Source organism: Nitratireductor aestuarii (genome assembly GCF_014641695.1).
GTDB classification, from domain to species: domain Bacteria; phylum Pseudomonadota; class Alphaproteobacteria; order Rhizobiales; family Rhizobiaceae; genus Chelativorans; species Chelativorans aestuarii.
Map to the genome: position 1 here is coordinate 1 of NZ_BMIF01000002.1, position 115343 is coordinate 115343.

General features: G+C 59.5%; 102 protein-coding genes, 1 tRNA gene, 1 pseudogene and 1 riboswitch (1 of these 105 running past the window's edge). Of the genes and pseudogenes, 60 read left to right on the forward strand and 44 right to left on the reverse strand.

The window, feature by feature from the left end:
• Nucleotides 1-205 precede the first annotated feature (205 nt).
• Nucleotides 206-667, reverse strand: coding sequence for an SRPBCC family protein (locus IEX27_RS03685; protein WP_188719596.1), 462 nt, complete (start codon nt 665-667; stop codon nt 206-208).
• 263 nt (nt 668-930) lie between these two features.
• Here IEX27_RS03685 and IEX27_RS03690 point away from each other — a divergent pair, with 263 nt between their 5' ends.
• Nucleotides 931-2190: an amidase gene (locus IEX27_RS03690; protein ID WP_188719597.1), complete on the forward strand. Its 1260-nt coding sequence runs from the start codon at nt 931-933 to the stop codon at nt 2188-2190.
• Between the two features lie 113 nt (nt 2191-2303).
• Here IEX27_RS03690 and IEX27_RS03695 read toward each other — a convergent pair whose 3' ends face one another.
• From IEX27_RS03695 to IEX27_RS03705, 3 genes are all read right to left on the reverse strand, one after another.
• The gene (locus IEX27_RS03695; RefSeq protein ID WP_188719598.1) at nt 2304-2918 is read right to left on the reverse strand and encodes a flavin reductase family protein; all 615 of its coding nucleotides are present in this window, start codon (nt 2916-2918) and stop codon (nt 2304-2306) included.
• A 31-nt stretch (nt 2919-2949) separates the two neighbouring features.
• Nucleotides 2950-4548, reverse strand: coding sequence for a GMC family oxidoreductase (locus IEX27_RS03700; RefSeq protein WP_188719599.1), 1599 nt, complete (start codon nt 4546-4548; stop codon nt 2950-2952).
• A 183-nt stretch (nt 4549-4731) separates the two neighbouring features.
• Complete coding sequence (locus IEX27_RS03705; RefSeq protein WP_188719600.1) at nt 4732-5673, reverse strand: LysR family transcriptional regulator; 942 nt, start codon at nt 5671-5673, stop codon at nt 4732-4734.
• A 139-nt stretch (nt 5674-5812) separates the two neighbouring features.
• On the opposite strand from IEX27_RS03705, the gene IEX27_RS03710 reads away from it, so the two are divergent.
• The 6 genes from IEX27_RS03710 (at nt 5813) to IEX27_RS03735 (ending at nt 12628) form a co-directional block, all read left to right on the forward strand.
• On the forward strand, nt 5813-6856 hold the full coding sequence (locus IEX27_RS03710; RefSeq protein ID WP_188719601.1) for a 2,5-dihydroxypyridine 5,6-dioxygenase NicX family protein: 1044 nt from the start codon (nt 5813-5815) through the stop codon (nt 6854-6856).
• A gap of 5 nt (nt 6857-6861) precedes the next feature.
• On the forward strand, nt 6862-9180 hold the full coding sequence (locus IEX27_RS03715; protein WP_188719602.1) for a xanthine dehydrogenase family protein molybdopterin-binding subunit: 2319 nt from the start codon (nt 6862-6864) through the stop codon (nt 9178-9180).
• Nucleotides 9177-10052 (forward strand): FAD binding domain-containing protein, encoded by an 876-nt coding sequence (locus tag IEX27_RS03720; protein ID WP_188719603.1) that lies wholly within the window; start codon nt 9177-9179, stop codon nt 10050-10052. Before IEX27_RS03715 ends, IEX27_RS03720 begins: the two co-directional genes overlap by 4 nt.
• On the forward strand, nt 10049-10528 hold the full coding sequence (locus IEX27_RS03725; protein WP_188719604.1) for a (2Fe-2S)-binding protein: 480 nt from the start codon (nt 10049-10051) through the stop codon (nt 10526-10528). Before IEX27_RS03720 ends, IEX27_RS03725 begins: the two co-directional genes overlap by 4 nt.
• Nucleotides 10529-10555: 27 nt before the next feature.
• A complete protein-coding gene (locus IEX27_RS03730) occupies nt 10556-11065 on the forward strand; it encodes a cupin domain-containing protein (protein WP_188719605.1) in 510 nt (169 codons plus the stop codon).
• A gap of 90 nt (nt 11066-11155) precedes the next feature.
• Nucleotides 11156-12628 carry an NAD-dependent succinate-semialdehyde dehydrogenase gene (locus IEX27_RS03735; RefSeq protein ID WP_210315496.1) on the forward strand — a complete coding sequence of 491 codons (1473 nt, stop codon included), beginning with the start codon at nt 11156-11158 and terminating at the stop codon, nt 12626-12628.
• 140 nt (nt 12629-12768) lie between these two features.
• Here IEX27_RS03735 and IEX27_RS03740 read toward each other — a convergent pair whose 3' ends face one another.
• Both IEX27_RS03740 and IEX27_RS03745 read right to left on the reverse strand, forming a co-directional pair.
• On the reverse strand, nt 12769-13617 hold the full coding sequence (locus IEX27_RS03740; RefSeq protein WP_188719606.1) for a fumarylacetoacetate hydrolase family protein: 849 nt from the start codon (nt 13615-13617) through the stop codon (nt 12769-12771).
• 61 nt (nt 13618-13678) lie between these two features.
• The gene (locus tag IEX27_RS03745) at nt 13679-15325 is read right to left on the reverse strand and encodes a thiamine pyrophosphate-binding protein (RefSeq protein WP_188719607.1); all 1647 of its coding nucleotides are present in this window, start codon (nt 15323-15325) and stop codon (nt 13679-13681) included.
• Between the two features lie 503 nt (nt 15326-15828).
• Here IEX27_RS03745 and IEX27_RS03750 point away from each other — a divergent pair.
• The 3 genes from IEX27_RS03750 (at nt 15829) to IEX27_RS03760 (ending at nt 18222) form a co-directional block, all read left to right on the forward strand.
• Entirely contained in the window at nt 15829-16851 is a 1023-nt protein-coding gene (locus tag IEX27_RS03750) for an ABC transporter substrate-binding protein (RefSeq protein ID WP_188719608.1), read from the forward strand.
• 113 nt (nt 16852-16964) lie between these two features.
• The gene (locus tag IEX27_RS03755; protein ID WP_188719609.1) at nt 16965-17429 is read left to right on the forward strand and encodes a MaoC/PaaZ C-terminal domain-containing protein; all 465 of its coding nucleotides are present in this window, start codon (nt 16965-16967) and stop codon (nt 17427-17429) included.
• 4 nt (nt 17430-17433) lie between these two features.
• Nucleotides 17434-18222, forward strand: coding sequence for an SDR family oxidoreductase (locus tag IEX27_RS03760; RefSeq protein WP_188719610.1), 789 nt, complete (start codon nt 17434-17436; stop codon nt 18220-18222).
• A gap of 58 nt (nt 18223-18280) precedes the next feature.
• Here the strand turns inward: IEX27_RS03760 and IEX27_RS03765 are convergent, their stop codons facing one another.
• The 6 genes from IEX27_RS03765 to IEX27_RS03790 form a co-directional block, all read right to left on the reverse strand.
• Nucleotides 18281-18922 carry a flavin reductase family protein gene (locus IEX27_RS03765; protein ID WP_188719611.1) on the reverse strand — a complete coding sequence of 214 codons (642 nt, stop codon included), beginning with the start codon at nt 18920-18922 and terminating at the stop codon, nt 18281-18283.
• A gap of 159 nt (nt 18923-19081) precedes the next feature.
• Nucleotides 19082-20167 (reverse strand): ABC transporter substrate-binding protein, encoded by a 1086-nt coding sequence (locus IEX27_RS03770; RefSeq protein WP_188719612.1) that lies wholly within the window; start codon nt 20165-20167, stop codon nt 19082-19084.
• 23 nt (nt 20168-20190) lie between these two features.
• Nucleotides 20191-21291, reverse strand: coding sequence for an ABC transporter ATP-binding protein (locus IEX27_RS03775; protein WP_188719613.1), 1101 nt, complete (start codon nt 21289-21291; stop codon nt 20191-20193).
• Nucleotides 21292-21302: 11 nt separating this feature from the next.
• Nucleotides 21303-22121, reverse strand: coding sequence for an ABC transporter permease (locus IEX27_RS03780; protein WP_188719614.1), 819 nt, complete (start codon nt 22119-22121; stop codon nt 21303-21305).
• Complete coding sequence (locus tag IEX27_RS03785) at nt 22121-23017, reverse strand: ABC transporter permease (RefSeq protein ID WP_188719615.1); 897 nt, start codon at nt 23015-23017, stop codon at nt 22121-22123. Before IEX27_RS03785 ends, IEX27_RS03780 begins: the two co-directional genes overlap by 1 nt.
• 531 nt (nt 23018-23548) lie before the next feature.
• Complete coding sequence (locus IEX27_RS03790) at nt 23549-24352, reverse strand: glycosyltransferase family 25 protein (protein ID WP_188719616.1); 804 nt, start codon at nt 24350-24352, stop codon at nt 23549-23551.
• A 464-nt stretch (nt 24353-24816) separates the two neighbouring features.
• On the opposite strand from IEX27_RS03790, the gene rplU reads away from it, so the two are divergent.
• From rplU to IEX27_RS03845, 11 genes are all read left to right on the forward strand, one after another.
• On the forward strand, nt 24817-25194 hold the full coding sequence (gene rplU, locus IEX27_RS03795; protein WP_188719617.1) for a 50S ribosomal protein L21: 378 nt from the start codon (nt 24817-24819) through the stop codon (nt 25192-25194).
• A gap of 88 nt (nt 25195-25282) precedes the next feature.
• Nucleotides 25283-25552 carry a 50S ribosomal protein L27 gene (gene rpmA / locus IEX27_RS03800; RefSeq protein WP_188719618.1) on the forward strand — a complete coding sequence of 90 codons (270 nt, stop codon included), beginning with the start codon at nt 25283-25285 and terminating at the stop codon, nt 25550-25552.
• A gap of 120 nt (nt 25553-25672) precedes the next feature.
• Complete coding sequence (locus IEX27_RS03805; RefSeq protein WP_188719619.1) at nt 25673-26266, forward strand: GNAT family N-acetyltransferase; 594 nt, start codon at nt 25673-25675, stop codon at nt 26264-26266.
• Nucleotides 26267-26400: 134 nt separating this feature from the next.
• Nucleotides 26401-27450: a GTPase ObgE gene (gene obgE / locus IEX27_RS03810; RefSeq protein WP_188719620.1), complete on the forward strand. Its 1050-nt coding sequence runs from the start codon at nt 26401-26403 to the stop codon at nt 27448-27450.
• Complete coding sequence (gene proB / locus IEX27_RS03815) at nt 27447-28622, forward strand: glutamate 5-kinase (protein WP_188719621.1); 1176 nt, start codon at nt 27447-27449, stop codon at nt 28620-28622. Before obgE ends, proB begins: the two co-directional genes overlap by 4 nt.
• On the forward strand, nt 28606-29892 hold the full coding sequence (locus tag IEX27_RS03820) for a glutamate-5-semialdehyde dehydrogenase (protein ID WP_188719622.1): 1287 nt from the start codon (nt 28606-28608) through the stop codon (nt 29890-29892). The genes proB and IEX27_RS03820 overlap by 17 nt, the downstream gene beginning before the upstream one ends.
• A 2-nt stretch (nt 29893-29894) precedes the next feature.
• A complete protein-coding gene (locus IEX27_RS03825; RefSeq protein WP_244630211.1) occupies nt 29895-30527 on the forward strand; it encodes a nicotinate-nucleotide adenylyltransferase in 633 nt (210 codons plus the stop codon).
• A gap of 84 nt (nt 30528-30611) precedes the next feature.
• Nucleotides 30612-31043: a ribosome silencing factor gene (gene rsfS / locus IEX27_RS03830; protein WP_244630235.1), complete on the forward strand. Its 432-nt coding sequence runs from the start codon at nt 30612-30614 to the stop codon at nt 31041-31043.
• 374 nt (nt 31044-31417) lie between these two features.
• Nucleotides 31418-31897 (forward strand): 23S rRNA (pseudouridine(1915)-N(3))-methyltransferase RlmH, encoded by a 480-nt coding sequence (gene rlmH / locus IEX27_RS03835; RefSeq protein WP_188720037.1) that lies wholly within the window; start codon nt 31418-31420, stop codon nt 31895-31897.
• A gap of 147 nt (nt 31898-32044) precedes the next feature.
• On the forward strand, nt 32045-33325 hold the full coding sequence (locus IEX27_RS03840; protein WP_188719623.1) for a murein hydrolase activator EnvC family protein: 1281 nt from the start codon (nt 32045-32047) through the stop codon (nt 33323-33325).
• Complete coding sequence (locus IEX27_RS03845) at nt 33315-34640, forward strand: S41 family peptidase (protein WP_188719624.1); 1326 nt, start codon at nt 33315-33317, stop codon at nt 34638-34640. The genes IEX27_RS03840 and IEX27_RS03845 overlap by 11 nt, the downstream gene beginning before the upstream one ends.
• Before the next feature lie 139 nt (nt 34641-34779).
• Here IEX27_RS03845 and IEX27_RS03850 read toward each other — a convergent pair whose 3' ends face one another.
• Entirely contained in the window at nt 34780-36150 is a 1371-nt protein-coding gene (locus IEX27_RS03850) for an IS1182 family transposase (protein ID WP_188719625.1), read from the reverse strand.
• A 159-nt stretch (nt 36151-36309) separates the two neighbouring features.
• Between IEX27_RS03850 and IEX27_RS03855 the strand changes: the two genes are divergently transcribed.
• The 9 genes from IEX27_RS03855 to IEX27_RS03895 all read left to right on the forward strand — a co-directional run bounded on the left by IEX27_RS03855 (nt 36310) and on the right by IEX27_RS03895 (nt 46583).
• Nucleotides 36310-37461 carry a divergent polysaccharide deacetylase family protein gene (locus tag IEX27_RS03855; protein WP_188719626.1) on the forward strand — a complete coding sequence of 384 codons (1152 nt, stop codon included), beginning with the start codon at nt 36310-36312 and terminating at the stop codon, nt 37459-37461.
• 8 nt (nt 37462-37469) lie between these two features.
• Entirely contained in the window at nt 37470-37985 is a 516-nt protein-coding gene (locus IEX27_RS03860) for an RNA pyrophosphohydrolase (protein WP_188719627.1), read from the forward strand.
• Between the two features lie 132 nt (nt 37986-38117).
• Nucleotides 38118-38735, forward strand: coding sequence for a L,D-transpeptidase (locus tag IEX27_RS03865; protein WP_188719628.1), 618 nt, complete (start codon nt 38118-38120; stop codon nt 38733-38735).
• Nucleotides 38736-38858: 123 nt separating this feature from the next.
• Nucleotides 38859-40100 (forward strand): MFS transporter, encoded by a 1242-nt coding sequence (locus IEX27_RS03870; RefSeq protein ID WP_188719629.1) that lies wholly within the window; start codon nt 38859-38861, stop codon nt 40098-40100.
• Nucleotides 40101-40361: 261 nt separating this feature from the next.
• Complete coding sequence (locus IEX27_RS03875) at nt 40362-41675, forward strand: tyrosine-type recombinase/integrase (RefSeq protein WP_188719630.1); 1314 nt, start codon at nt 40362-40364, stop codon at nt 41673-41675.
• A 20-nt stretch (nt 41676-41695) separates the two neighbouring features.
• A complete protein-coding gene (locus tag IEX27_RS03880; protein ID WP_188719631.1) occupies nt 41696-42445 on the forward strand; it encodes a hypothetical protein in 750 nt (249 codons plus the stop codon).
• Between the two features lie 81 nt (nt 42446-42526).
• Nucleotides 42527-42736, forward strand: coding sequence for a helix-turn-helix transcriptional regulator (locus IEX27_RS03885; protein WP_210315497.1), 210 nt, complete (start codon nt 42527-42529; stop codon nt 42734-42736).
• 345 nt (nt 42737-43081) lie between these two features.
• Nucleotides 43082-45421: a DUF5906 domain-containing protein gene (locus tag IEX27_RS03890; protein WP_188719633.1), complete on the forward strand. Its 2340-nt coding sequence runs from the start codon at nt 43082-43084 to the stop codon at nt 45419-45421.
• Nucleotides 45422-45986: 565 nt separating this feature from the next.
• Nucleotides 45987-46583 carry a hypothetical protein gene (locus tag IEX27_RS03895; RefSeq protein WP_188719634.1) on the forward strand — a complete coding sequence of 199 codons (597 nt, stop codon included), beginning with the start codon at nt 45987-45989 and terminating at the stop codon, nt 46581-46583.
• 40 nt (nt 46584-46623) lie between these two features.
• Here the strand turns inward: IEX27_RS03895 and IEX27_RS03900 are convergent, their stop codons facing one another.
• Entirely contained in the window at nt 46624-47277 is a 654-nt protein-coding gene (locus tag IEX27_RS03900) for a hypothetical protein (protein ID WP_188719635.1), read from the reverse strand.
• 1529 nt (nt 47278-48806) lie between these two features.
• On the opposite strand from IEX27_RS03900, the gene IEX27_RS03905 reads away from it, so the two are divergent.
• The 6 genes from IEX27_RS03905 to IEX27_RS03930 all read left to right on the forward strand — a co-directional run bounded on the left by IEX27_RS03905 (nt 48807) and on the right by IEX27_RS03930 (nt 60136).
• Complete coding sequence (locus tag IEX27_RS03905; RefSeq protein ID WP_188719636.1) at nt 48807-52079, forward strand: helicase-related protein; 3273 nt, start codon at nt 48807-48809, stop codon at nt 52077-52079.
• Nucleotides 52076-52822, forward strand: coding sequence for a DUF4391 domain-containing protein (locus tag IEX27_RS03910; RefSeq protein WP_188719637.1), 747 nt, complete (start codon nt 52076-52078; stop codon nt 52820-52822). Before IEX27_RS03905 ends, IEX27_RS03910 begins: the two co-directional genes overlap by 4 nt.
• Before the next feature lie 10 nt (nt 52823-52832).
• The gene (locus IEX27_RS03915) at nt 52833-54704 is read left to right on the forward strand and encodes a site-specific DNA-methyltransferase (protein WP_188719638.1); all 1872 of its coding nucleotides are present in this window, start codon (nt 52833-52835) and stop codon (nt 54702-54704) included.
• A 7-nt stretch (nt 54705-54711) separates the two neighbouring features.
• Nucleotides 54712-56382: an RNA/DNA-binding domain-containing protein gene (locus tag IEX27_RS03920; RefSeq protein WP_188719639.1), complete on the forward strand. Its 1671-nt coding sequence runs from the start codon at nt 54712-54714 to the stop codon at nt 56380-56382.
• A 47-nt stretch (nt 56383-56429) separates the two neighbouring features.
• Complete coding sequence (locus IEX27_RS03925) at nt 56430-59528, forward strand: type III restriction-modification system endonuclease (RefSeq protein ID WP_188719640.1); 3099 nt, start codon at nt 56430-56432, stop codon at nt 59526-59528.
• A 407-nt stretch (nt 59529-59935) separates the two neighbouring features.
• Nucleotides 59936-60136 carry a hypothetical protein gene (locus IEX27_RS03930; protein ID WP_188719641.1) on the forward strand — a complete coding sequence of 67 codons (201 nt, stop codon included), beginning with the start codon at nt 59936-59938 and terminating at the stop codon, nt 60134-60136.
• Here IEX27_RS03930 and IEX27_RS03935 read toward each other — a convergent pair.
• Nucleotides 60125-60200 (reverse strand) — tRNA-Ala (locus IEX27_RS03935). The two genes, IEX27_RS03930 and IEX27_RS03935, sit on opposite strands and share 12 nt — an antisense overlap.
• A gap of 124 nt (nt 60201-60324) precedes the next feature.
• Between IEX27_RS03935 and IEX27_RS03940 the strand changes: the two genes are divergently transcribed.
• Nucleotides 60325-60615 carry a YggT family protein gene (locus tag IEX27_RS03940; RefSeq protein ID WP_188719642.1) on the forward strand — a complete coding sequence of 97 codons (291 nt, stop codon included), beginning with the start codon at nt 60325-60327 and terminating at the stop codon, nt 60613-60615.
• The gene (locus tag IEX27_RS03945; RefSeq protein ID WP_280516452.1) at nt 60612-60941 is read left to right on the forward strand and encodes a DUF167 family protein; all 330 of its coding nucleotides are present in this window, start codon (nt 60612-60614) and stop codon (nt 60939-60941) included. The genes IEX27_RS03940 and IEX27_RS03945 overlap by 4 nt, the downstream gene beginning before the upstream one ends.
• A gap of 76 nt (nt 60942-61017) precedes the next feature.
• Here IEX27_RS03945 and ppa read toward each other — a convergent pair whose 3' ends face one another.
• Together ppa and IEX27_RS03955 are read right to left on the reverse strand one after the other, a co-directional pair.
• Nucleotides 61018-61554 carry an inorganic diphosphatase gene (gene ppa, locus IEX27_RS03950; protein ID WP_188719643.1) on the reverse strand — a complete coding sequence of 179 codons (537 nt, stop codon included), beginning with the start codon at nt 61552-61554 and terminating at the stop codon, nt 61018-61020.
• Nucleotides 61555-61671: 117 nt separating this feature from the next.
• Complete coding sequence (locus tag IEX27_RS03955; protein ID WP_188719644.1) at nt 61672-62178, reverse strand: GNAT family N-acetyltransferase; 507 nt, start codon at nt 62176-62178, stop codon at nt 61672-61674.
• Between the two features lie 155 nt (nt 62179-62333).
• Between IEX27_RS03955 and IEX27_RS03960 the strand changes: the two genes are divergently transcribed.
• Together IEX27_RS03960 and IEX27_RS03965 are read left to right on the forward strand one after the other, a co-directional pair.
• Nucleotides 62334-62570, forward strand: coding sequence for a hypothetical protein (locus tag IEX27_RS03960; RefSeq protein ID WP_188719645.1), 237 nt, complete (start codon nt 62334-62336; stop codon nt 62568-62570).
• A 64-nt stretch (nt 62571-62634) separates the two neighbouring features.
• Nucleotides 62635-63279, forward strand: coding sequence for a carbonic anhydrase (locus IEX27_RS03965; RefSeq protein WP_188719646.1), 645 nt, complete (start codon nt 62635-62637; stop codon nt 63277-63279).
• A 51-nt stretch (nt 63280-63330) separates the two neighbouring features.
• Here the strand turns inward: IEX27_RS03965 and IEX27_RS03970 are convergent, their stop codons facing one another.
• Entirely contained in the window at nt 63331-64521 is a 1191-nt protein-coding gene (locus tag IEX27_RS03970) for a multidrug effflux MFS transporter (protein ID WP_188719647.1), read from the reverse strand.
• 68 nt (nt 64522-64589) lie between these two features.
• Entirely contained in the window at nt 64590-65030 is a 441-nt protein-coding gene (locus tag IEX27_RS03975) for a MarR family winged helix-turn-helix transcriptional regulator (protein WP_188719648.1), read from the reverse strand.
• 141 nt (nt 65031-65171) lie between these two features.
• Between IEX27_RS03975 and IEX27_RS03980 the strand changes: the two genes are divergently transcribed.
• The gene (locus IEX27_RS03980) at nt 65172-67223 is read left to right on the forward strand and encodes a M3 family metallopeptidase (protein ID WP_188719649.1); all 2052 of its coding nucleotides are present in this window, start codon (nt 65172-65174) and stop codon (nt 67221-67223) included.
• Between the two features lie 426 nt (nt 67224-67649).
• Nucleotides 67650-69473: a translational GTPase TypA gene (typA, locus tag IEX27_RS03985; RefSeq protein WP_188719650.1), complete on the forward strand. Its 1824-nt coding sequence runs from the start codon at nt 67650-67652 to the stop codon at nt 69471-69473.
• A 90-nt stretch (nt 69474-69563) separates the two neighbouring features.
• Here the strand turns inward: typA and IEX27_RS03990 are convergent, their stop codons facing one another.
• The 5 genes from IEX27_RS03990 to ccmA form a co-directional block, all read right to left on the reverse strand.
• Nucleotides 69564-70145, reverse strand: coding sequence for a DsbE family thiol:disulfide interchange protein (locus IEX27_RS03990; protein WP_188719651.1), 582 nt, complete (start codon nt 70143-70145; stop codon nt 69564-69566).
• On the reverse strand, nt 70145-70309 hold the full coding sequence (ccmD, locus tag IEX27_RS03995) for a heme exporter protein CcmD (RefSeq protein ID WP_188719652.1): 165 nt from the start codon (nt 70307-70309) through the stop codon (nt 70145-70147). The genes IEX27_RS03990 and ccmD overlap by 1 nt, the downstream gene beginning before the upstream one ends.
• A complete protein-coding gene (locus tag IEX27_RS04000; RefSeq protein ID WP_188719653.1) occupies nt 70306-71070 on the reverse strand; it encodes a heme ABC transporter permease in 765 nt (254 codons plus the stop codon). Before IEX27_RS04000 ends, ccmD begins: the two co-directional genes overlap by 4 nt.
• A 93-nt stretch (nt 71071-71163) precedes the next feature.
• Complete coding sequence (gene ccmB / locus IEX27_RS04005) at nt 71164-71826, reverse strand: heme exporter protein CcmB (RefSeq protein WP_188719654.1); 663 nt, start codon at nt 71824-71826, stop codon at nt 71164-71166.
• Between the two features lie 39 nt (nt 71827-71865).
• Nucleotides 71866-72474: a heme ABC exporter ATP-binding protein CcmA gene (gene ccmA / locus IEX27_RS04010; protein WP_188719655.1), complete on the reverse strand. Its 609-nt coding sequence runs from the start codon at nt 72472-72474 to the stop codon at nt 71866-71868.
• Nucleotides 72475-72757: 283 nt separating this feature from the next.
• Between ccmA and acnA the strand changes: the two genes are divergently transcribed.
• The 5 genes from acnA to IEX27_RS04035 all read left to right on the forward strand — a co-directional run bounded on the left by acnA (nt 72758) and on the right by IEX27_RS04035 (nt 80673).
• Nucleotides 72758-75442 carry an aconitate hydratase AcnA gene (gene acnA / locus IEX27_RS04015; RefSeq protein WP_188719656.1) on the forward strand — a complete coding sequence of 895 codons (2685 nt, stop codon included), beginning with the start codon at nt 72758-72760 and terminating at the stop codon, nt 75440-75442.
• 105 nt (nt 75443-75547) lie between these two features.
• A riboswitch (TPP riboswitch) is annotated at nt 75548-75661 on the forward strand.
• Nucleotides 75653-76690 (forward strand): thiamine ABC transporter substrate binding subunit, encoded by a 1038-nt coding sequence (gene thiB / locus IEX27_RS04020; RefSeq protein ID WP_188719657.1) that lies wholly within the window; start codon nt 75653-75655, stop codon nt 76688-76690. It overlaps the preceding riboswitch by 9 nt.
• Before the next feature lie 3 nt (nt 76691-76693).
• Nucleotides 76694-78310 carry a thiamine/thiamine pyrophosphate ABC transporter permease gene (gene thiP / locus IEX27_RS04025; RefSeq protein ID WP_188719658.1) on the forward strand — a complete coding sequence of 539 codons (1617 nt, stop codon included), beginning with the start codon at nt 76694-76696 and terminating at the stop codon, nt 78308-78310.
• Entirely contained in the window at nt 78294-79043 is a 750-nt protein-coding gene (gene thiQ / locus IEX27_RS04030) for a thiamine ABC transporter ATP-binding protein (protein ID WP_188719659.1), read from the forward strand. The genes thiP and thiQ overlap by 17 nt, the downstream gene beginning before the upstream one ends.
• A 199-nt stretch (nt 79044-79242) precedes the next feature.
• Nucleotides 79243-80673, forward strand: coding sequence for a M48 family metalloprotease (locus IEX27_RS04035; RefSeq protein ID WP_188719660.1), 1431 nt, complete (start codon nt 79243-79245; stop codon nt 80671-80673).
• An 18-nt stretch (nt 80674-80691) separates the two neighbouring features.
• On the opposite strand, the gene IEX27_RS04040 is transcribed toward IEX27_RS04035, so the two are convergent.
• From IEX27_RS04040 to IEX27_RS04070, 7 genes are all read right to left on the reverse strand, one after another.
• A complete protein-coding gene (locus tag IEX27_RS04040; protein ID WP_188719661.1) occupies nt 80692-81546 on the reverse strand; it encodes an RNA polymerase factor sigma-32 in 855 nt (284 codons plus the stop codon).
• Between the two features lie 167 nt (nt 81547-81713).
• A complete protein-coding gene (locus IEX27_RS04045; RefSeq protein WP_188719662.1) occupies nt 81714-82307 on the reverse strand; it encodes a CarD family transcriptional regulator in 594 nt (197 codons plus the stop codon).
• Nucleotides 82308-82676: 369 nt separating this feature from the next.
• Entirely contained in the window at nt 82677-83015 is a 339-nt protein-coding gene (gene fdxA / locus IEX27_RS04050) for a ferredoxin FdxA (protein WP_188719663.1), read from the reverse strand.
• Nucleotides 83016-83161: 146 nt separating this feature from the next.
• Complete coding sequence (locus IEX27_RS04055; protein WP_188719664.1) at nt 83162-83539, reverse strand: RNA-binding S4 domain-containing protein; 378 nt, start codon at nt 83537-83539, stop codon at nt 83162-83164.
• 13 nt (nt 83540-83552) lie between these two features.
• The gene (locus IEX27_RS04060; protein ID WP_188719665.1) at nt 83553-86531 is read right to left on the reverse strand and encodes a helicase-related protein; all 2979 of its coding nucleotides are present in this window, start codon (nt 86529-86531) and stop codon (nt 83553-83555) included.
• Nucleotides 86532-87101: 570 nt separating this feature from the next.
• A complete protein-coding gene (gene phbB, locus IEX27_RS04065; RefSeq protein WP_188719666.1) occupies nt 87102-87827 on the reverse strand; it encodes an acetoacetyl-CoA reductase in 726 nt (241 codons plus the stop codon).
• Between the two features lie 58 nt (nt 87828-87885).
• Entirely contained in the window at nt 87886-89067 is a 1182-nt protein-coding gene (locus IEX27_RS04070; protein ID WP_188719667.1) for an acetyl-CoA C-acetyltransferase, read from the reverse strand.
• Between the two features lie 269 nt (nt 89068-89336).
• On the opposite strand from IEX27_RS04070, the gene phaR reads away from it, so the two are divergent.
• The gene (phaR, locus tag IEX27_RS04075; protein ID WP_188719668.1) at nt 89337-89948 is read left to right on the forward strand and encodes a polyhydroxyalkanoate synthesis repressor PhaR; all 612 of its coding nucleotides are present in this window, start codon (nt 89337-89339) and stop codon (nt 89946-89948) included.
• A 211-nt stretch (nt 89949-90159) separates the two neighbouring features.
• Here the strand turns inward: phaR and rpmF are convergent, their stop codons facing one another.
• From rpmF to IEX27_RS04090, 3 genes are all read right to left on the reverse strand, one after another.
• The gene (gene rpmF, locus IEX27_RS04080; RefSeq protein ID WP_028035594.1) at nt 90160-90342 is read right to left on the reverse strand and encodes a 50S ribosomal protein L32; all 183 of its coding nucleotides are present in this window, start codon (nt 90340-90342) and stop codon (nt 90160-90162) included.
• Between the two features lie 147 nt (nt 90343-90489).
• Nucleotides 90490-90897 (reverse strand): hypothetical protein, encoded by a 408-nt coding sequence (locus IEX27_RS04085; RefSeq protein WP_188719669.1) that lies wholly within the window; start codon nt 90895-90897, stop codon nt 90490-90492.
• 40 nt (nt 90898-90937) lie between these two features.
• Nucleotides 90938-91648: a biosynthetic peptidoglycan transglycosylase gene (locus IEX27_RS04090; RefSeq protein WP_188720039.1), complete on the reverse strand. Its 711-nt coding sequence runs from the start codon at nt 91646-91648 to the stop codon at nt 90938-90940.
• Between the two features lie 150 nt (nt 91649-91798).
• On the opposite strand from IEX27_RS04090, the gene IEX27_RS04095 reads away from it, so the two are divergent.
• Nucleotides 91799-92716 (forward strand): polyprenyl synthetase family protein, encoded by a 918-nt coding sequence (locus IEX27_RS04095; protein ID WP_188719670.1) that lies wholly within the window; start codon nt 91799-91801, stop codon nt 92714-92716.
• Nucleotides 92717-92779: 63 nt separating this feature from the next.
• Here IEX27_RS04095 and ispG read toward each other — a convergent pair whose 3' ends face one another.
• The gene (ispG, locus tag IEX27_RS04100; RefSeq protein WP_188719671.1) at nt 92780-94057 is read right to left on the reverse strand and encodes a flavodoxin-dependent (E)-4-hydroxy-3-methylbut-2-enyl-diphosphate synthase; all 1278 of its coding nucleotides are present in this window, start codon (nt 94055-94057) and stop codon (nt 92780-92782) included.
• A gap of 150 nt (nt 94058-94207) precedes the next feature.
• On the opposite strand from ispG, the gene IEX27_RS04105 reads away from it, so the two are divergent.
• The 6 genes and pseudogenes from IEX27_RS04105 (at nt 94208) to IEX27_RS04125 (ending at nt 100528) form a co-directional block, all read left to right on the forward strand.
• The gene (locus tag IEX27_RS04105; protein WP_188719672.1) at nt 94208-94516 is read left to right on the forward strand and encodes a hypothetical protein; all 309 of its coding nucleotides are present in this window, start codon (nt 94208-94210) and stop codon (nt 94514-94516) included.
• 277 nt (nt 94517-94793) lie between these two features.
• A pseudogene (locus IEX27_RS21295) lies at nt 94794-94895 on the forward strand (IS5/IS1182 family transposase); the annotation flags it as partial.
• Nucleotides 94896-95008: 113 nt separating this feature from the next.
• Nucleotides 95009-95476: an IS5 family transposase gene (locus tag IEX27_RS21300; protein ID WP_244630213.1), complete on the forward strand. Its 468-nt coding sequence runs from the start codon at nt 95009-95011 to the stop codon at nt 95474-95476.
• A 205-nt stretch (nt 95477-95681) separates the two neighbouring features.
• The gene (locus IEX27_RS04115; protein ID WP_188719674.1) at nt 95682-96803 is read left to right on the forward strand and encodes an efflux RND transporter periplasmic adaptor subunit; all 1122 of its coding nucleotides are present in this window, start codon (nt 95682-95684) and stop codon (nt 96801-96803) included.
• Nucleotides 96804-97038: 235 nt separating this feature from the next.
• Complete coding sequence (locus IEX27_RS04120) at nt 97039-100182, forward strand: efflux RND transporter permease subunit (protein WP_188719675.1); 3144 nt, start codon at nt 97039-97041, stop codon at nt 100180-100182.
• A gap of 187 nt (nt 100183-100369) precedes the next feature.
• Nucleotides 100370-100528 carry a DUF3309 family protein gene (locus IEX27_RS04125; RefSeq protein WP_188719676.1) on the forward strand — a complete coding sequence of 53 codons (159 nt, stop codon included), beginning with the start codon at nt 100370-100372 and terminating at the stop codon, nt 100526-100528.
• 225 nt (nt 100529-100753) lie between these two features.
• Here the strand turns inward: IEX27_RS04125 and IEX27_RS04130 are convergent, their stop codons facing one another.
• Nucleotides 100754-101122, reverse strand: coding sequence for a hypothetical protein (locus IEX27_RS04130; RefSeq protein ID WP_188719677.1), 369 nt, complete (start codon nt 101120-101122; stop codon nt 100754-100756).
• A gap of 297 nt (nt 101123-101419) precedes the next feature.
• On the opposite strand from IEX27_RS04130, the gene holA reads away from it, so the two are divergent.
• Nucleotides 101420-102457, forward strand: coding sequence for a DNA polymerase III subunit delta (gene holA / locus IEX27_RS04135; protein WP_188719678.1), 1038 nt, complete (start codon nt 101420-101422; stop codon nt 102455-102457).
• Between the two features lie 103 nt (nt 102458-102560).
• On the opposite strand, the gene IEX27_RS04140 is transcribed toward holA, so the two are convergent.
• The 5 genes from IEX27_RS04140 to mnmE all read right to left on the reverse strand — a co-directional run bounded on the left by IEX27_RS04140 (nt 102561) and on the right by mnmE (nt 108247).
• Nucleotides 102561-103436, reverse strand: a complete 876-nt coding sequence (locus IEX27_RS04140; RefSeq protein WP_188719679.1) for a ParB/RepB/Spo0J family partition protein — start codon at nt 103434-103436, stop codon at nt 102561-102563.
• 35 nt (nt 103437-103471) lie between these two features.
• On the reverse strand, nt 103472-104263 hold the full coding sequence (locus IEX27_RS04145) for a ParA family protein (protein ID WP_188719680.1): 792 nt from the start codon (nt 104261-104263) through the stop codon (nt 103472-103474).
• A gap of 16 nt (nt 104264-104279) precedes the next feature.
• Nucleotides 104280-104918 carry a 16S rRNA (guanine(527)-N(7))-methyltransferase RsmG gene (gene rsmG, locus IEX27_RS04150; protein ID WP_188719681.1) on the reverse strand — a complete coding sequence of 213 codons (639 nt, stop codon included), beginning with the start codon at nt 104916-104918 and terminating at the stop codon, nt 104280-104282.
• The gene (gene mnmG / locus IEX27_RS04155; RefSeq protein ID WP_188719682.1) at nt 104915-106780 is read right to left on the reverse strand and encodes a tRNA uridine-5-carboxymethylaminomethyl(34) synthesis enzyme MnmG; all 1866 of its coding nucleotides are present in this window, start codon (nt 106778-106780) and stop codon (nt 104915-104917) included. The genes rsmG and mnmG overlap by 4 nt, the downstream gene beginning before the upstream one ends.
• A 159-nt stretch (nt 106781-106939) precedes the next feature.
• Nucleotides 106940-108247, reverse strand: coding sequence for a tRNA uridine-5-carboxymethylaminomethyl(34) synthesis GTPase MnmE (gene mnmE / locus IEX27_RS04160; protein ID WP_188720040.1), 1308 nt, complete (start codon nt 108245-108247; stop codon nt 106940-106942).
• A 60-nt stretch (nt 108248-108307) separates the two neighbouring features.
• Between mnmE and IEX27_RS04165 the strand changes: the two genes are divergently transcribed.
• Complete coding sequence (locus IEX27_RS04165) at nt 108308-110308, forward strand: thioredoxin domain-containing protein (protein WP_188719683.1); 2001 nt, start codon at nt 108308-108310, stop codon at nt 110306-110308.
• A gap of 62 nt (nt 110309-110370) precedes the next feature.
• Here IEX27_RS04165 and rho read toward each other — a convergent pair whose 3' ends face one another.
• The 3 genes from rho to hemE all read right to left on the reverse strand — a co-directional run bounded on the left by rho (nt 110371) and on the right by hemE (nt 113387).
• Nucleotides 110371-111636, reverse strand: coding sequence for a transcription termination factor Rho (rho, locus tag IEX27_RS04170; RefSeq protein ID WP_188719684.1), 1266 nt, complete (start codon nt 111634-111636; stop codon nt 110371-110373).
• 200 nt (nt 111637-111836) lie between these two features.
• Complete coding sequence (gene hemJ / locus IEX27_RS04175) at nt 111837-112364, reverse strand: protoporphyrinogen oxidase HemJ (RefSeq protein ID WP_188719685.1); 528 nt, start codon at nt 112362-112364, stop codon at nt 111837-111839.
• The gene (gene hemE / locus IEX27_RS04180) at nt 112365-113387 is read right to left on the reverse strand and encodes a uroporphyrinogen decarboxylase (protein WP_188719686.1); all 1023 of its coding nucleotides are present in this window, start codon (nt 113385-113387) and stop codon (nt 112365-112367) included.
• A gap of 374 nt (nt 113388-113761) precedes the next feature.
• Between hemE and IEX27_RS04185 the strand changes: the two genes are divergently transcribed.
• The 3 genes in view from IEX27_RS04185 to IEX27_RS04195 are tightly spaced (each overlapping or abutting the next) and all read left to right on the forward strand, a layout consistent with a single transcriptional unit that may run on beyond the window.
• Entirely contained in the window at nt 113762-114631 is an 870-nt protein-coding gene (locus IEX27_RS04185) for a pyruvate, water dikinase regulatory protein (RefSeq protein WP_188719687.1), read from the forward strand.
• Entirely contained in the window at nt 114621-115223 is a 603-nt protein-coding gene (locus tag IEX27_RS04190; RefSeq protein WP_188719688.1) for a Maf-like protein, read from the forward strand. Before IEX27_RS04185 ends, IEX27_RS04190 begins: the two co-directional genes overlap by 11 nt.
• Nucleotides 115216-115343, forward strand: partial view of a shikimate dehydrogenase gene (locus IEX27_RS04195; protein WP_188719689.1) — the start only. The gene runs 715 nt beyond the window's last position; 128 of the gene's 843 nt are visible here — the first part of the coding sequence; its start codon is at nt 115216-115218; the stop codon falls past the right edge of the window. Before IEX27_RS04190 ends, IEX27_RS04195 begins: the two co-directional genes overlap by 8 nt.

The following is a 115343-nucleotide window of genomic DNA, read 5'->3' on the forward strand; positions in this document are numbered from 1 at the left end:
GATCACCGCGTCGATCTTGCGCAGCAGGTGATCTGCTGGAACAAGGCTCTCGAGCGTCACCATCTCGATCGCCGTCTGAACTGGAGCAGGTTTCTTCAACATGCCCCAGTGAATCAAAAACCTCCGGATAACGCCAGAGGTTTGTCAGCAGTCTGAAGGGGCCCGCGAGGCCCCTTCAGACTGCTGTAGCTACCGGATGCCCAGATCAGGCGGCAGCTTCTGCTGATTCCACCGCAGCGGCGAAGTCCGTGAAGAACTTGTCCGACAGCTTCTTGGCAACGCCGTCGATGAGGCGCGAACCGAGCTGGGCGATCTTGCCGCCGATATCAGCTTCGACGTCATAGGCGAGACGGGTGCTGTCGCCTTCCGGCGTCAGCTGCACGCGCGCGCCGCCCTTGGCGAAGCCGGCCATGCCGCCCTGGCCTTCGCCAACGAGACGGAAGGAGTTCGGAGCTTCAACGTCGGTGAAGCTGACGGCGCCCTTGAAGCGAGCCGAGATGGGTCCGATCTTGATGCGGACGGTGGCCGTGTATGCGCCCTCGCCGGTCTTTTCCAGTTCCTCGCAGCCGGGGATGCTGGCGCGCAGGATTTCGGGATCGTTGATTGCCTCCCAGACGCGCTCCGGACTTGCAGCAAGGACAACTTCGTTCTTGAGCGTGAATGCCATGATGCCTCTCAAAACATGTTAACTTGCGGGCCGTCAGGTCCGCTGCCTACGCGCCATTCGGACATGGGATGGAGCCAGTCGGGCGTGAGTTTGGTGCCTGCAAGCTAACCGCGCCTCGCCCGGCTAACCAGTATGCTCCTGCTTTGTGCTATAACCTTTGGCTATGTCGCTCTGTTGTCTTCATTTGTCCCGGCGATCAGGCTGTGGGATCGTGGGCGGAGGAAATCACCCATTCTGACCAACGAACAACAGGTTGTGGCGAAATGAACCGTCTGTCCGGGGAGATCAATGAGGGCCAGCTTGCTTCAGAGCAGGTGGCAAACAGCAGGGAAGCCGCAGCGCGCTCCAATTCGCGCCTGAAGGCCTTCACCGTCCTGAACCCGGAGCCGTTCCGGTCGCAGCCGGAGCTTCCGCTCGACGGGCTGCCGATCGGCGTCAAGGATCTCTATGATACGGCCCAGCTGGAAACCGCCTACGGCTCCCCGATCTACCAGGGGCATGTTCCGGCCAAGTCGGCCGCGCTTGTGGAGAAGCTCTGCGACCTCGGCGCCTATGTCGTCGGCAAGACCGTGACGACGGAGTTTGCATGGCGGCAGGCTGGGGCGACGGTCAATCCGTATGGCACGGACCGCACGCCGGGCGGCTCGTCCAGCGGTTCAGCCGCTGCAGTGGCGGCAGGTGTCGTTCCGCTGGCGCTCGGCACGCAGACCTTCGGTTCGATCATCAGGCCTGCAGCCTTCTGCGGTATAGCCGGTTTCAAGCCGAGCTATGGCGCTCTGCCGCTAGAAAGTGTTCAGCCCCTGTCTGGTACGCTCGACCATGCCGGATATCTGGCGCAGACGATTGAGCTCATCCGCAAGGTGCATGGTCTCGTTCTGGGCGAGACTATTGCCGCACCCGAAGGCAAGACGTGGACCCTGCGCCTCGTGAAGGGGCCGTGGTGGGAAGCCGCATCGCAGGCGCAGCTGGACGTTGTGCTTGAGGTGGCCGAGTTCCTGCGCGCGCAGGGTGTTTCGGTTCTTGAGGCAGAGCTGCCGGAAACCTTCAACCGCTGCCAGGCGCTTGCGGAAACCATCCTCTTCCACGAGGCTGCCGAGGTCTACCGGCCACTCATCGACCAGCATGGTGATCTCGTCAGCGTCCATATCAAGGAGCTGGTGCAGAAAGGCGAAGAACTTCCAGAAGGTACCTATCAGCAGGCGCTTGAGGAGCGCGATGCGCTCATCGAACTGCTTGCCACCGAGATGGAAGGGTTCGACGGGATCCTGTCATTGCCGGCGCTAGGCGAGGCTCCTCTCATGAGCGAAGGAACCGGAAATCCCGGACCCTGCGTTGCGTGGACGCTGCTCGGCGTTCCCACCTCTACCCTGCCCTACAGCTTCGGTGCAGCCGGAATGCCGCTCGGCATCCAGCTTATCGGCAAGCGCGGCGCCGATTTTGCACATCTCGACCTTAGCGTGGCTGTTGAAAAGCTGCTCGTCACCAAGTCTCACCGCAGGCCGGTGGCACGGAAGTTTGCGTAGTGGTGCCAAGACCCTCATGCTGAGCTTGTCGAAGCACGAGGGCTCCAGATCCGCTCATCTACCGCCGCGTGGTTCGACAAGCTCACCATGAGGCGGTTGGGCCTTGGACGAGCTTAACGCCCGCGTTCTTTCGGGACAGGGCGAACGATGATCTCACCGCGTTCCTGATAAAGCGGACCGCCGATGCGGCCCATCGGGTTATAGAGCCCTGGGTCAATCCGGTCCTTGGCCCAGACCGCCGAATCTACGTGGAAACAGGTGACGGTGCCGATGATCAGACGGTGGTCGTCTTGATCGCCAACCGTAATGATCCGGTCCAGCCTGCACTCCATCGCTGCGGCAACGCCTGCCACACGGGGCGTCTCGATCGTTGAGGACGGCGCGAGCTTGATCCCCAGCAGCTCGGCCTCGCTCTCACTGCGCTCGTATTCGAAGGCGCTGTCCACCATCGGGGCGAGCACATCAGGCGTGACGGAATTTACGGTAAATTCGCCACGCGCTTCGATGTTGGCAACCGTATCCTTCAGCTGTTCGCCTCCGGGGCCAACGCTGAACAGCACCTTCGCCGGGTTATAGCTGATGAAGGTATAGCTGCTGAATGGCGCGAGATTGACCGCGCCTTCAGGATTGAGGCTCGTCACCCAGGCGATGGGTCGCGGCGTGACGATGGCCGAGATCAACTTGTAGCGCTGATTCTCATCGAGCGTATCGCTCTGAAATTGAAGCATGTGGCCCCTCCCCGCCGGAAACGTGACTGCCTCAGAGCGAAGCAGCCACCTTTTCAGCGGCCATGATGATCGGGGCGTTGATATTGCCGCCGATCGGAGCGGGGAAGATGGAGGCGTCGACGACGCGAAGACCTTCCACGCCGTAAACGCGGCACTGGTTGTCGACCACGTCACCAGCGTCTCCGTCCTTGCCCATGCGGCAGGTGCCGGAGGGGTGGAAGGAGAGCGAAACGATCGAGCGGATGTATGCGTCGATCTCGGCATCGGTCTTGACGGCAGCGCCGGGTCCGATTTCCTCTGCGTGCTCGGCGAGAACCGACTGGCGGCCTACTTCGCGGAAGAGCTTGACGCCCTCGCGCATGCGCCGGATGTCGGAATCGGTGTTCAGCACCGCCTCGTCGATGACCGGATCGTCCTTATGGGATGCCGAGCGCAGGGTGACGGAACCACGGCCTTCCGGACGGCACATGACCACGCGGGTCATGAAGCGATCCTGATAGGGTTTTACGAAGGGCGAGAGGTGCGGATGGGCATCCATCGGCGCGCCGACGAACAGCAGCTGCAAGTCAGGGATTTCCTGCTCCGGCGTGCTCTTCACAAACGCGGTGATGCCGCCCGGCAGCTTGGATGCAAAGCCCTCGCCCGTGAGGTAGGCGCGGGTGAAGCCGAGCGCCGCCTTGTCCGCACGCATGTTGGCGTGGAAGGGGCCGGGCTTCTTGCGCTTGTAGATGATCGACGTGCCGTAGTGGTCGTGCATGTTCTTGCCGACGCCGGGGAGCGCGACTTCGCACTTTATGCCATGCTTTGCGAGCTCCACCGGGTCGCCGATGCCCGAGAGCATCAGGAGCTGCGGGGAGTTGAACGCGCCAGCGCTGATGATGACTTCGCTGCGGGCAGCGGCAAAATACTGCTTGCCGCCATGTTCATATTCCACGCCTGCGGCACGCCCGTTTTCCAGACGCACGCGTGCAGTGAGCGCACGCGTAAGAACCGTCAGGTTCTTCCGCTTCATGGCCGGGCGAATGTAGCCGCGATAGGTCGAGTTGCGGCGACCCTTGCGCAGCGTCAGCTGCATGCGGCCGAAGCCTTCCTGCTTCTCGCCGTTATAGTCGTCGGTCCAGCCGTGGCCTGCATCCTGCGACGCCTGGGCATAGGCGTCCATCAACGGATCGGCGTAGTCCGACGTGATCGTGCTGATCGGTCCGCCTGCGCCACGATACTTTGAGGCACCGCCTTCCCAGTCTTCCTGCTTGCGGAAGTAGGGCAGCACGTCCTCGTAGCCCCAGCCTTCGAGGCCAGCTTCAGCCATGCGGTCGAAATCGGCGCGATGGCCGCGCACATAGGCCATGGTGTTGATGGAGGAGGTTCCGCCCAGCACCTTGCCGCGCGGGCAATCGAGAACCCGGCCGCCGAGAGCCGCGATCGGCTCACTGCGGTAATTCCAGTTGTGCATACCCAGACGGATGAGCATGCCCCAGCCGATCGGTACGTGGATCAACGGGTTGTAGTCCCCGCCACCGGCTTCCAACAGCAGTACGGAGCGATCGGGATTTTCGGAAAGCCGGGCTGCCAACGCACAGCCGGCAGAGCCTGCGCCCACGACGATGAAGTCGAAGGATTGGTTGATCATTGCGATACTCCGACACGATGGAACGGCGCCAGAGCCCAACCAGCATGGCGTGCTGGGAGCTCAGCCATGCTGTCTTGGGTACAATCCCGGTTGGGGGATGAGTAGGTAAGATATGTCGATAGCTATTCGCTTCGGTTATGCACCGCACATCCGACTTTCGCCATGCGACATGATCTGCGGCACCTACTTCCGCAGCATGTTCATCTCGATACAGACGGTATTGATGCTGCGCAGCAGCGCCTTGGTGGCCTCGGTCAGCTCGATTTCCACCGCATGCACCAGACCCAGCGGACGCGCAAGGTTCGGCAGCAGATTGTGTGAAGAAACGCGCTCCAGCGGAATGTGCCGCAGGTTGCCGTTCGCGGAATTCATCTCGGCCGAATAGGACGGCATGATGCCGATGAAGTCCGTCTTGCGGGCAACTTCGCGCAGGAACACCATGGAGTTGCTCTCGATCGGACGGGTCTTGACCTCGATCCCTTCCTGAGCAGCGAGCTTGCACACGCTTTCCCATAGCGGGAGTGCATCCTCGAGCATGACCCAGCGGGAGCTCAGCAGATCCTGCAGCGAGATTTCCTTTTGCTGCAGCAGTTGGTGTCCGGTCCGCACTACCAGCGAGAAATTGTCGTCAAAGAGCTTCTGAACCTTGAGGTCCGGGCCTTTTGTACGCTCATCCAGAACCGTGAAGAGCAGGTCAAGGTCACCGCGATGCAGGTCGACGAGCAGCTCCGAGATCGTGCCGCTGCGGACGCGCACGCGCAGGTCCGGGCGCTTCAACGCGATGCGCATGACGGCCTTGGGGATGATCTGATCGAGAATACCGGGGCCAGGTGTAACACCGAGCGAGACGGAGCCTGTGAGCTTTCCCTTTATATGTTCAAGATCGTCGTTGGCACGGCGGAGTTCTGCGGTTACAGACCGTGCGCGACGGTAGAAGGTTTCGCCGAAAATGGTCAGCTTCACGCCGCGCGGGCCGCGATCAAGGAGGCGAACACCAAGCTGCTCTTCCAGAAGTCTAAGGCTCTTGCTGAGGGCGGGCTGAGAGACATTGAGCCTTTTTGAGGTCCTGCTCAGGCTGCCACTTTCAACGACGTCGACAAATCGCTCCAGTTGTTTTTGATCCAACGCAATATTCCCATTGGTAATGACTCAAACAACTTCTGAACTGGATAGCTATCATTTGCAAGCCTACTCATGATGGTCGCTATTGGTACCCTAAACGGCAGCGGCGAAACGGTTCCGCGCCGGCTAAAGGAGGAAATGCATGATCAGATTGCCCATCAGCCACGACAGCGCAGCAGACATTATCCCCATCTTCCGCGAGGGATTGAAGCAGTCGAACGTGCGTGCTGGTGAGAAGGTTGTCGTCTATGCCGACAGCTTCTCCAACCCCGTCTACGCACCTGCCTTCGTCGCTGCCGCGCGTGACCTTGGTGCAGAGGCGTTCTCCTTCATCCAGCCGCTCATCAACGCCGATGCCAGCAACAGGCTTGGCCGCGCAAACCCGCAGCCGCTGATGATCGAACTGATGAAGCTGGCGGATTTCGTCGTCGACGTCACGACGGGCGGAATGCTCTATTCCAACGACCACGAGGCTATCCTTGCCACGGGTACCCGCATCCTGCGCGTTCACGAGCCGGAAGACATCCTGCTCCGCCTGATGCCGAGCCAGACGATCAAGGATCGCGCCGAGCGCGGTGTTGCCCGCTATCAGAATGCCAAGGTGGTTCACCTCACCTCCAAGGACGGCACCGACCTCGTCATGCAGAAGGGCTCGCGCCTGGCCTCCAACCAGTACGGCATGGCTGACACCGTCGGCCGCTGGGATCACTGGGGCACCGGCCTCGTCTGCACCACCGTTGAGGAAGAGACCGTTGAAGGCGTTCTCGTTCTTTCGCCGGGCGACGTGCTGTTCCCGTTCGAGCGCTACGTGACGCAGCCGCTGAAGATCTATTTCGAAAAGGGAATAGCTCAGCGCTTCGAGGGTGGCCGTGAAGCCGTGATGCTTGAGCACCTCATCGTCAACCGTGGTGACGAGGGCGCACGCCGTCTGTCGCACGTTGGCTGGGGCGTTGAGGACCGTGGCGCCTGGGATACGCTTTCCATGCGCAACTGGGACAAGGCCGGCGGCGTCGAGACGCGCTCCTGCTACGGCAACGTGCTGCTCGCAATCGGTGAGAACCGCGACCTGATGGGCCAGAACGCCTCCCGCCTGCACATTGACATGGCCTTCCGCCAGACCCGCCTTGAGCTGGATGGCGAGCCGATCGTCGACTGCTGCAAGTTCCTCGACCAGTCTGTGGCTTAAATCAGATGACCATTGGCGCACGCATTCCGAGAGTAGAGGACGCTCGCTTCCTGCGTGGCGAAGGACGCTACGTAGCTGATCTCGCCATGCCCTTCATGGTGGAAGCCTACGTTCTGCGCAGCCCCTACCCGCACGCGATCATCCGCTCCATAGATGCCAGTGAGGCGTTGAAGCTTGAAGGTGTCGAGGCGGTTTTCACCGCCGCGGACGTTCCGGCTGATCTGGGTCCGATCGTCTGTCGCATCCCGACGCATGGCGATCTCAGCCCTTATCTGCAGCATCCTCTCGCTCAGGATCGTGTGCGCTATGTGGGCGAACCGATTGCAGTCATCGTCGCGAAGAGCCGCGCCATCTGTGAGGATGCCGCGGAACTCGTCGAGATCGACTTCGATCCGCTTCCCGCAATTACCAGCCCTTACCGCGCAATCGAGCCCAATGCCGAGCCAATTCATGAGGCTGGCAATCTGGCGGGCGACTGGGGCTTTGACCTCGGCAACGTCGAAGAGGCGTTGAAGAGCGCGGCCTATACCGTTCAGGAAAGCTTCTCCGTTCAGCGTCACACGGCAATGCCGATGGAAACGCGCGGTCTGCTTGCCTCTTACGATCGCGGACGCAACCTTCTCGAAGTTCATGGTGCGACCAAGGTCGTCCATACCAACCGCAACATGCTGGCAGGCATGCTCGGCATGAGCGAGCAGGATATCCGCCTGGTGGAACCGGACGTCGGCGGCAGCTTCGGCGCGCGCGGCGAGTTCTACCCGGAAGACTTCCTCATTCCCTTTGCAGCGAAGCGCCTGTGCAAGCCGGTGCGCTGGATCGAAGACCGCGTTGAGCACTTCGGCGCGATCAACCATTCGCGAGACAGCGACTTCGTGGTGACCGTCGCCGCTGACGAGAACGGCATCATCACCGCCTTCGACGTGAAGCTGGTAACCGACATGGGCGGATATATCCGCACCCATGGCGACGTTGTTCCGTCGCATGCCGCAGCCTGCTTCCCCGGACCGTACAAGGTGCGCAACTACCGCATCAACACCAAGACGGTCATGACGAACAAGACGCCGACGGGCACCTACCGCGCCCCCGGCATGTTCGAGGCAAACTTCGCCCGCGAGCGCGCCATTGATCGCCTCGCCGACAAGATGGGCCTGGAGCGGGCAGAGTTGCGCCGTCGCAACCTGATCCCGGCCGAGATGATGCCCTGGCACGTCGGCACGGAAAGCGTGAAGCGTCCGACCATCTTTGATAGCGGCGACTATCCGGCTGTCTTCGAGAAGGCGCTTGCCGGTTATGGCTGGGACGCTCCGTTCGAACGCGAGGAAAATGGCTGGCTGCGCGGACGCGGGCTGTGCGCCTTCGTCGAGCCTTCGGGTCTCGGCGCTTTCGAAGGTGTTCGCCTCGAAGTGGACCAGCGCGGCAACGTGACGATCTTCAGCGGCTCCAGCAACCAGGGCCAGGGTCACGAGACGGTGCTGGCGCAGATCGTCAGCAGCATCATTGATGTACCCGTCGAGAAGATTGCCGTACGCCATGGCGACACGGGCATCATCACCTTCGGTGGTGGCACCTACGCCAGCCGCACGGCGGTGCTGTGTGGTGAGGCTCTCTACAATGCCTCGCACGGAATCCGCGACAAGGCACTCAAGACGGCGAGCGCGAAGTTCAACATTCCTGTCGAGGAGCTTGAACTGCGCGAAGGCGCTGTCTGGCAGGCAGGCAAGAACGAGCCACTGATCACGCTTGGCGGGATTGCACGCATTCTGATGCCGGGCAATCCTGAGTTCCTGAAGCCGCCATCCGACAAGAACATCCCGGACCACGATGGTCTCGTCGTCACGTCCTACATCCGTGGCGTTCCGGGCGGCACCTGGGCATTTGCGGTGCATATCGCAGACGTTCTGGTCGATCCCCGCACGGGCGAGACGAAGGTCGAGAAGTACTTCGTGGCCTGCGACGTTGGCCGCCAGCTCAATCCGCTGATCGTGGAAGGTCAGCTGATCGGCGGCGTCGCGCAGGGTCTGGGCGGCACGTTCCTGGAGGAGCTGACCTACTCCGAAGACGGACAGCTCACCACCGGTACCTTCGCCGACTACATGATGCCCAACGTCTACAACATGCCGCCGGTGAGCACGCTGGTTCTCGAAGACGTGAAGCCTGAAGGCAACGTGCTGGGCGTCAAGGGCGTGGGCGAGATCGGTCCTTCCGGTGTGGCTGCAGCAATCGGCAACGCGATTGCTGATGCGCTGAAGTCCAACACCGGCCTGAACATCCTGCCGTTCACGCCCGAACGGGTTCTCTCTGCTGTACCGACGGTGACAAGATGAAGCCGGCACCTTTTGAATATTTCGCCCCGCGCACACTCGACGAAGCGCTGGATCTTCTCGAAAGCGAAGGTTCAGAGGCACGGGTGATCGCAGGCGGACAGAGCCTGGTGCCGATGCTGGCGCTGCGTCTTGCCCGCCCGGAAGTCCTGATCGACCTCAACCGGATCCCCGAGCTTTCGCGCATCCGTCAGGAAGGTTCGACCATCCATATCGGAGCGATGACCCGTCAGGCTCATGCCCTGGCATCCTCGCTCGTCTTTGAACAACTGCCTCTGCTGCATTACGGGCTGCAAAACGTCGGGCATCCTCCCACCCGCGCCCGTGGCACACTTGGAGGCAGCCTCTCGCACGCCGATCCAGCCGCTGAAACACCGGCCGTGATGCTTGCCTACAAGGCCGACATGGTTCTGAAGAGCAAGCAGGGCGAGAGGATCATTCCTGCCGACGAGTTCACGCTCGGAACGTTCGACACCGCCATTGAACCGGGCGAAATCCTTGCCGAGATCCGCGTTCAGGCAAAGCCGAACGAAGGCGCAGCACTGGTCGAGCTGTCGCGTCGCAAGGGCGATTTCGCCATGGCTTCGGCAGCTGCCCGCGTGAGCCTCGCTGCGGATGGAACCTGCGCCGAAGCACACCTGATCGTCGGTGCGGTTGCTCCCGTGCCGCTTCGCTTCGATGCCGTCACGGATGCGCTCAAGGGCCAGAAGTTCTCGGAAGCCGTGGTGCGTGAAGCGCTCGAACTCATGGACCTCGAACTGTTCGAGTTCGACAACGAGGATATCAGTCTCGAGTACCGCCGCAAGATTGGTCCTGTCATGGCCGAACGCGCTCTGCTCCAGGCGTTCAAGCGGGCGGAAGGAATGCAGAAATGACGCTCCACCAGGTATCGTTCACCGTCAACGGCAAGAAAGTCTCGGTGGAAGTTGAACCCCGCCAGACCCTCGCCGATGTCCTGCGCGGCCAGCTCGGCCTCACCGGCACGCATCTCGGCTGCGAGCATGGCGTCTGCGGCGCCTGTACCATCATCGTCAACGGAGAGCCCGCCCGCGGCTGCCTGATGCTCGGCGTCCAGGCGGAAGGCGCGGAAATCCTCACCGTTGAAGGCGCGTCTCCGGATGAGGGGCTTTCGCTCATCCAGGAAGCATTGCGCGAGTTCCATGGCCTGCAGTGCGGCTTCTGCACGCCCGGCATGGTCATGGCGCTCCACCACCTCTTCTCGGTCAACACCTCCCCTACGGAGGAAGAGATCAAGGAAGCCATCTCCGGCCAGCTCTGCCGCTGCACCGGGTACCAGGGAATTGTGAACGCCGCCAAAGCCGTCGCCCAGCGACTGCAGGCTCAGCAATAATTCAAACCACCATAAACGGGAAAAAAGATGCCAATCTGCGTTAATATCAATGACATCAAGGAAGGCCAGAACGTTCTGCAGACCCGTGGTGGCGCAATGTCCACCAAGATGGTCTACGGCAACGACTGCAACATGATGATTGCAGTCCGCGGTCCGGGCTACCACTCCCACCCGCACATTCACGACGCTGAGCAGATCAACTACGTGACCGAAGGCGAAGTCTGGGTCTTCATCAACAACGACGGCTTCCTGATGAAGGCTGGCGACCTCTGCCGCATCCCGCGCAACGCCGTTCATTGGGCATGGAACCGCAGCGGCGGTGACGTGACGCTGATCGAAGTGCACGCTCCGGCCTGCGACCCGCTCGTTCGCAAGAACGCCGTTGGCCTCTACTTCGATGACGAGACCCCGGACCTTTCCACGGCAGTCGACACGCTGCGCGACGGCATCGACACCGATCCGATGGAAATCGAAGCTCGCGTTCTCGGCATGACCGTTGAAGAGCTGAAGGCCGAACTGGAAGCCGCTGCGGAGTAATTTTCCGCAGATCCGTTGCAATTCCGCCGGAAAGAGCGAGCCGCCTTCCTGCGGAATTGCACCCATACATCATCCCGTAAAGGACTAAGAATGAGCCAGAATGGTAGTAACGGCAGCGTAGCTGAGCCTCTGATGATGTATGGGGGCGCGTTCCATCCGGCCATTGGCGGCGAGACTTTTGTCTCCACCAATCCGGCCGATGGCAGCATCGTCGCCCGTATCCCCTTCGGTGGTGAAGAAGACGCTCGCCGTGCAGTGGATGCCGCTGTCGAGGCATTCCCGGGCTGGTCCGGCCTGACCGCCGCCGCCCGCGCAAAGCACCTGCATCGCGTAGCCGACCTGCTTGAAGAGCAGCGCAACGAGATCGCACTGCTCATCACGCAGGAAGAAGGCAAGCCGCAGGTTGAAGCACAGGGTGAGCTGCAGCTCTCCATCGATTCCCTGCGCTGGTATGCGGAAGAAGCACGCCGCGCCTATGGTTCCTGGATCCCTGATCCAATGCCGGGCCGCCGCTTGCTGACCGTTCGTCAGCCCGTTGGCGTCTGCGGCGCCATCATTCCGTGGAACGTGCCCTGCGCGATGATCTTCCGCAAAGCCGCTCCGGCACTCGCTGCAGGCTGCACCATGGTGCTGAAGCCTGCCGAGGCTACCTCTGCCATCGCTCTGCGCGTTGCCAAGGTATTCGTTGAGGCTGGTCTTCCAGCCGGCGTGATCAACGTCGTGACCGGCAAGGCATCCGCAATCGGCAATGTTTTCCTGAACGACGATCGCGTCCGCAAGATCTCCTTCACCGGTTCGACGGAAATCGGCCGCCTCCTGCTTCGCGGTGCTGCCGAACGCGTAAAGCGCGTTTCGATGGAGCTGGGCGGCAACGCTCCGGTCATCCTGTTCGAGGATTGCGACATCGAGGCTTCGGTCCGCGCCGTGGCTGCTCTCAAGTACCTGAATGCGGGTCAGGCCTGCATTGGTGCGAACCGCCTGTACGTCCACGAGGCAATCTACGACGAAGTTGCAGACCGTCTCGAGCAGCTTGCGACTGCCATGCAGGTCGGCGACGGCACCCAAGCTGGTATCCAGATGGGTCCGCTGGTGGATTTCAAGGCCGTCGAGAAAGTCGAAGAGCTGGTTGCCGACGCCATCCAGTGCGGCGCCAAGGTTCGCGCCGGCGGCAGCCGCATGCAGGGTCAGGCCTATGAGAACGGCTCCTTCTACGCACCGACCGTGCTGACCGACGTTCCGGCCAATGCCCGCCTTTGCCGCGAAGAAATCTTCGGACCAGTTGCAGCTCTCTACCGCTTCAGCTCGGAAGAAGAGGTTCTGCACGTCGCCAACAACGTGGAGTACGGCCTGTCGGCTTATATCTTCACGGAGAACATGGACCGCGCCATCCGCGTTGCAGAGCGCCTCGAGACCGGCATGGTCGGCGTCAACGAGATCCGCATCGGTGCTGCCGAAGCGCCGTTCGGTGGCGTCAAGGAAAGCGGCCTCGGCCGTGAAGGCGGACGTGAGGGCCTCGATGAATATCTTGAGACCAAGCTGATCGCCATGCGCGTCAAGTCGTAAGACTTACCGTAAGTTTGCCAGCATTTACGCCACCGCGATCCGCTCGCGGTGGCGTTTTCTTTTGGGGCGCTGGTGTCCGGAAAAAAAAAGCGGCGGCCTCATCGAGACCGCCGCGTCTTTGTTCGCAATGAGGAGCTGAATTACTGCTCAGCTACCACGAGGTTCTTCTGCTGGCCGAGACCTTCGATCTCGACGCGGATCGTGTCGCCCGGGTTCAGGTACTGCCCCAGATAGATGCCGTTGCCGGGGCCGGAGCCCATGGCAATGATATCGCCGGGATAGAGCGTGAAGAACTGGCTGCAGTGCGCCAGGATCCGGTCGGCGTCGAAGATGTAATCGCTGGACGGGAAGTCCTGCACCTTGCGGTCGTTGACCCAGGTGCGGATCTGAAGCGCGCTCGGATCGCCCACTTCGTCAGGCGTGACAAGCCAGGGTCCAACCGGTGCAAAAGTGTCGAACCACTTGCCGGCGAGCGCCTGACCCATGCCGCGCTCGATCTGCCAGTAGCGGTCGGTCAGATCGTTGAAAACGCAGAAGCCAGCCATCTTGCTGCGAGCTTCTGACGGATCAACGTACTTGCACTCTGTGCCGACCACGATCGCAAGCTCAGCTTCCCAATCAAGTTGCTGGCCGACCTTCGGGTAGACGATCGGGTCATAGGGGCCGCTCAACGCGCTCAGCGGCTTGAAGAAGACGGACGGCTCCTTGTGCATCCGGACGTTCATCTCTTCTGCGTGAGACTTCTCATTGAGGCCGCAGCAGATGATCTTGTTCATGCCGGTGACGCAGGGGCCAAGGCGGAGTTCATCCGCGGAACCTGCATCAGGGAGCGTGTCGATATCGAGTTCACGAAGAGCTTTGAAAGCCGCAGAAGCCAGCGTCTCGCCGCTGATGTCCGTGATGTGGCCGGAAAGATCGCGGACGCGACCATTGGCATCAATAACGCCGGGCTTTTCCTGTCCGGCCGCGCCGAACCGCACAAATTTCATGAAATCCCCTCCTAGGAATGCATTGCAGCGCCACTCCGCCGAGAAGCGCTGCATCAATCGATCAGCTGTCGATCTTGTACGGATCGAGGACGAGTTCGATCAGGACCGGTCCCTGACGGTGCTTGATGGCTTCGATCGCCACAGGCACTTCGCTGTTGTCGCGTATCTGGATGCCGGTTGCGCCCATGGAGCGGGCAACAGCCGCAAAGTCCGGCGTGAAGAGCAGCGAGGTCGTCGGATCCATCGACTTGCGCAGGAACTGGATGTGCTCGGCACCGTAACTGCCGTCGTTGCAGACGATGATGATGAGATCCAGGTTCTCGCGGATCGCCGTGCTGAGCTCGGTCAGGCCGCCCATCATGAAGCCACCGTCGCCGGCGACCAGCAGGGTCGTACGATCCGAACCAGCAATGGCTGCACCGATCGCTTCGCCCATGCCAAGGCCGATGGAGGCATAGTGCGCGCTGTAGACGAAGTTGTGCGGCTCGGTGGTGGTGAACACCTTCCACGTGGTGTGGATGAAGCGACCAAGGTCGGTGACGAGCACGCGATCCTTCGGCACAGCCGTTTCGAGGTGACGCAGCGTTGCGAGCAGGTCAACCGTGCCCGGGGTCGTTTCCGGGAGGGTCGGCAGGGTGGCGAACTCTTCAGCCTGAGCCTCGAGACGCTTGCGCAGGTTCTCGTCGGTGGCCTGCGATCCCGGGATCTCGGCCTCGTCCAGAACCTCAATGATGCGGCGGGCGGTCAGTGCCGGATCGCCTACGAACACAAGGCCCGGCTCGGTGCGGCGGGCATTCTCCTGCATGTCGCCAACGATCTGAACGATGCGCTTGCCCTTGATGTAAGCGCCGGAAACCGTCGTCAGCCAGCTGAGGCTTGCACCGAAAGCGATGATGACGTCCGACTGCATGATCGTATCGGCGCCAACCGGGTTGCTGAGGGTACCGAAAACGCCGAGGTTGAATGGCTCGCCGTGGAACAGGCCGGAAGCCTTGAGTGTCGTGGCAACCGGAGCTTCGAGGCGGCGAGCAAGATCAAGAATAGCTGCCTTGGCTTCCGGCTCGATGGCGCCACGGCCAGCCAGAACCAGCGGGCGCTTTGCCGAAGCGATCATGCCGAGCGCTTCATCGAACATCTCGCCTTCTGGGGCTACTGCGCGGATAGAAACGGCCTGACGGACCGGCGGCTTCTCGGCCGGAGCCTTTTCCCACATCAGGTCGACGCGCATGTTGAAGACGACCGGCTTGCGCTCGACGGCAGCCAGGCGGAACGCGCGGGCGAGGTCTTCCATCGCGGTGCCCGGATTGCGCATCTCGACGAAACCTGCGCCGGTTGCCTTGATCAGCTCGCGCTGGTCAACCGTCTGCAGGTGCTCAAGGTCATGGGGAGGCGTATCGCCAACGAGAACGACGAGCGGGATGCAGCCCTTCACACCTTCAACCAGCGGGGTGATGATGTTGGTCAGAGCCGGGCCATGGGTGACGGTGGCAACACCGATGTTGCCGCTCACCTGAGCGTAACCGATCGCAGCCAGGACGGACGAAGCTTCGTGGTTGCAGGCAACGTAGCGGCCCTTGCCGGCGCGGATGTAGGCATCCACCATGAACAGGTTGGCGTCGCCGACGAGACCGTAGAGATGGCTCACGCCATGCGCGACAAGGCTGTCGGCCAAAAGTTCACATACCGCCTTTTCAGTGGCTTCAGCCATCTCCAATAACCCCTATGCTGTGCGCAATTCAGAGCATTGCTTGCTCCTGTCTCACCGAGACTGGTCGCTCTGATTGCTTTTTGGTTGTGACAGCTGCGGGCGCGCTGATTGGCCGGCAGCCTCCTTCCAGCCGACCTTATCGTTTTCCTTTGTCGCATCCATAATCGAGTTGGTTCGCGCTATTACCTTTCGTGATGAAGCGCTTCGCTGTGGTTTCGTGATAGGGCGACGCACTGAGAACGCAGGGGTCGCCTGAGTCAGCCCTTATAGCACCAGCTCTTTGTTATAACTGATGTTTTTGCGGAAAAGGGTGCGCCATGAACCGCCTGATCGGGCCCTTTGAGCTGGCCAGGCTGCTATAACTTTAGGTGCTGTCTGCGCAAAAAACAGCCAGCCATTCCAATAGGTAAAGACCCTACCAACAACAGTTATGGCGCAGATCACCGGCCATCGGAAACATTGGCCTCATTGGGAAATCGAACACCGATGAGGAGGATGTCGAGATGATCAATAACAGCATTACGCGTAGAAACCTGCTTCAGGGAATGGTGGCGGGAAGCGCCGGGTTCATGTTCGGCTCGATGCCGGTCTTTGCCCAGGCTCCCGGCAAACTCGTGTTCATGGAGCCATACGACATGGCTCTTGAATATGTTCACGAACTGAACGCCATCGTTGGCGGCCACCTTGCCAAGGAAGGCATTGATGTCGAGATCGGCACGATCCGCGGCACGACGCCTGCTGTGCAGCAGGTAATCACCGGTTCGGCCTTCACCGGTCGCGTGGGTCTGATGGACGTGTTCCGCGCTGCTGCGATGCAGAGCGAACCGGTCATCTCCGCCGGCACCAGCCTGCACCACGGTGTATTCATGGTCGTTAGCCGCAAGGGCGATCCGATCATGAAGCCGGAAGACTTCAAGGGTAAGCGAGTCGGTCTTGCTGCACTTGGCGGCGGCATGGAGAACGTTCTGAACCTGATGTTGGCGGGCGCAAACGTTCCGTTCGATTCCGTCGAGCGTCAGGCTATCGGTTCGAACGCGGGCAACGTCGAAGTGCTCAAGCTGGGCCGCGTCGATGCCTATCTCGCGACCATCGAGACCTGCATCCTGCTGGAGCGTGACAACGAACCGGTCGAAATCTGGCCAGCGTCGAAGTTCGCTCCAGTACCGGGCGGCGTTCTGCTGATGACCCGCAAGTTTGCGGATGCAAACCGTGATACCGTCGTCAAGTTCATCCGTGCGATGCGTAATTCCGCTATCGAAGTGAACAGCTCGGACCAGGGTATGATCCTGGATCGAATCACGGCCAAGTTTGACATCGTTGCAAACGAAGACCGCGATTTCCGCATCGCGTCGCTGAAAGCGTATAACGATCTCGCCATTGTCAACGGCGTCGAGAACATCATGCGCAACGTGCCGGAGGCCATTGCGCTTTCTGCCGAGCTGGTGACCAAGGCAGGGATCATCGAGGTCAAGAACGTCGAAGAGCTCTACACCAACGAGTTCTTCGACGAAGCAGTCAAGGGCTAAGCCGTCCGGCGCAGTTTGAAGGGAGAAGCGGTTCACGCTTCTCCCTTTGCCCATGCAAACAACAGTCTCCTCGACAGGCGGCATCGCCTCACGTTCATTGCGGGAGTGACAGAATGAACCCGATCCCCTTTCCGTTTACGTATGACACGATCAAGGTCGGCCAGGTGTCGCGCACCTACGGCCGCACGATCACCGACACCGACATCACGTTCTACATGATGCTGACTGGGGGTTGGCATCCGTTCCATTGCGACCGCGATTTCATGCAGAAGGCCGGCCTTGGTGCAGTCCGCGCGCAGGGCTCGTTCGGCATCGCCGTTTCACTGGGCAGCCACCTCGAAGCCTCCGTCCTCGAAGGAGCGGACGAATTCGTGCGCGCCATGGGTGTGGAGAAGTGGGAGTACCTGAAGCCGCTGGTTTCCGGTGACACATTCCATCTGGAAGTTGAAGTCTATGCCATTGAGCTGCAGGAAAACGGTCGTGACTACGTCGTGTCCCGCCTGGTGCGTATGATCAACCAGGATGGTGTGCTACTGCAGCAGGGCATCGCCAAATCAATGTGGAAACGTGGAGCCTAAACGCATGAAGGGTCTCGATCTCGGTCTCGAAGGACGCAACGCAATCGTCTGCGCATCCAGCAAGGGTCTCGGCCGTGCCTGCGCCATTGCGCTCGCTGAAGCCGGGGCAAATGTGGTGATCAACGGGCGCGATCATGAGGCGCTTGAAGCCACTGCGCGGGACATCCGTGACCGTGCCGGCGTGACGGTCACGCCGGTCGTCGCCGATGTATCGACCCCGGAGGGTCAGCAGGCGTTGCTCGCCGCCTGTCCTGCCCCTGACATCCTTGTCAACAACAACGGTGGCCCAGCCTACCGCGATTTCCGCGAGCTTGACCGCGCCGATATCGCTCACGGGCTCGAGCAGAACATGATCACGCCGATCGAGCTCATCAAGGCCGTAATCGACGGCATGGTGGAGCGCAAGTTCGGGCGCATCGTGAACATCACGTCGGCGACGGTCTATTCGCCGGTAGCCGGCCTCGATCTGTCTTCCGGCGCACGTGCCGGACTTACCGCCTTCCTCGCCGGTGTGGCGCGCAGCGTGGCGCAGCACAACGTGACCATCAACCAGATGCTGCCGGGCATCTTTGCCACCAATCGCATGACGGAAAGCATGTCTGTTGCCGCGCGTAACCAGCAGAAGGAAGTCAGCGAGGTCGAGAAGCAGCGACTAACGGGTATTCCGGCTGGCCGCTTCGGCGATCCGGACGAGTTCGGCCGCCTCTGCGCCTTCCTGTGCTCCAACCATGCCGGCTACATCGTTGGCCAGAACATCGTGGTAGACGGCGGCGCCTATCAAAGCTGCTTTTAAAAGCAGAGAAATATCTACAATAGAGCGGCCTTGTGCCGCTCTATTTGTTTCGGTCACCTCAAGGGTGCTTAGGCGTCCTGCATTGGAACCAGTCCGTCATGCGCGTGTACCATCCGTCGCCGTGCATGCGAGCAATGAGGTCGAGTTTCGGCGCGTCGATGTAGCACTTGTCTGCATCCAGAACCGCCTCTTGGGCGATGTGAACGCCAATAACTTTCCCCAGCACAAGCGACTGGCCGTCGCCCAGATCGATCTCGCGGAACAGCTCGCATTCGAGCGCAGCCGGGCTTTGGCGAATGCGCGGCGTACGGAGCTTTGCTGACGGCACGGTGTCGATCTCCGCAAATGGGACCTCGCTCACGCCGCTCGCGAAGTTCACCGCAGTTCTCGTCATGGCCTGCGCGTTGGCGAAGCCAACCAGATTGACCACGAACTCGCCGTTGCGCCGAATGTTGACGCCCGTGTCCTTCAGGTCACCCTTGAACCGTTCACCGCTGCCAATGGCGATCGAGACCAGCGGCGGCTCTTCTGCGGCCACGTTGAAGAAGGAGAAAGGCCCGACGTTGACGGAGCCATCTTCGTTAAGCGTCGTCACCCAGGCGATCGGCCGGGGCAAGACGGTAGACGTCATCAGCTTGTGGCAGTTGTGCCGCGACAGGGCCGCGAAATCGAAAAATACGGGGGCGGTTTCACCGCTCATCGTTCTTGTACCCCACCAGATATGGCGCAGTGAAAGCGATCCACCGCGCCTGAATCAATCACAAACAAAAAAGATCGGGCACAAGGCCCGATCTCTCATAAGGTCTGCGGGGCTGGTAACGGCCACCGTATCCAACCCCACCGCAAAACCCCTTCAGGCTTAGCGCTTGGAGTACCACTCGAGCCAGCGGCGGTTCACCTCTTCGAGGTTCTCCGTCCACCAGACCGGATCGATCTGAGCCTGAACAGCCAGGTTTTCCGGAGCGGTCGGCAGCTTGGCCTTCGTCTCGTCGGACATCAGGTCGTAAGCCTTCTTGTTCGGCATACCGTAGGGGTACATCTTGACGAACTCGGCTTCGTTCTCCGGCTGCGCCATCCATGCGATGAGCTTCATCGCGTTTTCGGCGTTCGGCGCGTGCTTCGGAACGATCCAGAAGCTCTGCTGCCACATGCCGTCGTTCATCGTGTAGTCGTAGGACAGGCCCTTTTCCTTGGCGATCGTGGAACGGCCATGGCTGCCGAGCATGATGTCGACTTCGTTGTTCTGCATCAGAACGTCGTACTGGCCGGTGTTCTCGACCCAGATGTCGATGTGCGGCTTGATTTCGTCGAGCTTCTTGAATGCGCGGTCGACGTCCAGCGGGTAGAGCTTGTCGCGCTCGACACCGTCAGCCAGCAGAGCGATCTCGAGCAGCGGACGCGGGTTTGCGTAGAGTGCGCGGCGGCCCGGGAACTTCTCGACGTTCCAGAAATCAACCCAGGTGTGCGGCGCTGCATCGCCAGCGTACTTTTCGGTGTTCCATGCCAGTACCCAGCCGAAGGACACGGACGGGAAGCCGTACTCGTGCAGCGTTTCGGTCAGCAGATCTTCGGCCGGAGCGATCTTGTGAACCAGGTCGTAATCAACCTTCTGGATCAGGTCGTCCTTGGCAGCCAGGAGCATCATCTGGCCTTCGGCGTCGAGCAGGTCCCACTCAACGTTGCCGCTCTGCTCCATCAGCTTCAGCTTTGCAGCGTCCGGCGTGCCGGTCGTGATGACCTCGATGCCAGTTGCCTCCGTGAAGGGCTGGAAGAAGGCCTTGGTCTGCGCTTCCACGTAGGTGCCGCCCCAGGTCGAAACGACCAGCGAACCCGAGCCCTTGAGGACCTCAGCTGCATCCTCTGCCATTGCAGGCGCGAGGCTGAAGCCGGCGATACCCAGAACAGTCGCTGCCATCAGGCTTCTGCGGCTGAATACTTTTGTCATTGATGTGCTCCCATACACGGTGGTTACACTTGGCCCATCATTACGTGACCAAGATTTGGATCCCAGCCGAACTCCAGAGTGGTCCCCTCGGCCGGGGCATCGTTTGTCGTGTTGATGTGCTGAACGGCGTTGATCTTGCCCAAGGGCGTATCCAGCTCGATGTGCAGGATGCTGCCACGGTAGCGGGTCTCGAGCACGGTGCCGGTCAGCGACGGGAAGTCAGACTTCCGCTCGTCACCAAACACGATCATTTCCGGGCGTACGCAAAGGACCGCAGGTCCTTCACGCGTTTCCGTCACCGGCAGCCTTATGCCGGCATCAGTGGTGAAGACGCCGCCCTGCGTCTTACCGGAAAGAAGGTTCGCTTCACCGAAGAAGCCTGCCACGAACGGATTGGCCGGACGAAGGTAGAGGTTCTTAGGGGTGTCCACCTGCTGGAGGCGGCCAAGGTTCATGACGGCCACGCGGTCGGAGAGGTTCAGTGCCTCTTCCTGGTCGTGGGTCACATAGATCACCGTCTGGCCGAGCGAACGCTGCAGGCTGCGGATCTCGTACTGCATGTCCTGGCGCAGGTTGCGGTCAAGCGCGGCAAGCGGCTCGTCCATCAGCAGGGCGCGCGGCTCGAACACGATGGCGCGGGCAAGCGCGATACGCTGCTGCTGGCCACCGGAAAGCTGCGAGATGCGGCGGTCGGCAAACTTTTCCATGTGAACGCGCTCAAGCGCCCAGTTCACACGTTTGGCAATCTCGTCCTTCGGCACGCCGCGCACTTCGAGCGGGAAGCCGACGTTGCGACGCACGTCGAGGTGCGGGAACAGCGCGTAGTTCTGGAAGACGACGCCGATGTTGCGCTTGTAGGGCGGGATCTGGGAAATATCCTGATCGCCCAGCAGCAGGCGGCCGGAGGTCGGCGCCACGAAGCCCGCGATCAGCATCAGAACGGTGGTCTTGCCGGAGCCGGAGGGCCCGAGAATGCTCAGGAATTCGCCCGGGGCGACGTTCAGATCCAGGCTGTCGACGGCGTAGAAGTCTCCGTACCGCTTCGACAGTTGCTCGAACCGTACGCCAACGCCGCGCGTGTTGATGGGCGCCGTGCCAGCAATCGATGTGGTTGCAGTCGTCATCAATTACTCTCTTACTTGGAGGAAACTGCTTTCGTCGCGGAACGACGCTGCCAGATAGAAATGATCAGCATGGCCACGACAGCGAGGAGGAGCTGAGCAGTGGTTACTGCCGTGATGGTCTTTTCCAGACCGCCCATCTGGATGCCTTCCCACATGCGGCGTGGCAGGGTCTCCAGCCGCGGGCCGGACAGGAACTGGGCGACGACGACTTCATCGAAGGAGAAGATGAAGGCGAAGACGAAGCCTGCGAAAATAGACGGGGCGAGGAGCGGAAGCTGGACCCGGAAGATGGTGCGGTAAGGACCGGCGCCAAGCGAGGCCGCTGCCCATTCAAGACGCTTGTCGATGCTGTAGAGACGGGCGGAAACCGGCAGCATCACGAAGGGCAGAACCAGGACCGCGTGAGCAAGGCAAAGCGGGAAGAAGCTGCCAACCAGGCGCATCCGCGCATAGAGCATGTAGAAGCCGACGCCGATAACCATCAGCGGCACGATGATCGGCGCGATGAAGATCAGGCGAAGAACCTTTGCGACCTTCGGCGAGGCGCGGCTGATGCCGATGGCGCCGAGCACGCCGGCAATCGTGGCCATCACCGAAGCGACGGCTGCGACCTGAAGCGACAGGACGAGCGCATTGCGCCAGCGCGGATCGCCAACCAGCTGCTCGTACCAGCGGAGCGAGAAAGCCTCCGGGATGATGACGAAGGAATCGTCGGCGCTGATCGAGATCGGAACCAGCACCAGTGCCGGAAGAATGATGAACAGGATCAGGACGATGGCGTATGCGAACAGGACGCGCCTGCCCTGGAGGCCGAGAAGATACTCGTTCATTAGCGGCCCTCTCCGAAGATCTTCTCGACGCCCGCGATCTTTTCATAAACCACGAGGATCAGCATGCTCACGAGAAGGAGGATGATCGATGTTGCGGCGGCCAGCGGGAGATCGACGAGGACCTGCACCTGATTCTGGATCGCCATGACGATGGTGTTTGCGCTGCCGCCACCAAGGATCGCAGGCGTCACGAAGAAGCCGATCGCCATGGTGAAGACGAGGATGCTTCCGGACACCAGACCCGACATGGAGAGCGGGAAGTAGATGCGGCGGAAGGCCGTCCAGGGTGTTGCGCCAAGGCTGAGTGCCGAGCGGACCAGCGAGCCATCGATGGCGCGCATGGTTGGGTAGAGCGTCATAACCATGTAGGGCAGCAGGATATGGATCATGCCGATGTAGACGCCCGTCTGGTTATAGACCAGCGACAGCGGGCCATCGGTGATTCCCATCCACTGCAGCATGTTGTTCACGACACCGTTGCGCTGCAGGATGATGATCCAGCTATAGGTACGGGCGAGAACGCTGAGCCAGAGCGAGATCACGAGGCCAAGCACGACAAGACGCGACAGCGTGTTCTCGATGTTCGCCAGCATGTAGGCCAGCGGATAGGCAATGACCGCGCAGGCGATGGTGACGAGAAACGCAAGCTGCAACGTGAAGAGCGCCAGATTGATGTAGAAGGGCGCTGACAGCTGCTTGTAGGCGTTGAGGCTGAAACCTGCGGGGCCGCCAAAGCTGAGCCAGAGCAGATATCCGAGAGGCACCAGGAACAGGAGCGTCATCATTACTACGGGAAGGATCAGCAGGACGGCCGTCACGCGGCGGCGCTGCGATTCCCAATCGGCAGAGCTAAAGCCTGCCAGCAAGGTATTCCTGTTCGGAATGGTGGTGCTCATTCAACAACTCAGCCTACTGAGATTTTGCATTACCAAACGATTAGACAAGCTTCGCCTATCGCCTGTCCATGCAAGACATAAGCCGCGTTATTCCTGATGGTTATGGGTGCGGATGGGAGAGACGAGATGACGATGCCGCGCGCGGCTGTCGAGCGCAGTAATTAACGCATTAATCTAATCCCGAACACTGACAGCGATAGTCAACGGATTAGGCTTGAGGCCTCAGCTGACGCGTTGCGAGCAAGGACTTGATGGGTCCGGGCACCCCATCAAATAGAACTCAGGACGGCGCACTCGGTAGTTGTTGCGTGCGATGAATTACTTAGGCACCCAGACCTCAATTCTCCAGCGCGCGGCCTTCCAAATAAATTTGGGCTATTTCCAATGGAGATGACCAGCCTCCACGTAGTGCCAGATTCCTGCCACTATCGCACCGGCCGCCGTGCATAGAGCGACGCCTATGTCCGCACTGTCACCGCTGGATCAGAACCCCGAGCAGCGCCACCCTTGCGCGCAGGAGACCGCGTCGGATCACATTAACGGCAGACACGGGGCTAAACCGCGGACCGGCGGGATTCTGTAGCGCAGGTTGGTCATGGACTTCCTCAGCTTTTCGACGGCGCGGAATGTAAGCAAATCACCGCGGAAGCGAATGCGCGCGACGCTGCCACCTTCCCGCCCACCCTCAATGATCGACGGAACAGCCCTTTCGGCTGCAGGGAACGGAAATACCGAAACCGGATGTAGCCCATGGTGCCAGAAGCGCCCAAACTCATCATCGATCGGACGCTCGATGTATTGAAGGTTTCTAAAGAAGGTACTCGCGCCGCGCTTGCTGATCAGATAGGCCTGGGTACCGTAGGGGTCTGTCTTGAAGCGAATGACCTGGCGGAAACCGCTCAGGTGCCCAATGACGTGAGCGGGCTTGTAGGCCTTTGCGAACAATCGAACGTAGTGGAGCCCCTGAGCCTCGGCAAAGTCTATAACCTCACCGAGGTCAAACCGATCATCGAGCCATACATCATCTTCCATGATCAGGATCCATGGATGCGAACGATGATGGAGGAAATTGCTGAGTAGCGAAATATGGCTCTTGAAGCAGCCAATTTCCCCGTTGCTAAGCAAGCGGCCGAAACGCGCTATCTGGCGCTCTGGTGTATTGCTAATCCGGGGGACATCGACGTCCGCCGTGAGACCATCGAAGAATGACCATTCAACATTCTGAAGGTCACGCAGGTTTTCGCGAACCTGCTCGCGCCGCGGACTCCCCCGCAGGCTGATCACAGCGATTTCGTACCGGTTCATGGCCCTCCCCCAGATGTCCCGGAAATCCACGATATTTCGGTATTACGATGAAGATGCAGCACTACAACGTCGGCAAACTACCCTAGAGCGGCATGCCCTGTAATGCATCAGAAGGCGGTAAGTGCGGCGCAGTTGGGTTAAGCCAGAGATACAATCCGGTCGCAAGACCTGGAGTTTATCTGCCGCATTTCGAGTGCGGTGCATTCAACCGCTCTGCCACCTCTCCGGAGTTGGGCGAAGCACGCCCGAACTCAGTCGCGCCTAGATAGCGACATCATTCGCATTGCACAAGAGCCAATCTGACGCTTTTCACCGCTCTTATATTGACGGGGCGAAAGCCATGGGTTAAGGACCTCCACCATTCAGCGTGGAGAAGTCTGCGCTGTCTGTTCGCGGCCTTGCGCCGTGAGGAATACCGAACCCTACGACTGATAAAAAGACGGCTGGCGGTGGTGAAATCGTCAAGCCGGACCGAACACTGAAAGGTATCAAAGATGTTCGCAGTCATCAAAACCGGTGGCAAGCAGTACCGCGTTGCCCCGAACGATGTATTGAAGATCGAGAAGATCGCTGGCGAAGCTGGCGAAATCGTACAGCTGGGCAACGTTCTCGCCGTTGGCGAAGGCGCAGACGTCAAGATCGGCCTGCCGGTCGTTGAAGGCGCTACGGTTGCCGTTGAAGTTGTCGAGCAGGGCCGCGGACCGAAGGTCATCGCGTTCAAGAAGCGTCGCCGCCAGAATTCGCGCCGTAAGCGCGGTCATCGTCAGGAGCTGACGACCATCCGCGTAACGGAAATCCTTGTTGAAGGCGCCAAGCCTGCCAAGAAGGCAGCTAAGAAGGCCGCCGCCAAGGAAGAAGCCGCAGCGGAGTAACCGGAACCTTACGGTTCCATCGTTCAATGAACGCCAGGCGTTCATAACTGGAAATGAAGCGTTCAAGTGAACGCATAGGAGTAAGACCATGGCACACAAAAAAGCCGGCGGTTCTTCGCGTAACGGTCGCGATTCAGAGTCGAAGCGCCTTGGCGTAAAGAAGTTTGGCGGTGAGCGCGTTCTCGCCGGCAACATCATCATTCGTCAGCGCGGCACCAAGTGGCATCCAGGCGCAAACGTGGGCATGGGCAAAGACCATACCCTGTTCGCGCTCGTGGAAGGTTCTGTTGCATTTGCGACGAAAGCCAACGGCCGAACCTATGTGGCGGTAAACCCGCTGCAGGAAGCTGCGGAGTAGCCGGTTCCGCACCAAGACACCGGCGACCCATCCAGGGAAGCCAGTGTCCGGAAAGAATCCGGAAAAGGTTCAGGGGAGATGGGTCGCCATCTCCCCTTTCCTTTTGCGGAGGATGCACCGATGGTGCTTGAGAGCGAAGAGTGTGAAGACGTTACATCGGACATAGAATGTCCGGTTCTGGTAACCGAGAGGCTGGTGCTGCGCCCGCCGCATCCGGATGACATTCCGGAACTGACGGAGCTGGCCAACAACCGCCGCGTGGCGGAGATGCTGGCGCGTATGCCGCACCCCTACACGCAAGCCGATGCGGAGCAGTTCGTGGAGGGAACGCGCTCACGCAGGTTCGGTGGTTGCCATTACGCGATCGCGCTTGCCGGAACCGGAGCATTCATCGGCTGCGCAGGCCTTGATCAGCGGCAACATGGGCTCGAGCTCGGCTACTGGATCGGCGAACGCTACTGGGGCAATGGCTATGCCACGGAAGTCGCTCATGCACTGGTTGACCTCGCCTTCCGCGCGACACAGATCGAGCATCTGAATGTGTCCTGCCGGGTGATCAACGATGCTTCGCGTCGGGTCATTCACAAGTGCGGCTTCCAGTATTCGGGTCAGGGAATGATGGAATCGCTGGTTGCCGGACGGGTCCCCGTCGAGCGCTATCGCCTTGATCGCAAGACCTGGGTGAGCCTTCGCAGCTGGGGATCGCGGCACTAAATAAAGAGCGGTATGGTCGGGGTGTTTTGAAACACCCGACTGTGCCGCTGAACATGGATCGGGCCCAATGCACCCCTCGCGCTTGCCGCAAGGATGCGCTACATGAGGCTCCACGAAAAAGAGCTGCCTGGAAGATGAAATTTCTCGATCAAGCAAAAGTCTATATTCGCGCGGGCGACGGTGGGGCCGGTTCGGTCTCCTTCCGACGTGAGAAATTTTTGGAATTCGGCGGCCCAGACGGTGGAGACGGCGGGCGCGGCGGCGACGTGTGGGTGGAGGCCGTTGACGGCCTCAACACGCTCATCGACTATCGCTACCAGCAACATTTCAAGGCCAAGATCGGCGGCCACGGCATGGGCCGCAATCGCACCGGCGCTGATGGCGACGATGTGATCCTGCGCGTTCCGGCCGGAACCCAGATCTTCGAGGAGGACAACGAGACGCTCATCTACGACCTCGACAAGGTGGGGCAGCGCTTCCGCCTCGCCAAGGGCGGCAATGGCGGTTTCGGTAACCAGCACTTCAAGTCTTCGACCAACCGCGCGCCAAGGCGCGCCAATCCCGGTCTTGAGGGCGAGGAACGCACCATCTGGCTGCGCCTGAAGCTGATTGCTGACGCCGGGCTTGTCGGGCTTCCGAATGCCGGAAAGTCGACCTTCCTTGCTGCGGTGACCTCTGCCAAGCCAAAGATTGCGGACTATCCGTTCACGACGCTGCACCCGAACCTCGGCGTGGCGCGGATCGATGCGCGCGAATTCGTGATCGCCGACATTCCGGGTCTCATCGAAGGCGCCCACATGGGGATTGGCATTGGCGACCGGTTCCTTGGTCATGTAGAACGCACCCGCGTTCTTCTGCACCTTGTGTCTGCCCGTGAGGAAGACGTGGCCGAAGCCTATCAGGTCATTCGCGGCGAGCTCGAAGCCTATGAGCACGGACTTGCCGACAAGATCGAGATCCTGGCGCTCAGCCAGATCGATCTCCTGAGTGATGAAGAACGCGCCGAGAAGGTCGCCGCGCTGGAAGAGGTGTCGGGCAAGAAGCCGATGCTGCTTTCCTCCGCAACGCGCAGCGGCGTGGATGAAGTGCTGCGCGCCTTGATGAAAATCATCGAGGAAGCGCGTGAAGAAGAGAAAGACCCCAATGCTGTCGACGAGCGTTGGCAAGACAGGCCGCTGACATGACGGAAATCTCCCTTTCCTCCTATCGGCGCATCACCGTAAAAATTGGCTCTGCCCTGCTGGTCGATCGATCGTCGGGGCTGAAGACCGAGTGGCTGGCCGCGCTGGTGGATGACATCGCGCGGCTTTCTGCTGCTGGCGTCGAGATCCTGGTGGTCTCGTCCGGCGCTGTGGCGCTCGGCCGTACTATCCTCGGACTTGGACGTCGCGCGCTTAAGCTTGAAGAGAGCCAGGCGGCTGCGGCTGTTGGGCAGATCGCGCTGGCCGGCGCCTGGTCGAGCGAGTTCAACAAGCATGGCCTCACCTCCGGCCAGGTGCTGCTGACACTGGGCGACACGGAAGAGCGCCGCCGCTATCTCAACGCGCGCGCCACCATGTCGACGCTCCTGAAGCTCAAGGCCATTCCGATCATCAACGAGAATGATACGGTTGCAACGAGCGAAATCCGCTATGGCGACAACGACCGTCTTGCAGCGCGTGTCGCCACGATGATGCACGGCGATCTGCTGATCCTGCTGTCCGACGTCGATGGTCTTTATACGGCTCCTCCGGAAAAGGATCCTGAAGCAAAGTTCTTCCCCGTCGTGGATGCCATTACGCCGGAGATCATGGCGCTTGGCGGCGGCGCGGCTTCTGAGCTATCGCGCGGCGGAATGCGCACCAAACTGGACGCAGGTCGAATAGCCAATGCGGCAGGCGCGGCCATGATCATAACTTCGGGCAAGGCGATGAACCCGCTTTCGGCGATCGAGAAGGGTGCGCGCTGCACCTATTTCCGCCCGAGCCCCGCCCCGGTTTCCGCCTACAAGACGTGGATTGCAGGCCATCTGGAGCCCGCAGGCCGTCTGCAGATCGATGACGGAGCGCTGCGCGCGCTGCTGCACGGCAAGAGCCTGCTTGCTGCCGGCGTGAAGGCGGTGCACGGCTCATTCGCTCGTGGTGACACGGTTGCCATCGACGGGCCTGATGGAACGGAAATTGCTCGCGGCCTCGCCGCCTATGATGCCGCCGATGCGATCCGCATCGCCGGTTTGAAGACACAGGATATCCCGGGCGTCCTTGGCTACCAGGAACGGTCGGCCATGGTGCATCGCGATGATCTGGTGCTCTCGCTCCAGATGATCCAGGGAATTGAGACGATCGATACGGAGGAAAGTCATGCTGCAAGTGCATGAGCGTTCAGAGAGTGACGTAGCGGCTATCATGTCTGATCTCGGGCGCAACGCCCGTGCGGCCGCACGACCACTCGCGACGGCCTCCACCGAGCAGAAGAACAAGGCGCTCCTGGGGATGGCCGCAGCGCTTGAAAGTCGGACCGCTGAAATCCTCGCCGAGAATGCCAAAGACATGGCGCATGGCGAGGCCGCAGGGCTGACCAGCGCCGTGCTCGACCGCCTGAAGCTCGACGAGAAGCGTGTTGCAGCAATAGCCCAGGGCATTCGCGAGATTGCTGCGCTGGCCGATCCAGTTGGTTCGCTCATTGCCGAGTGGGACCGCCCAAATGGCCTGCATATCGAGCGCGTTCGGACCCCGCTTGGCGTGATCGGCGTGATCTATGAAAGCCGCCCCAACGTGACGGCGGACGCTGGCGCGCTGTGCCTCAAGGCCGGCAATGCCGTGATCCTGCGCGGTGGGTCAGACTCGACCTATTCGTCCGCAGCCATTCACGCCTGCCTTGTGGAGGGTTTGAAGGAAGCCGGACTGCCAGAACACTCCATCCAGCGCGTGCCGACGACGGATCGTGCTGCCGTTGGCGAGATGCTCAAGGGTCTCGATGGCAACATCGATGTGATCGTGCCGCGCGGCGGCAAGAGCCTTGTTGCGCGCGTGCAGACGGAAGCTCGCGTGCCGGTTTTCGCGCACCTCGAAGGTATCTGTCACCTCTACATCAACAAGTCGGCCAAGCTCGACATGGCGGTGAACGTTGCGCTCAACGCCAAGATGCGTCGCACCGGCATCTGCGGCTCAGCCGAGACGCTGCTCGTGGATCGCGCAGTGGCGGACACGCATCTTGTGCCGATCCTGACCAAGCTTGCCGAGGCGGGTTGCGAAATTCGCGGAAGTGAAGAGGTGATGGCGCGCTTTGGGCAAGCTGTTCCAGCGACCGACGAGGACTGGGCGACAGAATATCTGGACGCCATAATATCGGTGAAGCTGGTCGACGGTGTCGGCGAGGCGATCGATCACATCGAGACATGGTCTTCGCACCACACCGAGGCGATTGTCGCCGAGGATGCAGCTGCCGTCGAGCGTTTCTTCAACGAGATCGACTCGGCCATCCTGCTGCACAACGCCTCGACGCAGTTTGCAGACGGCGGTGAGTTCGGCATGGGTGCCGAGATCGGCATCGCGACGGGCAAGATGCATGCGCGCGGCCCGGTGGGCGTCGAGCAGCTGACCTCGTTCAAGTACCGCGTTCGCGGCAACGGACAGCTGCGCCCCTGATCATGAGTGCTGAAGCGGATCTTCCCGAACATTATCTGGACATGCCGGCGGTGAAAGCCGGCATGACCGTTGGCCTGTTCGGAGGTTCGTTCAATCCGCCCCATGAGGGCCATCTGCTGATCGCGCAGCATGCCATCGAGGCACTGAAGCTCGATCAGCTCTGGTGGATGGTCTCGCCCGGCAATCCGCTCAAGGACCACAGCGAGCTACCAACTTTGGCGGAGCGAATCTGGCTGTCGGAAGCGTTGATTGATGATCCGCGGATCAAGGTGACCGGATTTGAAGCCGCTCACAAGATCCGCTACTCGGCGGAGACGATTGAGCTTGTTCTGGGAAAGTTGCCGGATGTTCGCTTCGTCTGGGTGATGGGGGCGGACAGCCTTGCCAGTTTCGACAAGTGGGCGCGCTGGCAATGGATCGTGGAAACCATACCGATTGCGGTCTACAACCGTCCCGGATCGTCACTCGCGGATCATTCTTCCGTGATGGCGCAGACTTTCGCCGCGGCCAAGATCGATGAAGCTTGGGCTTCCGAGCTTGCGCAGATGCAGCCGCCGGCCTGGACCTTCATCCACGGGCCACTTTCGCCACTCTCTTCGACCGAGCTGCGCCACGGCAAGAGAGGTAACACTTAGCTTACCGGTACGGCCTGACGCTTGAAACTTTTCGGCAGGTCTGCCTATTTATACGGTACGGTGCAGCATGAGCTCACCGGAACGTTGTTCTTCTGGAAAGGGAAAACTCTGAGAACAGCAATTGGAAAGAAGGCGGAAGTACTGCCTTCGCTCGCTGAGGCAGGTCGTGAAGACGTGGCTCGCGCTCTGGAAACTGTCCTGACGAGTCTTGATGACTCCAAGGCAGAAGATATCACCAACATCGATATCCGTGGCAAATCCCCTCTGGCCGATTACATGATCGTGGCCACCGGGCGATCCCATCGTCATGTCGCGGCAATCGCCGATCACCTGATCCGCAACCTCAAGGAAGCAGGGTTGGGCGCTCCGCGGGTCGAAGGACAATCGGGTGCCGACTGGGTGCTGGTCGATACGGGTGACATCATCATCCACGTGTTCCGCCCCGAGGTTCGCGAGTTCTACAACATCGAAAAGATGTGGCAGGCTCCGGACGCCGAGGAAGGCACGGTGCACTAATAGCGTCTCACCTCGGTGAGACGTGCCGATATGTGAGTTGATCGACGGCACGGTCGTCGTAGAAAATCGTTTGTGTCGTTGAGATCAGCAGCCCTGCTGCGCGGCAGCTCCTGTCGCGCATGGTAGTTCGGCTGCGTTTGCATGGTTCTCGATCGTTTCAGCGCTTCGTGGAGGCGCGGAAGCGATACAGGTTCTTGTTCCCGCGCAATTTCGGATGGAAAGTCGCCCCCCTTTCCTGGCGTTTTGGATCTTCCAGTGTTTCACAGAAACGCTGAAATTGTCTAAGCCGTTGTTTTAACGCAATTCCCGACCGAAAACGGGTTCCCAGTTTTCCTGGAATTGCTCCAGCTTCCCGAAGTTTCAGGAGAAAACCCATTCGTATCCAGGTTCACGCAGTTGGCCGTATGAAGTCGGGTCCCGAGAAGACGCTCGCCGATCACTATTTCGATCGGCTCGCAAAGGCCGGGCCCGCGATCGGACTGGAGTTCGAGGGCGTCACGGAAGTGCCCGAAGGGCGGGCGAAGAACGCAGACGAACGAAAGCGCGAGGAGGCTGCGCGTCTGGCTCCCCTCGCCTCGGAAAGCATCCTTATCCTTTTGGATGAGCGGGGGAAGAACTTCACCTCGCGTCAGCTTTCCGAGCGGATCGGGCAATGGCGCGATGCAGGGGAACGCCGCGTGGTGGTTGCGATCGGCGGTCCGGACGGACACCCGGAAGAACTGCGTTCGAAGGCTGATCTCTGCCTTTCCTTCGGCGCGCTGACCTGGCCGCACCAGCTGGTGCGCATCATGTTGGCCGAGCAGCTATATCGCGTGGCCACCATTCTGTCCGGCCACCCATACCATCGTGACTAGGCTCGCTCTGCAACCGCGAAACGATTCGACAGAACCAGATCGCCTGTGGTGTGTTAGAGCAGCGGGCTCGGCGGGCGCGTCAACGTGGTTGATACTTCGTTAATGATGACACGCTATAAGCGGGAGATTGGATAAAGCGACGCTGAGATGAGACTGCCAGGCTTCCATTCCCCACGAAGGATCGCTGCCATATTCGCAGCCATGATTTCCTTCGCCTTTGTGGCGGATGCTCCAGCGCAGAACCTCAACACGCTTGAAGCGCGTCAGCAGGACAGCGTCGACGAATACCGCCGCCTGTCGCGCGAGATCGCCCTGTCCACGCAAAGGCAGGAGCAGCTTGAAGCCGAGATCGCAGCCATCAAGGATGACAGCACCGCACTCACGTCGGCACTGATCCAGGCTGCCAAGACCGAGCGCAAGCTAAGCGACTACATCACCCAGATCCAGGAACGGCTTGTCGGGCTCAACGAGCAGGAGACGGCGCTGCGCATGTCCCTTTCGCAGCGACGCGGCGTGCTGGCCGAGGTATTGGGCGCCCTTCAGCGCATGGGCCTTAACCCTCCTCCCGCCATTCTGGTGCGCCCTGAAGACGCCCTCGCCTCGGTCCGTAGCGCCATTCTGCTCGGCTCTGTCGTGCCGGAACTGCGCAAGGAGACGGATTCGCTGTTGGCGGACCTGCAAGACCTCAGCAAGGTCACGGAGTCGATCCGCACCGAGCAGGAACGGCTGCTTGCCAAGCAGACCGAACAGGCGGAAGAGAAGGAACGGCTCAGCCTGCTGCTGAAGGAAAAGCAGCGGCTGCAAGCTGAAGCCGAAACAAATATCGATACGGAACGCAAGCAGGCGGAGGAGCTCGCCTCACAGGCGAAGAGCCTGCAGGACCTGATCGCCAGCCTCGAAGACCAGATCGAGAAGCTGCGTCGCGCCAAGGAGACGGCAGCCGAGCAAGCGCCGAACACGGACCTCTCCGACAAGCTTGCTTTTTCCAAGCGCAAGGGGCTTCTGCCCCTGCCCATTTCAGGTACATTCGGATCACGATTTGGTGATGATGATGGGCTCGGAAGCCCCCTCAAGGGCGACATTCTAAGGACACAATCGGGCGCGATTGTTACAGCTCCGGTAGATGCGACTGTTCTGTACGCGGGGCCCTTCCGATCCTATGGACAGCTATTGATACTGAACCCCGGCGACGGGTATCATATCGTAATGACAGGGATGAGCCGATTGAATGTTTCCTTGGGACAGTCCGTTCTGGCGGGAGAACCGGTAGGTGTCATGGGCGAGGCGAGGCTGGCCAGTATTGCGATCTCATCCTTTGACGGCACAACGCCGGAATTATATGTAGAATTCAGGAAAGACGGTAAACCGGTCGACCCCAAGCCCTGGTGGACGCGGGACATTGCTGGAAGGACGGAACATGATTCGTAAACTGACGCTGCTATTCGCCGGCGCACTGATGGGAGCGTCCGCCGTTAGCCTGGTCCATGGCACCAGCGGTATCGTGGCGAACGCGGCCGGCACCGAAACCTATAGGCAGCTCGCCATCTTCGGCGACATCTTCGAGCGTGTGCGCGCACAGTATGTGACGCCGCCAGACGAGAAGAAGCTTGTCGAGAGTGCCATCAACGGCATGCTCACCTCGCTCGACCCGCATTCCTCCTACCTGAACGCTGATGCCGCCAAGGACATGCGCGTTCAGACCAAGGGTGAATTCGGCGGTCTCGGCATCGAAGTCACCATGGAAAACGAACTCGTCAAGGTCGTTGCACCGATCGATGACACGCCTGCCGCTCGCGCCGGCGTTCTCTCGGGCGACCTGATCGAGAAGATCGACGGCGAGGAAGTTCGTGGCCTGAGCTTGAACGAAGCCGTCGACAAGATGCGCGGCGCCGTCAACACGCCGATCGAGCTTTCCATCCTGCGTCAGGGACAGACCGAGCCAATCAAGATTTCGGTTGTCCGCGACATCATCAAGGTGAAGGCGGTCAAGTTCCGCGTCGAAAACGATGTCGGTTACCTGAAGGTCACCTCGTTCACGGAGAAGACCACGGACGACCTGAACGCAGCCATCGCGGCAATCCAGAAGGAAGTGCCGGAAGACCAGCTGAAGGGCTATGTTCTGGATCTGCGCCTGAACCCGGGCGGCCTGCTCGATCAGGCGGTGAACGTCTCCGATGCGTTCCTGGATCGTGGCGAAATCGTTTCGACCCGCGGCCGTGAAGCACGCGATATCGCCCGCTTCACGTCGCAACCGGGTGACATCTCCAACGGCAAGCCAGTGATCGTGCTGATCAACGGCGGTTCGGCGAGCGCGTCCGAAATCGTGGCCGGTGCGCTGCAGGATCATCGCCGCGCGACCGTGGTCGGCACCCAGTCGTTCGGCAAGGGTTCGGTCCAGACGATCATCCCGCTCGGCGAGAATGGCGCGCTGCGCCTGACCACGGCGCTCTACTACACGCCGTCCGGTGAATCGATCCAGGGCAAGGGCATCACGCCTGACATCAAGGTCGAGCAGCCGCTTCCGGACGATCTCAAGAACCAGGCCGTAAGGCGTGGTGAGTCCGACCTGAAGGGTCACATCAAGGGTGAAGAGGAGAGCGAGGAAGGATCGGGTTCGATCGCCTACGTTCCTCAGGATCCAGCCGAGGACATGCAGCTGAAGTATGCGCTTGAGCTGCTGCGCGGCGAGAAGACCGACCCGGCGTTCCCACCAAACCCGGACAAGGCGGTCATGAACCGCTGACCGAATACATGGGCCCCGTCACTGACGGGGCCCCAGACCGCTGACAAACCCGCCGATTTTTTTTGGCGGGTTTTTCGTTGGAACGGGAAGGCGTCGCTGCGGGCGTTTACGCAGAGAAGATGAAGAGGGGCCCGCGGCCTCACGCCCCGGCCATGTGTGGTTTCCGGGTAAGCGCCAGGGCGATCTTCTTCATGTTCTGGCTGGCGGCTGCCAGCAGGCATTGCCACGTTACCTTCATGAGGCCGCGGAACCGCGCATAACGGTGCCCGTGCAGCTGTTTGGCATCCGCAAACGAGCGTTCCACCGTCTCCTTGCGCCGCCTGTAGATCGCCTTGCCCCACGGCGTCTTGCGGTAACTGTCCGTCCGCTCGCGCGCCTCCGCCCAGACATGCCGCGTGATGGTGCGCACCGCCTTCGCATTGCTGGTGCAGGAGGTCCGCAGCGGGCAGTCGCGGCAATGGGCGGGATCGGACCGGTAGTGCCGGTAGCCGTTGCGGTCGGTGGTGGCATAGCCAAGCAGCTGGCCCGCCGGGCAGCGGTAGCCATCGGCGTCCTTCTCGTAGATGAACCTAGACTTGCGCATCATGCCCTCGCGCGGCGGGGTCGGATTGCGATAACCGGTGACGCCAAGGATCTGGCGTTCCTCCAGCCCCCGGGCGATGCCTGCCGTGGCGTAGCCGGCATCAAGCCCCACCGCCCGCACATCGAAGCCGAAGCGCGCCCGCTGGCGGTCGAGCCGCTCCAGATAGACGATCGAGTCATGCACGCTGGCCGGCGTCACATGGGTATCGGTGATGATCGCATGGCGCCCGTCGACCGTCCGGTGATCGAGGTAGAAGAAGCCCTTCGGCTTGCCCTCGCGCACCATGTAGCCGGCGTCCGGATCGGTTCGGCTGACCTTGGTCTCCTTCACCACCGCCTCGCGCTCCTTTTCCTTCAGCGGCTTCTGGCCGTGCATGGCGCGTTCGGCCTCGATCGCCCGGTCGAGCTCTGCCCAGTAATCGGCGCGCGACTTGGCGATCATCGCCAGGTCGTACTTGCCCTTGTTGGCATTGGCCTTCAGGTGCGTCGAGTCGGTGTAGAGTACGGTGCCGTCCACCAGGCCATGGGCGATCGCCTGTTCGACGATCGCGTCGAAGATGTCCTGCGCCACCGTGGTGCCGTTGAAGCGCCGCCTGCGGTTCTGGCTCAGCGTCGAGGCGTCGAACACCGGATCGGTGAGCTTCAGCCGCAGGAACCAGCGATAGGCGACATTCACCTCGATCTCGCGCACCAGCTGGCGCTCCGAGCGGATGCCAAACAGATAGCCGATGAACAGCGCCTTGAACATCAGCGTCGGATCGAGCGGCGGGCGGCCGTTGTCGGCGCAGTAGAGCCCCGCCACGCGGTCATGGATGAAGGAGAAGTCGATCACCGCGTCGATCTCGCGAAGCAGGTGATCTGCTGGAACAAGGCTCTCGAGCGTCACCATCTCGATCGCCGTCTGAACTGGAGCAGGTTTCTTCAACATGCCCCAGTGAATCAAAAACCTCCGGCTAACGCCAGAGGTTTGTCAGCAGTCTGGGGCCCCGTCACTGACGGGGCCTTTTTGTATTCGACCCAAAAAAGTTCAGAGCTTGGATCATCAAGGCGTTTCCATAACAAGCCGATCTGATCTAAGTGGGGGCGCATGGATCCATTCAGAACAGAGCTTGACGAACCGATTGGAAAGGTCACGCCGAAGCGTGCCTTGATCGGCAGAAAGACGAAGATTGCACTGCTGGCAGTCGTCTGCTGCGCGGTTGCCGGCGCCGGGATTACGGCCGCCTTCCTGTGGCAGAACCGTTTCTTCGAAGAGAAGCTCAGCGAAGCTGTGGCTAAGGTGACGCCGCCTCCTGAACAGCCCAAGCCTGTCGACGCCACTCCGCCGAAACGGGCGCCGGCAGCTCCAGCCATCATCCGCGTCAATCCTGAACAGCATCAGGGCACGGATCCCGTGCTCATCATCCGGGACCCTGCGACGCTTGCCCACAATCCGCTGACCGCCCACCTGCCCGACCCCTCGCTGCTGGAGGATTCCGCCTACGGCAAGCTTCCCATACGGGACGCCGAAACGGGTCGCCGGCCTTTCGACGCCTATGCGCGCCCCTGGTCAGGCGCGCGCGGCGCCCGCATCGCCATCGTTATCGGGGGGCTTGGCATTTCGCAGACAGGCTCGCAGCGGGCGATCGAGCAGCTGCCGTCCGAAATCACGCTCGCCTTCGCCCCACTCGGCAACAGCCTTGACCGCTGGGTGCAGACGGCGCGACGCGAGGGGCACGAGGTGATGCTGCAGGTGCCGATGGAACCGTTCGACTATCCGCGGGCGAACCCCGGGGGCAATGTGCTTTTGGTGGGCGACAAGTCCGCCGGCCAGCTCGACAACCTGCACAAGAACCTTGCGCGCATCACCAGCTTCACAGGCGTGATCAATCACATGGGCGCGCGCTACGTTTCAGACGCCGACGCGATGGACACGCTGATGACCGAGCTTTCCGCGCGCGGCCTCGGCTTCCTCGACGACGGCACCAGTGCCCGCAGCGTTGCAAAAGAGGTCGCGCTTGTTCAGCGTGTGCCCTTCGCCGCCGCAGACGCCTCGATCGACCTTGTGCCGGATCGCGCCGCCATTCTCGCCAAGCTCGATGAGCTGGAACGGATCGCCCGCGTTCAGGGGATAGCCGTTGGTATCGGCTCGTCGCTCGATGTGACCGTCGACACAGTCACAGAGTGGTCGCGGGAAGCTCGCAAACGCGGTATTGAACTCATCCCGTTCTCGGCGGCGGCTTTCGATCCAGAACAATAGGACCAGCAATGAACACGACGATTGCAGCAGACGCACTTCCCTATCGGCCCTGCGTGGGCATCATGGTGCTCAATTCCGCAGGACGCGTCTGGATGGGCCGCCGTATCATGATACCCAACGGTGAGATGGATGGAGCAACACAGCTCTGGCAGATGCCGCAGGGCGGCATCGATGAAGGCGAAGACCCGGCAACGGCGGCGCTTCGCGAGCTCTACGAAGAGACCGGAATGCGAACTGTAAGTTTACTTGCCGAGGCTCCGCACTGGATCAACTATGATCTGCCGGCGCATCTGGTCGGGGTTGCGCTCAAGGGAAAGTATCGCGGACAGACGCAAAAATGGTTCGCCTATCGCTTTGAAGGTGATGAGAGCGAGATCGCCATCAATCCACCCCCGGGCGGTCATACGGCAGAGTTCGACGCTTGGGACTGGAAGAATATGGATGAACTTTCGGACCTGATCGTTCCATTCAAGCGCGAAGTCTACGAACAGGTCGTCGCCGTATTTCGCCATCTCGCAGATTGAGTGGAACTGTTCCTATGGTTTCGGACATTAACATGTCCTAGGTGCTTCCTTATAGGATCAGGCACCATCTTAGCGTTTCTTTAACCATAAACCATCTATTCCGGTGGTTGCATCAAACCGGTAGGGGGTCACATGTCCATCTCACGCAGAGGTCTCATCTTTGGTCTGCCGCTCTTTGCGGCTGGATGTATTCCCCGTGAGCGCGTCGCCGACTTCAACAATTACGGAGCTCGGCCGGGCGAAGATCATCCCCTCGGCGCCATCCCGCTCGACAGAATTCCTGAGGAATTGCGCCGCCGCGAGGTGCCTTTTGACGGCAAGTATGAAGCCGGCACGATTGTGGTGAACACGCCGCAGCGCCGGCTCTACTACGTGCTCGGCAACGGCAGGGCGATCCGCTACGGCATCGGCGTCGGCAAGGAAGGCCTGGCGCTCCGCGGCAACGCAACTGTCGGCCGCAAGGCAGAGTGGCCGAGCTGGACGCCAACGCCAAACATGATGCGCCGTGACCCGCGCAACCTGCAGTTCGCAAGCGGCGTGCCCGGTGGCCCGAACAACCCGCTCGGCGCCCGGGCGCTCTATCTCTACCGCAACGGTAAGGACACCATGTTCCGCATCCACGGAACGAACCAGCCGCATACCATTGGGCAGGCTGTCTCCAGCGGCTGCGTGCGGATGATGAACCACGACGTGATCGACCTCTATGCTCGCGCCAAGGTCGGCACCAAGGTCGTCGTGATCCAGGCGTAGGTCTATTGTGTCGGCGATAGTTTCATCGGCGAAAAATTTTGCTGCAGTGCAGAAATAGCGGGTGATTTATCGTCCGCTCATATATTAGACTGGTGTCTCCAGCCCCTCTAATCGGCACCAGTCATGACATCCATTGATGCATCCGCGGAGGTTGATCGCTATTCAGCGTTCCGCCACAAGTCCTTCGTCCTTTATTGGGCGGCGCGCCTCCTCTCCATCACTGGTACCCAGATCGTCTCCGTTTCGGTTGGCTGGCAGATCTATGACCTGACGCGAAACCCCTTCGATCTTGGGCTGGTGGGCATCATTCAGTTTGCGCCGGCACTGATGCTGGTGCTTGTTACGGGTGCTGTAGCCGACCGTGTGGGTCGCCGCCTCGTGATGGGCCTCTCCATTCTGCTCGAAGGTCTTTGCGTTGCCGTGCTGCTGGCGCTGACGCTGCGGGGGCTCTCGTCGCCGCTGCCCGTTTTCGCTCTGTTGTTCGTCTTCGGCCTTGCCCGAGCGTTTCTTGGACCAGCCGGCTCCTCGCTGATTGCAAACCTGGTACCGACCAAGGATTTCCCTAACGCGGTTGCCTGGAACTCCACGGCCCACCAGGCATCCACGATCTGCGGTCCGGTTGCCGGTGGTCTGCTTTACGGCATCTCGCCCATGGTCGCCTATTCGACTGCGGCCGTCTTTTTCGCAGTCGCTGCCATCGCGTGTTTCGCAATCCCCAAGCCAAACCAGAGGACGTCGACCGAGAAACGCTCAATTGAAATGCTGCTCGGCGGCTTCCGCTATATCTGGCGCGAGAAGATTGTGCTGGGTGCGATCTCGCTCGATCTCTTCGCCGTCCTTCTCGGCGGCGCGGTTGCGCTGCTGCCGGTCTTTGCGCGTGATGTCCTCGACCTTGGCCCATGGGCGCTTGGCATGCTGCGCTCTGCACCCGGCATCGGCGCGCTCACCGTCTCCGTGTGGCTTGCCGGCAATCCGCTGCGCAACAATGCCGGGCTGGTCATGCTGCTCTGCGTCGGGCTCTTCGGCGTCTTCACCATCATCCTCGGCGCATCGACGATCGCATGGTTGTCGATCCTCGCGCTGATCGGCCTGGGTGCGGCCGACATGATCAGCGTGTTCGTCCGCCAGACGCTGATCCAGCTCTGGACGCCTGACGAACTGCGCGGCCGCGTCTCGGCCGTCAATCAGGTCTTCATCGGCGCTTCCAACGAGCTTGGCGAATTCCGCGCCGGGACGATGGCCGCGCTGATCGGAGTCGGCCCTGCCGTCATCCTCGGAGGCGTGGGCGCAATGGGTGTCGCCGCGGTCTGGGCGTGGCTGTTCCCGGAACTAAGGAAAGTGAAGAACTTGCGGGGACGGGAATAGACGGACTCGGGGCCGGCGCTTCAAAGAAAAATGGTGGAGCTGAGGACCACCAAACTTTTGTTCACCAAGCATCCAGGTCGTTCCACATAGTATTAATTTTCAATAACTTAACTAAATGCATCCTTCCGATTTGTCCCAAGACATCCCAGACAGTGCGTTGACAGCCACTAATTTTTAGGGGCATATTAGTGGCGCGCCGCGGGCTTAAGTTCGGGGTAAAGCGGGGTCCGGGCTGCCTGGCCTCAAAGAGGAGGTCCGGCTATGGCAAAGCGCGTAACAGCCTTAGAAATCAAGAACACTCCCCCCGGGAAGACCATCAACGTAGGCGACGGCCTCTATTACCGAGCTACCACAAAGGAAAGTGGTCGTTGGGGCTTCCGGTTCACGTCCTCGGACCCTGACTATATCGTGCGGCAAGAATCACGGGGGTCCAAGACCCGACAGAGAGAAATGGGCTTGGGTAGCTATCCCGCCGTGAGTCTGTCCTTAGCCCGCGAAAAGGCTCAACATGCGCAGAGCTTGGTTGCCCGCGGGCTAGATCCCATAGTGGAAAGTGAGCGTGAGGCAGAAGTTAACCGGGCCGCAGCGTTAGCTAAAGCACGGGCCGCGACTTTCGGGAGCTACGCCGACGAGATATTCCTGCCGTGGAAAACAAAGGGATTTCACAACGCTAAGCATATCTATCAATGGCAGCGCACATTCACACATCACACTGCAGCACTACGTGACCTGCAGCTAGCGGATATAAAACGGGAAGATATTCTTGCCGTGTTGGCCCCTATTTGGGACGAAAAACACGTCACAGCCAGCCGCATACGTGGACGCCTCGAAGCACTCTTTGACCACGCAAAGCAAAACAACGCTTACCATCACGACAATCCAGCTCGGTGGGAGTTGTTCAACGCTACGCTTACAGCGCCGCGAAAGCTGACAGAGGGCCATCTGCCCGCAATGCCCTACAAAGATGTCCCGGACTTTATTGCCGCGCTGCGCCAAAGGTCGGGCAGCGGTGCGCTTGCCTTAGAGTTCGCGATTCTGACCGCCACCCGGTCCGGTGAGGTCCGGCTCGCCCAGTGGAGCGAATTCAATTTTGAAGAAAGAATATGGGTAATCCCGGCCGGGCGGATGAAAACGCGGCGGGATACAAAACGCAAAGACCATATCGTTCCTTTAACCGACCGGATGCTTGCCATCTTGGAAATTGCGCGCGCATTGCACATTAAGTCACCAAGCAAGGGCGACTATGTGTTTCCCAGCGCAAAGTGCGGTGCTCCGATTAGTGATATGACCCTCCGAGTTGTCATGCGTCGTATGGGAATAGACCAGTATGTCCCGCATGGCTTCCGCAGCGCTTTTCGGGATTGGGTGAGCGACGAAACTGAGTTTGATCCTCGGCTGGCCGAAGAAACTTTGGCCCACCAGCTGAGCGAGGTCGAAGGGTCCTACCGACGCGGGCAAGCGGTTAAGCGGCGGCGTGTCCTGCTGGATGCGTGGGGAGCCTACTGTTCTGGCAGAAGTCTCACACTGGAAGAGAACGTCATTCCGATACAAGCCAAAACAAAGGGGCAGGTGTGAGGGGCACGCTTGGTGAAATCTTGTCGGGCGAATTCCAACCGAGGGAGCGCACCGACCTCGAAGACGGGCTCAGGCGCTTGTTAGATGATGCCGCAGCCAATGGTGGACAGCTAGACCCGGAAGGATACTGGAAGTTCGTAGCCGACCTCGCGAGGGGGCGCGGGATCGCCAAAGAGTTGGAGACTGCGGCCTTTGCTGCGGTTATCAAGAACGAACCGCCCTCCGATGAACCACCAGGGCAATTTAAGCCGGACGATCCCTCCGAGTTCTGGCGACGTTGTCAAGCGGCCACCCTCTTTCACTTACTGCGCCGTGTAGCTGGTGATCAAAAGCACATCTTGCCGGAGAGCTTTCGGTCGTTTGTTTGGGAGAACATCGCTTGGAATTTGATGGGCGAGAAATCGGGACGCATGGATCTAATGCGCCTGAATACAGCTGGGGGCGACGAACGAGCGCTTAGACGGACCGCGAGAGCAATGCTTGTATTGGCGGTTCTCTACCGGAAGGCCAGGGAAGGCATCAGGGAGAACGAGGCTCGCGAGCGCGTTCTACCGACACCTGGGCACCCTCGAAAAGACAATATCGACGGCTCGGGTTTTGACCGTACTTGGAGGGACTGGAAGGCAGACACTGCCGCCTTTATGGGTACATCCTTTGAGCAATTGCAAGAGGAAGCTGAACGAGCCGCCAGGGGAGAAATCTGGTGGGGACCTTTTGATTTACAACCTAACAAAGTTGATGAGCTTTGGAACTTAGCCAGGGGTGGGTAAAACTCAAGAAAGACACCCTGGACTAGACCGATCCCGAAATCCCATTGTGCCCTCATGCATTCACAAACGCACGAGGGCACAATGTTATACGCCGCACAAACACCCGAACGCCTTATCCGTCTTCCTGAAGTCATGGCACGCACAGGATTGGGTCGCACCTTCATATACCGCCTTGTTGCCAAAGGCCTCTTCCCCAAGCCGATTAAGCTGGGTGCGAGAGCGTCTGCCTGGTTAGAAAATGAAATCGACGGTTGGATCATTGCCCGCGCAGCTGAACGGAACTCTGCATAATATCGCCTAAAAACAGCCCGCCTGTGAGGCGGGCCGCTGAAATGGTCTCTGATAAACGCACTCCACGTTTTGCCCAACGTGGTGCCCGTCCCGGAGAGCGGGCGCGACCGTCAACCCCTTGAAACAATAGAGACTATAAACACGATGGCCGACAAAAGCCAGACGCACGTTCGCACAGAATCCGCAGAACTTCAGCCCATACCCAACAATAGTCCCGCAGGCCACAGCGATTCCATTCTGCCGGACATAACCGATTTTCTTAGAAGCATCTACGGGCCAAACACTGAGTACGTTTGGGTTTGCAACTTCCCCCGGATCGAGAATGCTCGATGGAAGGGGCAGCGCTTGAATGATACCGTCGCGATTCCTCCTGAAAACGACATCTACTTTGCCATCGGCCTCATGGACGAAAGGGCGGATCGCCGCGCGACCGCGGCCGTGATACGCCACTATCTTGTGTTCGCTGACGACATTGGAACGAAGGTCGATCCCGACAGGTGGGAAGCCCTGATTGCGATGGGCTTCCCGCCCCCGAGCTACCAGATCGAGACTTCGCCGGGTAACGAAACGTGGGTCTGGCGGATCGACACCCCGATTGAGTTTGACGACGAGAAGCGCGTCAAGGCGCTGCGCGTCGTCCGCGAGCAGTTGGGCCGCCTCGGGCTGTCCGATCCTCTGATTGACGACGCCCGCTATATCCGCATGCCCTTCGGCCACAACTCCAAGCCTGCCTACATCGAGCAGCACGGCGGGCCCGTCCCGGTTCGGCTCGTCGGGGTGGACCTCGAAGCCGGGTTGGACATCGAGCAGGCCGCCACGATCTTGGCCGGGCCAGACTGGTACGACAAGGCTGACGAGATCGTGGGGCAAGGCGGGTCGAGCCTCGCCGGGACGCTGCATAGGTCGGCCGACATGAACCGGCCCGAGCCCATCATTCAGCTCGCGCAAGAGATTGGCTTGAACCCGACACAGGTTCGCGCCGGTGTGGTCGAAGCCATCTGTCCGAACGCTGCGCAGCACACATCCCGGGCGGACACGGGTTTCGCGTTCCTCGGCAACGGCCTAATGGAGTGCAACCACGGGCACTGCCAGCACCTGCGGACGCCGGACTTCACGCGGCTGATAATGGAGCAGTACGACGAGCAGATGGCGACGCGGACCGCGTTGGGCATGGACTTCGGTGGACTTCCGGCCACGGCTAAAGACTTCTTAGCGTCGAAGGCGTTCGAGTACCACGACGCGGCAGAAGGTGGGCGGACCCCGGAGAGCCTGCTTGACGAAGCCTCGCGGATCGAAGCCCGCGCCAAACTAACAGCAGAGAAACGACAGAAAGAACATAGCCAAAGACTCGCGGACTTAGACGCGCGCTTCGCCTTAGTCATGACAATCAACGGTGTAGTTGACCTGTCAGCGGATACTACCAACTACAATGTGCTCGGTATCCAGCAATTCACCACCTACTACAACGGTATGGGAAGGATACCCCGCCCTACCGGCCCCGCCAGAGGTTTAGGCTCTGCATGGCTAGACCGAGTAGAAACCCCGCGTTACGAGCAAATGGGCTTGTGGTACCCCGGGCGAGAGCCAAAAGGCGCGCTGAACTTGTTCCACGGACTGCCTGACACATCAAGCAGGGCAGAACGTCGGGCTCTACCAAACGGTCAAAAGCGTTCGTGCAAACTCATCCTTGCGTTTATCCGAGACGTAATTTGCTCGGGCGACAGCGCACTCTATGAGTATGTGCTGAACTGGCTGGCATGGGTTGTGCAGCACCCACTTGAGAAGCCGGGGGTTAACCTTGTGCTTATCGGAGCGCAGGGCACAGGAAAAGGCACTTTGGGCCGCATGATGCTGGACATATTTGGCCCGAAGTATTCACTGCACGTGACGCAATCCGATCATTTACTAGGCCGCTTTTCTGGGCATCTTGAGGGGAAGCTACTTGTCCTCATTGATGAAGCAATGTTTGGGAAAAACCCCAAAGACGTAGGCGCTTACAAGGCTCGTACTACGGAGCCGACGCTGCTAATCGAGCACAAGGGCCAAACGCCTCGGACAGTTCCTAACCATATGGCGGTTATGATCTTATCCAACTCGCTTGCAGCCGCCCCGGTCGAACCTAACGACCGCCGGGCAACTGTGATAGACGTATCGGACGCGCATCGGCAAGACAACGCCTATTTCGCGGCGCTGTGGTGTGAGTGGGACACGCTCGACGGACGCAATGCGTTCATTGAGTTCTTGCAGGCACGCGATCTTTCCGGTTTCGATCCGAAGAAGCCAATCGCCACAGCCGCAAAGGCTGCGATGGCCGGGGCAACAGCGGACCCGATCACAACATGGTGGCTCGAAGTCCTGAGCAACGGACATGCCCCTGGAGCGCTGCCAGATGCCAACAACAATATGCCCGATTGGTCCGGCGGTACGGTGGTCGTTCGGAATAACTCGCTTTTCGATGACTTTCAGGCATGGCGTCAGCGGCAGCGCGTCCAACACCCGATTTCTGCCGTCGAAGTATTTCGGCGGGTCCGGGAGCTTTGCCCCAGCGCAAGCCCTCGCCGTCCGCGCGGCCCAAACGGGAAACAGTTCCAGGCCTATGTGCTACCGGACCTACGGACCGCTACCAAAGAAGCCAATACCGCCTTGGGTGGAACTGTTCTAGATGCAGACGGCAACGAGGCGTAGTCGCGCTCAGAAAGGCAGGGATTCTATTCCGGCCTTTCCTCACCGGGAATCGCACCCTTTCTGCCAACAGCAAACTGAAATCTAGTCCCGCTGCTCAAACCTCTCAAAAATTGCCATACGCCGCTCAAAAAAAGACAATAATTTCAGTATGTTAATTTTCGAGAGTAGAGTGAGAAGGGTGAGCAGAGCGATATTAGTTATATGGAATTTAGGGGTGATATGCGGTGGTGCACCGGCACGTATGGAGCGCGGCGGCGTCTATCCCTACCGAACTCAATAGTGCGTGCTTACCCCGCTCACCCAACTCACAAAGCATAAGTTTTTGAAAAAATGAAGATATTCCGAGCGACGGCTGAGCAGGTGGACCCTACTGAATTTCCCAATCGCTGCTCAGCAGCTGCTCGACACGTTCGCCCAATAATCGGTCCGAAAAATACTTGCACCCGGTCCACGCATCTGCCGGGCAGGTGCGCACTTACGGTTGGCATAACCCACAGAATTCAACCTGACACCTCGGACCGCAGCGAACTTGGCAGACCGAACCAGCAATGAAAGGATAAGCTTGATGTTCACCGCCCGAAACAAAGCCATGCGTCCCGTAGAAATCAGCCTGTGGGGCAACCCCCAAAGTATTGATCTTGACCGGTGCGAAACCCACTTGCAGATACGAGCCCAACGCTTCTACGACGCCATACCCGAGCGGAAGTATTATTGGGATACCGCATCGCATGATCAGCTTTCCCGGATGAACATAAAATGCGCGTTCACCGGGTCGGTTGAACATCCCCGCAGCCACGCTTACAATTCTCACTCCTACACGCATGTCGACGGCCCCGGACCGCACGGGCTTCTACTCTATCGGGACTGGCACGAGGCGGCACCTATCCGGGGGCCGCGCCAATTCCGCTTCATCCCTGCCGGGACGCTGATCTTGCCGAACATGGGTGATGAAGTGCAGCAGTTAAACCCTGACCAAAGAGAGACGATGGCAAGGCTCTGTTGGGAGTTATGGGAGCAATCTACCGGCACCGGGCAAAGCGCGGCGCTCCGCGTCCGACAGGTGCTTTCCGCCGCACGTAGTACCGAACCGATTAGTCGCTGTTCGGACCGTTTTGTGGCGACATATCCATTCACCGCTCCCCGCTTGCGCAACGCATCTTAGACGTTCCACTGAGGCGCAGTCTCTATGTAGTGAGTTAGCTCTAGCGCGCGGTGAGCAACGACGCAATCCGGAACCATTGTTCTCGTGCGCCCCGGTCATTAGGGTCCGCAACAAAGGCCCGTAGTGCATAAACAATATTCATGTGTTCGGTGTCGCGGGTCTGCGCAAACAACGGTATCAATATCTCGCGGTATTGATGCACAAACATGGCAAAATCGTTTCGCTCTTGCGTGTCCAAGTCCGGGCCTTCCTTCGATTTTTTCCGGGGCCGGCCAGGACCGCGCAAAGACCGCATCTTGATCCTTGCCGGGGCTTTAGGTTGGTCAGCCCGCTCGCGTTTGGAAAATTGCTCTGCGTCGGACACCCGCCACACCGTGGGCACAGCCGCGAAGTTCTGTTCTTCTGCCGCCATTGCCTCAGGGGCAGGTCCTGCAGCGGACACCCGAACGGGCAGGTCGTGGTGCAAAACCTGCAACCACTCCCTGTCTCGCTTCTGGTCGATCTGCAAGCGCCGATACTTCCACCGCAGCCAGTCTAACACGCCTGGCGGAACCGGACTGCGCACTTTCATCCCGACTTGCTGCTGAAACTCGCCCTCATGCTCGGAAAGGTCGATAGTTGCACCCGGGACCCAGGGGTTTTTCTTCCATTGCTCTCGTAGACGGTTGGCCGCGCGTTTGCCCTCGGACCGCATCCACTCCTTATGCGAAAGTCTGCCGGAAAGGTAGGCTTGCCGTTGCCTCTCGCGATATGCGCGAGCAGCGTGTGGGCCACAGTGTTTGATGCAACGCGAAGATCCGGAAATCGGTTTGTCACCACAGGCGCTGCCAGTTCGGCTTCGAGCGCCGCATACCTGTTCGCGCGAGCCACCACGACGGAATAGGACGTTTCTATCTCGAAAGAGCCGCTCAACGTGACCTTTATGGTATCCTGACAAGACGAGCGCCCCAGCGCGAAGCGAACATATTTTGGTGGACGAATGAACAATCCGACATGGGATAAAAATAGAACTTAATAGTTGCGCGCGCAAGGACCGTAGAGAGAGAGACGCTTCACTGTTGAGTTCTTTCAGCGTTGGCTCTTACACTGACTCAATGAGAGCCAGCGCCTGTCGAGTGCGGGAGCGCGCGACTATAGTCCGCCTCCCATGTTCGGCCCCATTTGGGTCCTGGGCCAGAGAGGACCGGCCTTTCGTAGACATGCAGTCTGCCGCTGCAAGCTATCGATGAACCGCTGCAGAGCAGCTTGCCCAGGGCGATGTTGCGCCGTGAACATGCGCCCAATCGACCTAGTCCTGGATGGCATTGCTGGTGAACCGTTTTCGCTTGCATCTTATTCTAGTTGCCGCGTTGTGCGATCTAGCGGGCAATTGCGGGCCGACCGGTACTGGACGCGGTTCAGATAATCGGTACAGGACCACGTTGATCAACCATACGAGGTATTTGCCTAGAGTACGGCATTGCCGCTAAGGCAAGGAGCTGGCAAGTTCAAGCGCCACTATTGGCCTGGTTGCAACAGCAGCCAGTCGGGAGAAGTCAGGTACATCTGTGCAACCGGAATCGCCGTCGACGGTGTTGCTAGCCCTTGCACGTGCGGGGCGGACTATACATTCTCCACAACAGATCTTGCAGGGACATTTGGAACCGTATCCCAAGGCCCTAAGGACGCTCCGCATCCAATGGGTTTCACCTTAGCAAAGCAATGCTATACCTCAGCGGTCAAAACGCCAGTTACCGAGCTCTGCTACGTTGCAAGGTTTAATCCTGGACTGCGATGATTGCTGATCATCGATTTGCCTGCTCTTGGCTGCGTCTGACCTGAACCAGAAGCGTCCCGCTTAATCGCGGCAAAGTGCAGATCTTTGTTTGGGAAGCAAGCTGACAATCTATTGCGCACTATGCTATCGCTCCGAATGGTTCAGGTGGTGGGCACATTCTGCATGAAGGCATGGTGTCTTAAGGTTGTTTGGTTCTTGCGAGACTGGCAGTTGCGAACAGCGCGCGAGTCAATTGCGTGGGCTAAAGCCATCCGGGGCAATCGGCAGTTCAAGCTAGTCCTTATCCTGAGCCGCCGGAAACAGCCCAATTTGCTTCACTTGTTGGCGGCACCAGTACGGAGGAGCAGAGATAAAGCTGCGTCACTAGTTGCCTAACCCCGCGCCTGCGCGGCCGGGTGTTTCCACATACCAAACAGCAAGTTGTCCTTTCGGTCGAGAGCACATCCGTGAAGATAATCGATAACACCTCCCATCTTCTTGGGGATGATCTGAAGGGCGCTATCGGGGGCGGCGCACGTCTGCGAGTCGCTGCATCCTGTTTCTCAATTTACGCATTCGAAGCTCTCAAGTCGGAGCTCTCCAAGATCGACAGTCTGCAGTTTGTTTTCACGGCTCCGACATTCGTGCCAACCGAAGTGACCGATCACCTGCGGAAGGAGCGTAGGGAGTTTTTCATCCCCAAGGTGCGGCGAGAAAGCGACCTTTACGGCACGGAATTTGAAATCCAGCTCCGCAACAAGCTCACTCAACGTGCCGTCGCCCGTGAGTGCGCCGACTGGATCCGCAAGAAGGCCAAATTCCGGTCCAACTCGTCCAAAGCTCCGATGCAGCAGTTTATGCATGTTGCCGGGCCCGAAGGCGACGTGGCCTACATGCCAATCAGCGGCTTTACGGCGGTCGATCTAGGTTATCAAAAGGGCGACGCAGTCTCGAACTTTGTGACCCGTTTCGATGAGCCAGAGCACGCTAAGTTGTACCTTCAGCTTTTTGATCAGATCTGGTCTGATCCGGAAAGGGTGAAGGATGTAACGGCCGCGGTTTGTGAGCACATCGAGTCCGTCTATCAGGAAAATTCACCCGAGCGCATCTATTTCATGATGCTATACAACATCTTTCAGGACTTCCTGGAGGACGTTGATGAGGACGTTTTGCCGAACGACCTCACCGGATACCGCGACAGCGTGGTTTGGAACAAGCTCTTCAATTACCAGAAGGACGCGGCCACAGGCATTATCAACAAGCTCGAAACTTACAACGGGTGCATCCTTGCGGACAGCGTAGGACTGGGTAAGACCTTCACCGCCCTTGCCGTCATCAAATACTACGAATTGCGCAACCGCTCCGTCCTCGTGCTCTGCCCGAAGAAACTTGCCGACAACTGGCGGAACTATAATACGAACCTGACCACCAACATCTTCGCAAAGGACCGGTTCAACTACGATGTTCTCTGCCACACGGACCTCTCCCGGACGTCGGGCGAGTCCTTTGGCGTCCCCTTGAACCGGGTAAACTGGGGAAATTATGACCTCGTCGTGATCGACGAATCCCACAATTTCCGCAACAACGACGTCTACAAGGACCGTGAGACGCGCTACCAGAAGCTGATGAACAAGGTCATCCGTACCGGCGTGAAGACCAAGGTTCTGATGCTCTCGGCAACGCCGGTCAACAACAGGTTCACTGATCTTCGTAATCAGCTTGCGCTCGCGTACGAGGGGCAGTCTGAGGCGCTCAGCAAGAATCTGAAGACACGGGCCAGCGTAGAAGAGATTTTCCGCCGGGCGCAGAAGGCCTTCAATGAATGGTCTTCCCTGCCGCCAGAGGAGAGGACGGCTGCGTCGATCTTGAAGGCGCTCGACTTCGATTTCTTTGAGCTTCTCGACGCCGTCACCATCGCCCGGTCACGAAAGCACATCGAGACCTTCTATGACACCAAGGACATCGGGAAGTTCCCCCAAAGGCTCAAACCCCTCTCCTACCATCGCCCGATCACTGAGCGGTCGGACGTGATGGGGTTTAACGATATCTTCTCGCAGCTTTCGGTGCTCAAGCTCGCAGTCTATGCCCCGATTAGCTACATCCTGCACAGCCGCCTGCGGAAGTATGAGGAGATCTACGATACGCAGGTGGAGGGTGGGCGCGGCAAACTAAAGCAAGCCGATCGGGAGCGCAGCCTTCAGGCGCTCATGACGACCAACCTACTGAAACGCCTGGAGAGCTCGGTCGCGGCCTTCCGGCTCACACTTAGGTCGCTCGGCGCCAACATCTCGCGCGCACTCGACGCGATAGACCAGTTCGAGAAGACTGGTCGTAGCGACAGCGTCAGCGATTACCTTACGGAAATGAGCGACTTCGATGCAGAGGATGACGACCTCTCCGGACTCGACGAATTCACGGTCGGGAAAAAGGTCCAGATCAGCCTCGCGGATATGGACCTGCCGTCCTGGAAGCACGATCTGGCTACGGACCTCGTTCTCATCGAAGGCCTGATCGCATCGATGGAAAAGGTCAAACCGGCGGACGACGCCAAACTCCAGCACCTGCTTGCCCTCATCAGGCGGAAGATCGACGAGCAGCTAAACCCCGGAAACCGGAAGGTGCTGGTCTTCACCGCCTTCGCCGACACCGCCAACTATCTCTATGACAATATCGCGCCCTTCGCGCAGCAGCTCGGGCTACATGTCGGCAAGGTCACGGGGTCCGACGCGCCCAAGACCACGCTCAAAAAGTCCTATGACTTCCAGAGCGTCCTGACGCTGTTTTCGCCGCGGTCGAAGGAAAAGGCCATCGTTCTACCGAACGAGCCAGGAGAGCTAGACATCCTCATCGGTACAGACTGTATCTCGGAAGGTCAGAACCTTCAGGACTGCGACTTCCTGATCAACTACGATATCCACTGGAACCCGGTGCGGATCATTCAGCGGTTCGGCCGGATCGACCGGATCGGATCCCCCAACAGCCAGATTCAGCTGGTCAATTATTGGCCTGACATCACGCTCGACGAGTACATCAACCTCAAGGAACGCGTCGAAAACCGGATGGTGATCACCGACATCACCGCCACCGGCGACGATAACGTCCTCACGGCGAAGTCCAGTGACATCGCCTACCGCAAGGAACAGCTCAAGCGGCTCCAGGACGAGGTCATCGAGCTTGAGGACGTGAAGGCCGGCATCTCCATCACCGATCTCGGGCTGAATGACTTCCGCATGGACCTGCTCAACTACGTCAAGGAGCATGGCGAGCTCGACAACGTGCCATTCGGCATGCACGCCGTCGTCCCCCCGCAGCCGGAGCTTAGCCTGCAGCCCGGTGTCATCTTCGCCCTGAAGAACATTCACGACAGCGTGAACGTCAACCAGCAGAACCGGCTACACCCTTACTACCTGGTCTACATCGGCGACGACGGCCAAATCGTTGCCGACCACACCGAGGTAAAGCGCCTGCTCGACCTGATCCGGTCCAGCTGCAAGGGGCGGATTGAGCCGATCCACGATGTCTGCCGCATCTTCAATGAGCGGACCGAGGACGGGCGCAAGATGGGCCGCTACTCCGATCTGCTCTCCAGTGCGATCCGATCGATGATCGAGATTAAGAAGGAGAAGGACATCGACAGCCTGTTCAGCGGCGGCCGGACCACGGCGCTGACCCACACCATCAAGGGGCTGGACGATTTCGAGCTGATCGCCTTCCTGGTCATCGAAGGGGGTGGCGCATGACACTCTACGACTGGCCCCGCGCCGCAGCCTTCGGGCGCGTGATCCCCAAGACCAAGATCTACGAGCACGCTGGGGCGAACACGGGCCTCAAGGAGCTCTTCGTGCGCGAGGTGGACCAGATCGTCTGGTCGCACAAGCTGGCGCCCGAGACGATCAACTTGGCTGCCACGAAGTACGTGGGGGAGATACAGGTCTTTCGCATCACCGCGCGCACTGCGTCGCTGGACGTGGGCGTACTCCATGCCATCGACAAAGCCATCCCCTTTCCGCTGATCTTCGAGGTGGCCCATGGTGGTCGCATTAAATTGACCGCGGCCTACAAGCGGTCGAGTGAGGCCGACAGCACCCGCTGGGTGGTGAGCGACTATTTCGAGAGCGATTGGCTGCCCGAGGACGCGCCACGCGTGCCACTTCCTGTGGCGCTCAACATGGGCGCGTTGTACGAACGGCTGCTCGAACCACTGGTAGTGAGTCAGACGGCCCGGTTGGTCCCCGGCATGGGCGAGGCACCGCAGACGCCCTTCGCCCCTGCCGAAGCGGACCGCACCGTGTCGCTGGAAGAGCGCATCGCGAGGGCCGAGGCGATCAAGGTCCAGGCGCGTGAGGTCGAGCGGATCAAGGCGCGGCTGGCGCGCGAGAAGCAATTCAACAAGCGTGTGGCGATCAATGCCGAGCTGCGCGCGGCCAAGCAGGAATTGGAGCGGCTAACGGCGGGAAACTGCGGCGCCGCCCGAACGAAGTAAGAGGACGAGCATGGAAAAGCTGAAGATGCACAGCCCCGACCTGAGCCAGGAGAATATCGCGAAGATCCGCGAGCTGTTCCCCGGCTGCGTGACGGAAGCACGGGACGAGAAGACGGGCAAGCTGCGTCTCGCGGTGGACTTTGATCAGCTGCGTCAGGAGTTGAGCGACCACATCGTGGAGGGGCCACAGGAGCGGTATCGACTGGACTGGCCGGGTAAGCGTGAGGCGTTGGCGCTGGCGAACGCGCCCATCGCCAAGGCGCTGCGTCCCTGCCACGAGGAAAGCGTAGACTTCAACAACACCCAGAATCTGTTCATTGAGGGCGACAATCTTGAGGCGCTTAAGCTAATCCAGGAAACCTATCTCGGACAAATCAAGATCATATTCATTGATCCGCCTTACAACACCGGGGGCGACTTCATTTACAACGACGATTTTTCGGAAGGCTATGAAGATTTCCTGGTTTCTTCAAATCAGCGCAATTCCATTGGCGAGCGCCTTGTCGCAAATCAGGAAACGAATGGGCGCTTCCACTCTGACTGGCTTTCGATGGTCTATCCGCGACTCAGGCTAGCGCGGCAGTTGCTGCGGGATGATGGGGTGATTTTTATAAGCATAGATGATGGGGAGGCCGGAAACCTGCGTAAAGTTTGTGACGAAGTCTTCGGTGAGGAAAACTTGATCGCAAACGTAGTTTGGCAGAAGAAATACACACGGGCGAATGACGCCAGGTGGTTTTCTGACAATCACGATCACATCCTGTGCTATGCGAAGCAGAAGATTGGCATGACGCTGAATCTTCTACCAAGAAATGAAAGCCAGCTTTCCGCCTATAGCAACCCGGATAATCATCCCAAAGGGCCTTGGAAAGCGACGCCACTTCATGCAAAGAGCGGCACCAACACTTCGCCTTTTAAATTCAAGAATGGAGTTACATGGGCCCCACCAGCCGGCACGTTCCGCCGGTTCAATGATGCCTCTATGCGCGAAATGGATGAAAATAATGAGGTCTGGTTTGGTGCCGACGGTACTCAAACGCCGTCGAGGAAGAGTTTTCTTTCCGAAGTGAAGGATGGCGTGAGTCCTGTGACTATCTGGCCGTACGACGAGGTGGGGCACAACCATGAGGCAAACAATGAATTGAAGTCGCTAGGTTTGGGTGGGCTTTTCAATAATCCGAAGCCCAGCCGACTAATACAGCGTATGTTGGAACTGGCGACCAGCCCGAACCGAGCTGATATCATACTTGACTTCTTTGCTGGATCATCGACCACGGCACATTCGGTGATGCTTCAGAACGCGGCCGACGGCGGCAGCCGTAGGTTCATCATGGTTCAGCTGGACGAGGCGACAAACGAAAAGTCCGAGGCCTTTAGAGCAGGCTTCAAGACCATCTCAGCCGTCAGTCGTGAGCGTATCCGACGCGCCGGCAAGAAAATCCTCGAAGGCGATTGCCACCCCGACTGGAACCGCGATGTCGGCTTCCGGGTGCTTAAGGTCGACACCTCGAATATGAAGGACGTCTATTACCGCCCGGATGAGGTGAAGCAGTCCGACCTGCTCGATATGGTCGACAACGTGAAGGAAGGCCGCACGGCCGAAGACCTGTTGTTCCAGGTTTTGATCGATTGGGGGGTGGACCTGACGCTGCCCATCCGCCGCGAGACGGTGCAGGGCAAGACCGTATTCTTCGTTGACGACAATGCTCTTGTCGCCTGCTTCGATCGTGGCATCACCGAGGATCTGGTGAAAGAGCTGGCGGGGCACGAACCCTTGCGGGTTGTTTTCCGCGACAATGGCTTCGTCACGGATGCCGTGAAGATCAACGTCGAACAGATCTTCCGCCAGCTTTCCCCCACCACCGAAGTCAAGGCTATCTGAGGTTGCCATGGATCAAGCCGCACTTTCTGACCTGTTGACCGAGCTCATCTCCTGTTGGGAGAACGAGGTGGTTGAGTTCAAGCGGGGAAAGGATGGCTTTTCGGCTAACGATCTTGGCAAGTATTTCGCAGCTTTGGCGAATGAAGCCAATCTCCGAGGCCGTGAGCGTGCCTGGCTGGTGTTTGGCGTCGAGGACAAAACGCGCATGGTGGTTGGCACCACCTACAAGTTGGATCACGCTCACCTCCAAGCTGACAAGATGCAGCTTTTGAACGGCACTGGCAGTTTTACGGTCCGGGACATTCATGTTCTGAACCACCCTGACGGCAGGGTCGTCCTATTCGAAATCCCGGCGGCACCACGTGGCATTCCGATCAGCTGGAATGGCCACTATTATGGGCGTGCTGGTGAAAGCCTTGTCGCACTCGGCCAAGACAAACTGGACGAGATACGCGCACAGACGCTCGCTAACGATTGGACCGCGCAGCTAGTCGAAGACGCCAGTCTTGACGATCTTGATGCTGAGGCAATGAAAATCGCCCGGGAACGTTTTGTCGTCAAACACGCAAACCGTTTTAGTGCGGCGGAGGTCGCAGGTTGGAGCGACGCAACGTTTCTTAACAGAGCCAAGCTGGCGCAGAATGGAGCGATCACTCGTGCCGCCCTTCTGTTGCTCGGCAGCGCTGAGTCTGCTTGGCGGCTCAGTCCGCATCCGGCTGAAATCACTTGGAAGCTGGAAGGAGAAGAACGCGCGTATCAGCATTTCGGTCCTCCCTTCCTGCTGACGTCGTCACAGATCTTCACCCGTATCCGGAATATTCAGCTCCGTCTTCTTCCGGAAAATGAGCTCCTGGCTCATGAGGTGGCGAAGTACGATCAAAAAGTCGTTCTAGAGGCGCTCCACAACTGTATCGCCCATCAGGATTACACCCGAATGGCGCGCATTATCGTGACGGAGCGACCAGATCGACTGATCTTTGAGAATGAGGGTAGTTTTTTCGAAGGCACGCCCGACGACTACGTGCTGCGTGACAGAATGCCTCGACGCTATCGCAATCCCTTCCTCACCCAGGCCATGACCGAATTAAATATGATCGACCACATGGGCTACGGTATTCAAGATATTTATATTCGGCAGCGTGAACGCTTCTTCCCGCTACCAGATTATGACCTCACTGAACCAGAGGTGGTTCGCCTGACCATTCATGGCCGCGTTGTCGACGAGGCCTATAGCCAGTTGCTGATGGAACAGACAGGGCTTCCGCTCGCCGACGTTCTCGCATTAGACCGCGTCCAGAAGCATCTACCTATCACCGATGATGCGATACGCCACCTGAGGCGGGCGCGTCTGATTGAAGGCCGAAAGCCAAATTTCTTTATATCGGCCAGAGTCGCTGATGCCACAGCGCAGAAGGCGCAGTACATCAAAACGCGAGCTTTCGATGACCCACACTACGAGAAGATGATTCTAGAATTTCTAAGAAAGTTTGATCGGGCTTCAAGGAAAGACATCGATGACCTTCTTTGGGACAAGCTTAGCGAAGCTCTCGACCCTCTCCGAAAGAAACGAAAAATCGGTAATCTTTTGAGTGGCTTAAGGATCAAGGGGCGGATTCATAACTCAGGCTCCAAATCAAAACCAGAATGGCGTCTCTGGGACAAACAACGAACATTTTAAGAAAGCTCAAAGAGAGCTAAGAAAGAAATTAAGAAAGCCAGCGCGCTATGAAGCTCAAGTTCAAGGTCCAGCCCTATCAGACTAATGCCGTCAACGACGTGGTCGATTGCTTCGCCGGCCAGCCCATGATCTCTGGCCTGATCTACCGCATCGATCCCGGCCGCAAGGCACAGACCAGCGCCTTCGAGGAAGGCTTCAAGAATGCTGACCTTGCTCTAACCGAGCCGCAAATTCTGGAGAACATCCAGAAGGTCCAACGGCGACAGAACCTGCCCGCCTCGCAATCGCTGACGGATTTCACCACCTTCAACGCCCGCGGTGAGCGCGTGCCCGTTCCCGCCGCCTACAGGCGCCACGCGCTAGCCGCGACGCGCGTTCACCTAGACGTTGAGATGGAGACAGGCACGGGCAAGACCTATTGCTACATCAAGACCATCTTCGAGATGAACAAGCGCTATGGCTGGTCTAAGTTCATCATCATGGTGCCCTCGATCGCTATTCGCGAAGGGGTCTACAAGTCGCTGCAGATCACGGCCGACCACTTCACCGAAAGCTACGGCAAGAAGGCGCGGTTCTTCATCTACAATTCCAAGCGCCTGCACGAGCTGGAGAGCTTTTCGTCCGACGCCGGGATCAACGTGATGGTGATCAACATCCAGGCGTTCAATGCCAGCGGCAAGGACAACCGGCGCATTTACGAGGAGCTGGATGACTTCCAGTCACGCAAGCCCATCGACGTGATCGCCTCGAACCGGCCGATCCTCATCCTGGACGAACCTCAGAAGATGGAAGGCGCGGCGACGATGGAGGCGCTACCAAAATTCAGGCCGCTTTTCATCCTGCGCTATTCGGCGACCCACCGCACTCAGCACAATCGCGTTCACCGGCTGGACGCCTTGGATGCCTACAACCAGAAGCTGGTGAAGAAGATTGCGGTGCGAGGCATCCAGACACGCGGGCTGGCCGGCACGAACGCCTATCTCTACCTCGAAGGGATCGACATCTCGAAAAAGGCGCCCGTGGCTCGGATAGAGCTGGAGGTGAAGCTGAAGTCGGGCGAGATCAAGCGCCAGCTGCGGCGGCTCGAGTTCCGCGACGACCTGTTCGTCGAGTCAGGCGAGTTGGACCAGTACCGCGGGTACACCATAAGCCAGATCGATGCTGTGAACGACACGGTCGAATTCACCAACGGCGTCGTGCTGCGAGCTGGGGAGGCCAGTGGTGACGTCTCCGAACGCGACATCCGTCGCATCCAGATCCGCGAGACAATCAAGGCGCACCTGGACAAAGAAAAGCAGCTGTTCGCCCAAGGTATCAAGGTCCTGTCACTGTTCTTCATCGACGAGGTAGTGAAGTACCGGGACTACGGCCAGGCCGACGAGAAAGGCGAATATGCCCGGGTTTTTGAGGAAGAGTATGAGTTGCTGAAGGCCGAGTACCTTTCGGAGCTCGCAATCGACAACGAGGCCTATCGGAAATACCTTGCCGGCATCGACCCCGCCAAGACACACAACGGCTATTTCTCGATTGATAAGAAGACGAACCACTTCAAGGATCCGGCGGTCGGCGCCCGCTCGGTTGATTCCGATGATGTGGACGCCTACGACCTGATCCTGAAGGACAAGGAACGTTTGCTGTCCTTCGCCGAACCGACCCGGTTCATCTTCTCGCACTCGGCGCTGCGCGAAGGCTGGGACAATCCGAACGTCTTCGTTATGTGCATGCTGAAGCACAGCGACAACACCATCTCTCGGCGCCAGGAAGTGGGGCGTGGCCTGCGACTGTGCGTCGATCAGCACGGGGACCGGATGGACCACGCGGCGGTGGTGCATGACATCAACGTGCTGACGGTGGTGGCGAGCGAGAGCTACAAAGACTTCGTGGCCGGGCTCCAGAAGGAGATTGCGGAAACCCTCTCGTCGCGTCCCCGGCAGGCGACCGAGGAATACTTCGCGGGCAAAATTCTCTCGACCGAACATGGCCCAGTTGAGGTGACTACCGCCATGGCCAAGCAGATCTACCGCTATCTGGTGAAGAATGACTACACCGACGATGCGGACCAGATCGCAGACGCCTACCACGAGGCCAAGGCGGCGGGGAAACTGGCCGATCTGCCCGACGACTTGAAGCCGCATGCGGAACAAGTGTTCCAGCTCATCGATAGTGTCTTCAGTGAGGCGCAATTGCCCAAGGTAGATGACGGCCGGAGACCTAAGACCAACCCTCTCAATGCGAACTTCGAGAAGAAGGAGTTCCAGGAGCTTTGGGCACGTATTAACCGCAAGGCGGTCTACCGGGTCGATTTCGACTCAACGGAGCTGATCCGCAAGTGTGTCAGCGCGCTGGATAGCCAGCTGCGGGTGACCCCCCTGCAGTACACGATCAAACTCGGAAGCCAAGTGGGGACGCTTACCGACCTTGCGTTGGCACGCGGAGAAGGGTTTGAAGAAACCGAGCAAGCTACATATCAGGGCGAATCCGCGCATTCCTTGGTCGAGTACGACTTGGTCGGCAAAATAGCGGAGAGCTCGAAACTTACGCGAGAGACGGTTGCGACGCTTCTCAGCAGTATCCAGCCAGCGATTTTTGATCAGTTCAAAAAGAATCCAGAGCACTTCATATCAGAAGCAGCGCGGATCATCGCGGAACAGAAAGCCACCATGGTGATCGAGCGACTCGCATATGACGAAGTTGACGAAAGGTACGAGATCGACATTTTTACGGCGAATCAGACCGGCCAAGACTTTTCTCGTGCTACTGCGAAACTCAAGAACCATGTGTATGACTACGTTATTGCGGATTCCGATGTGGAACGAGAATTTGCGAAGGATCTGGACACAAGCAGCGAGGTAGTTGTCTACGCCAAGCTGCCGCGAGGCTTCCTAATCCCAACACCTGTGGGGGACTACAACCCCGATTGGGCAATATCGTTTAAGGCTGGCAGCGTGCGGCATATCTACTTTGTTGCTGAAACAAAGGGGACCATGTCTTCGATGAAGCTGCGCGAGATCGAGAAGACCAAGATCGAGTGTGCGCGGAAGTTTTTTGCAGAGATCAGCCACCGAATGGCGGAGAACCGCGTGAAGTATGATGTTGTGACCAACTACGGGATGATGATGGATTTGATCGGATCAATGGCGCGATAGCACGCTAAGTTGCGGCAATGCCCTATAGGGCGGATTTAGGCAGGTACGATAAGTGTCGCCCGCGGCGAGTCGTACCTGCTTGGTAGGTTCGTGCAGCAAACACCGACTAAGGCGATCGCTGGACATTGTTCAATTCGGATGCCGCTACTTTCGGACTGGCAGGTTCTGCCTCGCGCGTTTCTTTGCCAGAATTGTCAATCAAAGCCGCAGGTCTGACCTAAAATGCTGGGCTTCCTAGCGTCTTTTGTCTGAATTGTCAGAAACACTGGAACACGCAAATTTTGTGTGAATGGCCATCACATGATCGACTCCGCTTAGCGGGGTAGGTCACGGGATGGGGAGGTACGTTTGCTACAGCAAGACGCGCTATGCACACAAACGTCGAAAGCCTCGGAAGGATGATGCCCATGCTGGGAGGCACCGTGGAAGCAGCGGACCGCGAAAAATCCAAGCAAGCGGCCGGCACCAGCGATGAGAATGCAGGCCGTGGTACACAAGTCACCGGCGCCGTCGCATCCCGTCAGCAAATGAAATTTAGTGGCAGATTAGTGATTACAACGCGCAACATCAAAAAGTACAATAATTTCAATTGGATATGGTGGAGCTGAGGGGAATCGAACCCCTGACCTCGTCATTGCGAACGACGCGCTCTCCCAACTGAGCTACAGCCCCATTCGATAGACTGAAATCTGGGGCCTTGCCGGAAATCTGTCAAGCGTCTGGCCTGATTCCATGCCGTCACTTGCCGCAATGGGCGGCAATGAGTACATGTCGGAAAACTCTTGCGGAGAACGGCATGCTTGCGCTCATCCAGACGATCCTGCTCGCGCTAGACATCTATTGGTGGATCCTCATCGCGTCCGCCATCTTTTCGTGGCTCTACGCGTTCAACGTCGTCAATCCGCGCAATCCGGTGGTGGGAACGATCGGGACCTTCCTCTACAAGGCCACCGAGCCCGTGCTGAGGCCGATCCGTAACATCCTGCCCGATATGGGCGGCATCGATATCTCGCCGATCATCGTGCTGCTCGGCCTCTATTTCCTCCGGCAGTTCATCATCATCACCGTTGCGCCCCTGGTGCTGTGACCGCCTCGCCTGCCCCAGCCTTCGGCAAGCCGACGCGTGACGGCATGGCCCTCTTCGTGCGCCTGACGCCAAAGTCTTCGAAGGACGCTATCGAGGGTGCTGAGGTGACGGGTGACGGCAAGATGCATCTGAAGGCCCGCGTGCGCGCTGTGCCGGAGGATGGCAAGGCGAATGCAGCGCTGGAGAAGCTTGTCGCCGATTGGCTGAAGGTGCCGCGCAAGAGCGTGTCCGTCGCCGCCGGGACGACTTCAAGGCTCAAGACCGTGGAAGTTAAAGGCGAAAGTGCGGAGCTTTTGGCTCAGGTGGCGCAGCTGACGTCGAAGTGATCCTGAAGGATCCGAGGCGGACCCGAAAATGCAACTGCCCGGCGGAAGCATCTCCCACCGGGCAGTGAAGAATGATTCAGGCAGCCTTGCCCTTGGCGCGGTCGATCGCCTCAACGATCAGGCGGCGAGCTTCTGCAGCGTCCTTCCAGCCACCGATCTTCACCCACTTGCCGGGCTCCAGATCCTTGTAGTGCTCGAAGAAGTGCTTGATCTGCTCCAGCGTGATCTCCGGAAGGTCGGTGTAGTTGAAGACCTTCTCGTAGCGGCGGGTGAGGTGCGGCGACGGAACAGCGATGATCTTTTCATCCTGGCCGCCATCGTCTTCCATCACCAGAACGCCGATCGGGCGGACGTTCAGAACGCTGCCCGGGATGAGCGGACGGGTGTTGCAGACCAGAACGTCGATCGGGTCGCCATCATCGGAAAGCGTGTGGGGCACGAAGCCGTAGTTACCCGGATAGGTCATCGGCGTGTAGAGGAAACGGTCTACGAAGAGCGCTCCGGACGCCTTGTCCATTTCGTACTTGATGGGATGACCACCGACGGGAACCTCAATGATCACATTGACGTCTTCAGGTGGATTGTCGCCAGTCGGAATAGCCTCGATGCGCATTCAATCTTTCCAATATGCGGATTTGAGTTTGATGGACGGCTGACTATAGCTTTTCAGCTCAGCTGACAATGCGTCCTATCGTGCTAAGCGCATAAAGACGGGCGTCAGCTGCCCGTATCAATCCCAGACGTAGGCGATCTTGCGCAGGGCCTTGTTGTCGAAGATCTCGACGGAATCAGCCGCATCACGGCCGCCGATCCGCTCGTAGAAGGCGCGCGCCGGGTCGTTCTCCTCCAGCACCCAGACCACGAGGCCGGAGAAGCCGTGGGCCCCGAGCATGTCCTTGGCGGCGCGGAACAGGCGGTGGCCGAAGCCGATGCCCTGGAATTCAGGACTGAGGTAAAGCTCGTAGATCTCGCCGGCCTGAGCGAGGTCACGCGCACGGCTGCGGCCGAGCGTGGCGTAGCCTGCGAGCTCGCCGCCCACCTCGAGCAGAAGCACGGTCGTGGAGCGTCTGATCGCGTTCGCCCACCACTGCGGCCCGCGCCGGCCGATCATGGCGTTCAAAGCGCGATGGGGAATGATGCCGGCGTAGGCGCCGCGCCAGGCGCGATCGTGGACTGCTGCTATCGCGTCAGCATCTTCGGGTTCCGCTCTGCGGATATCGATAGATAGCGTTGTCATCTCGTGTTAACCATAGACCCGCCGGTTGGCGACAGCAAGTGGGGTCTGATCCCAGGTGCGGTCCGACGTATTCCTGCTGATGGGGAGATGCGCACCAGTCGAAGCGCCGGGCTCGATTACTCCATCGACCATCATTGTAGCCCAAACGGAAGATGATGCAGAGAGAAAATAGTTCCCCATCCGACGCTGAGCGGGAAGCGGCGAATATCCTGAAGCAGGTGGAACGAGATTCTCAATCCATCGTTCTGGGAGGGATGCCGTCGATCTCCCGACCGGGTGATGAGCCAGCACCAGCTGACGCGATGGAGTTCTGGGGCCGCAGGATTGGCCGCGTGCTCGCCGTGATCGGGGCAGTGGTCGCGGTGTTCTGGCTGCTGACTTCGCTTGCATGAGCTTCGTCCGGCAGCGTAAAAACTGCCTTGTCGCTGAACCAGAACAGGTTTATTTCGGCTGACCATGACCCATCTACCCGCACATTTGCTCAACGGCTACCGCAACTTCATGTCGGGCCGTTTCACCACCGAAAGCAAGCGCTACCAGACGCTGGCGCGCGAAGGACAGTCACCAAGCACTCTGATCATAGCCTGTTGCGACTCCCGCGCCGCACCGGAGACGATCTTTGACGCCGGACCGGGCGAACTCTTCGTGGTGCGCAACGTCGCCAACATCATCCCGCCCTATACGCCGGATGGCAGCCACCACGGCACGTCCGCCGCGCTGGAGTTCGCGGTCCAGGTGCTCAAGGTTCAGGACATCGTCGTCATGGGCCATGGCCGCTGCGGCGGTATTGGCGCGGCACTCAATCCTTCGGCACAGCCGCTGTCACCCGGTGACTTTATCGGCAAGTGGATGAGCATGTTGGCCCCGGCGGCGGAAGCGATCGCTGGCAACGGCCTGCTGACGCAGGCAGAGCGGCAGACGACGCTGGAGCGGATCTCCATCCGTTATCAGCTTGCCAACCTGCGCACCTTCCCGTGCGTGAAGATCCTGGAGGAAAAGGGCCGCCTGCGTCTCCATGGCGCGTGGTTCGACATCTCCACGGGCGAGCTCTGGGTCATGGACCCAAAGAGCGGCGACTTCGAGCGCCCCAGCCTCGATTAAGACATTTCCGGGGTGGGGGATACCGTTCCCCCGCTAATCCGATTTGTCTGGCTACGAAACGCGCTGCGCCGGCTCTGGCAGCCGCCGCCACAGCAGCCATGACGTGACCGCCATGGCGCCCATGCCGGGCACAACAAAGCTCATGGCAACGACCGGGTCCCCGATCAGAGCGCAAATTACACCGCCCAACAATCCGGCACTCATCTGCGTAAATCCTGTCAGTGCCGATGCCGACCCAGCCATGTGCGGGAACGGCGCCATGGATGCCGTCATCATGAAGGGCATCACGAAGGCGATGCCGAAGGCAAATGTCGCTGACGGCAGCATCACGCGCAGGAACGATGGCTCCATCGTGTTGAGGATCAACAGCAGCGAAATGCTGCCGATGGCGATGAAGCTCAGCCCGACAGGAACGAGCTGACCGGATTTCACCCGCTTCATCAGGAAATGCACCGTTAGGGTGCCGACGAAGAACGTGCCCGACTGTACCAGCATTCCAAGGCCGAACTGGGTGGGCGAGAGGCCGACGCGATCCATCAGCACGAACGGCATCACGGTCGCCTGCGTGTAAAGCGCGCCGGAAGTTCCCGCCATGATGAACGCCGTGCCGATGAAGTAAGGCATGCGGAACAGGGTGGAATAGGCCTTGTAGAGGCCCTTGGGGCTTGCGCGGGAAGGATCGCGGTTGGGCGCCGTCTCCACCATCGCGAACTTGGCCACCATGGTGATGAGAAAGCCGAAACCAAGCATCAGGAAGAAGATGGAGTGCCAGCCGGCGAGTTCCATCATCAATCCGCCAATGGTTGGCGACACGGCCGGGCCAATGGAGAGGATCACCCCGATGAGATTCATGATCCGCGCTGACTGCTCACGCGTGAAGAGGTCGCGGACGATCGCACGGGAGACGGCCACACCGGCAGCCGCACCTATGCCCTGCAGGAAGCGGGAGAGGATCAGGATCTCGATGGTTGGGGAGAACAGGGCGATCAGGCTGGCGATCGCATAGATCCCCATGAAGCCAATCACGACCGGTCGGCGACCGAAGGCATCCGACAGCGGGCCACAGAAGAGCTGGGCGATGGCAAAGCCGGCGAAGTAGGTCGACAGCGTCATCTTCACGGCGGCTTCCGTGGTGCCGAAAGCATGGACGATCTCGGTCATCGCCGGGGTATAGAGCGCCATGGACACAGGGCCGATGGCTACAAGCATTGCACCAATGAGACTGACTTTCCGCTCACTCATAAGCGGAGCCGAGGTCGTCCCGCCCCCCTGATGCAAATTCATTCCTTTGCCTTCCGTTGGATGCCGACTCAGTCGGCAGAGAAATTGTCCCGGATCTCCTTCAACTGTTCGTGAAGGAGATGCCATTCTTCTTCGTTCATATTGCCCCGGGCGCGCAGCCGAACTTCATCCGCCACGCGGAAAATCGTCTCCAACGCAGCTTCTGCAGCGTGCGTCAGTTCCACGATCTTGGCGCGACGATCCGACGGATCGGTTGTGCGCTGGACGAAACCCTGACGCTCCAGCCGGTCGAGGTAGCTGCTGAGCGTCATCGCTTCCAAGCCCATGCGCTCGGCAAGCATGTTCTGCCGCCCTTGGCTATATCGGGCGATATAGGCCAGCGTGCGAGCCTCGCCAGGTGTCAATCCTATGCCGGCCGCCTCGATCCTGCGATCGATGTCTGCACGTATCATGCGGGAGAGATCACCGATGAGAAATCCGATGCCATCCGGATCAATGCGGTTCGGCATGAAAACAATCCTGGAAATAATTAATAAGCAATATTTCACATGACCATGTCGGATGACGTACACCAAGTCAAGTATTGCAGGTGGGCCACCCGAACGCCTAGATGAGAGCACATAACGCAACGCTGCACATCGAGATTTTCCATGACAGTTTCGAACCTGAACCTCAACGACCATCCACTGACCGCCTGGAATGGACCGCTCGGGCTGCCCGACTTCACCCAGGTGCGCGAGGAGGAGTTTGAGCCTGTCTTCCGCGCGGCGCTTTCGGCCCATGAAGCCGAGATCCAAGCCATCGCCAGCAACCCGGATGCGCCGACGATCGAGAACACGCTGGCGGCTATGGAACTCGCGGGCGAAGCTCTCTCCCGGTTATCATCCATCTTCTGGTGCCTTGCCGGTGCGCACACCAACCCGGCGATCCAGAAGGTCGAGCGCGAAATTTCTCCACTCATGGCCCGCCATGTCTCGCGCATCTTCATGAATCCCGATCTGTTCGGCCGGATCGACGCACTCTACGAGCAGCGCAACGCGCTCGGCCTCGACAAGGAAACGATGCGGGTTCTGGAAAAGACCTGGAAGCGGTTCGTTCGGGGCGGTGCCAAGCTCGACGCGGATGCCAAGGCACGGCTGAGCGCTATCAACGAAGAGCTTGCAACGCTCGGCGCCCAGTTCGGCCAGAACGTGCTCGCTGACGAAAGCTCATGGGCGCTGTTCCTTGATGAAAAGGATCTTGAGGGCATTTCGGAAGCGCTGAAGAACTCCATGGCTTCGGCGGCTGCCGAGCGCGGACAGGCCGGCCGCTATGCCGTTACCCTCTCGCGTTCCATTGCCGAGCCTTTCCTTGCCAGCTCTTCCCGCCGCGATCTGCGCGAGACAGTGCTGAAGGCATTCACCTCGCGCGGCGCCAACGACGGCGAGGCAAACAACAAGGCCATCGTGCAGCGCACGCTCGAACTACGGGCGGAAAAGGCCAAGCTTCTCGGCTATGAGACCTTTGCCGCCTACAAGCTCGACGACACGATGGCCAAGACGCCTGCCAACGTCATGAACCTGCTGCTGCCGGTTTGGGAGAAGGCAAAGGAGAAGGCTGCGGAGACGCAGAAGGAACTGCAGCGTCTGGCCGCTGCGGAAGGACAGAACCACGCCATCGCCGCGTGGGACTGGCGCTACTATTCCGAGAAGTTGCGGTCCGAGAAGTTCGACTTCGACGACGGAGCGCTGAAACCGTACCTGTCGCTGGAAGGCGTGATCACCGCTGCCTTCGATGTGGCGAAGCGTCTGTTCGGCCTCACCTTCGAGGAACAGAAGGGCATTCCGGGATGGCATGAGGACGTCCGCACCTTCATCGTGCGCAACGCCGATGGCTCGCGCCGCGGCCTCTTCCTCGCCGACTATTTCAACCGTCCCTCTAAGCGGTCGGGCGCTTGGATGAGCGCGCTGCAGTCGGGCTACAAGCTCGGCGACGGACAGGAGCCGATCATCTACAACGTGTGCAATTTCGCGAAGCCCTCGGCAGGCAAGCCGGCGCTGCTCTCGGTCGATGATGCGCGGACGCTGTTCCACGAGTTTGGCCATGCGCTGCACGGAATGCTGAGCAACGTAACCTGGCCCTCCATCTCCGGCACATCCGTTTCGCGCGACTTCGTCGAGCTGCCGTCGCAGCTCTTCGAGCACTGGTTTACGGTGCCTGAGGTTCTGCAGGCCCACGCCCGCCATGTCGAAACCGGCGAGGCAATTCCGATGGAGCTGGTGGACAAGATGCGCGCGGCACGCAACTTCGACGCAGGCTTCGCGACCGTGGAGTTTACAGCTTCGGCGCTGGTCGACATGGAATTCCATTCGCGCGAAAGCGCCTGGGAAGATCCCTTCACCTTCGAGACGGATGCTCTTGAAAAGCTCGGGGCACCGGCAGCCATTCCGACGCGTCACGCAACGCCGCACTTCCTCCACGTCTTCACCGGCGACGGCTATTCCGCCGGCTACTATTCCTACATGTGGTCGGAGGTTCTGGATGCCGATGCTTTCCGCGCCTTCGAGGAGACCGGCGACGCGTTCAATCCGGAAATTGCGGAGAAACTCCACCGCTACATCTATTCGGCCGGCGGTTCTGAAGATCCCGAAGCGCTCTACAAGGCTTTCCGGGGCCGGATGCCCAGCCCCGAGGCCATGATGGAGAAGAGAGGCCTCCTCTAAGTTATTGCCTTGTGCAATGCCCGGCATGATCCAGCCATCATGCCGGGCTTATACTTGATGTGACGGGTATCGACAGCGGTGAATACCTTGTGTCACACACATTACAGTGTAGATTGCGGTTCTCTGCTACGAATGGATGAAGCGTGAGTGACCGGATTTCGACCTCAAACCGAGGCTCGGACCCACTGCGAATAAGCTGCGGCGAAAAAAATCCGGCGCTCCGCATCGGCCGTGGTTGCGGAACTTTTTTGAACAAAAACCGCAACTTGCAACGCAAGCCCTTGAAGTTCATGGCCTCAGCACAAATATTCCATAGCTGTTGGCTGGCTTAGTGCTCTTTCGCAGGCGCAAAAAAAGCTGTATGAGCGCGCCATAGAAAACCATTCGTGCGCCTGCGCTGCGCGCGGCGACCCTCAAAGAGAACCAATGAAACTCCGCAATATTGCGATTATTGCCCACGTTGATCATGGGAAGACTACACTCGTAGATGCAATGCTACGCCAATCTGGCTCGGTACGTGAGAACCAGCGCGTTGATGAACGCGCCATGGATTCCGGCGACATCGAGCGCGAACGCGGCATCACCATTCTGGCCAAGGCGACCTCCGTTGAGTGGGGCGACACCCGCATCAACATCGTCGACACGCCCGGACACGCCGACTTCGGCGGTGAGGTCGAGCGCATCCTGAACATGGTTGACGGCGTGGTGCTGCTGGTGGACTCCGCCGAAGGCCCGATGCCACAGACCAAGTTCGTGGTTGGCAAGGCACTGAAGGTGGGCCTTCGCCCGATCGTGGCGATCAACAAGATCGACCGTCCGGATGCCCGTGCTGAAGAAGTGCTGAACGAAGTGTTCGACCTCTTCGCAGCCATGGACGCTACCGACGAACAGCTCGATTTCCCGGTTCTCTACGGTTCGGGCCGCGACGGCTGGATGAACGTCAACCCGGAAGGTCCTAAGGATGAGGGTCTTGGACCCCTTTTCGACCTGGTGCTCAAGCACGTGCCTGAGCCCAAGGTGGAAGAAGGCCCGTTCCGCATGATCGGTACGATCCTGGAAGCCAACAACTTCCTGGGCCGCATCATCACCGGCCGCGTTCTTTCCGGCTCCGCGAAGCCGAACCAGTCCATCAAGGTCCTGGGTCAGGACGGAAAGGTGCTCGAAACGGGCCGTATTTCCAAGATCCTCGCCTTCCGTGGTCTCGAGCGTCAGCCGATTGACGAGGCAATTGCAGGCGACATCGTCGCGATCGCCGGCCTCTCCAAGGGCACCGTGGCCGACAGCTTTGTCGATCCGTCGGTAACCATTCCGCTCAAGGCACAGCCGATCGATCCGCCGACCGTTACGATGAGCTTCATCGTCAACGACTCGCCGCTCGCCGGCACCGAAGGCGACAAGGTTACGAGCCGCGTCATTCGCGACCGTCTGCTGCGTGAGGCTGAAGGCAGCGTTGCCCTGCAGATCGAAGAAGCCGCCGACAAGGATTCGTTCTTCGTATCCGGCCGTGGTGAGCTTCAGCTTGCAGTTCTGATCGAAACGATGCGCCGTGAAGGCTTCGAGTTCGCAGTTTCCCGTCCCCGCGTGGTCATGAAGAATGGCGAAGACGGCACGTTGCTGGAGCCGATCGAAGAAGTCGTGATCGACGTCGATGAAGAGCATTCGGGCGTGGTCGTGCAGAAGATGTCGGAGCGCAAGGCAGACATGGTCGAGCTTCGCCCTTCGGGCGGCGATCGCCAGCGCCTCGTGTTCCATGCTCCGACGCGTGGTCTGATCGGCTACCAGTCGGAGCTGATGACTGACACGCGCGGCACGGCAATCATGAACCGCCTGTTCCACAGCTACCAGCCCTACAAGGGCGAGATCGATGGCCGCACCAACGGCGTGCTGATCTCCAACGATAGTGGTGAAGCTGTGGCCTACGCATTGTGGAACCTGGAAGAGCGTGGCCCGATGGTCATCGATCCAGGCGCCAAGGTGTATCAGGGCATGATCATCGGCATCCACAACCGTGACAACGACCTGGAAGTCAACGTTCTCAAGGGCAAGAAGCTGACCAACATCCGCGCCGCAGGCAAGGATGAAGCCGTCAAGCTTACTCCTCCGATCCGCATGACGCTGGAGCGGGCACTGTCCTGGATTCAGAACGACGAGCTGGTAGAGGTTACGCCGAAGTCGATCCGTCTGCGCAAGCTCTACCTCGACCCGAACGAGCGCAAGCGCTTCGAGAAGCAGAAGGCGTCGGCGGCTTAACCGCTACGTCCTGCTACAAATTAGAAAAAGCGCGGCCGTCAAACGCCGCGCTTTTTGTTTTGGCGGTCCGATACGAGTTTAGCGGAAGGGTCAGGAGGCCGGGGCGGCCAATGCCTTGTCGACCTCGGGCAGGATCTTTTCCAAAATTGCCTGCTGCGTCAGCGGGCCGACGTGCTTATAGAGGATGGTGCCGTCGGGTCCGACGACAAAGGTCTCCGGAACACCATAGACGCCCCAGTCGATCACGGCGCGGCCGTTCTGGTCGACGCCGATCAGATCATAGGGATTGCCGAGCTCGCCAAGGAAGCGCAGGGCGTTCTGCGGCTGGTCCTTGTAGTTGATGCCGGCGATCTGGAAGCGCTTGTCCTGCCCCAGCTCCATGAGCATGGGATGCTCCTGCCGGCAGGGGACGCACCACGAACCCCAGACGTTCACCAGTGTAACCTTGCCCTTGAACATCTCGACGTCGAAGCCGGGCAGCTTGGTTCCTTCCAGCGGCTCCAGCTTTGTCAGAGGCGCCGGCTGGCCGATGAGCGCCGAGGGTACGACCGAAATATCGCGGCCAGACAGAAGCTGCAGGAGGAAGACTGCCGACAGGGCGAGAAAGATCACCAGCGGCAGAAGAAACATAAGGCCGCGACGGCGAGAGGGGCGTTCTCCTTCAGCAGCCATCAGGATGCCTCGCGGTTTTCGGAACGGCGGCGAACGCCACGACGCTCCAGATCGTCGAGCGCGCGCTTCTGGCTGCTCTGGTCGACAAGGATCCAGCCGGCGAGGCCCACAAGCGCCAGCACGGTTATCGCGTAGGCGGCGGTCACATAGGCAAAATGGCTCACTGTGCGGCTCCTTCAGCCCGACGCGCAGAAAGTCTGCGCATGGTCGACACCCGGCGTCGCCAGATTTCGGTCCGCATGGCCATGATGTGCAGGCTGCTGAAGAGCAGCGTGAAGCCAATGGCGCAGATGAGAAGCGGCCAGAGCATGCTCGGGTGGATGGTTGGGCCATCGAGACGCAGAACCGATGCGGGCTGATGGAGGGTGTTCCACCAGTCGACCGAGAACTTGATGATCGGGATGTTGATGAAGCCTACCAGCGTCAGGATCGCGGCAGCGCGAGCCGAGCGGCCCTGATCATCGAGCGCCCGCGTCAGCGCGATGATGCCGAGATACATCAGGAAGAGCACGAAGACCGAGGTGAGACGCGCATCCCACACCCACCACGTGCCCCACATGGGCTTGCCCCAGATCGAACCGGTGATCAGCGCCAGCGCGGTGAAGGTGGCTCCGATGGGTGCTGCGGACTTGAGGGACACATCCGCAAGCGGATGTTTCCAGATCAGCGTGCCAAGCGCCGAGAGCGACATCAGCGTGTAGCAGAACATGGACAACCACGCGAAGGGCACGTGGATGTACATGATGCGGACGGTGATGCCCTGCTGGTAATCCTCAGGGGCGGCAAAGGCCATGTAGAAGCCCACTGCCAGCAGCAGCAGGGCCGAGCCAACCAACCAGGGCAGCAGCGCATCCGACAGCGAAATGAAACGCGTCGGGTTTGCAAAGGCCATGATGCCGGATGATTTCTTCGCTGTATCGGTCATGTGGCTGTAAATAGTCCCCCCGGATAGCGGCTGCAAATACTTTGAATTGCCGCACCGCCCAAAGCAATGGTCACTTTGACGTGTGGACTGGTCCTAGTCGGCGTTTCGAAGCGCCATTGATGCCGCAAACGGTCCCAGAACCGAGAAGAAGATCGTCAGCGCCGCGAGGATCAGGAACGGCGGCAGGAACGGGTCCGGATCGGCCATGGCACCACGGGCAGCGGCGACTCCGAAGACCAGCACGGGCACTACAAGCGGCAGGATGAGAACGGAGACCAGAAGCCCGCCGCGCGGCAGGGCAACCGTGAGCGCCGAACCGACAGCGCCGATGAAGGTGATCGCAGGCGTTCCCACCAGCAGCGTCAGGGTGACAGCGAGGAGGCCGATTGGCGGAACGTTCATGAAGAGGCCGAGGAGCGGTGAGATCACTACCAGCGGCAGAACGCTCGTCGTCCAGTGCGCGAGGCACTTGGTGAAGACCGTTAGCGCCAGCATGTGGCGGCTATCAGCCGTCAGCAGAAGGTCGAGCGAGCCGTCCTCCGCGTCGGCCTGAAACATACGGTCGAGGCCGAGCAGGCTTGCAAGCAGCGCGCCGATCCAGAGGATCGCAGGGCCGATGCGGGCGAGAAGGTTCAGGTCCGGGCCAACGCCGAAGGGGATCACGGCAACGACCGCGAGGAAGAACAGCGCTCCGGTCAGCGCGCCGCTGCCAGCGCGGCCGGCGAGCTTCAAGTCCCGCATGTAGAGTGAGAACATCTCAGGCGCTCCGGATGCGAGAGGAAGAGAAACGGCGCTTCATCGGTTCGCCACCATCTGCAGTTCTTGCGAATTTTCGAGCCCCAACGGCAGGTGCGTTGCCGCCACGATCAACCCGCCGCCCGCCAGATGCTGGCGCATCAGTTCGGTGAACTTGGCTTCGGAGCGCTTGTCGAGGCCAGAGGTCGGTTCATCCAGCAGCCAGAGCGGGCGGTAGCACATGACGAGACGTGCGATCGCCACCCGGCGACGCTGTCCGGTCGAGAGATAGCCGAACGGAAGGTGGGCGATGTCGAGCAGGCCTACCTGCTCCAGTGCTTCATCAACGGTGCAAAGATGCTCACCCAGGAAGGAGCGCCAGAAGGAGAGGTTCTCCTCGACCGTGAGTGCGGGCTTCATGGCATTGGTCGCGCCGAGGTAATGGGCGGCCGCACCAGCGTTGGGCCAGGCCTCGCCGCCGCCGGAAAACTCGATCGCGCCGTCAGAGGACGGAAGCAGCCCGCCGATGATTCGCAACAGCGTGGACTTTCCGACACCGTTCGGACCGGTCACCAGAACGGCAGATCCGGCTCCAACCTCGAACGAAAGGTCCGAAAAAATCAGCTCCCCACCGCGTTCACCGCTGAGGTTTGTCACGGCAAGGCGCATGTTTTCTCCCGTTTCAATGAGAATTGTCTGGAATCGTTAAGCGTAACCGCCAGAACGGTTTTCCGGTATGGAACTCTTTTGCAAAATTCTCTATATGGCGGTCAACACGCCAGCGGCCGGTGTGACCCTCTTTGAACCGATGACTGCGCGCGAGCCGCCTTTAACGGCTTGAGACGCAGGGAGCGGACAGCGGAAATGGCCGTACCCGCAACCTTTGCACCCGTGTCTCAGGATGTCCGTTCCCGATCGGGATGAAACGACAAGGATAGGATCGCACGTGTCTATGTCTCTTGACAGTTACAATTGCCGTAGGACGATCAAGGTCGGCCAGACGGAATTCACCTACTACGACCTGAAAGAGGCTGAGAAGAACGGCCTTGCCGGTGTTTCCCGCCTGCCCTTCTCCATGAAGGTGCTGCTGGAGAACCTGCTCCGCAAGGAAGACGGCCGCGCCGTCACCAAGGAGAGCATCGAGGCTGTTGCCGCCTGGCTTTCCGACCGCGGCACCGCAGGCGTTGAAATCGCCTACTCGCCCGCACGCGTGCTGATGCAGGACTTCACCGGCGTTCCCGCCGTTGTAGATCTCGCCGCAATGCGCGACGCAATGGTGGCTCTCGGCGGCGATCCCAAGAAGATCAACCCGCTGGTACCCGTCGACCTCGTCATCGACCATTCGGTCATCGTCGACGAATTCGGCAGCCCCCGCGCCTTCGACCGCAACGTCGAGCTCGAGTACGAGCGCAACGGCGAGCGCTACCGCTTCCTGAAGTGGGGTCAGCAGGCGTTCGACAACTTCCGCGTCGTTCCGCCCGGCACCGGCATCTGCCACCAGGTCAACCTCGAGTACCTCTCCCGCGTTGTCTGGACCCGTGAAGAAGACGGCGTGCACCTCGCCTACCCCGACACCTGCGTCGGTACCGACTCCCACACCACCATGGTGAACGGCCTTGGCGTTCTGGCCTGGGGCGTTGGCGGCATCGAGGCTGAAGCTGCCATGCTCGGCCAGCCGGTTTCCATGCTTCTGCCGGAAGTCATCGGCTTCAAGCTGACCGGAAAGCTCAAGGAAGGCGTCACCGCGACCGACCTCGTGCTGACCGTCACGCAGATGCTGCGCAAGAAGGGCGTTGTCGGCAAGTTCGTCGAGTTCTTCGGTCCCGGCCTTGCCAACACCACCGCCGCCGACCGCGCAACCATCGGCAACATGGCTCCGGAATACGGCGCAACCTGCGGCTTCTTCCCGGTTGACGGCGAGACCATCAAGTACCTCGAGACGTCGGGCCGTCCGCGCGAGCAGATCGAGCTGGTTGAAGCCTACTCGAAGGCTCAGGGCATGTGGCGCGATGCGGACATGCAGGATCCGGTCTTCACCGAAATCCTCGAGCTCGACCTCGGCGACGTCGTTCCGTCCATGGCTGGCCCGAAGCGTCCGGAAGGCCGCCTGCCGCTGGAGGATATCGCTGGCAATTTCGCCAAGGCGCTCGAAGCCGAGTACAAGAAGACCGTCGACACCGCGAAGCGCTATGCCGTTGAGGGCGAAAACTTCGACCTCGGCCATGGCGACGTGGTGATCGCTGCAATCACCTCCTGCACCAACACCTCGAACCCGAGCGTGCTGATGGCTGCTGGCCTTCTGGCACGCAACGCGAACCGTCGTGGCCTGAAGCGCAAGCCGTGGGTCAAGACCTCGCTTGCTCCCGGCTCGCAGGTCGTTGCCGAGTATTTCGCAAAGGCCGGTCTGCAGGAAGAGCTCGACCAGCTCGGCTTCAACCTGGTTGGCTTCGGCTGCACCACCTGTATCGGTAACTCCGGTCCGCTGCCTGAGGCGATCTCGAAGACCATCAACGAGAAGGGCCTGATCGGTGCTGCCGTTCTTTCCGGCAACCGTAACTTCGAAGGCCGCGTTTCTCCGGATGTCCAGGCGAATTACCTTGCTTCGCCGCCGCTGGTCGTTGCCTATGCGCTCGCCGGTACCGTCACGAAGGACCTGACCACGGAGCCGCTGGGCGAAGATCAGGACGGCAACCCGGTTTACCTGCGCGACATCTGGCCGACCTCCGCCGAAGTGCAGGAGTTCATCGCCAACAACGTCACGCGTGAGCTCTACTCCTCCAAGTACGCCGACGTGTTCAAGGGCGACGAGAACTGGCAGGCGCTGGATGCTCCAAGCGGCCAGACCTACGCCTGGGACGACAAGTCGACCTACGTGCAGAACCCGCCTTACTTCGAGGGCATGGGCAAGACGGCGCAGGCAGCAGGCTCGATCAAGGGTGCACGCATCCTCGGCCTGTTCGGCGACAAGATCACGACCGACCACATTTCGCCGGCCGGTTCGATCAAGGCTGCTTCGCCGGCTGGTTCCTACCTGCTCGAAAACGGCGTTTCCGTCGCCGACTTCAACCAGTACGGTACCCGCCGCGGCAATCACGAAGTGATGATGCGCGGTACCTTCGCCAACATCCGCATCCGCAACCACATGCTGGGTGAGAATGGACGCGAGGGCGGCTACACGATCCACTATCCTTCCAAGGAAGAGATGCCGATCTACGACGCCGCCATGCAATACAAGCAGGAAGGCACTCCGCTCGTCATCTTCGCTGGCGTCGAATACGGCAACGGTTCGTCCCGCGACTGGGCTGCCAAGGGCACCAACCTGCTCGGCGTTCGCGCTGTGATCGCTCAGTCCTTCGAGCGTATTCACCGCTCGAACCTCGTCGGCATGGGCGTAATTCCATTCGTCTTCGCTGAGGAGACGAGCTGGAAGGAACTCGGCCTGAAGGGCGACGAAATCGTTGAGATCGATGGCATCGAGAACATCAAGCCACGCGCGACGATGACCGCCAAGATCACCTTCGCCGACGGTTCGGTGAAGGAAGTTCCGCTGCTCTGCCGCATCGATACGCTGGACGAGCTCGAGTACTTCAAGAACGGCGGCATCCTGCAGTACGTTCTGCGCGATCTCGCTGCCTAAGCAGCACTCGTACATTTGCCAAATCGAAGGGCGGGCCTCCGGGCCTGCCCTTTTGTTATGCGATCTACCCACCTTGCACGGCAGAGGACGTATGCTTATCCTTCGAGCCATCTAACGGGGTGCCCGTCTGCGTGGTGCAGTACGGCTGAGAGGCGAACGTGCCAACCCGCTGAACCTGATCCGGCTCGTACCGGCGGAGGGATTAGAAGAATGACTGACGACGCATATTCCCGACATAGCAGGCTTTTCACGACTGCTCTTCTGGCCGCCGGTGTCTCCTTTGCTGCCGCAGGCCTTGCGGCTGCGCAGGACACGCAGAAGCTCACCATCTACACCTACGAAAGCTTCACGGCCGACTGGGGCCCTGGCCCGCAGGTGGAAAAAGCGTTCGAAGCCGAATGCGGCTGCGACGTGGAGTTCGTTTCGGTTTCGGATGGTGTCGCACTGCTGAACCGTCTCCGCCTTGAAAGCGAAGGCAGCAAGGCCGACATCATCCTAGGGCTTGATACGAACCTCACGCACGAAGCCAAGGCGACCGGGCTGTTCGCGCCGCATGGTACCGATGTGTCACGGATCGAGGTTCCGGGCAGTTCCTCCGATGATGTCTTCGTACCATACGACTATAGCTATTTCGCATTTATCTTGAATAAGGACTCCGGCGAGACGCCACCCCAGTCACTGAAGGAACTGGTGGAGGCAGAAAACGACCTGAAGATCCTCATTCAGGATCCGCGAACCTCGACGCCCGGGCTGGGACTGCTGCTCTGGGTGAAATCCGTCTATGGCGAAGATGCCGCTCAGGCATGGGAAAAGCTGCGGGAGAAGGTACTGACGGTGACACCTGGCTGGAGCGAGGCCTACGGCCTGTTCACCAATGGTGAAGCGCCGATGGTGCTCTCCTATTCGACCTCACCCGCGTATCATGTGATCGAGGACGATACGCAGCGCTACGAGGCGATCGCCTTCTCCGAGGGGCACTATCTGCAGATCGAGGTCGCTGCGCAGACGAAAAAGGGTGCGCAGAACCCGCTCGCCAAGCAGTTTCTGGAGTTCATGCAGGGGCCTGGGTTCCAGGACGTGATCCCTGAGACCAACTGGATGTTCCCGGCCGGCGAGACCTCGAAGCCGCTCCATCCGGCCTTTGATGCGCTGATCAAGCCGTCGAAGACGCTGCTCTTTGACCCGCAGGAAGTCGCCGAAAAGCGTAAGGCGTGGGTGGATGAGTGGCTTGCCGTGATGAGCAAGTAAGTCATGCGCTTCAATCGCCGGATTGCCGCTGGCGCGTTTGCGCTGGCGTTCATGGGCGTGCTGGTGTTTGGTGCGCTCCTCGGTTTGCTGCAGGAGGGGCTGCGTAGCACCGGCCAGACGCTCGCGGTCTTCGATGGCTATCTATTCCGGATTGCGCGCTTCACGCTATGGCAGGCCGTGCTCTCGACCGTGCTCTCCATAGGACCAGCGCTGCTGGTAGCGCGCGCCTTCGTGCGGCACCCATCGTTTCCGGGCCGCAAACTGATCCTGCAGCTCTTTGCGGTGCCGCTTGCCCTGCCCGCGATCGTGGCCGTCATCGGGATCCTCGCGCTCTATGGACGTGCAGGGTATCTTGCTCCGGCAATCTCCGCCCTGTTCGACTGGCGGTGGCCCGGGACCTACGGCCTTTCCGGCATTCTGCTCGCGCATGTCTTCTTCAACATGCCGATGGCCACGCGGCTGTTTCTGGCGGCGCTGGAGACCATTCCGTCGCATCAGTGGCGTCTCTCCACACAGCTCGGAATGGGCGGAATGGCGTCTTTCCGCTTCGTAGAATGGCCGGTGCTGCGCTCGGCCATCCCGGGCGTGGCGGGGCTCGTCTTCCTGCTTTGCGTAACTTCCTTCACGATCGTCCTGACGCTCGGTGGCGGACCGGGAGCCACGACGCTCGAAGTTGCGATCTATCAGGCATTGCGTTTCGACTTTGATCCGCAACGCGCCATCGTTCTGACCCTGGTGCAGCTAATGCTCACAAGCGCCATCCTGTGGCTGCTGACGCGTTCCGGCGCGGTTCTGACCGGTGATACCCATCTGCCCATCGGTTCGCGTCGGCTGCTCTTCCCGGGCCAGATAGAGCGCATCTTGAACTATACGATCATCGCGCTCGCTTTACTGTTCGTCGGAAGTCCCATCGTCACCATCGTTTTGGCTGGATTGAAAGCCGATCTTGCCCGTCTGGCCACCGACCCGGCGGTGCAGCGGGCGACACTCGTGAGCCTGGCGCTTGCATTCGTGGCAGCGGGGCTGAGCGTCCTCCTGGCATTCGGGCTGGTCGCGGCGCGTAGATCGCTCGAACTGAAGCGGCGCGGATCAAGCGCCGGCTTCTTCGAGCATCTCACAGATGGCGGCGTGCTGATGGTGCTGGTCATCCCGCCGATCGTGCTGGGTGCGGGCTGGTTCGTGCTGCTGCGAACTTCGGTCGATGTCTTCAGCGTTGCACCAATCATGGTGGCTTGGGTAAACGCGGTGATGGCGCTGCCCTTCGCCGTGCGCATCATTCGCCCCGCCTATGATGCGGCAAGCCACCGTCATGAAAAGCTCTGCTCTTCGCTCGGAATAGCCGGCTTTGCCCGTCTCCGGCTCATAGATTGGCCGCCGATGCGACGACCAGCCTTGCTGGCCTTTGCCTTTGCCATGGCGCTCTCGCTTGGCGATCTTGGAGTCATCGCGCTGTTTGGCAGCGACCAGGTGCAGACATTGCCCTACCTCCTGCTGCAGCGTATGGGGAGCTATCGAACCGCCGATGCGGCGGGGATTGCCTTGTTTGTGGGGATCCTGTGTCTAAGCCTGATGTATGTGGCAGGGCGAGAAAGTGCAGCCGCTGATGCTCCATCCCGATAACGGATCGCCGCCGAAAAGTGCCGGTCTCGCGCTTGAAAAAATCAGCTTCGCCTATCCGAACGGACCTCAGCTGGCGTTCGACCTCAAGGTCGAGGCTGGCGACATCGTCTCGGTCATGGGGCCAAGCGGTTCGGGCAAGAGCACACTGCTTAATCTCGTCGCGGGGTTCGAGCAGCCACTCTCCGGCAAGATCCTCGTAGACGGCAAGGACGTCACCGGGCTGCCGCCGCACCAGCGCGGCGTCTCCATGATTTTCCAGGAGAACAATCTATTCCCGCATCTGACGGTGGAGCAGAATGTCGGGCTCGGTCGCTCACCTTCGCTCAAGCTCTCCCCCAAGGACCGGAAGGCTGTGGCCAGCGCTATCGAACGAACCGGGCTGCGCGGAAAGGCGGATCGTCTGCCATCAGCGCTTTCAGGCGGGGAGCGTCAGCGCGCAGCGCTTGCCCGCGTGCTGGTGCAGCAGAACCCGATCCTCATGCTGGACGAGCCTCTGGCGTCGCTCGGGCCTGCGCTGAAAGATGAGATGCTGGACCTGATCAAGGAACTTCATCAGTCGCAGGGAATGACAATATTGATGGTAACCCACGACCCGCAAGATGCGCTGCGGCTCGCCCGTACGCTTGTCTTTCTGGAAAAGGGCCACATTGTTGCCACAGGAACAACTCAGGAACTGCTGCGCGAAGGTGCACCATCTGCTCTGACGGATTATCTCGGGGGACGGGGTGTATGACGAGTGCTGGCAATGTTAACTGAACTTCGATGAATACGAAGGATATTCAGCTTCTTGCCTGCTCTCTACGCAGTTGTTAGGTGAATCGTAGGGCGGCTTCGTGTTGCATCGAAAGGACAAATCCCTGGCGCACCGCTTTTCCACGTTCCGCGGAATCAAGGCTTTTGGCGTACATCAGCGCTTGCTCACGGCGAGTGCAATGGTGGCGTTTCTAGCTGCCTGCCAGACGACCGACCTCCTCGAATCGAATTTTACGCCTGCTTCCAAGGATCCGGCTGTCACGGTCGACACGGTGATGCGCGGCGACCGGGTCGCAAGCCTCGCAGCGCGCCAGCATCCGAAGATCCTGCAGACCTATGGCGGTGAGTATTCCGACCCGAAGCTTGAGCGTATGCTCGCTCGCGTCGTCGGCAAGCTGACGCTGGACCCTGACAATCCGGAGCAGACCTACCGCATCACCATCCTTGATTCGCCGAACGTGAATGCGTTCGCGCTGCCTGGCGGCTTTCTTTACGTGACGCGCGGGCTCCTGGCGCTCGCCAACGATTCTGCCGAAGTGGCCGCTGTTCTGGCGCATGAGATGGCCCACGTGACCTCCAATCACGGACTGGAGCGGCAGCGTCTGGAGGCTCAGGCGAAGATCGCCGATCGCGTGGTCACGGAAGTGCTGAGCACCGACCCAAGTGCGCGGGCCGCATTGGTGCGCGGCAAGCTGCAGCTTGCGCAGTTCTCACGCAATCAGGAGCTCGAGGCCGACACCGTCGGCATTCGGGCCGTCGGCCGCGCCGGATTCGATCCCTATGCGGCGGCACGCTTCCTGCGCTCGATGGACAATTACCAGAAGCTGCGTGATGTTAGCGGCGCCAGCGATGCGAGCCTCGACTTCCTGGCCAGCCATCCAAATGCGCCGCGGCGTATCGATCTGGCGCAGCAGCACGCGCAGAAGTTCGGCGCCCCCGGCTATGGCGCGAAGGATCGCGAGCAGTTCCTGGCTGGTATCGACGGCCTGATCTTCGGCGACAAGCCGGAACAGGGCTATGTGCGCGGCAACAGCTTCCTGCATCCGACGCTCGGCATTGCCTTCTCTGTTCCGGAGGACTTCAAGCTCGACAATTCAGCCGGCGAAGTTATCGCCACGGGGCCGGGCGAACTCGCCTTCCGCTTCGACGGAGTCACGGTGGACCGCAAGATCTCCATGACGGACTACCTGCGCGGCAACTGGCTTGCCGGTGTCGATGTATCGTCGATCCGGCCGATCACCATCGGCGGCAAGGAAGCGGCAACCGCAACCGCGCAGGCGGACCAGTGGAAGTTCAACGTGACAGTGGTTCGGGTGGGCGATCAGGTCTACCGGCTGCTCACTGGCGCACCGCTTTCCAGCAACAGGCTTGAACAGGTGGCTTCGATCATTGCCGGCAGCTTCCAGGTGCTGAAGCCCTCCGAAGTGGCCGCCTTGCAGCCCTTGCGCATCCGTATCGTAACGGTAGCTCCGGGAGAAAACGTTGCCAGCCTAGCCAACAGGATGACGGGGGTAAGCCGGAAGCTCGAGCTGTTCCGCGTTATCAACGGGCTTGGACCGGGGGCGAATGTTTCAGCCGGCGACAAGGTGAAGATCATCACCGACCGGTGAGCCGTCCATTGGTCTCACTCAGTTGGCGTGGCTTGCGAGTTCCGGATGGCGCTTAACCAGCGCGCTCCGGAGCTTCTCCAGCGCCCGCGTTTCGATCTGGCGCACGCGCTCCTTCGAGATGCCCAGCGAAGCTCCCAGAGCCTCCAGCGTTGCACCATCTTCCGACAGCCTGCGTTCGCGCACGATCTTCAGCTCACGGCCATTGAGCGTATCGAGCGCCTGGCTGAGCCACATGGCGCGGCGTTCGCTATCAATCGTTTCCGATACCACCTGATCGGGCGTCGGATCCTCGCTGACGAGGAATTCGATGCGCTCGGCAGCTGAGTCGCCGTTGAGTTTTGTGTTGAGCGAGGTATCACCACCTGCCAGCCGCATATCCATGCGGGAGACTTCAGCTGGGGTGACGTGGAGCGCGGCAGCCACCTTGCGATAGATCTCTTCGCTGGGTTCATCACCGCCAAGCCGCTGCAGACGGGCACGGAGCCGCCTCAGATTGAAGAACAGTGCTTTCTGAACGGAACTCGTACCGCCGCGGACGATAGACCAATTACGCAGGATGTAATCCTGCATGGAAGCGCGGATCCACCAGCTGGCATAGGTCGAAAATCGTACGTCTCTTGAAGGATCAAACCTAGCCGCAGCCTCAAGCAGCCCTACATGACCTTCCTGTACAAGGTCAGCCATCGAGAGACCGAAGTGGCGGAACTTGCCTGCCATGGCGATTACGAGCCGCATATGCGCCTTGGTAATGCCGTGGAGTGCTTTGACGTCCTTTTCCTCCTTCCACCGTATGGCAAGGAGATGTTCTTCTTCGCGCTCCAGATATGGAGCTGCCATAGCAGCTTTTATAAGCCTGCGTCCGCCTTCCTGCATGATGTGCTCCTGCTAACACAAGCGAGACAATCGCCTCCGTGGGGCATGAGCTTTAACATCGTGACGTGCAGAAGGTTCCACGCGGGCGCACCCGCCAGGTTGCGGGGCACCCTAAACAAAAAGCCGGGCACGAGGCCCGGCTTTGCTGAATGGGAGAGCAGGCAGGATTAAGCTGCTTCTTCCTTTTCGTTCTCGTCCTTATCAGCGTCTTCGCCGTCAGCGTCGGCCTTGGAGCCGCGGCGCGGAGCCTTGGCCAGGTTGACCTCGATGAGGCGGACAGCTTCGGTCTCGGAGAGGGCGTTCACGGCTGCAATTTCGCGGGCCATGCGGTCCAGAGCGGCTTCAAACAGCTGGCGCTCCGAGTAGGACTGTTCCGGCTGGTTGTCAGCGCGGTAGAGATCGCGGACAACCTCGGAGATCAGGATCAGATCGCCAGAGTTGATCTTGGCATCGTATTCCTGCGCACGGCGCGACCACATGGTGCGCTTTACGCGGGCCTTGCCCTGCACGATCTTGAGAGCGCGCTCGACGTAATCCTCTTCCGAAAGCTTGCGCATGCCGCTGGAGGTGGCCTTGGCGACCGGAACCTTCAGGCGCATCTTGTCTTTCTGGAAATCGATGACGAACAGCTCCAGAGAGTGGCCCGCTACTTCCTGGCTCTCGATGTTCACGATCTGGCCTACCCCATGAGCAGGATAGACGATGAATTCGCCTGTCTTGAACCCGGACTTATGTGCCACTTTCTTCTGCTGGGTTGCCATACGCCTAAAACTCCTATTGTAGGTGGCGGCGGTTATCGCTCGCTCCAGCCACCTGGGGTGTCATGCTGGGAAGATGACTAAACGCGGTGACGATGATTTGCTGACTTGTTTCGTCTGCCGAGGCAGGGGAACTCTTGCGCGCAACGACCAGGTTCAAGCATCCTTGGTACCAGGGTACTCCACGGTTGGTGATTATTTATCCTGCGCCATCAAGACGTTCTTTACCGACATGTGCTCGTATATTAACATGAATTTGCGCAGGATTCAATTTGTCGCGCATAGCAAATGTAGGGCAGAAGCAAGAGCTTACTACCCTATATCCATGCGGCATTGCGACGCGCCCGAGCTAGCGCGCTCCAAAACGGGCAATCAGTCGCCCTGTCCCGGCTCCGACGAGAAGTAGGCTTCCAGCTTCCCAGCCACGCCGTCCATCTCCTTGGCATCCGCCGGAGGTTCACGCTTCACCGTAATGTTTGGCCACTTCTCCGCATACTCTGCGTTCAGCGTCAGCCACTGATCAAGACCCGGTTCGGTATCCGGCTTGATGGCTTCCGCAGGGCATTCCGGCTCGCAAACGCCGCAATCAATGCATTCATCCGGGTGGATGACAAGCATATTTTCGCCCTCGTAGAAACAGTCGACCGGACACACCTCGACGCAATCCATGTACTTGCAACGAATGCAGTTGTCGGTCACGACATAGGTCATTTCGTGCTCCTGCGCGGGTGGTTTTTAACGAGCGATGGCGGTGACGTAATCCCTTTATCGCGCCATGACAAGTACACAGATTGCGCTGCAGAACGCCGCACAGGAACAGTATGCTTTTTCAAGCAATTGCTGATGCGGCTGCAGCCTCAGTTCTGGTCGTCAAGAGCGTTCAGGGCACGCCTGTCGCGTTTTGTCGGGCGGCCTGATCCAGGATCACGAACCGGTCCAACGGCGACGATAGCCCGTGGTTCCTCAGGTGGAGACAGATCTTCGTAAAGAAGGCGGGCTTCCGGGGCCGGGCCGCGACGCTCGCCGGTCTCCAAGATCCGATAGATGAGGATGCGCCGCTCAAGCGTGATGGTGAGCACGTCCCCCACCTTGATCTGATACGAAGCCTGATCGATCTTGTTGCGGTTGACGCGGACCTTGCCACCCTGCGCAAGCTTGGCGGCAAGGGTTCGGGACTTCACAACCCGCGCGAAGAACAGCCATTTGTCTACTCTCTGGCGTCCTTCGACTGTCACGCGGGTTTTGCTCCTATTTCCGCAGCTGGTCCTTCAGAGCGGCCAATGCTGCAAATGGCGAATTAGGGTCGATCTTGACCGGACGCTCCTCGCGCTGAGGACGACGCTGCTCGGGCTTGCGGGCATCCTGCTTCTTCGGGCGGTCCTGATTGCGGTCGCCCTGCGCAGGACGCGGACGGCCCTTGCCGCGCGGCTTTTCCTCGCCAGCGCCAGCGGCCTTGCGGTCGCGCTGCGGAGGCTGACGGCGCTCGAAACGACCCTGACGCCAGACGAGAACCGGCTTGGGCGCTTCTTCTGCCGCTGGCGTTGCTTCAGCAGCTTCAACCGCTTCAACAACTTCAGCCGATTCGGTGGCTTCGGGCTGGACAGTATCGAGCGGCTGCGCCGGTCCGGTGCCGGTCACCAGACCTTCAGTCTGGGCTTCGGGCTGGGCTTCAGCCTCCTCGCTGGCCGCAGTCACTTCCTCGGCAGACGCTTCAGCAGCAGGTGCTGCGGCGGCATCAAACTCTGCAAGGCGAGCGTTCACCTCTTCGGCCGTCTTTGGTTCAGCGCGGTAGCCAAGGCCCTTGAGGATCGCTTCCATGTCTTCGGCGGTAGCACCGAGGATCGACATCATGGCAGGCGTAACCACGAAGGCATCGCCTCCATAAGCGCCATCCGGACGCTTACCGGAACCTGGCTTCCAGCCCAGGGTCGGGCGGATCAGGTCAGCCAGACGCTCCAGGATGTCGACGCGAACAGCGCGGCGGCCCAGATTGCGGAAGCCGGAAAGGCGGTAGAAGGCCCGCTCAAAAGACGGATCGGTGACGAAGGACGTGCGTCCGGCAGCCAGTGCTGCAACAACATCGCCGTAGCCCGGCTTGTCGCGGGCATCGTTCTTCAGCGCCCAGAGCAGCGTTGCAAGGCCAGCCGGGCCGGGCTTCACCAGTGCGGGGACGAAAATGTGATAGGCGCCGAAGCGAACGCCGAGGCGGCGCAGCGCTGCACGTGCATCCTGATCAAGCGAGCGGACCTCTTCGGCCACGTCGCGACGGTTCAGAACACCGAAGTTTTCGGCGAGCTGGAATGCCAGACCACGGGCGGTACCGGAAAGGCTCTCGGCATCGCGGAGATCGAGGAGCGGCTTCAGCTGGCTTTCGATCTGGAAGTTGACGAAGCGCTCACCGCGCGCGGCAACCTTGTCGCGGGCTGGGCCGGTCAGCTGCTCGTCAGCGAGCAGCACCAGACGCGGCTTCAGCACATCGTCCGTGGCAACAAGCGTACCAACCGGCGCGCCAAGCCAACGCAGGATGCCATCCGATGCAAGGGCGAGATCGCCATTCGGAGCGGCTGCAAACCGTTCGGCGCGCAGCTCGAATTCTGCGGCCAGCGCCTTCAACGCGGCAGCCTTGACGGCGCGTGCGTCCTCTCCTTCGGCAGTCCGATCCGCTGTGAAGCGGAATCCCTGCATTTCACCAACATGATGTCCCTCAACGAGCACTTCACCCGCCGGGTTGATTTCTGCTTCAGGCATTGCGTTCTCTCTAAGGCGCCTCATCAGCACAGATGTCCTGCGATCAACGAAGCGTTTCGTCAATCTCTCATGGAGCGCGTCCGATAGTCTATCCTCAATATCGCGCGTTTTTTCCTGCCAGTGTGTCGGATTCGACAACCAGCCGGGACGATGCGAGACAAAGGTCCAGGTCCGTATCTGCGCAATTCGTTGCGAAAGTGTATCTATCTCACCTTCAGTCGATGAGGCTTTTGCGACCTGGTTGGCCATGTAGTCTTCGTCCACATGGCCACGCTGCGCCAGATCCTTGAATATGGCGCCGACGATTTCAGCATGCTGCGCAGGCGCGATCTTGCGGTAATCCGGCAAGGCGCAGGCGTCCCAGAGGGCCGCTACCCGCTCACGACTTTGCGCCATCGCGCGGACATCTTCGTCTCGCGACAGGAATTCCAGCACGCGCAGGTCTGCAGTCGGCAATGCCCGCGTCAAACCTTCGATCGCAGGCGGACGGTCAAGTGATGCTTTCAGCGCATCAATGCTCGCAAAGTCCAGATCGGCAGAACGCCATTGCAGGACCTTGGCGGGCTCGAAGCGATGTGTCTCGATGGCTTCCACCAGCGCGTCCGGGAACGGATCAACCTGACCGGTGACGCCAAAGGTGCCATCGCGAAGGTGGCGGCCAGCGCGGCCAGCGATCTGCGCGAGTTCGGCCGCGGTCAGGTCGCGATACTGGAACCCGTCGAACTTGCTGTTCTGCGCGAAGGCGACGTGGTCAACGTCGAGGTTCAGGCCCATGCCGATGGCGTCAGTGGCAACGAGATAATCGACATCGCCCGACTGGTAGAGCTCAACCTGGGCGTTGCGGGTGCGCGGGCTCAGCGCGCCCAGCACGATGGCCGCGCCACCGCGCTGACGGCGGATCAATTCGCCGATCGCATAGACTTCGTCGGCCGAAAAGGCGACGATGGCAGAGCGGTTCGGAAGCCGGGTGATCTTCTTCGCCCCGGCATAGGTCAGAACCGACATGCGAGGGCGGCTGATGATCGAGATGCCTTTGAAGAGCTTTTCGAGAATTCCGCGCATCGTGGCGGCGCCGAGAAGAAGTGTCTCCTCACGACCGCGCAGGTGAATGATGCGATCGGTGAAGATGTGGCCACGCTCGAGGTCGGCGGCGAGCTGAACTTCATCGATGGCGACGAAGGCGGCGTCCGTGTACCTCGGGAGAGCCTCCACCGTGCAGACCGAATAGCGCGCACCCGGCGGGATGATCTTCTCTTCGCCAGTGACGAGCGAAACGTTCGCCTCGCCCACGCGGGCTGCGACTTTCGTATAGACCTCGCGCGCCAACAGACGCAGCGGCAGACCGATCACGCCGGAGGTGTGTGCCACCATCCGTTCGATCGCCATATGCGTCTTGCCGGTATTGGTGGGTCCCAACACAGCGGTCACGCCACGCCCGTCGAGGGAGACCGTGTTGCTTCTATCTAGCTGGATATTCATTCACAGCACTCGTACGCGCGACCTTCAATGTGGGTACCGACCACCGCAGACATATAGGAAAACCTCGCTGGAGCAACAGGCAAAAGTGCGCGCGATTTAACCTTTGGAACGAGTCTGGAACGAATCAGCGACGAATCGTTGACTCACGGTAGTTCTGCCAATGTTCGCCACTAGATGTAGTGCCCAAGGCCTCTGACAGGCACGAAAATCATCTTTGGCATTTGCCTTCATTCTACACTTCAACAGCCGAACGTTAACTTTTCAGCATCCCAAAAATTCACGTCCTTCTGTAAGTGTTTATTATCATTAACCTTTATTACCTGCTTATTAAGGCAACCGTCCGCGCAAGTCCGCCAAAAGGCGTATATGGCCCAAAGGAAGAACGAATCGGCGACGAATCGCTTCTATGCAAATCATCACACGGGTTTCGGGGCATGTCAGACGCGAACTAGTCCACTGGATTCCAACAAAGTTTGCACAGCGTATCCACAGAAGGTGGGAATAATGAGGCTCCCGTTCCGCGCCCAAGGGGACGCAGAGTGCCAGCCCATCAATAACTTCAATGTGGTCTTATCCGGCGATGTACTGACCGCCATTGGCTGTCAGAGTGGAGCCGGTGATGAAAGCCGCCTCATCAGAGGCGAGGAAGGTCACGCACCGTGCGATCTCCTGCGGCTCGCCCAGTCGCCCCACCGGGATCTGGTCGACGATCTTCTGCAGGACTGGTTCAGGGACGGCTTTCACCATCTCCGTTCCGATGTAGCCGGGGCAAACCACGTTGACGGTGACGCCGAAGCGGGCGCCTTCCTGCGCCAGCGCCTTGGTAAAGCCGATGAGACCGGCCTTGGCGGCCGAATAGTTCGCCTGTCCCGCCTGACCCTTCTGGCCGTTTATCGAGGAGATGTTGATCACGCGGCCGAACTTGCGCTCGCGCATACCGTTCCACACAGGCTGGGTCATGTTGAAGACGCCGGTGAGGTTCGTGTCGATCACCTGATGCCAGGCTTCAGGTGACATCTTGTGAAACATCGCATCGCGCGTGATGCCGGCATTGTTGACCAGCACATCGATGGGCCCGAGTTCGGCCTCGACGCGCGCAACACCCTTCACGCAGGCCTCATAATCGCTCACTGACCAGCAATAGGCGGAGAGATCGTTCTGCCGCGCAAACTCGGTGGAAGCCTCGACGCTTCCAACATAGGTGACAACCACCCTGTAACCAGCGTCTCTCAGCGCTAAGGCCGTTGCTGCGCCGATGCCCCGCGTTCCGCCTGTTACCAATGCCACTCTAGCCATAGCGCTGTTCCCCATTCCAATGTTCTGTAGCGGCCGTATGGCTTCAGCTACGGCAGACTTATCGTTCCACGCACATGGCGACGCCCATTCCGCCGCCGATGCACAAAGTGGCCAATCCCTTGCGGGCGCCCCGCCGTTCCATTTCGTGAAGCAGCGTTGACAGCACGCGTGCGCCGGAAGCGCCGATCGGATGGCCGATCGCGATGGCGCCGCCATTAACATTCACGATCTCGGGATTCCAGCCGAGCTCCTTGTTCACCGCACAGGCCTGTGCCGCGAAAGCTTCATTGGCCTCGATGAGATCGAGATCATCGACGCGCCAACCTGCCCTCTCCAGTGCACGGCGGCTCGCGGGAATGGGGCCCGTGCCCATAACCGCTGGGTCCACGCCGGCCGTAGCCCAGGAAACGATGCGCGCCAGAGGTTCAATGCCGCGGCGTGCTGCCTCCTCTTCGGACATCAGGAGTGCTGCAGCAGCGCCGTCATTGATGCCGGAGGCATTTGCAGCCGTAACAGTGCCATCGCGATCGAAGGCAGGACGCAGCTTCTGCATGCCTTCCATGGTTGCGCCGTGACGGATGTATTCGTCGTCCTCGACGACCACGTCACCCTTGCGGCTGGACACGGTGACCGGAACGATCTCCTTCTTGAAGCGGCCCGCCTTCTGAGCGGCTTCCGCCTTGTTCTGGGATGCCAGTGCGAAGGCGTCCTGCTCCTCACGACCGATCTGGAAGTTGCGCGCTACGTTTTCGGCAGTGATGCCCATGTGGTAGCCGAGGAAAGCATCCATGAGGCCATCGCGCAGCATGGTATCAACCATGGCCTGGTCGCCCATCTTCACGCCCTGGCGGAGATAGGAGCAATGAGGCGCAAGGGACATGGACTCCTGCCCGCCGGCCACGACGATATCCGCATCGCCGCAGGCTATCTGTTGCATGCCGACGGCAACGGAGCGCAGACCAGAACCGCAGAGCTGGTTCAGGTTCCACGCGGTGCGCTCGTGCGGGATGCCTGCCTTGACGGCTGCCTGACGGGCGGGGTTCTGGCCCTGCCCTGCGGTCAGCACCTGGCCAAGGATCACCTCGTTGACCTCTTCCGGGGCAATGCCTGCCCGTTCGAGAACGGCGCGGATCGCCACCGCGCCCAGCTCATGGGCAGGAACCGTCGCGAAGGCTCCATTGAACGATCCGACGGGAGTGCGCGCAGCACTGGCGATGACGATGGACTTAGAAGCAGACATTCCGACCCCGATGCAATAGCTGGAATGGACCAGAGCGGCATCCGGCGGATTTCATGCCGCGACGCGGTGCGCGCTCGCTAAGGCTGCATCTAACTACCGGCTCTCGTCAGGGTCAATTATCTTTTTTGCGCTGCACCATAATTGGGATAGTATGGGCGACAGGGATGGAAGAAAGCACTTCCAATCTCACCTCGGTTGCGCCTATCTTGCCAGCCAACTGGACCCTCGGAAGAAGGGTCCCCCACAATAAGCGTTCAGGGGAGGCCCCAATGCCCGATAAGACCGAACCGGTGACGATAAAGAAATATGCCAATCGCCGGCTCTACAACACGGGTACCAGCACCTACGTGACCTTGGAAGACCTTGCCGAGATGGTGAGGCGCGAAGAGGAATTCGTGGTGCGCGACGCCAAGACGGGCGAGGACATCACCCACTCCGTCCTGACGCAGATCATCTTTGAGCTCGAGAACAACAAGAACGGTCAGAACCTTCTGCCGATCCCGTTCCTGCGCCAGATCATTTCCTATTACGGCGACCAGATGGAAATGGTCGTGCCGTCGTTCCTCGAACAGTCCATGCAGCTCTTTGCCAAGGAGCAGGCTCGCATGCGCGAGCAGATGCAGAATGCCTTCGGCGGCAAGGGCATCGAATTCATGGAAATGGTTCCGATGAACCTCATCGAGGAACAGACGAAGCGCAATCTTCAGATGTTCCAGGAAGCGATGCGGATGTTCACGCCTTCCCCTGCTCCCACACCTCCTGCATCGGAGCCCAGGAAGGAAGAAAAGCCGCAGGCAGGCAGCCCGACGAACGGCGACCTGCAGGAGCTGCGCGAACAGCTTGCCGCAATGCAGCGGAAGATCGATTCGCTCTCGAAATAATCCTCCGAGCTACCCCAATATTGTCGCGCTGAACGGGGCGAAGGCTTCGTCGGCGGATTTCGCGCGCGCGGAGTTCGCGGCCAATGACGTTGATGCCAGAACATGCGCACAAACAACGAAAGCAGGGCCGGCTATGCCGACCCTGCCATGTTGCCTGAGAATCCTGCGTCGCGCGAAGCCTGGCTTCGCGAAAGCTGGAAAGCCGTGAAGCTTACGCTTCCTTCGGCTCCAGAACCTGACGACCGCGGTACATGCCGGTCTTCAGGTCGATGTGGTGCGGGCGACGCAGCTCGCCGGAATTCTTGTCTTCAACGTAAGTCGGAGCCTTAAGCGCATCTGCCGACCGACGCATGCCACGCTTCGAGGGCGAGGTCTTTCTTTTAGGTACTGCCATGATACTCTCCGCTGCTCAACGAAGCCTCTGCGCTTCCCGCGCCCCTCGTCGAGTAATAGAATTTGCGCCGCCTATACACGGCCAGGATGGATTTGGCCAGTGGGAAGGCTGCATTTTTCGACTCGCGCCTCACATGGGCGCGCCCGATCAGCTTCGCGCTTCGTCTGCCTCTATACCATATTCCTCCCTTAAGGATTGATGAAGAAGCCTGGAGTGCAGCATCAGGAGAATAATCGAGGCATCAAGACCTTCGCCCTTCTCCAGTGCGGTCTCCAGCCGCGTCAGGGTCACGCCTGTAGCCTCCGGTCCGTTAAGCCGGGCAAACTCCTCAGCACCGTAGAAGGACAGCGCCATGAGGGCGCCGACGGGCGAATAAGCCGCAGGCTCCGGCTCGGAGCCGTCCTGGGCCATCAGGCTCACCGCGACCATCTTGACGCCATCCGGTACCACTCCGGAATGAAGCCGGAATTCCTCCAGGGCAGCGTCGAGATAGCGGAGATCTGCTGAGCGGCCGAACCTGCCCAGGAAGCCGAATGACACACCACGTTTGATCACGGGGAACTCCTTCGATGCTGCGAATAGGACGAGCGCAGGCTCAGCCCGTCGTCTTGATGCATCCAATATAGGCACCAGAGGCGCGGGCGCGACGCTCGATGCGGTTTGCCAGGCGGGAAAGCTGGGCGCTTGGCTTTGCCGGATTGCGGACGAGCGGGTTCGGCAGCGTGACTGCCAGAAGTGCGGCCTGCTTGCGGGTGAGGTCCCTCGCCGGTCGGCCGAAATAGTGCTGCGAAGCCGCCTCAAGCCCGTAGATGCCCGGGCCCCATTCGGCAATGTTGAGATAGATCTCCATAACCCGTCGCTTGGGCATCACGGCATCGAAGTAGAGCGCCAGCGGCACCTCGACCGCCTTGCGGAAGAATGAACGGCCATTCGTCAGGAACAGGTTCTTGACCGTCTGCATGGAGATCGTTGACGCGCCGCGCGGGTTTTCGCCATCCATGAAATCATTCACGACAGCGCGCATCTCACCCCAGTCTACGCCGCCGTGGGCGCAGAACTTGGCATCCTCCGACATCATGATCGAAACCGGCCCCACCTGCCCCATCTCTTCGAGAGGGACCCAACGCCGGTCATAACCTTTGAAGGTCACCAGATCGGCCAGCATGAGGGTGGAAACGGGATGGACGAAACCGGGACGGTAGACCAGCGTCAGAAGCAGAGGCACGAGGACAATGAGCAGCAGCAGCTTTGCTACTCGCCTTGTCCAGACCCTCTTGGAGGCGCGAAACCTGGTTCGCGTCGGCATCTGGAGGGACCTCTCTTCCGCTTCGATTTCCGGAACTGGCAACTGCTTATCCTCGGCAACTCAGGATGAATTACCGATGAAGAACAGCTCTGGCAAACAGTTATCACAATTACGCTTGACCAAAATCGTCGTTCAGGCCATCGCTTCCGGATGGATCAGTCACATCTCTTGTCGTTTGAAACACTGCTTTCGCTGCACGCGGTGCAGGTGGAACAGCTGCTTACGGAGCTTCTTTCAGCCCGCACCCGCGAGGGTGAAGTTGTGCGCCCGGAGCGCCTGCTTTCGGCCATGCGCCATGGGGCACTCAACGGCGGCAAGCGCCTGCGTCCCTTCCTCGTGCTGGAGACGGCAAGGCTCTTCGATGCTGACGGTGGTGCCGTACTTCGCGTGGCTGCAGCACTCGAATGCATCCATTGCTATTCGCTGATCCATGACGATCTTCCTGCAATGGACGACGACGACCTGCGGCGCGGGCAGCCGACGGTGCATCGCGCGTTTGACGAGGCTACGGCGATCCTGGCTGGCGACAGTCTGCTGACGCTCGCCTTCGACATCATCGCTAGCGAAGAAACGGAACTCGGAGCCCAGGCGAAGGTGGCTCTGATTTCGGCGCTCGCGCGTGCGGCCGGCGTAGGCGGCATGGCTGGCGGCCAGGCGCTGGATCTTGCCGCGGAGAAGGTGCGGCCCGATGAGGGCGGTATCGTCCAGCTGCAGGCGATGAAGACGGGCGCGCTGATTCGCTTCGCCTGTCTGGCAGGCGCCCTGATCGGCAATGCGACCACTGCGGAACGGGAAAGCCTCACGGCTTTTGGCGAAGCGATCGGGCTTGCGTTCCAGCTAGCGGATGACCTGCTGGACGTGACTGCCACCGCGGAAGATCTGGGCAAGGCGACCGGCAAGGATGCGGCCGCCGGCAAAGGCACGCTCGTGGCACTGCATGGCGAGGAATGGGCGCGTAACCAGCTGCGCGGGCTCGTGGCCCATGCGGAAGAGCTGCTCGCGCCGTTTGGTGAGGCAGCCGCCGTGCTCAAGGAAACGGCACGCTTCATCGCCTTCCGCAATCACTAGCGCTAACACAAAAAAAGCCGACGCGGATGGCGCCGGCTTATGAAGCGTCGGTTTCGAGCTATGTCAGGCCGGAACCTGTTCGGGCTGCACCTTCGGCATCCCGTAGCGGTTCTCGATGTAGGTCGCCAGCATCTGCTCGAATTCCTCAGCGATGCGCGGGCCACGCAAGGTCGCAACCTTCTTGCCGTCGACGAAGACGGGAGCTGCAGGCGTTTCGCCGGTGCCGGGAAGCGAGATGCCGATATTGGCGTGCTTCGATTCACCCGGGCCGTTGACGATGCAGCCCATGACGGCGACCTGCAGTTCTTCGACGCCCGGATACTGTTCACGCCAGATGGGCATGTTGCGGCGGATGTCTTCCTGGATCTTGTGAGCAAGCTCCTGGAACACGGTCGAGGTCGTGCGGCCACAGCCGGGGCAAGCCGCAACGACGGGAACGAACTGGCGGAAGCCCATGGTCTGCAGCAGTTCCTGCGCCACCTGCACCTCACGGGTGCGATCGCCACCTGGTTCCGGCGTCAGCGAGATGCGGATCGTGTCGCCAATGCCCTGCTGCAGCAGGATGCCCATGGCTGCGGAGGAAGCAACGATGCCTTTGGAGCCCATGCCAGCTTCGGTGAGGCCGAGATGGAGCGAGTGGTTCGAACGCTTGGCCAGTTCGGCATAGACCGAGATCAGGTCCTGCACCTGGCTTACCTTGGCGGAGAGGATGATGCGGTCACGGCCGAGGCCGATCTCCTCGGCCATCTGGGCGGAGATCAACGCAGACTGGACGATCGCCTCGCGCATGACCTGCTGCGCCGTCAGAGGAAAGCCATTGGCCTGGTTCTCATCCATCAGACGGGTGAGCAGTTCCTGGTCCAGCGAACCCCAGTTCACACCAATGCGAACTGGCTTGTTGTAGCGGATGGCGGTTTCGACGATCGAGCCGAACTGCACATCCTTCTTCTCGCGGAAGCCGACGTTACCGGGATTGATGCGGTATTTGGCGAGCGCCTCGGCGCAGGCCGGATGATCCGCCAGCAGCTTATGCCCGATGTAGTGAAAGTCACCAATCAGCGGCACATCAATATTGAGACGGGCAAGGCGATCGCGAATGTGCGGGACCGCAGCAGCTGACTCGTCGCGATCAACCGTGATGCGCACCAGCTCGGAACCAGCACGATGCAGCGCCGCCACCTGGGCAACGGTTGCATCAATGTCGGCGGTGTCCGTGTTCGTCATGGACTGCACGACAACCGGAGCGTCTCCACCAACCAGGACGCCGCCAACATCGACGGCTACGGAACGGCGGCGCGGAAGTGGGGATGTAAGGTAATCCGAAACAATGTCGGCGGTCATGCTGGACCTGCCCTTCCTTGTGATCTTGCCCCGTGAGGTGGCGAAGCTGTGAGCAAAAGTCAATGGGTGTTAATGCCTCTGGCCCAGAGGGAACCAGCCGTAGCAGTGAACGTTAAGTCATCCGCCCCCTCATGATCGGGAATGGATACCATGAACAGGTTTGACAGTAATATCGGCGACACCCTTCAGGATCAACTTGCGAGCCTTGCAAGCGAGGTCGCCTCGCTCAAGAAGAGCCTGCGCAAGCAGGGCCGCAGCGCCTATAAGGACGCGCTTCACGTCAGCGAAGACGCAACCGATTGGCTGCGTGAACAGGCGGCCTATGCGCTGCCGGAGATTCGCCGCGGTGCGCATCAGCTGCAGCGTGCAGCAAAGAACAATCCAACCGCTACCGTCGGCATCGCCGCCGCTGGTTTCTTTGTGGTTGGAATGGCTCTGGCCTTCATGAAGCGCCGTTAGAAGAATATCTGCTGCGTTCAGATGAATTTTTCTGAACATGTTCTCAAATCTTCTGGTGGAGGTTATGTCTGGAAAGGCAAACCTCCCCGGAAGCCTCTTCATCGACTAACGATCTTTTGCCCGCCTAGGGTCCGGACCCATAAACAGGATTCACATGGTTGCCGCGATGTGATTCACTGCCTCTGGCGAGGAGGCACCATCGATGGCGGATTTCTTCTGGTTTTCAGATGAGCAGTGGGCGCGGATCGAGCCGCTCTTGCCGACCGATACGCGCGGGATGCCGAGGGTTGACGATCGGCGTGTGCTTTCCGGGATCGTCCATGCGCTGAAGAGCGGCGGGCGCTGGGGTGACTGCCCGGAGCACGTCTATGGGCCGAAGAAGACGCTCTACAACCGCTTCCGGCGCTGGGCCGAGCGAGGCGTGTGGGAGCGCATCTTTGCCGACCTTGCCGGGATGGATGGCGTACCATCCAGGCTGTTCATCGACAGCTCGTGCATCAAGGTCCACCGCACCGCCGGCGGCGCAAAAGGGGGGCCTTGGCTCATGGTATCGGCATCACCAAAGGCGGCAGGAACACCAAGCTCCATGCGGTCTGCGATGAAAAGGGCCGTCCCCACGTCCTGCTCCTGACACCCGGCAACACCCACGATGCCAAGGTCGCCATGCTGGCGATCGATGCCGTCCCGCCGTCAGATTACCTGGTCGCCGACAAGGGCTACGACAGCAACGCCCTGCGCTCATGGCTGATCGAGCGCGGCACCACGCCGGTCATCCCGTCAAAGTCCAACCGCAAGGTCCCAATCGACCACGACTGCCAAATCTACCGGCAGCGCAACGTCGTCGAGCGCATGTTCTGCCGCTTCAAGGACTGGCGCCGCGTCGCCACCCGCTTCGATCGAAGCATCAAAACCTTCATGGCAACCATCGCCATCGCCGCCTTCGTCACATGGTGGCTCTAATGAGTCCGGACCCTAGATAAGCAAAAAGACAATAATCTATTTGCTTTAGGTTCCTGACAGCATTATGTCAGCAGCGCCCAATCGAAACACAATTATGTCGCAGGCCTACTGTAGGGAAGGTCCGCCTTTCTGCGTCTATAATTGAATATCGATTTATCAATCCCCATATGGGCGTCTTGTCCACTGGCCAGTCATGGAAGCCATCATGTCGAAGATCAAGCTTCACAAGATCGTCGCGCTCGGCGTGCTCGTCGCTACTGGCGTCTGGGTGGCCTCGGGGCAGTTCTCGTCCGTCGGTAGCGCCAGGCCAGATCCTTCCCAGGCTCAGGAAGAGCAGAAGGAAGTTGCTGTACCGCTGAAGAACGTGCAGGTGGCCGTGCCGCCGCGCGTGTCCCATGCGCGCACGATCCGCGTTTCCGGACAGACCGAAGCTGAAAAGAATTCGGTTCTGGCTTCCAGAGCCAACGGCGTCATCGAGGAACTGGCTGTCTCAAAAGGCGACTATGTCAACAAGGGCGACCTCATCCTGCGCCTCGAAAGCGAAGGCAAGGAAGCGGCCGTAACGTCGGCTGAACAGACCCTGAAGCAGCGCAAGGCAGAACTGGAAGCGGCCGAACGCCTTGCCAAGGGCGGCAACCTTGCCTCCCTGCAGCGCGATGCAGCCCGCACCGCTCTTGCTTCGGCGCAGTCGGCTCTGGAACTGGCCCAGGCAGAACTCAATCGCGTCACTCTCAGTGCGCCTTTCTCCGGCATCGTCGACAGGGTGCACGTGGAGGAAGGAAGCTCGGTGATGCAGGGCGCCGAAGTCGCCACGCTCCTCAAGCTTGATCCGATCATTGTTGTCGGCGAAGTGAGCGAACGCGAGCTCGGCAACATCACCAAGGGCGACAAGGCCACGGTTACGCTGGTCAACGGCAAGAATGTCGAGGGAACGCTCAAGTATGTTAGCCGCGCAGCATCGCCCCGGACCAGAACCTTCCGCATTGAGGTGGAGGTGCCGAACCCAGACAACGCGCTGCCGGCCGGCATGACGGCGGAAATCGCCGTTCGCGCCAAGACGCTGGAGACCGTCGCACTGCCACGCTCGGTCGTTACCCTGCATCCGGATGGCGAGCTCGGCGTTCGCAGCGTCGATGGTGACGGTACCGTTTCCTTCCACGCGATCGACATCGTCGATGATACGCCGGAAGCATTGTTCGTGGCCGGCATTCCGGAAGATGCCCGCATCATCGTCGCCGGACAGGACTTCGTCGTCGAGGGCGAAAAGGTCAATGCCCAGAACGCCGATGCGGACACGATCAAGAATCTCGCACGCAACGTGCCATAACAAAGAACCTGAAGCCACCTCACCTGCCACGCAGCTGAAAAAGCGATGGCACTGCCAGTGGCTTCACCAAGTTCCTGGGGTAGGTCCCGCCTTCCATCCGGAACTGCAAGAACCAAGGTTGGATCATTTAGGCCGCTCAAGAATGCCGTCTTGATCCAAGTCTTTGTAATATCGCAACTCCGGACGGAAAACCGGTTCCCGCTTTTCCTGGAGTTGCCCTAGAGGAGGCACCCACGTGGATATCGTGCGTCTTGCAATCCATAACGCAAGGCTGACGCTCTCGATCCTGGCATTCTTCATAGTGGCCGGAGCGCTCTCCTATTTGCAGATCCCCAAGGAAGCGGAGCCTGACGTTCCGATTCCGATCATCTATGTCAGCATGATGTATCAAGGCATCTCGCCAGAGGATTCCGAGCGTCTGCTGCTCAGACCGATGGAGACATCGCTCAAAGGCCTTGAGGGCGTCAAAGAGATGCGTTCCGCTGCCTATGAAGGCGGCGGTTTCGTGCTGATCGAGTTCCAGGCGGGCTACGACTTTTCGAACGCCATCGAAGATGTGCGCGCCAAGGTGGCGGACGCCCGGCGCGAACTTCCGCAGGCAGCTGAAGAACCCACGGTCAACGAAGTCAACATCTCCGAGTTTCCGATCCTGGTCGTCACACTTGCGGGCGACGTGCCCGAGCGCGTGTTGACCAATGCCGCCAAGGAATTGCGTGACCGCATCGAGGAAGTGCCGGGCGTGCTGGAAGGTTCGCTCCAGGGTTCGCGCGACGATCTTGTCGAGGTCATCGTCGATCCGATGAAGCTCTCCTCCTACGGGATCGAGCTCAATCAGCTCGTTTCCGCAATCGGTGCTTCGAACAGCCTCGTTGCCGCCGGTGCGTTGGAAGGCTCCGAAGGCCGCTTCGCGGTCAAGGTGCCATCATTGATCGAGAACCTGGAGGACATCGCGAACCTGCCGATCGTCGCCAGCAAGGATGCCGTGATCCGCGCCCGTGACATCGCGACTCTCCGTTCGACCTTCACGGATGCCGAGTCGATCACGCGCCTCGATGGCCGCAAGGCTGTTGCGATCGAAGTCAAGAAGCGCGTGGGCTCGAACCTCGTGGATACAGTCGATCAGGTGAAGGCCATTGCGGATGAATTTGGCCAGTCCCTGCCCGGCGGGATCACCGTCAGCTATTCGCAGGACAAGTCCGTGATGATCCGCGATCTTCTGGACGAGCTCCAGAACCACGTGATCGTCGCGATCATCCTCGTCTTCATCATCGTACTCTACACGCTCTCAGGCCGCGCTTCGCTGCTGATCGGCATGGCGGTGCCCGCCTCGTTCCTCATGGGCATCTTTGCGCTCGCCATGATGGGCTACACGGTCAACATGATCGTGCTCTTCAGCCTCATCCTCGCGGTGGGCATGCTGGTAGATGACGCGATCATTGTCACAGAATTCGCTGAACGGCGAATGACGGAGGGAATGCCACGCGAAGAGGCGTTCGAGCTTGCCGCCAAGCGCATGGCCGGTCCGGTGATCGCCGCCACCTTGACCCGTATCGCCGCCTTCTCGCCGCTGCTGTTCTGGCCAGGCATTGTCGGCGAGTTCATGAAGTATATGCCGATCACGCTCATCGTGACGCTGGCGGCTTCCATGCTTTATGCCCTGGTGTTCACACCGACGCTCGGCGCCATGTTCGCCAAGGCGCACGTGGAGCCGGAGCCCGGTCCCGACGGTTGGTACATCAACCTGGTCAAGCAGGCGGTGCGCTTCCCGGTTACGGTGCTGATGCTGGCTGTCGCGCTGCTGGTCGGCGTGATGTTCACCTATTCCAAGTATGGCGCGGGCGTGGAATTCTTCCCCAACGTCGAGCCGGAATACGGGCTCATGTATGTGCATGCGCGTGGCAACCTCTCGCTCGATGAGATGGACCGCCTCGTCCGGCCTGCCGAGGAAAAGCTCCTCAACTGGGAAGGCATCGAGTCCGTCTATACGCGCATCGGCCGCACGCGCGGCGGTGGCCAGGACATCGATGAAGATGTGGTAGGCATCATCCAGTACGAGTTCGTCGACTGGCGCGAGAGAAAGGCCGCCAACGATATCCTGAGCGACCTGCGCGCCGAGATGGCCGACATGCCCGGCGTGGAGATCGAAGTGCGCGTACCGGATGCCGGTCCGCCCACAGGCCAGCCGATCCAGATCCAGCTTTCGGCAGTCGATCCGACGAACCTGAATGATCAGGCGAAAGCCGTTGCCGAACGGATCTCCGAGATTCCGGGCGTGATCGACATCTCCAATGGTCTGCCGCCCCCCGGCGTGGACTGGGCGATCCGCGTTGATCGCGCCATGGCGGCACAGTATCAGGTGAGCCCCGCCTCCGTCGGTTCCGTGGTCCAGCTTGTGACGAACGGTCTGAAGCTGTCCGAGTATCGGCCTGCGGGCGCCGACGACGCCGTCGACATTCGTCTTCGCCTGCCGGACGACCGCCGGACGCTCTCAGCACTCGACCAGTTGCGCGTGCAGACGAGCGACGGTCCGGTGCCGATCACCAACTTCGTCGTGCGCGAGCCGGAGGCCAGCAGTGGCATCCTGAACCGCATCAATGGCGTGCGCACGATCACCGTCTCTGCGAACGTGGCTAGCGACCAGCAGGTGGCTGCCGTCCAACAGCAGGTGGTGCAGGCGGTGAACGAGATGGACCTTGCCGGCACGCGCTGGAAGCTTGCAGGCTCCAGCGAAGAGAGTGACGCCGCCGCGGCCTTCCTTGGCAATGCTTTCGGCGCCGCGATCTTCCTGATCTTCGTCGTGCTGCTGGCGCAGTTCAACCGCTTCACCAGCGTCTGGCTGGTGCTGATGACCGTCATCATGTCGACGATCGGCGTGTTCCTGGGCCTCCTGCTAACGGGCCAGCCCTTCGGCATCGTCATGTCCGGCATCGGCGTGATCGCGCTCGCCGGCGTCGTCGTGAACAACAACATCGTTCTGATCGACACGTACGACCGGCTTCGTCACGAAGGCATGAACAAGTACGACGCCATCATCCAGACCTGCCGTGAACGCGCGCGGCCAGTGCTGCTGACCGCCATCAGCGCCGTCATGGGCGTGTTGCCGATTGCCTTCGGCGTGGGCCTTGAGCTCTCGCACCACGAGGTGACGTTCAATGCGCCTTCCACGCAGTGGTGGATCTCGCTGTCGAGCGCCATCGTTTACGGCCTGAGCTTCGCCACGGTGCTGACCCTCATCGTTACGCCGGCCGCGCTGATGGTGTTTACGCGCGAGAAGCGGCCGGAAGGCGGCTCGTGGTTCAGCCGCCTGTTCCGCTGGCGCAGGCGCAGAGGCGAGGAAGACGCCGCAGAACTGCCGGCTTCGCCGAGCCCGGCCGAGTAAGATCAAGGACGCAAGGACTTGGATCGTTTCTGTGCTCGCAGGAGCCAGAAGCGATCCGTTCTTCAACCCGGTTCAACTTCCGGAAGAAGCGCCATACCCGCTTTCCTGGAATTGTATGCCGCATAAGGAACTGTCCGGATGCGGAAGCGTTGTTCTTCCGCACATCAATCAGACAAGGACAGTTCCAATGTCGCTTGGTACAATTCTCATCATTATTCTTATTCTACTTCTGCTCGGCGCCGTGCCCGCATGGCCCTATTCACGCGGTTGGGGCTATGGTCCTTCCGGCCTGGTTGGCCTCGTACTGGTTGTACTGCTCATCCTCGTTCTTATGGGGCGGATCTAGTCAAGCCCTTCAGAAAATCGCCGAGACGCTGCATAGCTCCGCGTTTCGGCCTTTTCGTAGCCCGCGCAGAAGTCGTCGTGCCAGCTTTTCTGGTCGGTGACTTTTGACGGGCAGACTTTGCGGCCGTACTCTTCCGCGCTGCAACCGCCTGCTTGGGCAGGTCTGGCTTTGCGGTTGTGCGGTCTGACTTCTTTGCCGGCTTGGGCTTTGCCTTGAGCGCTTGCTTTACCATGATGCAACTCCAAATCCTACGCGGTGGACATGACCGGCCGTTGCTCGTACCGCAGCCGGGTTCTGCGTGGTGACACTCGATCCAATGGGCAGCGATCGGGTGTCCAGCTTCAGGACATAATTGCTGCCGTATCGATCAGGGGTAAGCGCGCAGGGGAAGGAAAAACGGCCCAGGCGGTCAGTCTTGACCCATACGCCGTTTATGCTCGCGATTGCCACTCCAGGTAAGCCGCGTTCGAACCGGTCATGAACGCCATTCCGGTTCTGGTCGTCAAAAACTACACCGATAATGTCGGTGCAGTTGAAGGATGTATAGGCTGCGTTGACGGCGACAGCCAATAGCGCTCCAAGGGACGCAAACATTGTACGATACTCCATACATTGCGCCCCCACCTGTCTGCCGTGTCGAACAGACATGTCCCATGATCGTTACGGAAAGGGGCATTTGCGTGGTAAAATCGTGGGCGCAATTGGTCGCTGAAAACATGGCTAATGAAGGGTAAATCTTAGAGGCACCCTGCCAGCTTCGACGCTGCGCTAACGCCAGGTTAGCCACTATGCTTCAACCCTTTGGCGAGAAGCCTGGACGACATCGGTTTTGCACAAGCTCGTACCGAAATCCGGTCTCCACTTTTCGCCGAATTGCTCTAGTATCCGCCCATGGCCCAAAAGAAAGCACATGAAGTCGACGGGTGGCTTGCCCGTCCAGATCCGCTCATTACGGTCGTTCTGGTCTATGGTCCTGATCGAGGCCTTGTGTCCGAACGCGCCGGGCTTTTCGCCAAGCGCTCAGGGCTGCCGCTCGATGATCCTTTCAGCGTGATCAAGCTTGACGCGGCCGATGCGGATCAGGAAGGGCGTCTGCTGGACGAAGCGAGGACCGTCTCGATGTTCTCTGAAAAGCGGCTCGTCTGGGTGCGCGGAATCGGAAGTCAGGCCGGGCTTGCCAAGGATGTTGCCGCCCTGATTGCCGAACCGCCGACCGACACGCTCATCCTGCTTGAAGCCGGAGACCTGAAGAAAACCTCACCGCTACGCAAAGCCGCCGAAGAAGGGCGTTCGGCCATGGCGCTGCCATGCTATGCGGATGATGCGCGAGGGATCGACAGCCTGATCGATGAAGGTTTGCAGAAGGCGGGCCTGCGCATTTCGCCTGAAGCGCGGCAGCTGTTGAAGGCCAATCTCGGCGGTGACCGCCTGGCATCCCGCGGCGAGATCGGGAAGCTTGCGCTCTTCTGCACCGGCCAGCAGGAGATTTCGGTAGAGGATGTGCGCGAGCTGATCGGTGATGTCTCGGCTCTCAACGCAGACGAGATCGTGGACGCCGTGCTTTGCGGCCGCGTGGCCGAATTCGACCGCTTGTTCTCGCGGCACATTTCTGGCGGCAACCATTCGTTCGTCGTTCTTGCCGCGGCGCTGCGCCAGATCCAATCCATGCAGATCCTGCGCGAACAGATGGAGAGGGACGGCAAACCAGCCTCGGCGGCTGTGGCCAGTGCAAGGCCACCGGTCTTCTTCAGCCGGCGCCGTAATGTTGAAACTGCCCTGCAGCGCTGGTCACAGACGATGCTTCAGGCCGCCGGCGATCGGCTGCTCGGCGCAATACTTCGCACTCGCCAGCAGCCCGCACTCGCCAATGAAACGAGCCGGCAGACACTTTTCGCCCTGGCAATCGAGAGCGCCCGCCAGGCGCGATAACTTCCTCATCCGGGCGGTTTCGCGAAAGCGAGCAATACCTCAAGCTAAACTGGATAGGTTTTTAGCTTGAGGTATGACGCTATAATCGTGAATTTATGAAAGCTTAGCGCTGCAGAAGCCTGCATAGTTCGTCGAGCTGCTCGAGCGTCTTATAGCCCACGCGTAGCTCGCCGCCCTTTTCCTTGTGATTGATCTGCACCTTGAGCCCGATATGGTCGCTCAGCAGCTTCTCAAGTGAACGCGTGTCGGCGTCCTTCTCGCGCTTGACGCGCGGTGCGCCCTCTTGCGCATCGGGTTCGCTGGCAAGTGCTTCAGCCTGGCGGACAGACAGGCCTTCCTCAATGATGCGACGGGCCAACTTTTCCGGATCGGCTGCATTGACCAGCGTACGGGCATGGCCGGCAGTCAGCGAACCGTCAATGATCATGTCGCGCACCGATTGCGGCAGTTTCAACAAGCGCAACGTGTTCGCCACATGGCTGCGGCTCTTGCCAATCACCTGGCCAAGATCCGCCTGCGTATAGTTGTGCTCTTCCATCAGCTGCTGGTAGCCCGCAGCCTCTTCGACCGGATTGAGGTCCGATCGCTGCACGTTCTCGATGATCGCGAGCTCCAGCGCCACGCGATCGTCAACGTCACGAACGATGACCGGGACCTCGGTCAACCCGGCGCGCTGCGCGGCCCGCCAGCGGCGCTCGCCGGCGATGATCTCGTAACGCCCATCAGCGGCTGCGGGACGAACCACCACGGGCTGAACGATGCCGTGCTCACGAATGGAGTTCGAGAGATCCGCCAGATCTTCTTCAGCGAAATTACGGCGTGGGTTGCGGGGATTGGGCGAGATGAACTCGATCGGCACTCGACGGTCTTCCCGAACGACCTGCTCAGATCCGGGAGCTGCGGATGATGGACGATCGATCTCACCGATAAGCGCAGCAAGACCGCGACCGAGGCGCCTGCGGGTGGGATCTTCATTCATGACTGTTCACGCTCCATACTTGTGCCGACGCCGGCTTAAGCTGCCTTAGGACGACGCTCGCGTCGTATGACTTCAGAGGCAAGTTGCAGATAGGCTTGGCTGCCCGAACATTTGAGATCGTAGAGGATAGCCGGCTTGCCATAGGACGGCGCCTCGGAAACGCGTACATTCCGGGGGATCACGGTCTCGTAGACAGTATCTCCCATGAACGCCCGAACGTCCTCAACTACTTGAAGTGCAAGGTTATTTCGGCGATCAAACATCGTCAGAACGATACCCTGTATGCTCAACCGCGGGTTGATCGTGTTCTTGATCTGCTCCACCGTCTCGAGCAGCTGGCTCAAGCCTTCAAGGGCAAAGAACTCGCATTGCAGCGGCACAAGCACCGAATCTGCGGCGGCCATTGCATTCAAGGTCAGGAGGTTGAGCGACGGCGGGCAATCAATCAAGACATAGGTGTATGGAATATCCCTGATGTCCCTGAGGGCATGCCGCAGCTTCAGGACACGGTCCGGCTGATGCGATATCTCCAGTTCCACGCCCAAAAGGTCCATGGTAGACGGGACGATCCAAAGGCCGGGAACAGCCGTCTCAATCGCAGTCTGCAGGATCCCGGCATTGCCGACGAGCACATCATAGGAAGACGACTTGCGTGCTTCTCGCTCGATGCCCAGGCCGGTACTCGCGTTACCCTGCGGATCGATATCGATGATCAGGACCCGCTCACCAATCGCTGCAAGCGCGGTTGCCAGATTGATTGCTGTCGTTGTTTTTCCAACGCCGCCCTTCTGGTTAGCCACAGTGATGATTTTCGGTCGCGTGTTCATGGTTTCACACAGCCTGTTATCTCTCGGAGGCCAAGCGTTGGAGATTGCTGATCTCCAGAATCACGCCATCTCCCCACTTCGATGCACTATGCTTTACCAAATCATAACGCCAACGAACACTGCTCTCTTCGATTTCGCGTTCGTAATCCCGCCCTTTATGGAAAAGTGCTTTTGCACCTGCCCTTAGCCAGGGTTCTGCCAGTTCAAGAAGCAGCGGAAGCGGTGCAAGGGCACGCGCGGTGACAACCTCCGGGGCAGTGACACGCGAATAAGAGTCTTCGATACGAACGGAATGAACCGTAGCTGGGGCTTGGAGGCTGGCTAAAGTGACCGCAAGGAAGGCGGTTTTCTTGCGATTGCTCTCGACAAGATCGATATGCGCTCCCTCCCTCTCCCGCAGCAACACTGCTAAAACCGCACCCGGGAACCCTCCCCCAGACCCGATATCCACCCAGCGCTTCGCTGCAGGCGCGAGCGGGAGCAGTTGCGCACTGTCGCAAATATGCCGTTCCCATAGTGTCGGAAGGGTCGAAGGCGCTACAAGATTGATCTTCGAGGCCCAGCGCTTGAAGGACTCTTCAAAGTTGCAAAGTCGATCGAATGTTTCACGTGAAACGGGGCCTGCAGCTTCAACAAGAGAATCAAACTTTGTCACACGGCACCCTTTTCCATAGTGCGGCCTATATTGAGCATGATTATGGCGAGAGCCGAGGGTGTCATGCCGTCGATCTTCTGAGCTTCCGCCAGAGTGCGTGGACGTCTGCGCTTCAGCTTATCTCTTAATTCATTAGATAAGCCGGGCATTGCATCGAACTGGAGATCTTCCGGAATTTCCTTTTGCTCGTCCTGCTTGAGCCGTTCCACGTCAGCTCGCTGACGCTCCAGGTAGACCGCATAGCGCGCCTCTGTCTCGAGCCTTTCGCACGTCTTTCTGTCGATCTGGCCCAGCTCAGCCCAAACACCGCGGAGCCGTTCGACGGATAGTTCTGAGTACGAAAGCAAGTCGTAGGCTGTCCGGCGAACACCATCCATGTTCAATGCTATGCCAAAGCGCTGAGCCTCGTTAGGTGTGATGCTTAGACCTTGCGCTAGCGTCCGTGCTTCATCCAACCGCGTCTGAAGACTAGTAAAGCGTTCCGTTCTTTCCTTGCCGGCCAAACCAATATCTATGGCCAGCGGTGTCAGGCGCTCATCGGCATTGTCCGCGCGCAGGGAAAGCCTGAATTCGGCTCGCGACGTGAACATGCGATAGGGTTCAGACACACCGTTCGTCACCAAGTCATCGATCATCACGCCGATGTAAGCGTCAGCACGACTGATGGTGACCGGCGAAAGCGCAGCCGCCGATCTAGCAGCATTGAGCCCGGCAATGACGCCTTGGGCGGCAGCTTCCTCGTATCCGGTTGTGCCATTGATCTGGCCCGCCAGGTACAACCCTTTGACCTTCTTGGTCTCCAAAGTGGCATAGAGCTCTCGCGGGTCTATGTGGTCGTACTCGATGGCGTAACCGAACTGCAGGATCTTCACATTCTCCAGCCCCGGCATGGTATGAATGAAGCGGTCCTGGACCTCCTCAGGCAGGGAGGTAGAGATCCCGTTTGGATAGACGGTGTGGTCATCCAGGCCTTCGGGCTCAAGGAAGATCTGATGCGTTTCCCGATCCGAGAAACGAACGATCTTGTCCTCGATCGATGGGCAGTAACGCGGACCGACGCCCTCAATCGCCCCTGAGTAGACGGCCGACTTACTGAGGTTCTCTCTGATGATCTGATGTGTCTCGGGCGTCGTCCGTGTAATTCCGCACGTGATTTGAGGAACGGTGATCCGATCCGTCATAAGTGAGAACGGAACCGGATCTTCATCCGCTTCCTGTTTGCCGAGGATATCCCAATTGATCGTTCTTCCGTCCAGTCTAGCCGGGGTGCCAGTCTTCAGACGAGCGAGATTGAAGCCGACGGCTTGGAGCGAGCCTGAAAGCCGGACAGCTGCCGGCTCATTGATCCTGCCGGCCGGGATGCGCTTCTCACCGATGTGGATCAGGCCGCGAAGGAATGTCCCGGTGGTGAGCACCAGAGACTTGCAGAGCAGCTTCCGCTCCCCGCTAATGATCAGGCCGGCGACCTCGCCATTGTCGAACAGGATCTCGAGTGCCTCAGCTTCGATCACTTCGAGGTTGTCCTGCGATGCGATCGCCTCTTGCATTGCCTGCTTGTACAGCTTGCGGTCCGCTTGGGTACGAGGTCCACGGACTGCGGGACCCTTTCGACGGTTCAGGAGCCGAAACTGGATACCGGCGGCGTCAGATACCCGACCCATCAGACCGTCGAGGGCATCAACCTCACGAACGAGTTGTCCCTTGCCGATACCGCCGATCGCCGGGTTGCACGACATCACGCCGATGTTATCGCGCTTGAGCGTAACCAAAGCCGTACTAGCACCGAGGCGAGCCGAAGCTGCCGCAGCCTCGCAGCCGGCGTGGCCGCCTCCAATAACAATGACATCAAAATGATCTTGCATGCTTTGCTCCATTGAGCCGTGAATGCTCTCCTTCTGCACGGAGGTCAAGTTTGTTTCACGTGAAACTGGCGTAGCTGACATCCAGGTGAGTGTTTCACGTGAGTCGCGAGCCAGCAGCGTTTCACGTGAATCCTCATCTTGAATCGTGTTTCACGTGAGTCACTTGCCGATGCAGAATTTTGAAAAGATAGAATCCAGCAGATCCTCCACATCGACCTTGCCACAAATACGGCTGAGGGAATCTGACGCTAGCCGGAGACTTTCAGCAGCCAGCTCCAACTCTGCTTCTTCCAAAGCTTGGTCTATGTGATGAATGGCCAAGTACAAGAGCTGCCTATGCCGCTCACGAAATGGGATCGTTGACGCCGCTTTTTCGGTGTAGGGTTCAGCATGCTGTTTCAAAATACCCATCAGCTTTTCGATACCCTGCCCCGTGCGCGTCGAGATCGTACAGTCGTATTTTCTTGAGTTGCTGGCGTTCAGGTCTGCCTTGTTACCAATGCGGATGGTCGGCACATCGGGTATTTCGGGGACGAGCGCCGGGTCGACCATGTCTTCGACGTAGAGGATGAGGTCCGCTGTAGCTGCCCGGTCCAACGACCGTTTGATGCCGATGGCCTCTACCTTACCCATTGCCTCACGAACACCGGCGGTGTCCGCGAGGTTCACTTTTAACCCACCAAGATCCAGATGTACCTCGAGCACATCACGCGTAGTCCCGGCTTCGTCTGTAACAATGGCTACGTCGCGCTGCGCCAGAACGTTCATCAGGCTCGATTTTCCAGCGTTTGGAGCACCCAGGATGACGACCTGAAGGCCGTCGCGGATGATCTCTGCGTGATGGTAAGAAGCGGCGTGAGCCTCGATGCGTTTCTGAAGCTCACGAACATTACCCCACACCATTTCTGAAACCGAGCCAGGGACATCCGCCTCATCGGAAAAGTCCAGCTCCGCTTCAATCAAGGCCCGTGCTTCGATGAGCTTTGCCCGCCACTCGTCATAGATCTGCCGATGGCGCCCGTCGGAATTGGCCAAAGCAAAACGTCGTTGCGCTTCGGTCTCAGCTGAAATGAGATCTGAGAGTGCTTCGACATTCGCTAGGTCAAGCTTGCCATTCAGATAGGCGCGACGGGTAAACTCTCCGGCATCTGCCTGCCGGAGCCCGTCCATCGATCCGAGAACCGACAGCAGCTTCGCGACGACTGCCTTGCTGCCATGAACCTGAAGCTCAACGCAATCTTCTCCGGTGAAACTTGCGGGACCGGCAAAGAAGATGCTGATGCCTTTGTCAATCAACTCACCGTCCAAATCGCGCAACGCGGCGAAAGCTGCGCTCCTCGGAAGGAGCGTCTTGCCCGTCAGTCTCTGCAAAACCTCCGCGCTTTGAGGACCGCTGATGCGAATTACTGCGACGCCGGAAGGAAGCGTACCGCTCGACAAAGCAAAGATGGTATCGGTGGCGGAGATTTGATCCCGCATGAGTTCTGCTCTACCTACAGTATGAATTGCGATTTCCGGAGAATCATTGTGTCCCTGCCCCAGAAGAACCTGCTTGTAAACGAAACCAGTCCTTATCTTCTACAGCACAAGGATAATCCGGTGCATTGGCGACCCTGGTCCAGCGCGGCTTTAAAGGAAGCCCAGGAACTGGATCGGCCCATCCTTCTCTCCGTCGGCTACGCCGCTTGCCACTGGTGCCACGTCATGGCGCACGAGTGCTTTGAAGACGAAGAAGTTGCCGAGGTGATGAACCGTCTTTTCGTTAATATCAAGGTCGATCGTGAAGAGCGACCCGATATCGATCAGATCTACATGACGTCATTGCAGGCCATGGGTGATCAGGGCGGTTGGCCGCTGACGATGTTCATCACGCCGCAGGGAAAGGCATTCTGGGGCGGGACCTATTTCTCCAAGGAACCAAAGTTTGGCCGGCCGGGCTTCATCGAGGTCTTGAACGCGATTCATGCGGCTTGGAATGAACAGCGCAACACATTGGTCGAAAGCGCCGAAGCCCTTTCGGCTCACGTGCAGAATGTGCTGGCACCGGTGAAGGAAGCGCCTGAAAACCAGCAGCCGGTACTACATGCCATGGCGACAAAGATCGCCAATACGATGGATCCAAAACTTGGTGGCATGAAGGGTGCGCCGAAGTTCCCGAATGTTCCCTTCCTCAATCTTTTGTGGCTCGATTGGCTGGAGCACGGCACGACCGAGAACCGCGATCATGTGTTGACGACGCTGCGCAAGATGCTCTCGGGCGGAATCTATGATCACGTTGGAGGTGGACTGTCGCGCTACTCCACGGATGAGGAATGGCTCGTGCCGCATTTCGAAAAAATGCTCTACGACAACGCGCAGCTCATTCTGCTGTGCTGTCAGGCATTCGGTGAGACAGGCGATCCGCTATTCCGCGTCCGCATTGAGGAGACCATCAAGTGGCTTCAGAACGAGATGTGGCTTGCCACCGGAGGTTTTGCCTCAAGCCTTGATGCGGACTCTGAGGGTGAAGAAGGCAAGTTCTACGTCTGGACCGAAGAAGAAGTTCGCAAGGTTCTTGGCGGCGACGCCGATCTTCTACTGCAGACTTACCAGCTTTCCAAACCGGCTGCCTGGGAAGGCGGTCCGATCCTGAACAGGTCTGCCAATCCGGATCTGGCTGATCATCACCAGGAACATGAACTGCGTCATCTGCTGGACAAGCTTGCTACCGCACGCACTAGCCGTATCCGTCCGGGATGTGACGACAAGGTGCTGGTTGACTGGAATGGCCTCGCGATTACCGCACTGGCCGAAGCTGGCCGGATGTTCGAACGTCAGGACTGGATTGAAGTAGCGCAGTCGGCCTACAACTTCATCCAGAGCTCCATGCGTGATGGTCGGCTTCCGCACAGCATCCGCGGTACGGCTGTTCTCTTCCCGGGGCTTTCGAGCGACTATGCTACGATGATCCGTGCATCGATCTCGCTTTATCAGGCGACCGGCGTGCAAGAGTATATCAGCCAGGCGGAAGCCTGGGTGAAGGTGCTCGACTACTGGCACTCGGATGAGAAGGAAGAGGGTTTCTACCTGACGGCCGTCGATAGCTACGACGTACCGATCCGCATCCGTGGCGATATCGATGAGGCGATCCCCTCCTCTACATCGCAGCTGATCGACGCCTTTACCAAACTGTCGCTCATCACCGGTGACGACGCGCTCTACAACCGCACGCTCAAGATGGCGGCCGCGGCAAGCTCGCGTGTTGAAACCCTGCTCTATGGCCAGGTTGGTGTGGTCACAACAGCAGCCATTGCGCAGAAGCCACGCAAGCTGATGATCCACGATGCGGACGGTGCTCTTCTAGCCGAGGCAAATCGCGTGATCGATCCTCGCCGCGTGGATATCCGGATCGGGACCGAGCCATCGCCCGCAGAGAAAGCCACGAACATTACGATTGATCGTTCGAAAAATGCCGCATGGTTGTGTGTCGGGCAAAGCTGCCTGCCACCCATCAGTGATCCGGCAGAGTTGCGCAAGGCACTACGATAAATACAAAAGGCGCTGGAGAGATCCAGCGCCTTTCTTATTAAGTATCTGAGATATATATACTTTTATGTATTCATCGAGTCGAAGAACTCGCCGTTGCTCTTCGTCTGCTTGAGCTTGTCGATGAGGAATTCGATTGCGTCCGTCGTTCCCATCGGCGCGAGGATGCGGCGCAGAACGAAGATCTTCTGCAGATCCTGGCGCTGCACAAGCAGGTCTTCCTTGCGGGTACCAGACTTGAGGATATCCATCGCTGGGTAGATGCGCTTGTCGGCAACCTTGCGGTCGAGCACGATTTCCGAGTTACCGGTACCCTTGAACTCTTCGAAGATAACTTCGTCCATGCGGCTGCCTGTGTCGATCAGCGCGGTCGCGATGATGGTCAGCGAACCACCTTCCTCAATGTTACGAGCTGCACCGAAGAAGCGCTTCGGGCGCTGGAGCGCGTTAGCGTCCACACCACCGGTCAGAACCTTACCTGATGACGGGATGACGGTGTTGTAGGCGCGGCCCAAACGCGTGATCGAGTCGAGCAGAATGACGACGTCGCGGCCGTGTTCCACCAGACGCTTGGCCTTCTCGATCACCATTTCGGCGACCTGCACGTGACGCGTTGCCGGCTCGTCGAAGGTCGAGGAGATAACCTCACCCTTCACCGACCGCTGCATATCGGTCACTTCTTCCGGACGCTCGTCGATGAGCAGGACCAGAAGGTAGCACTCGGGATGATTGGTGGTGATGGAGTGCGCGATGTTCTGCAGCAGTACCGTCTTACCGGTACGGGGCGGAGCGACGATAAGGCCGCGCTGACCTTTGCCGAGAGGAGCGATCAGATCAATGACGCGAGCGGACAGATCCTTGTTGGTCGGAACGTCCAGCTCCATCTTCAACCGCTCGTTCGGGTAGAGCGGTGTAAGGTTGTCGAAGTGGATCTTGTGACGGATCTTCTCCGGATCCTCGAAGTTGATCGTGTTGACCTTCAGAAGGGCGAAGTAGCGCTCACCTTCCTTGGGGCTGCGGATCGGGCCTTCAACCGTGTCACCAGTCTTAAGCGAGAAACGACGGATCTGAGACGGAGAAATGTAGATGTCATCAGGACCAGGCAGATAGCTAGCAGATGCAGAGCGCAGGAAACCAAAGCCGTCCTGGAGAACTTCGACCACACCTTCGCCGATGATCTCGATTTCCTGGACAGAGAGCTTCTTCAGGATTGCAAACATCAGCTCCTGCTTGCGCATGATGCTGGCGTTTTCCACCTCGAGCGATTCGGCAAACGCAATCAAGTCGGTTGGCGATTTGCTCTTCAGCTCTTGTAACTTCATCTGCTGCATATGGTGGTCTCTAGGTAGATGAGAAAATCAGAAAATAGGCAGGCGCTTAGGCACCGGTCGTATCCGGGATGGGACGGCAGAAACGACAACCTGACCTGATGTGGGAGGAGCTTCCTTCTACCGCGCCTCTTTGAGAATCGCAAGAAGCTATTTTCGGGCGGGGAGGCTAGAAAACCCGAAAAGTAGGGCGGATTTGAGGGTTAGAACGGCTTCACGATGACAAGGACGACGATCAGCATCATCAAAACGGTTGGTATTTCATTAACCATGCGCCAGTGCTTTGCCGGCTTTGTGTTCTCGTCCTTGGCGAAACGACGGACGGAAGCCGAGAAATAGCCGTGGGCGCCCGAAAGCAGCAGAACGAGGGCGATCTTGGCGTGGAGCCAGCCGCCGCTGAAGCCAAAACCCTTCCAGGCGAGCCAGAGGCCGAAGACCCAGGTGGCGATCATGGCCGGATTGATGATGAGGCGGAGCAGCTTGCGCTCCATCACCTTGAAGGTTTCGCTCTGCTTTGAACCTGGTTCCGCATCGCAGTGATAGACGAAAAGTCGTGGCAGATAGAACATGCCCGCCATCCAGGAGATGACGGCGATGACGTGAAGCGCCTTGATCCAGTCGTAGAGGCCGTCTGGAGCGATCGCGAACAGCAGAATTGCGAGCACAGCGAAGATGACGAGCGCGATCGTTGCCCGTTTCGTAGCTGTCCTGCCCTCTGCTGCGGTTGCCATTTAGCGTTCCCGGATCAGTTTCAACATCTGTTGGACATGTTCAATCGGGGTCTGCGGCGTGATGCCGTGGCCGAGATTGAAGATGAGCGGGCCGTTGCCGAGCGAATCGAGGATGGTTTTGACGCCATCTTCCAAAGCCCTGCCGCCAGCCAGCAGGCGCATTGGGTCGAGATTCCCCTGAATCGGGCCCTGAGCCTGCAGCTCGATAGCCTGCTTCATCGGCACAGTCCAGTCGAGTCCGAGGACATCGACGCCGGTTGCCTTGCGATAGCTTTCGTAAAGCAGGCCGGCATTGCGGGGGAAACCGATTACAGGAACATCCGGGAAACGCGCTTTCACGCGCTTCACGATCTCGGCTACCGGCTTCACGCACCAGCGCGCAAAGCTGTGCTCATCGAGAACGCCAGACCAGGAATCGAAGATCTGTACGGCATCTGCGCCCTCTTCGATCTGGCGGATCAGGTATTCGGCTGAACTTACCGCGAGCTTGTGGAGCAAATCGTCCATAGCTTCGGGGTTGCGGTAGCCGAAAACGCGCGACGGAGCCTGGTCGGGCGTTCCGTGGCCAGCGATCATGTAGGTCGCGACGGTCCAGGGGGCACCGCAGAAGCCGATCAGGGCCGTTTCTTCCGGGAGCTCTTTGCGCAGGCGGCGCACCGTCTCGTAGACAGGCGCGAGTTTCCCATGGATCTCGTCCGTCTTCAGAGCCTGAATGTCCTCAACCTCGATGGGTGTGAGGATAGGACCACGTCCTTCTTCGAAGCGAAGATCACGTCCGAGGGCGTGAGGAATGACCAGGATATCGGAAAACAGGATGGATGCGTCGAACTGGAACCTTCTGATCGGCTGAAGAGTTACCTCGACTGCGAAATCAGGGTTGTAGCAGAGATCGAGGAACGAACCCGCCTTTTTGCGGGTTTCCCGATACTCCGGGAGGTAGCGGCCTGCCTGGCGCATCATCCAAACGGGTGGAGGGAACACTCCCTGACCTTTTGCGGCCAAGAGAAATTTCCGCTCGTTCATGTCCGACATCTCCGCGATCCGTAAAAAAGAATCCTGAATCTTGGAATCTTCTTTTTCTAATTGCCTGTGGGCACTGTGGATTATGGCTTATCCACGAACAGGCCGCTCAATCCAAGATGCACATTGCCGCGCATGGGTCCGTTATAAGCGTTGAATAAAGTTTTGGAAGACCGGGAATCCCGTTTTGGAGTCAATGGGGTTAGACGTGTCATGATTCGCGCTTATGACATTCTCAGCTGGGGATAATGGCAGTGATTCCACCAGAGCTTTCTACAGGCTCGGAATCTTCTTCACCGCAGACCCTAATGTGAAGAACTGGTCGGGTTATCCCGACGGTTGCTCTCGCCATCCCCAGATGTCCAAGCTATCAACACATGTCCACAGCTCGGGAGCGACGTGTGCAAAAGCAGCAGCAGAATTTCTTTCATCTCCACCTGATTTCGGACTCCACGGGAGAAACGCTGCTGGCGGCCGGCCGTGCGGCGGCAGCGCAATACAAGAATGCGCGGGCGATCGAGCACATCTATCCATTGATCCGGACGGAGAAGAATCTGGAGAAGGTTTTTGCCGGCATCGAGGAAGAGCCGGGCATCATTCTCTACACGATGGTGGACCAGAAGCTGGCGCGACGACTTGACGAATGGTGCGCGGCAGCGGGTCTGCCGAGTGTGAATGTGCTGGAACCGGTGCTGACGGTTTTCCAGGCTTATCTCGGAACGCCGGCTGGGCGCCGGGTCGGCGCACAACACGTGCTCGATTCCGATTATTTCCGTCGGATTGATGCGCTGAATTTCACCATGGAGCACGATGACGGCAACCTGCCCCACGAAGTTGAGCAGGCTGACATCATTCTGGTGGGCATATCACGCACTTCGAAGACGCCAACCAGCATCTATCTGGCGAATCGCGGGATCAAGACAGCCAACGTGCCGATCGTTCCGGGCGTTCCGCTGCCAGACGCGTTGATTGCCGCCAAGGGTCCGCTGATCGTCGGGCTTATTGCTTCCGCGGAGCGTATTTCACAGGTGCGTCAGAACCGGGAACTCGGCACCGATTTCGGCGACAGTGTCGATACCTATATAGACAAGACGTCGATCGCGGCCGAACTCGCCTATGCGCGGCAGCTTTGTCACAGGCACGGCTGGCCGGTTATTGACGTGACGCGGCGATCGATAGAAGAAACCGCAGCTGCAATCCTTGATTTGCGCAAGAAGCGCCGGACGGGAGGAACCTATGGAAGCTGAAACGATCATCCTCGCATCGACCAGTCCGTTCCGCCGTCAGCTTCTTGAAAATGCCGGTCTGAAGGTTGAACCCGTTGCGCCGGAGGTGGATGAACGGGCTGTGGAAGAAGCGTTGGAAGGGTCCGACGTGAACGCCGAGGACGTCGCGCAAATCCTGGCGGAAGCCAAGGCTGTCGAGGTTTCGGAGCGTTATCCAGGCCGGTGGATAATCGGTGGAGATCAGACCCTGTCGCTTGGCGATGAAGTTTTTCACAAGCCGAAGGATATGGAAGGTGCGCGGCGGCATTTGCTGGCGCTCTCCGGCAAGACCCATCAACTGAATAGTGGCGTGGTGCTCGCCAGAAACGGTGAAACTGTCTGGCGGCACGTTTCGATCGCTCGGATGACCATGCGGCCGCTCGATCCGGCTTTCATCGGGCGGCATCTTGCCCGTGTTGGCGACATCGCGCTGAAGAGTGTCGGCGCCTATCAGGTAGAGGGCGAAGGCATTCAGCTGTTCGAGAAGATCGACGGCGATTATTTTACGATTGTCGGCCTGCCGCTCCTACCTCTTCTAGCCAAACTCCGTGAACTGAAGGTGATCGATGCCTGAAGCATTCCGGCGCGCTTTCGTCTGCGGCTATCCTGTCGCCCATTCGCGCTCGCCCCTGATCCACAACCATTGGCTCCGGTCCTACGAGATCACCGGGTCGTATGATCGGCGCGAAGTTGC

Excerpts from the sequence above, each read along its gene's own strand:
- IEX27_RS03685 (WP_188719596.1), bottom strand. The coding sequence starts at position 667 with ATGGCATTCACGCTCAAGAACGAAGTTGTCCTTGCTGCAAGTCCGGAG.
- IEX27_RS03690 (WP_188719597.1), top strand. The coding sequence starts at position 931 with ATGAACCGTCTGTCCGGGGAGATCAATGAGGGCCAGCTTGCTTCAGAG.
- IEX27_RS03695 (WP_188719598.1), bottom strand. The coding sequence starts at position 2,918 with ATGCTTCAATTTCAGAGCGATACGCTCGATGAGAATCAGCGCTACAAG.
- IEX27_RS03700 (WP_188719599.1), bottom strand. The coding sequence starts at position 4,548 with ATGATCAACCAATCCTTCGACTTCATCGTCGTGGGCGCAGGCTCTGCC.
- IEX27_RS03710 (WP_188719601.1), top strand. The coding sequence starts at position 5,813 with ATGATCAGATTGCCCATCAGCCACGACAGCGCAGCAGACATTATCCCC.
- IEX27_RS03715 (WP_188719602.1), top strand. The coding sequence starts at position 6,862 with ATGACCATTGGCGCACGCATTCCGAGAGTAGAGGACGCTCGCTTCCTG.
- IEX27_RS03720 (WP_188719603.1), top strand. The coding sequence starts at position 9,177 with ATGAAGCCGGCACCTTTTGAATATTTCGCCCCGCGCACACTCGACGAA.
- IEX27_RS03725 (WP_188719604.1), top strand. The coding sequence starts at position 10,049 with ATGACGCTCCACCAGGTATCGTTCACCGTCAACGGCAAGAAAGTCTCG.
- IEX27_RS03730 (WP_188719605.1), top strand. The coding sequence starts at position 10,556 with ATGCCAATCTGCGTTAATATCAATGACATCAAGGAAGGCCAGAACGTT.
- IEX27_RS03735 (WP_210315496.1), top strand. The coding sequence starts at position 11,156 with ATGAGCCAGAATGGTAGTAACGGCAGCGTAGCTGAGCCTCTGATGATG.
- IEX27_RS03740 (WP_188719606.1), bottom strand. The coding sequence starts at position 13,617 with ATGAAATTTGTGCGGTTCGGCGCGGCCGGACAGGAAAAGCCCGGCGTT.
- IEX27_RS03745 (WP_188719607.1), bottom strand. The coding sequence starts at position 15,325 with ATGGCTGAAGCCACTGAAAAGGCGGTATGTGAACTTTTGGCCGACAGC.
- IEX27_RS03750 (WP_188719608.1), top strand. The coding sequence starts at position 15,829 with ATGATCAATAACAGCATTACGCGTAGAAACCTGCTTCAGGGAATGGTG.
- IEX27_RS03755 (WP_188719609.1), top strand. The coding sequence starts at position 16,965 with ATGAACCCGATCCCCTTTCCGTTTACGTATGACACGATCAAGGTCGGC.
- IEX27_RS03760 (WP_188719610.1), top strand. The coding sequence starts at position 17,434 with ATGAAGGGTCTCGATCTCGGTCTCGAAGGACGCAACGCAATCGTCTGC.
- IEX27_RS03765 (WP_188719611.1), bottom strand. The coding sequence starts at position 18,922 with ATGAGCGGTGAAACCGCCCCCGTATTTTTCGATTTCGCGGCCCTGTCG.
- IEX27_RS03770 (WP_188719612.1), bottom strand. The coding sequence starts at position 20,167 with ATGACAAAAGTATTCAGCCGCAGAAGCCTGATGGCAGCGACTGTTCTG.
- IEX27_RS03775 (WP_188719613.1), bottom strand. The coding sequence starts at position 21,291 with ATGACGACTGCAACCACATCGATTGCTGGCACGGCGCCCATCAACACG.
- IEX27_RS03780 (WP_188719614.1), bottom strand. The coding sequence starts at position 22,121 with ATGAACGAGTATCTTCTCGGCCTCCAGGGCAGGCGCGTCCTGTTCGCA.
- IEX27_RS03785 (WP_188719615.1), bottom strand. The coding sequence starts at position 23,017 with ATGAGCACCACCATTCCGAACAGGAATACCTTGCTGGCAGGCTTTAGC.
- rplU (WP_188719617.1), top strand. The coding sequence starts at position 24,817 with ATGTTCGCAGTCATCAAAACCGGTGGCAAGCAGTACCGCGTTGCCCCG.
- rpmA (WP_188719618.1), top strand. The coding sequence starts at position 25,283 with ATGGCACACAAAAAAGCCGGCGGTTCTTCGCGTAACGGTCGCGATTCA.
- IEX27_RS03805 (WP_188719619.1), top strand. The coding sequence starts at position 25,673 with ATGGTGCTTGAGAGCGAAGAGTGTGAAGACGTTACATCGGACATAGAA.
- obgE (WP_188719620.1), top strand. The coding sequence starts at position 26,401 with ATGAAATTTCTCGATCAAGCAAAAGTCTATATTCGCGCGGGCGACGGT.
- proB (WP_188719621.1), top strand. The coding sequence starts at position 27,447 with ATGACGGAAATCTCCCTTTCCTCCTATCGGCGCATCACCGTAAAAATT.
- IEX27_RS03820 (WP_188719622.1), top strand. The coding sequence starts at position 28,606 with ATGCTGCAAGTGCATGAGCGTTCAGAGAGTGACGTAGCGGCTATCATG.
- IEX27_RS03825 (WP_244630211.1), top strand. The coding sequence starts at position 29,895 with ATGAGTGCTGAAGCGGATCTTCCCGAACATTATCTGGACATGCCGGCG.
- IEX27_RS03840 (WP_188719623.1), top strand. The coding sequence starts at position 32,045 with ATGAGACTGCCAGGCTTCCATTCCCCACGAAGGATCGCTGCCATATTC.
- IEX27_RS03845 (WP_188719624.1), top strand. The coding sequence starts at position 33,315 with ATGATTCGTAAACTGACGCTGCTATTCGCCGGCGCACTGATGGGAGCG.
- IEX27_RS03850 (WP_188719625.1), bottom strand. The coding sequence starts at position 36,150 with ATGTTGAAGAAACCTGCTCCAGTTCAGACGGCGATCGAGATGGTGACG.
- IEX27_RS03855 (WP_188719626.1), top strand. The coding sequence starts at position 36,310 with ATGGATCCATTCAGAACAGAGCTTGACGAACCGATTGGAAAGGTCACG.
- IEX27_RS03860 (WP_188719627.1), top strand. The coding sequence starts at position 37,470 with ATGAACACGACGATTGCAGCAGACGCACTTCCCTATCGGCCCTGCGTG.
- IEX27_RS03865 (WP_188719628.1), top strand. The coding sequence starts at position 38,118 with ATGTCCATCTCACGCAGAGGTCTCATCTTTGGTCTGCCGCTCTTTGCG.
- IEX27_RS03870 (WP_188719629.1), top strand. The coding sequence starts at position 38,859 with ATGACATCCATTGATGCATCCGCGGAGGTTGATCGCTATTCAGCGTTC.
- IEX27_RS03875 (WP_188719630.1), top strand. The coding sequence starts at position 40,362 with ATGGCAAAGCGCGTAACAGCCTTAGAAATCAAGAACACTCCCCCCGGG.
- IEX27_RS03885 (WP_210315497.1), top strand. The coding sequence starts at position 42,527 with ATGTTATACGCCGCACAAACACCCGAACGCCTTATCCGTCTTCCTGAA.
- IEX27_RS03895 (WP_188719634.1), top strand. The coding sequence starts at position 45,987 with ATGTTCACCGCCCGAAACAAAGCCATGCGTCCCGTAGAAATCAGCCTG.
- IEX27_RS03900 (WP_188719635.1), bottom strand. The coding sequence starts at position 47,277 with ATGCGGTCCGAGGGCAAACGCGCGGCCAACCGTCTACGAGAGCAATGG.
- IEX27_RS03910 (WP_188719637.1), top strand. The coding sequence starts at position 52,076 with ATGACACTCTACGACTGGCCCCGCGCCGCAGCCTTCGGGCGCGTGATC.
- IEX27_RS03915 (WP_188719638.1), top strand. The coding sequence starts at position 52,833 with ATGGAAAAGCTGAAGATGCACAGCCCCGACCTGAGCCAGGAGAATATC.
- IEX27_RS03920 (WP_188719639.1), top strand. The coding sequence starts at position 54,712 with ATGGATCAAGCCGCACTTTCTGACCTGTTGACCGAGCTCATCTCCTGT.
- IEX27_RS03925 (WP_188719640.1), top strand. The coding sequence starts at position 56,430 with ATGAAGCTCAAGTTCAAGGTCCAGCCCTATCAGACTAATGCCGTCAAC.
- IEX27_RS03930 (WP_188719641.1), top strand. The coding sequence starts at position 59,936 with ATGCTGGGAGGCACCGTGGAAGCAGCGGACCGCGAAAAATCCAAGCAA.
- IEX27_RS03940 (WP_188719642.1), top strand. The coding sequence starts at position 60,325 with ATGCTTGCGCTCATCCAGACGATCCTGCTCGCGCTAGACATCTATTGG.
- ppa (WP_188719643.1), bottom strand. The coding sequence starts at position 61,554 with ATGCGCATCGAGGCTATTCCGACTGGCGACAATCCACCTGAAGACGTC.
- IEX27_RS03955 (WP_188719644.1), bottom strand. The coding sequence starts at position 62,178 with ATGACAACGCTATCTATCGATATCCGCAGAGCGGAACCCGAAGATGCT.
- IEX27_RS03960 (WP_188719645.1), top strand. The coding sequence starts at position 62,334 with ATGCAGAGAGAAAATAGTTCCCCATCCGACGCTGAGCGGGAAGCGGCG.
- IEX27_RS03965 (WP_188719646.1), top strand. The coding sequence starts at position 62,635 with ATGACCCATCTACCCGCACATTTGCTCAACGGCTACCGCAACTTCATG.
- IEX27_RS03970 (WP_188719647.1), bottom strand. The coding sequence starts at position 64,521 with ATGAGTGAGCGGAAAGTCAGTCTCATTGGTGCAATGCTTGTAGCCATC.
- IEX27_RS03975 (WP_188719648.1), bottom strand. The coding sequence starts at position 65,030 with ATGCCGAACCGCATTGATCCGGATGGCATCGGATTTCTCATCGGTGAT.
- IEX27_RS03980 (WP_188719649.1), top strand. The coding sequence starts at position 65,172 with ATGACAGTTTCGAACCTGAACCTCAACGACCATCCACTGACCGCCTGG.
- typA (WP_188719650.1), top strand. The coding sequence starts at position 67,650 with ATGAAACTCCGCAATATTGCGATTATTGCCCACGTTGATCATGGGAAG.
- IEX27_RS03990 (WP_188719651.1), bottom strand. The coding sequence starts at position 70,145 with ATGGCTGCTGAAGGAGAACGCCCCTCTCGCCGTCGCGGCCTTATGTTT.
- IEX27_RS04000 (WP_188719653.1), bottom strand. The coding sequence starts at position 71,070 with ATGACCGATACAGCGAAGAAATCATCCGGCATCATGGCCTTTGCAAAC.
- ccmB (WP_188719654.1), bottom strand. The coding sequence starts at position 71,826 with ATGTTCTCACTCTACATGCGGGACTTGAAGCTCGCCGGCCGCGCTGGC.
- ccmA (WP_188719655.1), bottom strand. The coding sequence starts at position 72,474 with ATGCGCCTTGCCGTGACAAACCTCAGCGGTGAACGCGGTGGGGAGCTG.
- acnA (WP_188719656.1), top strand. The coding sequence starts at position 72,758 with ATGTCTCTTGACAGTTACAATTGCCGTAGGACGATCAAGGTCGGCCAG.
- thiB (WP_188719657.1), top strand. The coding sequence starts at position 75,653 with ATGACTGACGACGCATATTCCCGACATAGCAGGCTTTTCACGACTGCT.
- thiP (WP_188719658.1), top strand. The coding sequence starts at position 76,694 with ATGCGCTTCAATCGCCGGATTGCCGCTGGCGCGTTTGCGCTGGCGTTC.
- thiQ (WP_188719659.1), top strand. The coding sequence starts at position 78,294 with ATGCTCCATCCCGATAACGGATCGCCGCCGAAAAGTGCCGGTCTCGCG.
- IEX27_RS04035 (WP_188719660.1), top strand. The coding sequence starts at position 79,243 with ATGGTGGCGTTTCTAGCTGCCTGCCAGACGACCGACCTCCTCGAATCG.
- IEX27_RS04040 (WP_188719661.1), bottom strand. The coding sequence starts at position 81,546 with ATGCAGGAAGGCGGACGCAGGCTTATAAAAGCTGCTATGGCAGCTCCA.
- IEX27_RS04045 (WP_188719662.1), bottom strand. The coding sequence starts at position 82,307 with ATGGCAACCCAGCAGAAGAAAGTGGCACATAAGTCCGGGTTCAAGACA.
- fdxA (WP_188719663.1), bottom strand. The coding sequence starts at position 83,015 with ATGACCTATGTCGTGACCGACAACTGCATTCGTTGCAAGTACATGGAT.
- IEX27_RS04060 (WP_188719665.1), bottom strand. The coding sequence starts at position 86,531 with ATGAATATCCAGCTAGATAGAAGCAACACGGTCTCCCTCGACGGGCGT.
- phbB (WP_188719666.1), bottom strand. The coding sequence starts at position 87,827 with ATGGCTAGAGTGGCATTGGTAACAGGCGGAACGCGGGGCATCGGCGCA.
- IEX27_RS04070 (WP_188719667.1), bottom strand. The coding sequence starts at position 89,067 with ATGTCTGCTTCTAAGTCCATCGTCATCGCCAGTGCTGCGCGCACTCCC.
- phaR (WP_188719668.1), top strand. The coding sequence starts at position 89,337 with ATGCCCGATAAGACCGAACCGGTGACGATAAAGAAATATGCCAATCGC.
- rpmF (WP_028035594.1), bottom strand. The coding sequence starts at position 90,342 with ATGGCAGTACCTAAAAGAAAGACCTCGCCCTCGAAGCGTGGCATGCGT.
- IEX27_RS04090 (WP_188720039.1), bottom strand. The coding sequence starts at position 91,648 with ATGCCGACGCGAACCAGGTTTCGCGCCTCCAAGAGGGTCTGGACAAGG.
- IEX27_RS04095 (WP_188719670.1), top strand. The coding sequence starts at position 91,799 with ATGGATCAGTCACATCTCTTGTCGTTTGAAACACTGCTTTCGCTGCAC.
- ispG (WP_188719671.1), bottom strand. The coding sequence starts at position 94,057 with ATGACCGCCGACATTGTTTCGGATTACCTTACATCCCCACTTCCGCGC.
- IEX27_RS04105 (WP_188719672.1), top strand. The coding sequence starts at position 94,208 with ATGAACAGGTTTGACAGTAATATCGGCGACACCCTTCAGGATCAACTT.
- IEX27_RS04115 (WP_188719674.1), top strand. The coding sequence starts at position 95,682 with ATGTCGAAGATCAAGCTTCACAAGATCGTCGCGCTCGGCGTGCTCGTC.
- IEX27_RS04125 (WP_188719676.1), top strand. The coding sequence starts at position 100,370 with ATGTCGCTTGGTACAATTCTCATCATTATTCTTATTCTACTTCTGCTC.
- IEX27_RS04130 (WP_188719677.1), bottom strand. The coding sequence starts at position 101,122 with ATGTTTGCGTCCCTTGGAGCGCTATTGGCTGTCGCCGTCAACGCAGCC.
- holA (WP_188719678.1), top strand. The coding sequence starts at position 101,420 with ATGGCCCAAAAGAAAGCACATGAAGTCGACGGGTGGCTTGCCCGTCCA.
- IEX27_RS04140 (WP_188719679.1), bottom strand. The coding sequence starts at position 103,436 with ATGAATGAAGATCCCACCCGCAGGCGCCTCGGTCGCGGTCTTGCTGCG.
- IEX27_RS04145 (WP_188719680.1), bottom strand. The coding sequence starts at position 104,263 with ATGAACACGCGACCGAAAATCATCACTGTGGCTAACCAGAAGGGCGGC.
- mnmG (WP_188719682.1), bottom strand. The coding sequence starts at position 106,780 with ATGCAAGATCATTTTGATGTCATTGTTATTGGAGGCGGCCACGCCGGC.
- rho (WP_188719684.1), bottom strand. The coding sequence starts at position 111,636 with ATGCAGCAGATGAAGTTACAAGAGCTGAAGAGCAAATCGCCAACCGAC.
- hemJ (WP_188719685.1), bottom strand. The coding sequence starts at position 112,364 with ATGGCAACCGCAGCAGAGGGCAGGACAGCTACGAAACGGGCAACGATC.
- hemE (WP_188719686.1), bottom strand. The coding sequence starts at position 113,387 with ATGAACGAGCGGAAATTTCTCTTGGCCGCAAAAGGTCAGGGAGTGTTC.
- IEX27_RS04185 (WP_188719687.1), top strand. The coding sequence starts at position 113,762 with ATGTCCACAGCTCGGGAGCGACGTGTGCAAAAGCAGCAGCAGAATTTC.
- IEX27_RS04190 (WP_188719688.1), top strand. The coding sequence starts at position 114,621 with ATGGAAGCTGAAACGATCATCCTCGCATCGACCAGTCCGTTCCGCCGT.